Source organism: Bradyrhizobium sp. AUGA SZCCT0222, assembly GCF_018130205.1.
Classification (GTDB): domain Bacteria; phylum Pseudomonadota; class Alphaproteobacteria; order Rhizobiales; family Xanthobacteraceae; genus Bradyrhizobium.
The window spans coordinates 171,512-252,432 of the sequence record NZ_JAFCLX010000005.1; the positions used below are offsets into that span (position 1 = coordinate 171,512).

Below are 80,921 nucleotides of genomic sequence, written 5' to 3' on the forward strand. Positions count from 1 at the left end.
ATATCTCCAACCAGATTGTCGCAAATCTCGACGCCTGGCGGGATATGGCTGAATCGTGGGCCGAACATTCGTTTCTGTCGATCTATGGCTCGCCCGTGTTACAGGCCGCCGTCGGCATCGATCCGTCCGATACGCGGCCTCTGCGCACAACGGCAAAGAGCCCGCTGCATCGGGAACTGCTGCAATCCCGGATCGATGATTTGAGGTCGCGCATCACCACCGGCGGACTGCGCGAATGCATGGTCCGCGGCCTGCTATACGTCGGCATGGCCCGCGGCGCCGCCGACGAGCGCGGGCTTGCGGCCATTCGCCGTTTGAGAGCGGTCGAGGATGACCGATCACGACTGACGCTGGCCGAGTTCAAGGCGCTCGTGCGCGAGCAATACCACATGCTGCTGATCGACCAGGAAGCGACGCTGGCTGCAATTCCCGAACTGTTGCCCTCCAACGCGGACGTACGCCGCAAGGCCTTTGCCGCGCTGCGCCAGGTGCTGAGCGCGGCTGGAGAAACCTCCGGCGCAGTTGCGGACCGATTGCATCAAGTTGGCCGGTTGTTTGACGTCGAGACGGGGCCAATCGCTGGCGTGAAATCGAAAACCGGCGTCGAAGGGAGCAAGATCGCAAAGGCGTCCTAGTTCGAACAACCATGTTGAAACCGCGTCGGCTTTTTGGTGATTGCCGCGACGCCGGCACCGACCGTGGTCTGGATCGTATTCATCCACGAGACCGGGAGGACGCAATGATTCCTGTCGTCAAAGCCAAATTGCTCGAAGGTAAGAGAGGCCTCATCGTCGGCATCGCCAACGAGCAGTCGATCGCTTGGGGCTGCGCCGCCGCCTTTCGAGCCTTGGGGGCCGAACTCGCCGTTACCTACTTGAACGACAAGGCGAAGAAATATGTCGAGCCGCTGGCGCTCGAGCTGGCGGCTCCGATCGTGATGCCTCTGGACGTACGCACGCCGGGGCAAATGGAAGCGGTATTCGAGCGCATTGCCAGCGAATGGGGTGAACTGGATTTCGTCGTCCACTCCATCGCTTTCTCGCCCAAGGACACGCTGGGCGGCCGTGTGGTCGACGTACCCCAGGATGGCTTTCTCGCGACCATGGATGTCTCGTGCTGGTCCTTCATCCGCATGGCACATCTCGCCGAGCCGCTGATGCCCAAGGGCGGCACCCTGTTCACCATGACCTATTATGGCAGCCAGATGGTGGTGGAAAACTATAACATCATGGGGGTGGCCAAGGCGGCGCTGGAGTGCGCGGTACGTTACATGGCGGCCGAGTTGGGCCCGAAAGGCATTCGCGTGCACGCCATCTCCCCCGGGCCACTGGCCACGCGTGCCGCCTCCGGAATCCCTGAATTCGACGAATTGCTCGAAAAGGCAAAAAACAAGGCGCCAGCTCGCAGCCTGGTAAGCATTGAGGATGTTGGTCTTGCAACCGCATTTCTTGCCCACGACGCCGCGCGGCTTATTACGGGAACCACGCTCTATGTTGATGGCGGCTACCACATCATCGATTAGCGTCGCGCTGCTCGTTGTGCGGTGGCTCGTGACGGCGACTTAGTAACAAACGCGCCGGGAGGATTCACGGAGGTAGAGGTCTGAAGTATCGACAACCCCATGCAAAGTAGCCGGCCGCCGGCATGGCTGCTTTGAGCGATCCTTCGAAAACATTTTGACACGTCGGGCAAATCAAGGGCGCTATTCCGTCGTAGCGCGATTTGTAAGACGCCCATGGCCTGCTCAGCAACGGGCTCTCGGAACAATCGCGGGCAAAAAATCCTTCCAACAATCGAAGTTGCGCCGGTGAAGTTGCATCGGTTTGCCGGAGCGCGATCGCCCGCGCGTTGCCGAACCGCGCGCGTCCGATGGCCGTCCCCGAGGAGATATCGACGTGAACACAGTTCCAGACTGCAACAAGGCAACGGCAATGGCCGCAACCGGTCAAACCAAGGCGGCCGAGACCCCGCGGATAAAGCTCATGTCAAACGGATTCGCCATCGACCATCCAGACCCGGAGCTTGGCGAACGACTGATGTCGGACGCATTGGGGGTCTCCGATCGCGATGCGATGGATGGGATCCTGCGACAATTGGTGAGAGCCAGCGTGAACGGGCAGAAGCCTGACGCGGTCAACCTCGCCTTCATGATTTCAATGGTGAAAAGCATCAAGCCCAGGGATTCCGTGGAGGCCATGCTGGTGGCGCAGATGGTGTCCGTTCATGTCATGGCGATGCGATGTGTCCATAACCTCGCCAATGCGGACGACGTCGCCCGGCAAGACAGCGCAGCGCGCGCATTGGGCAGGCTGGCGCGCACCTTTCCGGCCCAGATGGAAGCGCTCAACCGCTATCGAAACAATGGCGAGCCTGCCATCACCGTACAGAACGTGTCGGTCGGGGATGGCGGCAAGGCCATCGTCGGCAACGTCACGCAGCATGTCGGGCATGATCGTTAAGGCTGTCATGAGCGACCACGCCCGCTCTACCGGCCCGATGCTGGCGAGCCCGCGTCGTGGCGCAAAAATCCGCTCCGGCGGATCGTGCCGCTCGCCGGCGGTGCGCGGCAAAAGGCGCTGCCGCATGCACGGCGGCGCACCGAAATCCGGCGCGCCAAGGGGAAACCATAACGCGCGCAAGCACGGCCGCTTCACAAGAGACGCAATCGCCGAGCGAAAGCAGATTCAGGCCTTGTTGGCTGACGCGCGGAAGTTGCTGCAGGAGATGAAGTGACCCTAACAAACATGCACAAATCGATTCAAATAGCGCAACAAACCTCCCCGAAGGGACTTCCGGCCTCAAGCCACAGCGCCCTCGATCGGTGAAAACGGCATGCCGAGGCTTCTGGCCACCGGCTCGCAGGTCAGCCGCCCCCGGTAGACGTTCAGACCAGCGCGCAAATGCGGATTCTCCAGCACGGCCGCAAATCCCTTGTTGGCGAGCGCCAGACCAAAAGGCAGCGTCGCATTATTCAGCGCCTGGCTGGAGGTCAGCGGAACAGCGCCTGGCATGTTGGCGACGCAGTAGTGGATGACGCCGTCCACCTCAAAGGTTGGATCAGCATGGGTCGTCGGGTGCGATGTCTCAAAGCAGCCGCCCTGGTCGATCGCGACATCCACGATCACAGCCCCCTTGCGCATCGAACCCAACATATCCCGCGTCACCAGTTTCGGCGCGCTCGCGCCCGGGACGAGCACCGCGCCGATCACGACGTCGGCGGCGAACACCTCTTCCTCAATGCTGTCGATGGTCGAGAATTTTGTCCGAACACGCCCCTCGAACAGTTCGTCCAGTTCGCGGAGCCGGCCTATCGAACGGTCGAGAATGGTGACCTCGGCGCCGAGGCCGACCGCCATGCGTGCCGCGTGCGTCCCGACGACGCCGCCTCCGATCACCACGATACGGGCAGGCTGGACACCCGGCACGCCCCCGATCAACAGGCCGCGACCTCCCGCATGCCGCCGCAAGGCCGCGCCGGCCGCTTCGATCGCAAGCCTGCCCGCCACTTCGCTCATCGGCGCCAGCAGCGGCAGGCCGCCATGGGCATCCGTCACGGTCTCATAGGCGATCGCGGTGCATCCGGACTCGATGAGGCCCTTGGCCTGGTCCGGATCGGGCGCCAGGTGCAGGTATGTGAAGAGAATCTGGTCTTGCCGCAATTGCGACCATTCCGAAGCTTGAGGCTCCTTGACCTTGACGATCATCTGGCTGGACGCAAACACCTCGCGGGCGGAGTCCAGCACCGTAGCGCCAGCCTTGCGATAAGCGTCATCCGTCGCGCCGATGCCGGCGCCGGCATTTGTCTCGACCACGACGCTGTGCCCCGCCGCCACATATTCGCGAACGGCCCCCGGCGTCAGACCGACACGGTATTCGTGCGTCTTGATCTCCCTGGGCACCCCGACCTTCATGGCAACCTCCGCTGTATGGCACGCCTCTTTTCTAGGAGGGAACCGCGGTTGTTTCTCGGCAAACTTGCGCACATACCGGCAAATAGTGCAGAAATCCAACGCAGTTTGGCACTATGGCGCAGGATTTTAAACATATGGACCACGACAAGATCGACATGACCATTCTCGCCGAACTCAGCGCCAACGCGCGGGTCAGTCACACCGAACTGGCGGACCGGGTCGGACTTTCGAGCACCGCGATCGCGCGGCGGCAACGCGCGCTGGAAGACGAAGGATATATCAGAGGCTATCAGGCCATCCTTGATCCGAGCCGGTTTGGCCTCAACACGACTGTGCTGGTCAGAATCGCGCTCAACAGCCAAAGCGACGAGGCGCTGAAATCGTTCGAAGCCGCCGTCGTCAACTGTCCGTCGGTGATCCGCACTTTTCTGATGTCGGGAAACGACGACTATCTCCTGATCGTGCTGGCGCGCGATATCGAAGACTTCGAGAGAATTCACCGGACCGAACTGTCGCGCCTGCCGCACGTCTCGCGCATCCAGTCGAATTTCGCCCTTCGCGAGATCATCGATCGCGCGGTCCCCCCGGCGATCTTCGGAAAACCGGGGCGTCCAGCATGGAAGCAAACCAGAAAATAGGCCGGCGATTGACGAGCGGAAAGGAGAATTGAGGCCGCCCCTGCCGGCAAAGATCGCCCGCAAATCTCATGGACGGCCTTCGGATCAATCAGCCATCAATCAGCCTTCAATCAGCCTTGGAGGGATTGAGCTTCGGCAGCGTTTCCACGATCTTCTGCTTGCCATCGATAATTTCGGCCAGGAAGCTTGCGCGGTCGATGTCGCCTTTCTGGTCCCAGCTCGCCTCCATCAGCATCCCCGGCGCATTCGCGGGCGTCAGCGACAGCCCCTTCATGGCGGCGCCAAATGCCTTGCGATCGAACTTGCCGATCTTTTCGGTGACGTATTTCACCAGATAAACGGCGGTATAGCCCTTGATGCCGTTGTGATCGGGCCGGTAGTTATAGCGCTGGCTGAACTTCCTGGTGAATTCCTCGATCGCGGGGATCGGCGCATCCGCGCTCAGGCCGACATGGCCGCGCGCGCCGTTTGCGGCGGCACCCGCGAGATCAACCACCTTCTGGCTGAGGAGCGTGGTCTCCCCGAACAGCGGCGTGGCCAGGCCCTGCCGCTTCGCCTCGATCAGGAAACGGGCGCTTTCCTCCTCGTTGCAGTAGACGAAAATGGCGTCCGCCTTTGCGCCCTTCAGCTTGATGACATCGGAGCCGAAATCGACCTGGCCCTGCTCGGTGGAAAGGTCCACCACCACCTCGATGCCGCGCGCCTTCATCTCCTTGGCGAAACTGTCGCGGCCGCCTTTCCCGAAATCATTGTTGACCCAGACCAGCGCCACCGACTTCACCTTGAGGCGGTCATGCAGATAGTTGGCGATTTTCGGCATGCTGATCTGCTGGCCGAAGGCGGTACGGAACACCCAGGGGTTGCCTTGCAGGGTAATATCGGCGGCTTCGGCGCCCACGATCTGCGGGACTTCGGCCTGCTGCGTCAGCGCCATGTTGACCTTGACCGAACCGGAGTAGATCGGCCCCAGGACGACATAGGGATCGCGGTCGAGAACCTTCTGGACCTGCGCGCGCGAGACGCCCGGATTGCTCTGGGTGTCGAGGTGCTCGGTCTCGATCTTGCGGCCCAATATGCCGCCGGCCTTGTTGATCTCGTCGATCGCCAGCACGACACCGTCACGCCAGTTCGTTCCCGACACCGCGCCCGCTCCGGACAATTCGACGACGTTGGGAAGATAGACCGTCGACTGCGCGTGGACGTGGGAGGTCCACAATGACGCAACGATGGCGACGCAGCTCAGGTACCGGAAATGACGCATGACGTTCTCCCTCTCATTTGCTTTATCTTGATTGATCTGTCCCGCCCGCGAAGCCAAGCAGCCGCGCAGGCGTCCGCCACAACAGTCGTTGCTGATCGTCCCGGTCCGGAAACAGCCGGCTCAGCACCGCGAGCAACGGCCCATAATCCAGCCGTTCGGGCGCCCGCAGGAATGGCCAATCCGATCCCCAGACACAACGATCGAGCGTGAATGCCTCGACCAGCGCAGCAATGAACGGCCACGCATCCTCGTAAGGATGTGGCTGGCGCGAGAACTTGTAGTATCCCGACAGTTTCACATAAGCGTCGCGCTCCCGGCCGATCGCCAGCAGCGCCTGGAAGGCCGGCTGCATTATCCCATGCTCGACTGCAGGCCGTCCGCAATGATCGATCACCAGGCGAACCGTCGACATTTCGATCAGCGGCAGCAGCGCGAGCAACTGATCCTGCTCGACCTGGATCTGCAGAAACAGTCCGAGTTCGACCAGCTTTTCCAGCAGCGGCGCCGTGTTGCGATAATAGCCAGTGCCGTGAAACGGGACATTGAAGGCGACCCCGACGATTCCGGCCGCCTTCAGCCGTTCCAGCTCCTGGATGCCGACATCATTCTCGACGACCGCAACACCCCTGAACCGGCCATCACCCAGCTTGATCGCATCGAGCAGAATGCGGCTGTCGGTCCCGTAGCCGGAATTCGTTCCGACGATCAGTGCGTGCCTGACATCGAAGGCGTCAAGCACGCGAACGAGGTGCGCCGCAGGGGCGATCTCCTGCCCGCTCGGACGATAGGACGTATCCGCCGCATAGGGAAAGCGAACCGGATCGATGGCGTGAATGTGGCAGTCGATCTTGTTGCCCGTCGGTATCGTCATCGCCGAAAAACTCCTCCGACGGCACCTCAGAAGGTGGCGTGAACGGCCTTCACAAGCTCCGGCGTGACATCTGGGAGAACGCCGAACCAGGCCTTGAATGCCAGCCTCGCCTGATTGAGCAGCAGGCCGAGCCCGTTCACCGTCACGCAGCCCCGCTGCCGTGCCTCGGCCAGAAACGGGGTTTCGAGCGGCGTATAGATCAGGTCGGCGACCATGGCGGCCGGCGACAGTCGCGCCAGGTCGACATCGAGTGCCGGCTTGCCGATCATGCCCTGGTCCGTGCAATTGATGAGCAAGGCAGGCTCGGCCATGGCGGCATTGCGGTCCGCCCAGGCGATGGCGGTGACGGCGGCCCCGAACTCGCTCGCTATCGCCTGCGCTTTCTCAGCAGTGCGGTTGGCGATCTTGATCTGCCGCGCACCGTTCTCCAGCAACGCCACGACCACGGCCCTTGCCGAACCGCCGGCGCCGAGCAGAAGGATCGGCCCCGCGTCCGCCTGCCAGTCCGGCCTGGCGTCGCGCAGGCTCTGCACGAATCCGTTGCCGTCATTGTTGAAGCCGCTCAGCGTGCCGTCCGCTTCGACGACGATGGTATTGACGGCGCCGATACGCCGCGCGGTTTCGTTGACCCGGTGCAGCAGCGCCATCGCCGTCTGCTTGTGCGGCATGGTCACGTTGCAGCCGCGAAAGCCGAGGGCAACCAGCCCCGGCAACGCCTCCTTCAACCGCTCGGGCTCGACCGCGAGCGGCACATAGGCGCCGCGGATGCCGTACGCGTTCAGCCAGAAATTATGAATCGTCGGCGATCGCGAATGGGCGACAGGCATTCCGATGATACCAGCCAGTCCGAAGCCGTTTGGGGTCGACATGCTGCGATGTTGTCCTTCAGTTGGTTATGTCGCAGGAACCCGCACACGCGTCGGATGATCCCGAGGCGATCGCGTCGCTGATTGGGGCAGCAGACATCGGGTGGTTGCCACCGCCTTTTGGAACGCCCCAGCTGTCCGACTAGTAAGCGGAATGGCTACCGCGCGCAACTCAAATCCCACCATGGCAAAGCCAAATTCGCATTATGAAATGATTTGGCGGGCTGCGCGGTGGGTACGGAGGGTAGCTGACCGCTGGCGACAGGGACGACGGCACATACGGCCTCAAGTACCGAGCAGGTACACGCTTCAACGCAGGTAGACCCATGCCCGGCGGCTGGCCACCGGCAATGGCCCGCCGCCGTTGCGTAAGACCGGTCGCTCGAGGAACGCCGTCTCGTCAGGTCCGGCACCGTCGAGAAAGACTTTCACCGCGGTGCGGGCGCGCAAATCGATCTCGGAAAGCGTTGGTATCGCGCCGAGCTGAAGCACAGCTTCCAGGTGAATGTTGCCATAGAGCATGCCGAGAAACTGGCGGGCGCCGGCTTCGCAATCCGCTAGATCGATCTCGCCGGCCTGCTTCGCTCTTGCGAGAATTTTTGTCAGGACCGCAATGGCCCGCTTTGGGCCATGCTGCGCGTAGACCCGTGTCGCATTCGGGTAGCGGTCCGCTTCGAGGATGGCGGTGTAACAAACCTCCAGCAAGGCCGGCGTCATCATCGTCTCGAGAAGATTGCGCCCGATGATGATGAGCAATTCCCTGAGCGGCAGGGAAAGCTGGTCGGCGCTGACACTCAGGGCATTGGACGAGTATTGGCTGACGACCTTGGCGAACTGCTCGACCAGAAGCTGCTCCACGTTCTCGCGCCGTGTTGTCTTCTCGCGGAGCAGTTCCTTGTAGAGACCGTGCGGCGTCCATGTCCAGCTCGGCCGCCCAAGCACGAACGCCGTGATAACAGCGCAATTCGACCAGCCGCGCATCTGGCTCGCTTTACCGGGGACCTGCTCGCGGACGCGAAGGATATCGCCCGTCCCACCCCACCGCAGAAATTTGACGGCATCGGCCGGCGGCAGGATCGTCACCATCATGCGGGTCCACCACGGCTCCACGAGCAGCCAACTCCCGGTGTTCGTCGGCCGCATGGCAAAGACGTGCTTATGCTTGTGATGGACGAACCGATGCCACCATTGCCGTTTCAGGCCGGGGACGAAGCAAACGATCCAGTCGACGGGCTCGACCGTCACCAGCGATCCATATTCGTCGGCGCAGTTGGCCAGATCCGACGGGACATCGTCGACGACCTTCAGGCTTGATGGGCTGTCGCTGCTCCGCGCCAGCAAGGACCGTCCCGCGCGGGCAGTATCAAATGGCGCGTTCATATCTGGTGCTCCTCGCGCTTGCACATCCATGCAGGAACCTTTCAACGCCGGCCTTGACGCGGTCGGCGGTTGACCCGTTCAGGCTCATCACGGGATTCAGCATCAGTGCCTGGTAGAGCGGCTCCCTCAGCAGTCCCATCAATTGCTCCGCGCAAACCTGCGCGTCCGATATCGACAGGATCCCTCTTTCATTGGTGTCCGACAGAAACTCCCGCAGCCTCCTTGTGACGATCTCCGACCCTGCCTCGTAGACCCGCTTCTTCAGAGCAGGGTTGCGCGCAACTTCGGCCATCATCATCCGGATGAAGCCGACCAGGGTGGTCGAATATTCTCGCGAGGCAACCAGGCCGAAGGCGACAAGGGTATCGCGTACATCGCCAAGGGTATTTGGACGTACCCTCCTCACCAATGGCTGCGATATGAACAGGGCTTCGTGCTCGGCAACCGCGACGACGAGATCGTCGATACTTTCGAATGCCGCCCAGACATCTTCTTGCGAATATCCGCTGCGATGAAAAATTCCATTGAGGTCGGCGAGTGTATCGCAGGGATCAGCGAGCACTGCGCTGATCGCCGACACGATGTCGGAGCGAATGTCCGGCCTCGATTCAGCATTGTCCGATCGAGCGGACGTGGAACGTCTCATGTTAGGGCTCCTTGCTCCGGGATGACTGCGCGGCGTGCGCTTTGGCGTAGCGGTGGAATCCGATCTTGATGGAGACGAGCACGGGCGCGGCGATGACGAACAGCAACGCGACGGCATTAAACGCGGTGTCGAAGGCGATTACGGTGGACTGGCCGGTGACGGCCCTGCCCAGCAGGCTCGTGGCAGCCCGGCTGGCGGCCACGGCGTCCATTCCCCGCGCCGCGAGCATGGCTGTCATCGCCGTCAGCCGCTCGCTGACCGCAGGAACGCCCGCGGTGATGCTGGCGCCGAGCACCGCAACATTACCCGCGACGTTATGGTCGATCAGTGTCTGCAGTCCGGCTACCCCCATCAGACCGCCAAGCTGGCGACCCGCATTGAAGAGACCGATGCCGGACGCACGTTTGTGGTCATTGAGATTGCTGAAAGCGATCAGCGTGATGGACAGAAACAGGAAGCCAAGGCCCAGGCCGCGCAACAGGATGGCCGCCATCATGTCGTGCGCGCCGCTTTCGCTGGTCGAGCCGGACAGCATCCACATCGCAATCATGATCATCAGGATCCCAAAGGGCACCGTCGCGACCGGAGGAACGCGGCGGGCCTGGAAGAGGAAGGCGGCTATGAGGAGCGTGCCGATGAAGAATGCGCCGCTCGGCAACAAGAGCAGGCCGGCGTCGGTAGGCCTGAACGCGAGAACGGATACGGCAAACGACGGGATCAGGAATGCGCTCCCGAACAGCGCGGCGCCGGCGACAAAGCTGACAATGAAGGCGAAGGAAAAATCTTCCGTCCGGAACAAGGTGAAATCGAGCAGGCCCCGGCCTTTGGCGATCACCTGGTGACCGAGAAACAGCAGCAGGGCGGCGGCGCCCAGCACTGTTAGCCACAGGATGCGAGGTTCCTCCAACCAGCGCCATCGGTTGCCCTGATTGAGGACATAGGTGAAGCAGAGAAATGCGACTGACATCAGCGAGAAGCCGATCCAATCAAACGGACGGCGCACGGCCGCAGCCGGCTTCGGGGCGTCCGCGATCAACAGGAGGCCGGCCGCTACCAGGGCCACCGGAACGACGCTAACGAAAATCCATGCCCAGGACTGGCTGTCCAGCAACCATCCCTGGAGCGCCGGGGCGATGGTCCCGGGAGCGACGACCGACCCCATCGCGAACAGGGCTTGAAGGATCGGTTGGTGGGCGCGCGGATAGGCGAGAAAAATGATCGCCTGGCCGCCGATAAGCAAGGTGCCTCCGGAGAAGCCCTGAATCATGCGGAGTGCTATCAACAGGTCCAGCCGGGCTGTGATGACGGCAATGCCACATGCCGTGCCCATGACCAGCGTTGAACCAATGATCAGGCTGCGCGGATTGATGCGGGTCATCAGCCAGGGGGCGGTCATGAACCCGATCAGTTTCAGAGCGGTGTATCCGATGTCCAGCCAGGCGGCCTCGTCGGGAGTTGCGTAGGTGTCGCCGATGATATAGCCGCGCCCGAGCGACAGCACGGTGCCTGCGATCGCCTCCGTCAGCGTCGCAAGCACGACCCCCACGACAAGAAGGGCTCCTGTCGCAGATCTGTCGCGGCTCGGCGTGTCGGCGACGGCCATGGTCATGAGCCGCTTCTCCGGTCAACCTCGACACGCGCGGACAACCCGGGCACGAGGCGGCCGGGCAACGGGTTGCTGGCAAAGCGGATCTTCACCGGTACGCGTTGCACGACGCGGATGAAGTTTCCTGTCGCATTGTCCGCGGGGAGCAGACTGAAGGCAGACCCGCTGCCGGGTGCGAAGCTGTCCACCAGGCCTTCAATCTTCTCATCCGGGTAACCGTCGACCGTGATGCGGACGCGCTGGCCGGGCCGGATATGTTCGATCTGGGTTTCCTTGAAATTCGCGACCACCCACACGTCCTTGACCGGAACGATGTCGAGCAAGGAGGCGCCCGGCGCGACAAGCCGGCCGATGCGGACCTGGCGGTTGCCGATCACGCCGTCGACCGGCGCATGCACCACCGTGTTGTCGAGATCGATCTGGGCAAGATCGCGTGCGGCCTGTGCCTGCGCCACGGCCGCAACGGCAGCTTCGCGCTGGGTGGCAAGGACGGCAATGCGCTGCTGCTGGGCCTCTACCATCGCCGACGCCGCCGACACGCCCGCCTCGGCCCTCGACAGCGCCGCGTCGCTTTCATCGACCGCGGCCTGGCTAACGGCATTGGTGCGGATAAGTTCGCGGCGGCGATCGGAGGCCTTGCTCGCCAGATTCCTCTCGGCGACGGTCGAACGCCGCTGCGCTTCGGCCTGTCGAACCAGGGCGTGCTGAAGCTGGATGTCGGCATCGACATTGGTGAGGCGAGCCTCTGCCGCATCGACATTGGCCACCGCTTGCGCAAGCTTTGCGCGATAGTCCCGATCGTCGATCCGGAACAGGACGTCACCCGCCCGGACGCTCTGGTTATCCTCGACCTCGAGGGTCGTGACGTAGCCCGCAACCTTCGGGGCCAGTGAGGTCACGTCACCGCGGACATACGCATTGTCGGTCGAGGTCTCGCCGATCGAACGCGCCCTCCATCCCGTGGCCACGATCACCACCGCGCCAAGGCACAGCAGCAAGCCGATCGTCTTCTTCTTGTTACGCTGCATGACGGTCTCCGGTAATGGATGTTACCATTTGACGTCTATGGTAATGATCGTTACCAGTCAAGGGATGGATCGGGATGGATGAATGGCTGTGGCTAAGAAAGGGCGCCCGAACGGTCGCCGGGAAGCCTTGCTTCGCGCTGCGGCCGAGGTGTTTTTTGAACAGGGCTACGCGGCGACGAGCATCGACGCGATCATCGAACGTGCCGGTGGTTCGAAACGCAACATCTACAGTGAATTCGGCAACAAGCAGGGCCTGTTCTCCGCCATCGTCAAGGAAAACGCCGACAGGGCGCTTTCGACCCTGGTCATCGAGCAAACGGAGGGCCACGATCTGCGGGCGACGCTGACGGCGTTTGGTCAGCATCTCATGGGCATTTACATGTCGCCCACCCTGATCGGCATTTACCGAATTGCGGTCACCGAGGCCAACCGCTTTCCTGATCTTGTGAAGTCGTTCTACGAACAAGGGCCCGGCCGGGCGACGTCCCGGCTCGCCGAGGTCCTTGAAGCCGCCAACAAGCGCGGGGAAATTCGGACCGATGATTGCTCGCGAATGGCAGGGCACTTTGTCGGCATGATCCGCGACAACCTTCATCTGCAGGTCGTTCTCGGGCTGCGCGCGGCGCCGTCGGACAAGGAAGCGCAGGCGGCGGTCGGTTCGGCCGTCGAGGTCTTTTTGAACGGTGTTCGACCTGGCCGAAAAAAGTAGGCAGCCTGTTGTCGTCTTCGGCATCGAGCGGTTTACGGAACGGCTGGGCCGAGTGCTGATAGCAATCATCATTTTCTCCGTCATGTGAGGAAATGCACACCGTCCTGCCTAGCGTGCGGTCCAGCCGCCATCGACGGAGATCGCCGTGCCCGTGATCTGCTCTGCCGCAACCGAGCACAGGAACGCGACGGTGCCGCCAAGCTGTTCCGGAGAGGCAAAATCCAGCGACGGCTGCTTCTCGGACAACAGCTCTTCGGAGGCTTCCTTCTGGCTGATGCCGCGTCGGGCTGCGATGTCGCTGATCTGCTTTTCGACCAGCGGCGTGCGCACCCAGCCGGGACAGACCGCATTGCAGGTGACGCCGCTGCCGGCCGTCTCCAGGCCGACCACCTTGGTCAGGCCGACCATCCCGTGCTTGGCCGCGACGTAGGCGGCCTTGTGCGTCGAAGCAACGAGGCCATGCGCGGAAGCGATGTTGACGATCCGTCCCCAACGCTGCTTTTTCATCTGCGGCACCGCGGCCGCAATGCCGTGGAACGCCGCCGACAGGTTGATCGCGAGGATCGCGTCCCACTTGGCCGCCGGAAACTCATCCACCGGCGCGGTGAACTGGATGCCGGCATTGTTCACGAGGATGTCGAGGCGGCCGAATTTCTCGATCGTCGCATCAATCAATCCGCGCACGGCGTCGCCCTTCGACATGTCGGCGCCGTCATAGACGACGCGCACGCCGTGCTCACGTTCGATCCCGCTGCGGATCGCCTCGATCTCGTCAGCCTCGCCAAAGCCGTTCAACACCAGATCGGCGCCGGCCTTCGCCAGTTCCCTGGCGATGCCGAGGCCGATGCCGCTGGTCGATCCGGTCACGATGGCTACCTTGCCCTTCAACATGGGAATTCCTTTCGGGTGCTTTGAGAGATGAAATCCGCCGGGAGCTCAGTCGCGGCGATGCACGTCATGCGTGACGATGCCAAGTTCCGGTGCCGGCGGGTCGAGGCGGTGCGGGTCGGCCAGCGTGCGACGGATGTCGTCGAGCCCGCTCTGCCAATGCGCACGCATCGCGCTCAACCCGAACTCGTAGTCCCTCGAATGGCCTTCGTAGGTCTTGGACTGGTAGATCAGGTGAACGATGTTGTAGGAGCGATGGCGGGCCATGTCGGCGATGGCGCGGATTTCCGGCTTCGCCTTTGCGCTGGCCGGCAGCTCCTCCATGGTCCGCTGCAGCGCCTGGCGCATCTTCTGCAACCGCAGCACCTGGTCGGTGACGGCGCGCGTGCGGCTCGAATACTGGATGTCCTTCTGCCGGCTCGACACCTCCATCAGGTCCTGGGGGACGCGGCCCCTGGCCGACCAGAGATCGACCTGGAATGTCAGCGTGTCACATGGCTCGCCGGACAACACGCGGGACAGCGGCGTATTCCAAACCACGCCGCCGTCCCAATAGTGCTCGCCTTCGATTTCAACGGCGGGGAATCCCGGCGGCAGCGCGCCGGAAGCCATGAAATGTTTTGGTCCCAGCCGGCGTTCGGCGGTGTCGAAATAGGTCAAATTGCCGGTGCGGACGTTGACCGCGCCGACGCTGACGCGCACTTCGCCCGAGTTCAGCCGGTCGAAGTCGACGAGCCGCTCCAGCGTCTGGTGCAACGGCGCCGTGTCGTAGAAGCTGGTCGCGGCATCGCCCGTGAAGGGCGACCAGAGCGGCGGCGGGAAGCGCGGTTTGAAGAATCCGGGCTGCCCCTGGACCAGGGCCCTCGTCGCCGCCATGCTGTTGCGCACCGAGTTGATGTCGAAAGCAAAGGGCAAGGCATTGGCCAACCCTTCGCCGGCGGGCCACTCGATCGAAAAGGCACAGATGGTCTCCCAGAACTCGCGCAACCGTTGCACGCGCTCGGCTTCGGGCGAGCCGGCGATGATCGCGGCGTTGAGCGCGCCGATCGAGATGCCGGCCAGCCAGTTCGGCCGGATGCCGGCCTCGTGCAGGCCCTCATAGACGCCGGCCTGATAGGCGCCAAGCGCGCCGCCGCCTTGCAGCACCAGCGCGACGACATCGTACGGCAGCGGCCTTTCTTGCTGCGGCACCGGACTTGATTGTTCACGCATCACGTTCAGCATTGCCAAAACTCCCTGCATTGTGGCTGACCCGATCAGCCGGCATTCGCTTCGATCAGGATTTCGGACCCGGTCCCGCGTCGACGTAAAGTCGCGCCAGGCGCCAGATAGTCGTGGACCACGGTGCCAAGCCCGAGCGTGAGGTCGGCCACAACGTGCTTGGCGGACAGCACCTCAAGCACCGGCAGCTCGGCGACGGGAGCGAGCGCATGCGAACAGAGGTCGAGCGCCGCCGGCCCGGTCCATGCGCCCTTCACGGAGATATCTTCGAGGTGGAAGCGCACCAGCTCGCAAATACGCGCCGTGCCGTCGACATGCGGAATGATCTTGAGCAGGAAGTTGGGTGCGGCGAGTTTTCTGGCCTCCACCGATGTGTCGAGCGCGCGGTGCTTGTAGCCCATGGTGCCGGTGGCGATGCGGACTGAGCCGTAGTTCAGCGTGCCGACCAGCGTGTCGGTCTCGACCGCCAGTTTCGGCTGCGCCAGCTTCTTGGGAAAGCCCCATAGCTCGCGCCCGCCGGCAATCGGCGGATGATCATTGAGGAACATCTGATGCACGAAGCTACCGGCCTCGCCCCGGTAGGACACAGGGATGACCTGACCGCTTTCGGTGTAGTCGCCGAAGCCGGTTGAATCAGGCATGCGGATGAATTCGTAATTCACCACCGGCTCGGTCAGTTCGAGCGGTTCCGGCACGACCCGGCGCAGCGCCTCGGGATCGGTCCGGTACTGGATGATGAAGTACTCGCGGTTGATGAACCGGTAGGGGCCGGGTGGAAAGGCCGAGTTCGTCAGCGGCATGGCGAACGCGGTCGCGCGCACGGTCTCGTGTTTCATCGAGGTCGAGCTCCAAAAGGATTTTGGGTGAGCGGGCCGCGCTGCTGTGTAGGTAACGCGGCCCGTATCGGATCAAGCGCTGACGACGCGCTCTCGTTCAGACCGTGCGGTCAGTAGTCCCAGAAGACCGGCACCCAACGAAAGGCGCCGCCGTCAACTGCCACATGGCCGACGGACGGGAACGGCAGGTGAGTTGCCACCAGCAGCCCGCGGGTATCAGCCAGTTCTCGCAAAAGGTTGATGCGAACGCGGGCCGACTCCTCGGGGTCGTGTTCGAAGCCGTTGTACCACTCGGGGTGCTCGAACCCGACCGCGAACACGAGGTCGCCTGCGAACGTCAGCCGGTCGCCGCCGGACGCCACGCGGACCACGCTGTGCCCGGGGGTGTGGCCGCCGGTGCGAGTGACGACCACTCCCGGCGCCACCTCGTACTCCTCCTCGAAGGTGTGCAGCTGGCTGCGGTACTCTTTCACGAACCGCTTGGCGGTCGATCGAAGCGCGTCCGGGAATCCCGGCGGCATGGAGACGTGGGAGAAATCGGGCGCCTCCCAGAACTTGACCTCGGCGGCCGACACGTGGATCCGCAGGTCCGGACGCAGCCGGTCCTTCACCCCGTCGACGAGCAGCCCGCCAATGTGGTCCATGTGCATGTGCGTCAGCACCACGTCGGTCACGGACGCAAGATCGATGCCGGCGGCCTCCAGTCGCTTGATCAGCTGCCCGGCCCGCGGCAAGTGCAAGTCCGGGTCGAGCCCAAGGCCAGCGTCGACGAGGATGGTCCGGTCGCCGCTACGCACCACGACCACGTTCAGCGCCCAATCGTAAGCGTCCGGCGGCAGGAACATGTCCTTCAGCCAGGTTGCCCGGACCGCCGGGTCGATGTTGTGCGCCAGCATCGCGGTTGGGAGCGGCAGCACGCCATCGCTGACCACCAGCACCTCAATGTCGCCGACCTGCACCGCGTAGCGCGACGGAACCAACTCGTTGGGGCCCGGTGCACCGGGGTGTGAGGTGTTGGCCAAGCTTGTGTCTAAATTCATGTTTGTCTCCCGTTTCATGGTGAAGTCTACTGGCTGGTCTTGGTTGAGCAGGCCGCGCAGCCAGCGCGGAACGCGGCCCGTTTCGCGTGAAGGGTCTAGAAGAAGCCACTCACGTCAGTCACACGATCCGGATCGGCCGAGGCCAGCGCGGCAGCACGCTCGGCCTTCGGCGGATAGATCCAGACGGTGTTGATTTCCTGCTTGGTCTTCTTGCCGACGTCGCCGACCATCCCGACCTTGCGCTCCCAACCGATCGTGAACAGCGCGCCGGCTTCTCCGAGATCGAGACAGGTGACGTATCCCTCCTGGTGATAGGGCTTGGTCGGAACACCGAGCAGCTCGGCGGCGGCATTGTTGCCTGCAAAGGCACCCATGCGCGTGGCGTGCTGGCACGACATCAGCGCGTAATTGCCGACATTGTCGCTGGCTGCCCTGGCAGCATCGCCGGTGGCGAACACGCCAGGCACCGACGGCACGCGCAAATCCCGATCGACCAGCAGCCGGCCAAAATTGTCGCGCTCGGCCGGGATCTGCTGGGTCAACGGGGCGGCGCGAATGCCGGCCGCCCAGATCACGGTCTCGGCCTCGATGTGTTCGCCGTTGGAAAGCGTGACGCCGGATTTGTCCAGCGACGCGACGCCGGCGCCGAGCCGGGTCTCCACGCCGACCTTGCGCAGCGCATCCTCGATGATTGGTCGAGGACCTGCGCCCATGTCCGGAGCGATCGCGCTGTTCCGGTCGACGATGATGACGCGCGTCTTGGTATCCTTGCCGAGGATCGCACGAAGCCGAGTGGGCATCTCCGTCGCCGCCTCGATACCGGTGAACCCGCCACCGGCAACGACGATCGTGTTACGTCCGTTCTTTGCCGGCCGATCGGCCAGGCCGTGCAGATGCCGGTCGAGCGCAATCGCATCGTCGAGCTGGTCGACGCTGAAGCCGTGTTCGGCAAGGCCCGGAATGTTCGGACGGAACAGCCGGCTGCCGGTAGCCACGACCAGCCGATCGTAGGAGAGGCTCTTCTTCGTGCCCTTGGCGCCGACGATGTTCACCGTCCGGGCCTTGGTGTCGATGGTCTCGGCGCTGCCTTGCACGTAGACAACATCGACCGCCTTGAGCACGTCCAGCAGCGGCGCGGTCAGCGTTTCGGGTTTCGGTTCGTAAAGCCGTGGGCGAACCACCAGGGTCGGCTCTGGTGCAACCAGCGCGATCTCAAGCTGTTCGGGCGAAACGCCCTGGATGTCGCGCAGACGAGCGGCGGAAAGTGCAGCGTACATGCCGGCGAAGCCGGCGCCGATGATGAGGATTCTCATATGGTTGTCTCCTGTGGTTTGATCTTCTCGAAATTCCGCGCGTCACTGCACGGCTCCCCCGTTGGCGGGAGACCTTTGCGATCGATGACGACGCGAAGACGTGAAAGGAAGGTGCCAGGCGCTATGGAGGCGAGCAGTCCAGCATTAACGGCATCGGCCGTTCACATACTTCGCGGCAGCTTCTGGAACTGCGTGTCGAGCTGCGTTGAAAGACGATCGAGTGAACGGGATTCGGTGACCAGCTCTTGAAGGTCTGGGCACCGTCGTTGATCACGATGGAGCTCATCGGATTTTTACCTTGGGTAGCTTGCGCCGGATTTTCCGCTTCCTCACCCGTCGGTGAGGTGAAGCGCACCGTCAACGAAAGGCCGTACATGAGGGCGCTCGCGACCACCCTTCGTCGTGACGTGATCGCATTTGGGCCGACGAAGTTCTTCCAGGCCATTGGTTGTCTCCCTAGTTCTCGGCGTGACCATCGCATGGTCTTTGTCTAGCGGACCAAACCTGTGACTGCCCCAGAGGGATTGACGTAGCTGTAGAGAGATTGCTGTTAACGCGTGCGCCTCCGCCAATCGCTCGGGGTCTCGCCGGTCAGCTTCCTGAATGCCGCGGCGAAGGCGTTTTGGGATGCGTAGCCAAGCGTCGCTGCGATCGAGACGACCGACGCGTCGGTGTCGCGCAGCATGTTCATGGCCTGCTCGAGACGGTGCTGGCGCAGCCATGCGTGAGGGGAAAGCCCGGTGCTTTCCTTGAAGGCACGGCAGAAATGGAAGCGCGACAGGCCGGCATCCGAAGCCAGCGCCGCAAGAGATACGTCCGCATCGCTGTCCGAGCGCAGGCGTTCGATGGCGCGGCGCAATGCCGTGGGCGCGAGGCCGCCTATGGTCGGCTGCAACGCGATTGGCGAGCCAATGTGCGCAGCCAAGAGGTGAGTGGCCAGGAGGTCTGTCAGCTGATGCCTGAGCAGGGCATCCAGTGCGGCACTGCCTCCAATCATATCCGCCGCGCTCAAGAGCAATCGGGACGCGGTGGGGTCGGGATGTCCCGTCCTTTCCAGGAGATCGCCGGGAGCGGCCATATCGGCTTCGCCGGCGACGCGTTGCAGCGTTGTGGGCGGAAGATAAAGCTGAACGACATTGACGGGGCCGGGAATATCCCATCGGGCGCTTGAGCCGGCGGGAATGATCGTCACAACCCCGGAACGCGCCGTTCCGATCGCAACTGATCTTCCCGAGCGTCGCTCTAGCTGTTGCAGGCCGGTCGGGTAAGTCATGATGACGTGATCAGCCATGGGCTCGACGACGTCATGCAGCGCATTGTGCTTCCAATGCGCGATCGCTCCACTGGACGGATCGGAAGCCAGGCGCAGCGGAGCGGTCTTGAGCACGCGCGCCATCTCCACACCGGCAGGACGCCGGTCCGCATTCGGCAAATCGCGCTGGTGCCCCTTGGAAGCGTCTGGCTGATTCTTCTGCGAAAAATCGCGCGAAATTGGCTTGCAGCTCATGACTTGTCCTCGCCATTGAGGGCGGTCTGTTACCCGCAGAGCGTTCGCTGTTATCGCGTACGCCGTCTCCACTCGCCCGGTGTTTCGTTGGTCAGCTTCCGGAATGCGGCGGCGAACGCGGTCTGGGAGGAATAACCAAGCGCGGCTGCGATCGAGACGACGGATTCGTCAGTGTCGCGCAGCATGTTCATGGCCTGCTCGAGCCGGTGCTGGCGCAGCCAGGCATGGGGTGAAAGCCCGGTGCTTTCCTTGAAGGAACGGCAGAAGTGGAAGCGCGACAGCCCGGCATCCGAAGCCAGCGCCGCGAGCGAGACGTCCGCATCGCTGTCCGAGCGCAGGCGTTCGATGGCGCGGCGCAGCACCGACGGCGACAGCCCACCCAGGGTCGGCTGGAACGTGGTTGGCGAGCCGGTGTGCGCAGCCAACAGGCGCGTGGCCAGCACGTCCGTCAGCTGATGCCTGAACAGCGTATCCAGGGGCCCATTGCCCTGCATGGCATCGGCCGCGGTCAGGAGCAATCGGGATGTAATGGGGTCCGGATGCCCCGTTCGCTCCAGCAGATCGGTTGGTGCGGCGATGTCAGCTTCGCGGGCAACGCGATCGAGCATTGTGTGCGGAAGATAGAGCTGAACGACATCAACGGGCTTCGGAATATCCCATCGGGAGCTCGATCCTTCCGGGATGATGATCACGCCCCCGGGACGAAACGTTCCAATCGCAACCGAGCTTCCTGTCCGGCGCTCCACGCGCTGCATCATGCCGTTGTAGGCCATGATGACGTGATGGGTCATCGGCTCGACGACGTCGTGCAATGGTTCATGCTTCCAGTGGGCGATCCCGGCACCGGAGGAATCCAGAGCCATGTGAAAGGGTGTGGTCCCAAGCACGCGCGCCATCTCCGCATCGGCAGCACGCCCATCGGCATTCGGCAAGTCGCTCCGGCGCGCTCCAGACGCGGCCGGCAGATCATCCGAAGGTTCGCGCAAGATCGGCTTGCTCATGGTCTCATGCTCGCGTTAGCCATTGTCTCTTGTAGGCCTACAGGATGCTGGCAAACGCCGCGTGACGGTATCCTGCGGCGAGTCTGATCCCGCTGGCCCGGCGGATAGGTCAACCTGTACCTTGGGATAGGGTTGGCGGGACGTGTGTCGAGCCGCAGACAATCGCGTCATGCGGTCGCCGTGCCCGCCAATGCTGAGGTTGGGAGGCGCAATTCGTGGTCAGTCCTCGCAATCCGAATTGATCGGAATTGTGAACTGAAACGCCGCACCTCTTGGGACGTTTGCTGCCGTCCACAATCGTCCTCCGTGATCCTCGACGATCGAACGGCAGATGGAAAGTCCCATCCCGAGGCCGCTTGACTTCGTCGTGTAAAATGCTTCGAAGGCTCGCTCGATAGCCCCTTCCGACAGCCCCGGGCCAGAGTCTCGCACAGCAACGAGAATACTGTCAGCTTCAGCCTGGGTGCTGATCATTAACTCCCGACGCTCGTCGCTCATCTGGCTCATCGCCTCGACTGCATTTACGATCAAGTTCAGCATCACCTGTTGAATCTGGACCCGACTGCCTTGAATGACAGGTAAACCCTCCGCAAATTGAGTCCGCAATTGAACGATGTTTTTCGACACTTCACCGCGCGTCAATCCGATAACTTCCGAAATCGTTTCATTGATCTCCAGGCTGTCCTTTCGCGTCGGTTCTTTCCTGACCAACGCGTGCGTACGGTCGACAACTTCAGTGACACGCATGCCGTTCAGCACGGCCCGGTCAATTGCCTTCTTCGCCCTCTCGACATCCGGCTGCTCGCGAGCGAGGAAGCGCTGAGCGGTTTGGGTATTCAGGAGCGCTGCCGTGATCGGCTGCTTGACCTCATGGGTAATGGACGCCGTAAGCTGGCCCAACGTCGCCAGCCGGTTGGCGTGGGCCAATTCCGTCTGCATGTTGCGGAAGCGCCGCTCGCTCTCCCGCGCTTCCGTCTCTGCCCGTTTACGCTCGGTCAGATCGAGCACAAACGCGACACCCTGGCTGTCTGTCCCTTCAAGGGTCGCGATGCCGACCAACACCGGAATGCGGCTGCCATCCTTTCGGATGTACTCCTTTTCAAAGGGCTGCACGGGCTTCTTGTTCTTTGCCTCGGACAGCATCAACGCATTTTGATCACGCCATTCGCCGGGCGTCATGTCGGCCCAGCTCACGCGACCGGACAGGAGGTCGTGCTGATCATATCCAACGATGCGCAAAAACTCGCTATTGGCATCAAGAATCTGACCCTCGTCGTTCCAGATGACGATGCCGATGATGTTGGCATCGACGAGGCGGCGAATTTTCGCTTCCCGCTGTTCAATCTCCCGCTGCGTGGTTGCAATGGATCTCAAGTCCGCCTGCAGCACGTCGCGCCACTGCAACAGCAGTCTGAGATAGAGTTCGCTGTATCCGTTGCTTTTCCTGTCGAGAACACAAATCGTTCCAAATATCTCGCCATCGGGCCAGCTGATCGGCACGCCGAGGTACGAGATCATTCCCAGTTTGATGTCGGGGTTCGATTTCCACGCCTCGTCCTGCAGAGCGTCCGGGACGATCAACGGTCGGCGGGTGTTCATTACAGTCTCACAATAAAGCCCTGTATTGAGACACGCGAGTTCGTCCGGTTCATAAGGATTTTCTCTGGACTCGCTGGAAACCAGGACTTTGATGTTTGGCGGCTCTACCCTCATGATCAGGGCGGAGGGGACATTTACAATGTCGGCCAGAAGATCTGCGATCTCCTGCCATTTTCGCATGATGTCAGCGGGTACTTGCATGTTGTGGAGCATGTCAGTCCACCTCGAAACGCACGTCCGATGCACGCGATTCATCCGATCGTGGTCCTGCGCTATCAGATGCGAAATCGGACAACGCCATCCCGGGCGGGGACGCGAAGGATCGCTTGCGGTCGCCCGTCACAGCGTTATGAACGGGACTAGCCATCAGAAGGCGCCCTGCCCATCGCCGTCAGGGCCACAGCCGGCGTGCCTCAGGGCGGACTGCAGGTAACGAAAGAGAACGTCGCTGCTTACCGGCTTGGTCAGGTATGCATAGGCCCCACCTCTCATGGCGCGAGATCGGGTCGCCGGATTGGTGTCAGCCGTGACGATGATGACCGGCATCGCGGAACGGAGACTCCGCAAATGCCGCAGCAGGTCAAGCCCGCTATGGCCCGGCATGCTCACGTCGGTAATCAGGCAATCGAACCTGTCAGGGACATATTCCACCATGAAGGCCTCCGCTCCATCGAAAGTGCGACACGATAGATCCAGCACCATAAGGAGGTCGGAAAGGGCCTCTCGAACAGCTTCGTCGTCATCTACGATCGCGACCAGGGGCGCTTTGGACAAGCCGATAACCTTCGCTAGCGTGGCCGGCTGACCACACCCACGTCTCGCCCATTGCTGGCCGGGTCGTAACCATCCTTTGGTCTAGGGTGATTTTTGCTCCCGGATATCCGCAGGCAGCAGTTCCCAGATGCGAATGAGCTGCCCGACGGACGCGGCCTGCATCTTCTTTGTCACGTTGCCACGGTGGAGTTTGACGGTGATCTCGCTGATGCCGAGATCGAACGCGATCTGTTTGTTGAGGCGGCCCCTTGCCACTTCGCGCATCACCTCGCGTTCGCGCGGCGTCAACTTCGCGTAGCGGTCGACGTGTAGCTTGACGTGCCGGGCGGCGGTCCGTAGCGAAACGTCCTTCTCGATTCCGGCTGTGACGGCGTCGAGCAGCGTCTGGTCTCGGACGGGCTTTGTAAGGAAGTCAATGGCTCCCGCCTTCATCGCCTGCACGGTCATCGCGATGTCGCCATGACCGGTGAGGAAAATGATCGGTCTCGTATGACCGTTCAAGGCGAGATGATGTTGAAGATCGAGGCCGCTTGCGCCGGGCATCCGAACATCGAGGATCAGGCAGCCCGGCCGCTCCGGAAGATCGGCCTGCAACAGTTCCTGTGTCGATCCGAAGCAACATGCGTCGATTCCCACCGACAGCAGAAGTTCTCGAATTGCGAACCGGACGTCCTCGTCATCGTCCACGATCAGGACGAGTGGGCGATCCGTATTGTCGGCAGCCATGCTCATGGGTAATCGGGGCAAGGTTGGTAGGGCGGATGAGCGAGCAAGTGCGGTGGTGGCAAGCATTGCTTAGTCTCCTAATCGCTACTGCCCCGTTGCCTGTCGCGGTCGTTCAACTTGAGTCGATCGTTCGGGGCGTGTTCTAAACTCCGTACAAGTACGGCGTCTTTCCTAAAGCCGCCGTACTTTGTCGGAACCTGCTCCAAGCGCGCAATCGTGATACTAAGGGCTGAGACGCCGCGGACGCGTGCCCCGGTGATCAAGCAGGAAAATCATTGAATTTGCTCCGAAAATCGCCTTCCCGCGATCGTGCCGGTTGATGTCGCAACAGCTTCGCGTGTTACGAGCAAGCCTAGACGATCGCTCGCTGATATCAGATAATCCGGCGCGACCTCGCGATACGATGATGACCTGCCTGGTCCAATTCCGCGCATGAGACCGAACAAGATGATACAGACGGGCGCCTTCGGGCAGAGGCTCGGGCAAATCCTGCATTTGAAGGATGCGCCGCCGTCGCTGATGACGCGGTCACTGCGCGGTGTGCAGCTCGCATTCACTGAAACCCGAAATGACAACCCCGTGCCGGGTCTTTCCGGTTCGTTCGCGCTGGAGGATGCTTTTCTCGTCAGCCTGAAACTTCACGATTTCCCGGACTGCGAACTCTGGGAGAATGGCAAGTGCGTGATGAAGGCGGATGTTCCGGCGGGAACGACATATCTGTACGATCTCAAGCGCGATCCCCGCTATGTGATCGACAAGCCATTCCACTCCCTGTTTTTCTACCTGCCGCGCTCCGCGCTCGACAGCCTCACGGAACAGTCCCGCACGCCTCGCGTCGGTGAACTCGCCTGTGATCTTGGTGTCGCCCATGATGACGCGGTCATCCGTCACATCGGCGCCTCGCTGCAGGAAGGCTTGCGCCGGCCGGGCGAGACCAATCAGCTTTTCGTCGATCACATGATGCTCGCCCTCACCGCACACGTCGCGCAGGCGTATGGCGGACTGCGTCCCGACGCCAAGCCGACCCGCGGCGGTCTGGCGCCGTGGCAGGCGAGGCGCGCCTGTGAAAGGATCGAGTCCGATCTGGGCGGGAAAATTTCATTGCAACATATCGCGGCCGAGTTTGATCTGTCGGTCAGCCATTTTTCACGGGCTTTTCGCAGCTCCACCGGCTTGCCGCCGCACCAATGGCTGCTTCGCCAACGGGTGAAGGCGGCCAAGCAGTTGATGACCGTCCCCGACCTGTCGCTGTCCGAGATTGCGATATCGGCCGGGTTTGCCAATCAGAGCCACTTTACGCGGGTGTTTTCGGCCGCGGTCGGCGTCAGCCCGGGAGCGTGGCGCCGCGAAGCGCAAAATGCCCCGGAAAGCGAGAACTGATCCAGGCCAATGTCGGGCGTAGCGGATCAGCGACGCTTCCCCAGTGAGATGACGTAGGCGGCGCGGCGCGCCGCAAAGATCTCGTCGGGCGGATGAGCGATGCCTTCGGCGAGAGTCGCCGGATTGAAGTTGGAGGCGTCGCAAGCCTCGTCCGCTTCAACACCGGTGATGACGATCGTGCCCAGCCGCACCGTTTCGCGGGCATCCTCATCCGGCCATCGGATGGTCACGTCCATGACGGGATCGTCGGGGCGGTCGAGCAGCGCCATCACGTTGAGCCGGACATCGCCCTTGGCGATCCGGTTCTTGAGGTCGTCGTCAAGGAAATCGGCAGACTTCGCCCTCGCCTGATCCCCGGTCAACGTGACGTCTGCGCCGACTGGCGCGACCTTGAACTTGATAAACCGCGTCTCGCCTTTCGAACTCGTCGCGGGAAAGGCGTGCACGCCCCAATAGGTCGTGCCCGCAAAACTCCCGGGCAGCGGAAGCGCGGCGATATAGCTGGCCTGATGCAGCGTTTCGGGATTGGCGGCAGAGAATGCCTTGACTTTCTTCATGTTCGGCTTGCCGCTTGGTCCCGGCATGCGTGCCTTGAGGTAAGCCAGCATCTGGTCGAGCGTTCTTGCAAAGTGCACCGGAGCGCTTTGCAGGAGCATGTCCGAGCGATGATCTTCGCCGCCGAGCCTGAAGCTGAAGCCGCGCAGCGCGCCGCTGTCGGCATCCACTACTTTGGGATCACCGCCGTCCACCGAGAAGCGCGCCAGCACGCGTGATGGCTTTGTGAAGCTTTGCGATCTCGTTATTTCCGGCGCACGGTCCGATGGAATATAGGTTCCGCGAACGCATCGGCCCTCGGCAAAGCTCGCGCGCGCCTTTGGCGGATGACCGGCTAGCGCGTCCAGGGCGTCGACGATGGACGCGGGTGTGGCCGCGCCGGCTGGGAACTGGACCACGGCGGGACCTTGGGTTTGAGGACTCGGAACGCATTTTAGGCGCTGCGCAAATCGGGCGTCTTTCCCAAAGCGACCATCTATTGTCCGATCCTGCGCCCCATCCCCACTGCACAGGCTCATTCACCCTAGACCAGGGGACTAGAAGCACGCACCCCTCGTAGGGTAGCGCGAACGACTCCATGCGACGCATCCTCAGTGCCATCGCGTCAAGAAAATGGAGAGGACGATGCAGGTAAGCGAACAGCGGCAAGCAGCGGAGAGGCCTGTTTCATTGCCGAATCGGTGTCGACAAAAAGTCCTTTCGCGCGGCGCCCTGTCGGCTTCTCCGGCCGCGATCCTGCCTGACTTCATCGGCAAGAACCATAAGTGCCTGGCCGGGAAGTCCGATGCGATCAACGATGGCAAGCTGGCCTATGCCACCTGCCCTGCTTCCGAGGCGGAGGAAAGCATCTCCGACGAGATGCTTCTCAAGAGCGTTGCGGAGGGCGACAAGACCGCGATGCACATCATGTTCGCCCGTCACCGCACCAGAGTGCTTCACTTCATCCAGCGGACAGTCCGCAATCCGGGCATTGCCGAGGATCTCGTCAGCCAGGTATTCCTCGATGTCTGGCGCTCCGCAAACAGGTTCGAATATCGCGCGCGGGTTTCCACGTGGCTGCTCTCGATTGCTCGTTTCAAGGCGATCAACTCGCTGCGAGAGCGCATTCACGAGAGCATCGATCAGGATGATGTGCACGGAATCGCAGATGCCGGTGACACGCCGGAAATCGCGCTTGATCGAAAGGAAACCAACGGCATTTTGCGCGCATGCATCGCCAAGCTGTCTCCAGCCCATCGCGAAATCATCGATATGGTCTACGAGCGCGAGAATTCGCCCTCTGAAGTGAGCGAAATGCTCGATATTCCTCTTGCCACCGTGAAGAGCCGAATGTTTTACGCGCGCAAGCAACTTGCGAGCATGCTCGTGAATGCCGGTTTCGAGGTCCCAACGTCAACAAGGCGAGGAAAGCAAAGTCATCTCGCGGCTTGCATCTAAAGGGCCGGCACAGCTATCGGCAATTGATGGGCCTTCCCCGGCCGGCCCCCTTGCGACACGTTAAGGGAGGCAGGTTCGAGCGGCGAACATGACGCGGCGACGCAGCAATTGCGGCCGGGAACGCTGCTATCGCGATCAACCGCTCGGCAAAGCCGTTGACATTCCAGCGCATTGTCAAAATACTCGGCCATAACAAAGAAAAATCGATGGGAGGACACGATGCCCACTTCACGCAGAACACTGCTGAAGACTTCCGCGGCTGCGGCCGCTGCATTCAGCTTCGATTGGACACGTGCCCAGGCGCAAGCCGAGACGGTGCGCATCGGCCTGATCTACGACTTGACCGGCCCCTTTGCAGCGGGCGGATCGGTTGCCTCCTCGATCGGCGCGCAGATCGCCATCGATCTCGTCAACGAAAAGGGCGGCATCGGCGGCAAGTACAAGGTCGCCGCCGTCGCCGCCGATTCCCAGAGCAAGCCCGAGATCGCGATCAACGAGGCCGTACGCCTGATCGACCAGGAGAAGATCGACATCATCAACGGCGTCTATGCGAGTTCGCACGCGGTGCCGCTCGCAGCCAAAGTCGAGCAGCAGAAAAAGATCCTCTGGATCACGACCGCGGTTTCGACCGCCGTGTTCAAGGACAAAAACCTGCAATACGTCTTCCGCGCCCAGATTCATTCCGATCAGTACGGCCAGGCCTTCGCCGGCTTCATCGCCGAACACGCGAAAGCAAAACTCGGGATGGAGCCCAAGGACGTCAAGGTCGCGCTGATCCACGAGGACGGCCCCTATGGCGTCGGGGTCGCCGCCGCCGACGAGGCCTATTCCAAGGAGGCTGGCCTTCAGATCGTGCTTCGGGAAGGTTATTCGGCCTCCGCGCCCGACCTCTCGGTGCTGGTGACCAAGCTCAAGCGTGCCAGGCCCGACGTGATCTCCCACGCGGGATACAATCCCGATATCACGCTGTTCCTGCGCCAGGCGCGCGAGAACGGCCTCAAGTTCAAGATGCTGTTCGGCGCCGGCGCGGGCTACAGCCAGCTCGACAAGCTGCGCGCCACCTTCGCCGCGGACATCGACAATTTCTGCAACATCGATCCGGTGCCTGCGCAACTGCTCGATCCGACCAAACTGGCGCCCGGCATCGGCGATCTCACCAAGACAATGATCACACGCTACAAGGAGAAGACCAACGCGACCGACGTGCCGCCGCACTGCTCGATGGGCTTCAACCAGACCTGGATCCTGCTCAACAGCGTGCTGCCCGTCGCCAAGGACAAATACGGCGGCTTCAATCCCGATGCCATTCGCAAGGCCGCGCTCGACGTCGACATCCCGCCGGGCGGCACGATCCAGGGCTACGGCGTCAAATTCTTTCCGCCGGGCACGCCGCTCGCCGGTCAGAACGAGCGTTCGACCCCGGTCGTGATGCAGAATGCCGGTGAGCACATCTCGGTGGTTTGGCCAACCAATATCAGGACGCAGGACCCGGTGTTCCCGCTGCCGAAATCGTCGGTCTACGCGTCGTAGCGTATTCTATCGAGGGCTTGTCCGATCAAGGGCGTCGGCGCGGGGTTGCTCTCCCGGGCCGTGCTCGCGCGCGATGAAATCCTCGAGCCATAGCGGTTCACTGCCCTCGACGGGAACGCGCGTCGACTGCAGGGGTCTCGTCCAGTTGCAGGCTTGCGGGTGATAAAACACCTCACGACCACCCTTCGCCAGGATGGCGAAGAAAACATAGCGCCGCCCAGGCTGAAAAAAGAACTCGCAGTCCAGCGTTGCGTAGACGTCCATCAACTTGATGGTGCGAGCGAGCCTTTCACCGCCTTTCCACGCGCGCTCAACCTCGATGAGCCATGCGTGGTGGTCCGCGCGGACGACCTTGCCGGCAAACACATACTGGGCGCGGTCAAAGCCGGCTTCGAGAGAGACAGGATCGCAGGAACATGCGTATGCAGCGCCTGCGCCCCACATCCAAGAGATAGCCAGGACCAGCAGCCTCGTCAGATTCGTCATCGGAACCTCCAGGCAGCCCGCAGGAACCAGGGCGTGGGAGATCAACTCAAACTCACAGCGTCACTCTCCGGCCCTCTTCGGCGGCCCAATAGCCGGCGTAGTTGACCTTGATCGTCTCAAAGGCCAGCGCGAGATCTGAGAGGGGCTGCCTCCCCGTCGCGACGCATTCCATGAAATCCTGGATTTCCTGCAAGTAGCCGCGCGTCCATTCTTCCTCGAGGCAGACATATTGCCAGCCGGTCTTGCGATCGACCTTTTCGGTGATGTAGACGCTCGCGAGTTTTTCCTCTGATGTCTGGTAGCTCATCATGTGCGTGTTCGGCGTGATGTTGGCGAACAGCGCGCCGCCGCTGGTATAGGTTTCGATCAAATTGCGCACGCCGCCCGCGATCATGTCGCCGGAAAATATCGTCGCCTTGGTGCCGTCGGAGAAGGTGGCGGTGAGCGTACCCCAGTCTTCGACGTCGACCGGATTGGACTTAATGACGCCGCGTTCGTCCGGCCGCAGGCACGCCGCAACGTTGCCGACGTCGCAGCTGACGCTGGCGACGCTGATCGTCTCACCCCGTGCTTTCGCCTCGACCTGCTTGAGATAAAGCATCGCCGAAAGCGGGTGGCACCCCATCCGGATCAGCGAACCGCCACCGGTCATCGCCCATTGCGCGGCATGCGCCGCGTGCGAGCCGCTGTGGCTCTCCTCGCCTTTCATGAACAGGATCTTATCCCCTGTGGCGCGGAGGATCTCCACGGTCTTGGTCACCGCCGGCGCGTAGATCCAATCCTCCGCATACATGAACAGCCTGCCGGTCTTCTCGACCGCCGCACGGGTGATTTCCATCTCTTCCAGCACGCACCGGTACATCAGCGCCTTGGACACGTGCTTGCCGATCGGCGCCTTGTCGCCTTCTCGCCCAAAATAACCCGCGAACGGCTTCTCGCAGACCACGTGCTTGCCGGCCTGCATCGCCTCGACGATCATCGAGGCGTGCAAATTCGGCGGCGTGCAGATGTCGATGACGTCGAGCTCGCCGTCGGCGATCAAATCGCGAAAACTGCGATACGCCGTCGGGATCTGGTGCCGGCGGGCGAACTCAAGGACATGATCGCCGCGTGCCGCGACGGCCCGGACTTCGACGTCCAGGCCGTAGACGCGCTTGTACGCATACATATGCAGCTCGGACACAAAGCCGCAGCCGGCCAGACCGACCCTGATCTTTGCCATGATACCTCCAGGAGTCTTGTCTAGCCGGCCGTAATTCGGCCCGCTAGCCCCCCTTCGACGCTGGCGGCTCGTAAGGGCAGACCATCGTAAAGTTGAGGGTGGTCTCTCCCCCCATGGTCGTCCATTCTATCTTGAGGTCGTGGGCGGTTGGATCGTTTTCGCCAGCCTCTTTCACCTTGACCGCGATAACGATTTGGATCGGCGGTACCGAGTTAAAACACTTTCGAATCGCGGCGTCGGCCAGATCGCACTTTGTAGCAGGCACCGCGGCATCGTCCGGTGAGAGCTGCAGCTTGTTGGGTTGCGTCGCGAGACTGTCTCGGGCCGCCAGCATCGATTCATGCCAAAGTTCGTAGGTCTTTCCGGGCCATTTATCCCGCGGCGTCAGGACGGGCTGATATTCACCCCACTTCATAGTCGCCAGGCTAATGCTTGCATGACCTTGCAGCGTCTTGACGCTCTCCTTCATGGCGTTGGTCGTGTAGTTTTTGTTCATAGCGTCAATAAATTTCGGGTTCTGATAGAACCCGGCAAAAAAGCTCTTATCAGCCATTGTCACCTCCACTTTGTTTCACTGCCTCAAGAGGCCGTTTCACACCAGACGTAATTGACGATGCCTTCAAAGTTGATGAGCAGCCTTTAGTGTCGAACGGACTCGCCGTTCACCTTGACCAGTAACGCCTCCGCCTTCGCGACAAGAGGCTTATGCTCAAGCCGCTCGGCAATGGCGATACAGTTCCGCAAGCATAGGCTTGTTTGTTCCGGATCAGCCTCCGGCCGCATCGCGAACATCCTCCCTTCCGATAACCATGTTTCCGCTTCAAGACCTTCATACCCTTGCTGGCGAGCTCCAGCGCGAACCGATCTGACGTTTTCCAGCGCATCCGCGGACGCGTTCTGTGCAAGCGCCAGGTAGTTGGGCGCCCGTAACATGACCGATGAATGACCGACCGCATGTGCCTGGTCTCGTGCTTCCGTCAAAACGACTTTGGCCTCGTCGATCAGGCCGAGCTCCAGATTTGCCATTCCGCAAAGGCAAGCAAGAATTGGGACGTAGAGTTTTGTTTCGTGTTCCTTGGCCAGCTTCAACGCCTTCTCAAGCTCGACTTTTGCGCCCGCGAAATCACCGCGGTTGAGCAGGATCGAGCCCGAGCAATAACCAACCGACACGCGATCGATGGGTCGGCCGGTGCGATCGGCAATCGCGCGCGCATGCCCCTGAACGACCTCTGCCTGCTCCCACTCCCCCAACATACTCAGCACGACAGCCCACATCATGTAGCAAAGGATCGCCAAACCTTGCGGGGTGTTGCCGAGCGGAGCCCTGGGATCCGGCCCCGTCAGTTGCTGGCACGCGCGTGCAAACATTTTCTCCGCTTCACGGCACCGGCCCGCGACAAAATAAGCCTGGCCCAAGCCAAACTCCGCGTAGCTCAGCCATCCACGATCGCCGAGTTGCTCGGCCTTGCCGACAGCCTCCTCCCCGGCCTCGATCGCCTCGACGGGCGCGCCATAAAAATTGAGCGCCGCCGCCCGCACCGCCATGGTCGCAACCTTGCGCGCATGGTCCCCGATCGCCGCCGCGCGCGCATCGGCCTCCTTCGCCAGACTCAGCCACTTGTCGACAACGCCAAAGGAAGAAAACGCCACGCGCGACTCAATCCGCAGATCGATGGCAAGCGTCTCGCGCTCGGCCGATAGCGGCGCCTTGTCGAGCGCATCGATCGCAATCCCGAAATATTGCGCGCCCTCGGCCAGCGCCGAACGATCAATACATTTCCTGGCTATATTGCGGGCGAACAGCGCACTCTTTCGCCAGTCCTTTGCGCCTGTTGCGTGGTATAGAAGAACATCGGACTGGTCGTCCAGACGACCCGACGCTCCAGCCTCGATACTGGCGAGAATTCGCCGATGCAGTTTTTCACGCGCCGCTTCCAGCATGGATTCGTACGCTTCCTGGCGGATCAGCTCGTGCGGAAATTCGTAGACGTGGCTTGGCAACAAACTGACTTCGATCAGGAGTTCGGCGCGATCGAGCGCGGCCAGTTGAGACTGCAGCTGCTCGTCCGGCAGACCAGTTACCTCCTGCAAGATGCGGGCGGTTGCCTGTGTTCCGACCGCAGCCGCTGTCCGAAGCAGAATCTTTTCATCCCAGCTCAAACGATCGATACGCGCGGCGATCATGCCCTGAATGGTCGCGGGCATGCCCAATCTATCCGGAGATATGTCAACGCTGCCGCTATCGTGGTGCCCGCCGAGAACGACCTGATCCGAAAGACCGCGACACACCTCTTCGATGAAAAGCGGCACGTTGCCGGTATGTCGGAGGATGCGGTCCTTCAAGTCCGTCACCGACGGGGAATGCCCAAGGATATCGTCCAGCATTTCGCGACCGGCGTCGTCGTCCAGCGGACGCAACCACAGACTGACCGAGCTTCGTCGGCTACGCAGCTCCGGCGTTCCGGTCGGCCTGCTGGTGGTCACGATCAGCAACGGATGACGGGCGGTCAGTGATTCCAGGGATTCAATTGGCGCCGCACTCGCACTATCGATCCAGTGCAAATCCTCGATCAGAAGCATGACCCGCGAGTCCTGGGTTATGCGCTCAATGACGGCACGGCTTGCCTCTGCAATTGCCCGACCACGTTGCCTGGGCTCAAGCTTGCTCCAATCCGGATCCGAAACCGGGAGGTCCAGCACGGCATCTATCGCCGCGTGCCAGATCGGCGGCAGACCGGCGAGCGGATCCTCGCCCGGAATCGGCTTGCCGGCCCGCAAATGTGGCGACAGCGCCGATTGCAGAACGTTCTTCAACACGGCAAAGGGCGAGGCTTGCAAGGGCGGGCTGCATTCGGCCTCGATCACCCGCCAGCCGGCCGCCCGCAACTCCTCCACAAACTCGTACACCAGACGCGATTTACCGATGCCGGGATCGCCAAGCACGGAAACCATTTTCCCGTCTTTCGCGATTCCGTCGGCCACCGCTCTAAGAGACTTCATTTCAGAGTCTCTTCCGACGAACCGCCCGATGCTTCGAGCCTTGCGAACCTGCCAGGTTGAAAGCTGGTGAACCGCCACCACCCTGAACATCGGAATTGGGTTTGCGAAGCCCTTCAGATGCCTTGGCTCCATCGTCTCGAAGTCGATGAACCCTTCGGACAGCAGCCGGCACGCTTCCGAGGCCATGATCTGTCCGGGTGGGGCGACGGCCTGCAGTCGTTCCGCCAAGTGCTGTGCTGATCCGCCGAATTCGTAGACGTGGGAGACGTCACTCGAAACGACATAGGCCAGGACGTAGGCGGAGTGCAGCCCCACGCGCACCTGGATGCTCGGGTCGCCAAGTTCTGCAACACGCCGGATCAGTTCGATCGCGGCGTGGCAGGCAAGGCGACTGTGGTTATCGTCAGCGCTCGGGGCGCCAAACGCGGCCACCAATCCGTCCCCGAGCTCCTTGCTGACTGTGCCGCGAAATTGTCGAACCGCGGCCCGCATCGCTGACAGTGCGGGTTCGAGACGGGAGACGGCATGTTCGGGATCGAGGTCCGCAACAATGTTCGTCGAGCCGACAATATCCGCGCGCAGAATCGTTACGAATTTGAGTTCGGCCTTGGGTTCGGTAGAGGCCTGGACATCTTCGGCAACAGCACCGCCGCCGTTGATGGTTACGCGTAGCGAGTCTCCGCAATAAGCGCAGAAACTGCTTTCCGGCCGATTGGATTTACCGCAGCTGTCGCATCGCTTTTGCAGCGCCCGAGCCCCGCAGGCCGCGCAGTACTTGTCCCGCTCATCCATTGCCGATCGGCACGCATCACAAAACATAATCGCGTCCTGACGGGATCAGTCGATTATTCGAGTAATTTCTTGTGTTTAGCCTTTTGCTGCCATTTGGAATGGTGACCCATTCCGCCCGCCTCTGCAAGGTTGTTATCCCCGATGAACCACCGGATTAAGACGGCCTTTTGTCTGCCCGCGTCTGGATGCGCCGATCGTCACTTTGCGGGGGCAAGCCTTAACCATATCGGCTCATCGGAGCAGATTGGATGCCGGCGGCCCCGAGCTCTCGGGGTACCGGCGTCAGGCAGTCATACCGCCCGACGGAAAAAGGCTGACCTTTGGCGATGGACTCGACATTCATCGCGGATGAGATGGTCACCACCTTGCTTCAACACCTGAACAGCAGTTGCGCGGCGAGCAATAGACGTTGAGGCTCGACTTTGTTTGCTGCCATGCAACGCTGATAATGGCTTTCGACACCCACGGTAGATGCAACCGATCGGTGAGGAGAAAGCCTACTCCCCCTTGAGGCCGCATCGCGGACCACCGCGCTCCACTTGCGCGTCTCGCCGTCGATGACTTTGCCGAACTCCGCGGCCGTGCCGCTGCGTGAGCTTCCAGCCCCCGGATCAGCAGCTTCTGTTTCACCTCGGGATCGGCAAGCGCGCGGCCAGCCTGTGCCTGTACCCAAAGGGCAGGCCCTCGGGCCGTGACTTGCCGTAAGCGTTCAGCTCCTGCAGGCCCTTTGAACGGCGCCTGTGCATTGGCGATCAGAAATATCGGCGCAACGACCTTTCAACTCACCGACCGGCCTCGCGCCGGCGGCGCCGAGCCCGTCGGCGATCCCCGGCCGCCGTCCCGCGGCGGGAATGGGCGACTTCCCAAGTCTGCGCCGGCGGCCGGCGAGCGCGGCCAACGGTCGCGGCAGCGTCACTTCGGATGATCCCCCGAACGTAGGGTGCCAAAGGTTGCATCCGCGTTCCATTGTGGCTTGTGGCCGGGCGCGCTTTAGTTCTAACCTTGCAGCAAAAGCGCCATAGAGCGCGGACAGGCGACAAGAACCAAACAGAACGAGATCTTTGGGAGGATCAATGAAACGCAGGACGCTTCTCGGCGGAACGATCACCGCCGCCGTGCTTGGCCTAACTTTTGGGCTCACCTCAGCCGCACTCGCTCAGCAACCCCCGATCAAGATCGGCATGTCGATGGCACAGACCGGCGGTCTGGCGGGCGGCGGCAAGGCCTCGCAGCTCGGCATCGAGATCTGGCGCGACGACGTCAACGCCAGGGGTGGCCTGCTCGGCCGCAAGGTCGAACTCATCGTTTATGACGACAAGTCGAGCGCTTCGGAAACGCCGGCGATCTATTCCAAGCTTCTGGACGTCGACAAGGTCGATATCCTGTTCGCACCCTACGCGACCGTGCCCACCGCGCCGCTGATGCCGCTGGTCAAGCAGCGCGGCATGTTGCTGATGGGCAACTTCTCGTTCCAGGTGAACAGCAAGGTTGGCCACGACATGTGGTTCAACAATGCCCCATGGGGACCGGCCGACAGCTGGGCGGCGTCCTTCCTCGAACTCGGCCAAAAGGCCGGCGGCAAGACCATCGCGCTGCTCGCGGCCGACCAGGAATTCGCGCAGAACCTGGCGCTGACCGCACGCGACGTCGCCAAGAAGATGAACATGCAGGTCGTGTTCGACCAGGCCTATCCGCCGAACACGGTGGAATTTTCCTCGATCCTCCGCGCGCTCAAGGCCGCCAAGCCCGACATCGTCTATGTCGCGTCCTATCCGCCGGACTCGGCCGGAATTTTGCGCGCCGTGAACGAAATCGGAATCGGCGACAACGTCAAGATCTTCGGCGGCGGCATGGTCGGGCTGCAGTTCGGCGCCGTCATGGAAAATCTCGGCTCCCTGCTCAATGGCGTCGTCAACTACAACACATGGCTGCCGGAACCGAGCATGCAGAACGAGGGGACCAAAGCGTTCTTCGAGACCTATACCAAGCGCGCCATCGAAGCCAAGGTCGATCCGCTCGGCTACTATCTGGCGCCGTTCGGCTACGCCAGCGGCCAGATGATCGAGCAGGCGATCAAGGCAGTGGGATCGCTCGACCAGAAGGCGCTCGCAAAGTATCTGCGCGAGAACGAGCACAAGACCATCGTCGGTCCGATCTCGTTCGCCGCCGACGGCGAGCGAAAGGAATCCGCAACGCTGCAGGCGCAGTTCCGTGGCGTCGTGGACAAGAATATGGACCAGTTCCGCAAGCCCGGCACCCAGGTGATCCTGTTCCCGGCGAAAATGAAATCCGGCGATCTCATCAGCCCGTTCGAGGCTGCCCGGAAATAACCATCGCGGCTAGAGTCCCGTTTCGATTGAATCGAAACGGGACTCTAGATTCCTTATTTTGACGCGTTTTCTTGACGCGAACCGGCATCCACTTCGCCGGAAAACGCTATGATCTCCGGACCATGGTGCGCTGACCCCGGTCGGCGCACCAGCGCCCCGAGCAATTTGAGTGGGAAAGGCAGCGCGTGCGCGAACCGGGAAGGCGGCGGCTCAGGAGCGGGTCAAGGGGGACCTTACGTGTTTTCATTTGAACTGCTGCTTGATGCAGTAGTGCTCGGGGTGCTGCTCGGCTGTTTCTACGCGGCGGTCAGCCTTGGGCTGTCAGTCGCGTTCGGCCTGCTCGACGTTCCCCACGTCGCGCACCCGGCCTTTCTGGTGCTCGCGTCCTACGCCGTCTATGTGCTCAACGAATTTTATGGAATCGATCCGCTGCTGGCGGGACTGCTGATCACCCCGTTCCTCTTCGTATTCGGTCTCGCCGCCTACCGCCTGTATTACGAGACGTTCGAGAAACGCGGCAGCGACGCCGGCGTGCGCGGCATCGCGTTCTTCTTCGGCATCGCCTTCATCATCGAAGTCCTGATCATCCTGCAGTTCGGCGTCGACCAGCGCTCGGTCACCGCGCCCTATATCGGCAAGGCCTGGCGGATCGGCGATATGCGGATTCCCTACCGGCTGGTGGTCGCGTTCGCCGTCGCCGCTTTGCTGACGACCCTGCTGGCGCTTTATCTGTCGAAGACCTTCATGGGACGCGCGATCCGCGCGGTCGCCCAGGACCAGGAAGCGCTGCGGCTGATGGGCGCCAACCCGATCCGGATCAAGCAATGGGCGTTCGGCATCGCAACGGCCGTGCTCGGCATTGCCGGCGCACTGCTCATCATCGTCGCCCCCGTCGACCCGACGCTCGACCGCGCCTATATCGGACGGACCTTCTGCGTCGTCGTCATGGCCGGGCTCGGCAGCATGACCGGCACGCTGGTTGCGGCCATCATCCTCGGCGTCGCCGAATCGATCGTGCTGACGCTGTTCGGCGCCTCCTGGGCGCCGGCCATTTCCTTCGCGATGCTGCTCGGCGTTCTCGCCGTGCGGCCGCAGGGGCTGTTCGGCAGGCGGTCATGAAGCGCAACGGTATCTTTTTCTGGATTGGCGCGGCGGTCTTTCTGATCGCCATTGCGCTGATGACAAAGCTCATCACCAACGAGTACCCCTTCTTCGCCGGCTATGTGATCCTGCAATTCATCGTGCTCGCGGTAGCCTGGAGCATCCTCGGTGGCCATGCCGGCTATGTGAATTTCGGCACCAGCGCGTTCTTCGGCATGGGCGTCTACACGGCGGTGTTCCTGTTCAAGGTGGCCGGCGCGCCGCTCCTCGTGCAGATCGCCGCCGCCGCCGGCGTCGGCGCGCTGATGGGCTTTGCATTGGGCCTATTGACCCTGCGCATGCAGGGCATCTTCTTCTCGATCGCGACGATCGCGCTGACCATCGTCATCGAGACCTCGATCACCAACTGGCGCTATGTCGGCGGCGCGGCCGGCATTCAATTACAGCGCCCACCGGTGACGTGGCCGTTCTCCGGCTATGTCCAGATGCTGTTCTTTGTCCAGGCGGTGCTCGTGGTTCTGGCGGTTGTGATTTCGCGCTACATCCAGAATTCGTGGATCGGCCGCGGCCTGCAGGCATTGCGGGACGACGAACTCGCCGCGGAATGCACGGGTGTGCCGACCCTGCGGCTGAAAGTGCTGGCCTGCGTCGTCTCCGGCGCGCTGATGTGCGCGGCCGGCGCACCCGCTGCGATGTATCTGCAATATGCCGACCCCTCCTCCGCGTTCAACCTCAACTATTCCGTCTCGACGCTGGCGATGTCGCTGATCGGCGGCACCGCGCATTGGGCCGGCCCGATCGTCGGCGCCATCCTGCTGGGCACCACGCAGCAATTGCTGACCGTGACCATCTCGTCGGAAGTGAACGTGCTGGTGCTCGGCGTCATGCTGGTGCTGTTCGTGGTGGCCGCACCGGAGGGCTTGATCGGCCTGCTGCGCCGGGTTCGCCGCCATCGCAGGGAGGGCAAGCAATGACGCCCCCCGACACTGGCGCACCCCTGCTGCAGATATCAGGGCTTACAAAGCGCTTCGGCGGCTTCACCGCGCTCGACAATGTCAGCGTCGACATCCGCCCCGGCGAGCGGTTCGGCCTGATCGGCCCGAACGGCTCGGGCAAGACCACGCTGATCAACTGCATCTCCGGCGCGTTCCGCACCGAGGCCCGTACTGTGGTGTTCCGCGGCGAGGACATCACGCAATTGCCGGCGCATGTCCGCACCCGCCGCGGCATTGCCCGCAGCTTCCAGATCCCGCGGCCGTTCAAAAGCATGACGGTGGTCGAGAACCTGATGGTGGCGCTTGATTTCGCGGTGGTCACGGATCCGCTCGTCTCCGCTGCGCACCGGCACGAGACGGCGATGTCGATCCTTGCCGGCATGGGTCTAGCGTCAAAGGCCAATGCATCCGCCACCACGCTGAGCCAGGTCGAACTGCGCAAGATGGAGCTCGCACGCGCGATGGCGACGCGGCCCAAACTGCTGATATCAGACGAGGCGATGGCCGGGCTTTCCTCTTCGGAAGTCGACGAGGTGCTTGATCTCCTGATGAGCCTTGCGGACCAGGACATCACCGTCATCATGATCGAGCACATCATGCAGGCGGTGATGCGTTTTTCGCAGCGCGTGATGTGCCTCGACGCCGGCAAGATCATCGCGATCGGCGCGCCGAACGAAGTCATGGCCAACCAGCGGGTGCAGGAGGCCTATCTTGGCACTTAGCCTCGCGATCTCAGACCTCGATGCCGGTTACGGCGCTGTCAAGGCGCTGCGCGGCGTCTCGCTCGATGTCAAAGCGGGCGAGACCGTCGCCCTGCTCGGCACCAACGGCAACGGCAAGAGCACGCTGATGAAGTGCGTCGCCGGGCTGGTGCGGCCGCAGCGCGGAACCATGCAGCTGACGATCGACGGCACCACGCATGACCTGACCAAATTGTCACCGGAAGCCATCGTCGATCTGGGCGTCGCGATGGTGCCGGAGGGGCGGCGGCTGTTTCCCAAACTGACGGTGCTGGAAAACCTGATGCTCGGCGCCTTCCGCAAGGCGGCCCGGCGCGACATCGACAAGAATCTGGCGCAGGCCTTCGAAACCTTTCCGGTGCTGAAGGACCTGCAGAAGCAGCTCGCCGGCACCATGTCCGGCGGCCAGCAGCAGATGCTCGCGATCGCGCGCGCGCTGATGTCCTCGCCGCGCCTGCTATTGGTCGACGAGCCGTCGGTCGGACTGTCGCCGCTCTTGGTATCGCAAACCATTTCCAAGATCGGCGATCTCAATCAGCGCCTCGGCCTCACCGTGCTGATGGCCGAGCAGAACTTCAACCAGGCGATCCGCATCGCCAACCGCGGCTACATCATCGTCCACGGCGAGATCGTCGTCGCGGCCGGTTCCGTCGACGAATTGAAGGGTAACGACATCGTCAAGCGGCTCTATCTCGGCGGCGTAGCCTGATGGCGCAAGACGGCGCGCACGCGTCCTTGTAAAGTCGGCAACCTGACCGGAGAAACCAGCCGATGCGTCTCCTGAGCGAAGACTTCCCCTTGGGCCTGCCCGCCGGACCCGTATTCCCCAGAGCCTATCCCGAAGTCGAGCCGGACGCGCTGTCCAATGTCGAACTGTTCCTGCAGGGACAGCCGTTCGACATCTATGCCCGGCTGCGCGCCGAGGCGCCGGTGGCGTGGCAGCGCGAGGGCAATAATGGCCCCGGCTTCTGGGCACTGACCCAATATAACGACGTGATGCGCGTCGATGGCGATCCCAAAACCTTCTCGTCGCAGAAGGGCGGAATTTTGATGGCCTATGGTCCGCCCGAAACGCGGCATCCGCTGCTGTTCCGCGCCTCCGTCGATGCCATGATCAACATGGACGCGCCCTGGCACCTGCAACTCCGCAAGGAGCACATGCCCTATTTCACGCCGGGCTATCTCACGGGCATCCGGGAGAAAGTGGCTATCGAGACCACGCGGCTGATCGACGGCATGGCCGGCCTTGGCGCATGCGACCTGGTCGAGACGCTGTCGTCACGCCTGCCGCTGTTCACGCTGTGCGAAATCCTCGGGGTGCCGGAAGCCGACCGGCCGAAATTCCTGGACTGGATGCACTATCTCGAAGTGGCCGGCCATGTCGCGGCGACGCAACGCAAAAATCCGCAGCCGACGCCCGAGTTCATGGCGTTCGTCAAGGCGTTCAACGAGAACGTCGCCGAGATGTTCGCCTATGGCCAGCACATGCTGCAGAAGCGACGCGCCGATCCAAAGCCCGATCTGATGAGCGCGATCGCGCGCGCCACCATCGACGGCGAATTGCTACGCGACGAATATCTCGACGGCTCCTGGCTGCTGATCGTATTCGCCGGCAACGACACCACGCGCAATTCGATTTCCGGCTCGATGAAGCTCTTGACCGAATTTCCCGATCAGAAGCGCGCGCTGATGTCCGACCTTTCACTGCTGCCCAACGCCGTGGATGAGCTGATCCGCATGATCAGCCCGGTGATCTATATGCGCCGCACGGCAACGGAAGATACCGAGATCGGGGCACAGAAGATCGCGGCCGGCGAGAAGGTCATCATGTATTACGGCGCCGCCAATCGCGATCCTGCGATCTTTCCCGATCCTGACAGGCTCGACATCCGCCGCGCCAATGCGTCGAAGAACATCGCCTTCGGCTTCGGCCCGCATGTCTGCATCGGCAAGCGCGTGGCGCAGCTGCAGCTCGAGGAAGTCTATCGCCAGCTGCTGACGCGGCTGCCGGATATCGAGTACGCCGGCGGCATCGAAATGGCGCCGAACAATTTCGTCCACGCCATCCGCAAACTGCCGGTGCGGTTTACTCCGGCCTGAGCGTGCCGCTCAGCCCGATATCGCCGCGAACAGCGCCAGTTCCAGTTCCAGCCTGACATCCTCGAGCGGCTGCGCACTGCGCGCGGCGCGGCACATCGCGACCGTGCCTTCGACGGAAGCGATCACCAGCGCCGCGAGCCGCCGCGCCCGTGCGGGCGTGACGCCCTCGCTCCTTAAGGCCTCGACCATGATGCGCTGCCAGTCCGCAAAGACGCCGTCCGCAAGATCGAGCAGATGGCTTTGCGCGGCTTGATCGGGTTTGCCGTCGCGTTCCGTGGCATCATTGACGAACTGCTCGACGGCGACCGCCAGCACCGGGCAGCCGGCTTGAAACTTGGTCTTCTCTAGTGTCTGCCGCCACAACGCGATGAAGGTTCGCAGGCCGGCGATGGCGCCGCGCTCGCGCGTCAGATGTTCCAGCGGCCCCGAGACCTGCGCACCGGCGAACACGATCGCTTCCTCGACCAATTGCTGCTTGCCGCGCGGGAAATGATGGCTGATCGAGCCGCGCGGCGTGCCGGTGTGCCGTACCATGTCGCGCATGCTGGTGCCGTTGACGCCGCGCCGGCTCATCAGATCGGCCGCGCCCGCCACCATTTTCGCCCTGGTCTCTGAGGTCATTTCCGTCTCCCGGGAATCAGCCCATCCTAGGATATGACAGTTGACATAGCCAGCTTGACGTGGACTATGCCACTCGTCATAGCGAGCACAAGCCCGAGAGGAACGCCTCATGACCTTCATTCACGTGATGACGCCGCAGGGGCGGCTCAACGCCGATCAGCGGCGGGTACTGGCCAGGACGCTGACGGACGCCGTGCTGGTTCCGGAGGTCGGCCGTCTCGCGCCCGAGGCGCGGCGCGGCTACCAGGTCCACTTCCTCGAGCGTCCGCTCGACATGATCGCCATCGGCGGAGAACTGCTCTCGGACAAACCGGGCGATGTCATGGTGCTGGACGTGGCGGTGATGGACTGCTGCTGGACACGCGAGGATCGCGCGGCTGTCATCCGCAACATCTTTGCCGCGCTGACCGAAGCCTGCGGGATGAAAGCGCCTTCCCCGGGCTGGTGGATCAATTTCCGAATCATCGAAGAGGGCTGCTGGGGCTCGCGCGGCGGCGTGCTGTCGTTCCTCGACCTGCTCGACCAGGGCGCTTCGGCGTTTCCACCCGAGCGCGCGGCGGCGATCCGCACCGCGCTTGCCACCAAATATGACAGATAAGGGAGGTCACCGACATGACGACCGAGGGCAGGATTCGCACCGAGACGCACGACCACATCTTCAAGATCATCATCGATAACCCCGCGAAGAAGAACGCCTTCTCGCCGCTGATGATGGAACAATTGTCTGACGCGTTGACCGAGCTGCACGACAACGAGAATTACTGGGTCGGCGTCATCTGCGCCGAAGGCGGGGATTTCACCGCCGGTCTCGACATGCCGAAATTCTTCGGCCCGACCGCCGAGAAGCGCAATTTCAAGGAGGGCAATGTCGACGCCTTCGGCCTGCAGAAGCGCTGCGCAAAGCCTGTTGTCACCGCCGTGCAGGGAATCGTGTTCACGATCGGCATCGAGTTGATGCTGGCCGGCGACATCGTGATTGCCGCCGACGATTGCCGTTTCTGCCAGATGGAAGCCAAGCGCGGCATTGCGCCGCTCGGCGGCGCGCATTTCCGTTTTCTATCGCGTGCCGGCTGGGGCGATGCGATGTATCACCTTCTGCTTTGCGATGAATTCAGTTCGCAGCGTGCCCGGGAGATCGGGTTGGTGCAGGAGGTCGTGCCGGCCGGACAGCAGATCGGGCGCGCGATGGAGATCGCCGCGATCATCTCCCGCAACGCACCGCTCGGCATTCAGGTCACCAAGGAAGCGGCGCTCAGATATGTCGAGGGTGGCGAAGCCGCGGCCATCGCCTACATCCCCACGATCCGCGAGCGTGTTTTGAATTCGGCCGACGCGCGCGAGGGCATCCAGGCCTTCATCGCGCGCCGGGCCGCCGTCTTTCAGGGCCGATGATCGTGAACGATATGGCGCTTTCCACCCGGCAGCAGGCCCTCGCCGACCTGCTCACCGAAGCCCGCCGTAACGGCCGCCAACTCGAGACCTTGGCTGACGATCTCGTGCCGGAGACGGCCGCGGGCGCCTATCAGGTCAACCGCGTCGTGGCCGAGCAGCTCGGCTGGCCAACGCTGGGCTGGAAGATCGCGGGCACGACAAATGCGGTCCGCGGCAAGCTCGGGCTGGACGGCCCGATCTATGGCCGCACCTTCCGCCGTTTCGAGTGCAGGTCCCCTGCGCGCTTCAAGGCGGCCGAATTGCTCGACCCGCTGGTTGAATGCGAGTTCTTCGTGACGCTGGCCCGCGATCTGCCGCCGCGTCGCGAGCCTTGGACGCTACCCGAGGTGACCGATGCCATTGCCGAAGTGCATGCCGGCATCGAGGTCGCGGAATGCCGGTATCGCCGCGGCGCGCTGCCGCCGCTGCCGGCGATCCTTGCCGACGGCAGCGCGTCGGGCCGTTATGTCTTCGGCGACCGCATCGAGAACTGGTGTGACGGGCTCGCTTCGATGCGGGTGCGGCTCGAGGTCGATGGCGCGATGCGGCGGGAGGGCAGCGGCGGCGACGTGATGGGCGATCCGTTGGCCCCTTTGCTGTGGCTGGCCGAGGAGCGCCGGCATTGGGGCGACGGGCTTCGCGCCGGTGAAACCATCAGCACGGGCTCGATGACGGGCATGCTGCCGGTACGCGCCGGTCAAAGCGTGCGCGCGCGATTCGACGATGCGGCCACCGTCGAGATCGCGTTCGAGTGAAGCGCCCGGCTACGCCGGGATGCGCGAACGCGCGGCGTCCGGTTCACGCCGCGCGCCCGACGCAAACACGATGTCTTCATAGCCCTTGGCGACGGCGTCGTTGATGGCGGGCGACGTATTTCGGCGTGCCGCCGTTGTAGACGAAGTAGCGGTACTTGCCGTGCTCGTGGCCGGGAACGTTGGAATTGTAGCCGGTGAACCACGACTTGGCGTTTCGCATCAGCATGATGGCGTACATCTTTTTCACATGCGCGCTCCAGCGCTCCTGCGCCGCCAAAGTTGGATCGGCGCTGGTGTAGCCGCGATCCCAGATGTGCCCGAGCAAGCCCATGCACCAATTGACGCCGGTCTCGATGCCGCGCGGAAAATTGGTCGAAGCCGAGCCGCTTTGCGGGCCGGTCGGCATCAACAGGTTTGGAAAACCGTGAACGAGCATGCCGAGGAAGGTCGACGGACCGCCCTTCCATTTATCGTATAGTTTCTCGCCATTGATGCCGGTGATGTCGATCTGGTCGTACGCGCCGGTGATGGCGTCGAAGCCGGTCGAATAGATGATGATGTCGAAATCATAGTCGCGCGCCGACGTGCGCAGGCCGGTTTCGGTCACGCGTTCGAGCGGCGTCTCGCTGATATCGACGAGATGTACATTGTCGCGATTATAGGCCTCGAAATAATTCGTCTCCAGCGGCACGCGCTGCACGCCAAAACCATGGTCTTTCGGAATCAATTTCTCTGCGATGACCGGATCCTTCACGCGCCGGCGGATGCGGTCGGCGATGTAGGCGGAGAACTCGGCGTTCGCCACTTCGTCGGTAAAGATCTCGCGGAAATTGCTGAGCCAGATTCCGAATCCCGGCTCGTCGTAGAGCTTGTCCCACAGCGCCAGCCGCTCCTCGCGCGTCACCTCATGGAAACCGCGGCGGTCGGGCTCATGCTCGAAGCCACCGGGGCTGCGGGCGCAGGCCGCGAAGATGTCGTCATAGCGCGACCTGATATCGGCCATCTCCTCGTCCGAGATCGGTCCGTTGTTGAGCGGCGCCGCCCAGTTCGGCCGCCGCTGGAATACGGTCAATTCGCCGACCTTGTCGGCGATTTCGCCGATCACCTGGATCGCGGTGGCGCCGGTGCCGATGATCGCGACCTTCTTGCCCGCCATCTCAACCGGCTCGTGCGGCCAGTAGAAGGTATGGAACGAGCGGCCCTTGAAGGTGTCCATGCCTTCCAGCCGCGGCAAGGTCGGTGTCGAGAGCAGGCCGATCGCCAGAATGACGAACCGGCAGGTCAGCTCGCGGCCATCGTCGATCCTGAGCCGCCAGATGTGCTGCGCTTCGTCGAACGCGGCCGCCTCGACCTTCGCGTTGAACTGCATGTATTTGCGCAGATCGAATTTGTCGGCGACATGGTTGAGGTAGCGGAGGTTTTCGGGCTGACCCGAAAAGCGTTCCTTCCAGTGCCACTGGTTGAGCAATTCCCGCGAGAAGGAATAACCATAGGTGTAGCTCTCCGAGTCGAAACGTGCGCCCGGGTAGCGATTCCGGTACCAGGTCCCGCCGAGGTCGGGGGAGCCGTCCAGCACCGCGGCATCCACCCCGAGATCGGCCAGACGCTTGATCTGATAGATGCCGGCCACTCCCGCGCCAATCACGATCACCTCGTAATGCGACTTGTCGCGGGGAGCCATTTCGCGGGGAGCCTTGGTCCCTTCGGTCATTTTCCACCCGGTCTTTGTTGTTCTTGGCAACGACGGCGCTTGTGTCCGTCACTAAAGCAATAATCCGCGGCAAAGCACTTGCGTCAGGATGCCGGTGTTGCGCCGCGGAATTCTGCCTTGAAACATTGTTTGAAATCGAACCGTTTCGCGCTTGCTGCAATTTCCCGTGCCCTGCAGTTTCGCCCTGCAATCATCATCCACCCATGCACGAACCCTGATTGCACAACCAAAATGCATCTGGGATGGTTGCCTCAGGCGGGAACAGTTGAGGGGGCCTATGAGCTACCAGCACATCACATGCGACCTCGACAGTCCCTTGATGATCGTCACTCTCAACCGCCCGGAAAAACTGAACGCCTATACCGGCCAGATGGGCGCGGAAATCGCCGATGCCTTTGAGCGCGCCGACACTGATGACGATATCCGCGCCATCATCGTCACGGGCGCCGGCCGCGCCTTCTGCGCCGGCGCCGACGTGTCGGGCGGTGCGGCAAGTTTTGACACCTCCGGCAGCCACGGCGCCGGCGTGTTTGCCAGCCCGAACCCGGGCGGCGGCCGCTTTGTCGAGGCGATCTTCAATTGCCGAAAGCCCTCGATTGCGGCGATCAACGGACCGGCGGTGGGTGTCGGCATCACGATGACGTTGCCGATGGATATCAGGATCGCGGCCAGGGGCGCGAAAATCGGTTTCATCTTTGCGCGCCGCGGCCTCGTCCCGGAAGCCGGCAGCGCCTGGTTCCTGCCAAAGCTCGTCAGCCTGCCGCAGGCGCTGCGCTGGTGCCTGTCGGGCCGGATGTTCGACGCGGATGAAGCGCGGCAAGGCGGCCTCGTCAGTGAAGTGGTCGATCCCGCAGAATTGCTGGCGCGCGCCAAGGAGATCGCGCGCGAAATGACCGAAGGGACGTCAGCCGTCTCAGTCGCACTGACGCGGCAGATGTTGTGGCGCTTCTCCGGCGCCCCCGCCCCCTTTGACTTGCTTGATATCGACAAGCCGATGTCGATCGAGCGCGGCGGCCACGCCGACGTGCGCGAAGGCGTCAAGGCTTTTCTCGAAAAGCGAGCGCCGGATTTTCCCGGGAAAGTATCGCAGGATATGCCGAGCCAGTATCCCTGGTGGAAATAGCAGCCGCGATCGTGTGACAATCAATACAGACAAGTAGCAAAGGCAGCAGCATGCGCGACCAGTTCACCAACACCCAGCAGATCCGCAAACCCGCGGTTACCGCCAAGGGCGGTATCGTCGCCGCGCAATCCGGCAAGGCGGCCAAGGTCGGCGCCGAGGTGCTGGCGGCGGGCGGCGATTGCGTCGATGCCGTGATCGCGACCACGTTTGCGCTGGGCGTGCTGGAGCCCTGGATGAGCGGGCTCGGCGGCGGCGGCGCGATGGTGCTCTATCGCGCCCGCGAGGACCGTTATGAAGTGATCGACTACGGCATGCGGGCGCCGCTCAGCCTGCGCCTGGAGGATTATCCGCTGAGCGGCGGAGCGGCATCCGATCTGTTTCCGTGGGCGCGGGTCAAGGACGACCGCAACATCCATGGCCCCGGCGCGATCGCGGTGCCCGGCGTGGTTGCCGGCATGGAGGAAGCGCATCGCCGCCACGCCAAAATGCCATGGCAGGAACTGATCGCGCCCAGCGTCGCCCTCGCCGGAGAGGGCCTCGCGGTGGACTGGTGGACCACGCTGATGATTGCGAGTGCGGCGCTTGATCTCAGGCGCTATCCCGCCAGCGCCGCCGCCTATCTCGTTGATGGATTGCCGCCGAATGCACCATGGGGGATCAAGACCAAGGTCCGCCTGCCACAGGACAAGCTCAAGGCCACGATGGCGCATCTGGCCGCGCAAGGTCCGCGCGATTTCTACGAAGGCGATCTGGCGCGCAGCCTCGCCGCCGATGTGCGAAGCGCCGGCGGCGCGCTGTCGGTCGAAGATCTCATCCCGTTCAAGGCTTTTCTGCGCGAACCGCTGGCGATCCCCTATCGCGGCGGCAACGTGTTTGCGACGCCGGAACTGACCGCCGGACCAACGCTGGCGCGTACGCTGCACCTGCTGCAGCAAAATCTGCAGCCAACAAAGGGCGCACCGGATTCCGCGGCCTATGCAGCGTACGCCGAGGCACTGCAAACGGCCTACCGCGAACGCCTCAAGGACATGGGTGACGCCGACGGCCGCCGCGCGCTCGGCGCCGAAACGCTGGCGCCGGCCTGCACCACGCATTTCTCGGCCGTCGATCGCGACGGCAACATGGCCGCGGTGACGCAGACCCTGCTGTCATCGTTCGGCTCCAAATTCGTCTGCCCGCAAACCGGCATCACCATGAACAACGGCATCATGTGGTTCGACCCGACGCCGGGCACGCCGAATTCGCTGGCGCCGGGCAAGCGCTGCCTCACCAATTACACGCCGGTGCTGGCGCAGGCGTCTGACGGCCGCCGCACCGCCATCGGCGCCTCCGGCGGTCGGCGCATCCTGCCCGCGGTGACGCAGCTTCTGTCGTTCGTGATGGATTACGGCATGGATCTGGACGCGGCGATCCATCAGCCGCGCATCGACGCCAGCGAAGGCGCCATCGTGATCGGCGACGTGCGCTTGCCGAAATCAACGCGGGAGAGCCTGCGTGCGCAGTTCGATTACGAGGAAGCGCGGATCCAGACCACGCCGATGAAGTTCGCCTGCCCGAGCGTCGTGCTGCGCGACGGCGCCACCAACAGCGGCGCCACCGAGGTGTTCCAGCCATGGAGTGAGGCGGTCGCGGAAGCGTAACGCGACAATCGCAAAGGGTACGGCCCGATGCGAAAAGTCTGGATCGTCCACGCGGCTCTTTCCCGCCCGCCCCTCGCCCATGAGCAGCTCGATTCGATCGAGCTAATTCAGCCGCTCACGATTCAAGCGAGAGCAAGGGAATATCGAGAAAATAGACGAACCCGCTCGGCTCGTACGTCAATCTGACATTGCCTTTGAGTTGCCGGCCGAGCGTCTCGATCAGGCGCGTGCCAAAACTCTGGCGCGTCGGGGCCGCAACCGCCGGGCCATCCTGTTCTTTCCAGGTGAAATGCAGCCGCGATGCCGGCCCATCCTTCGCCCAGCTGATTGCCACGTGACCGGCGGGCACCGACAATGCGCCAAATTTCGTGGTGTTGGTGCAGAGTTCGTTGAGGGTCATCGCGATCGCAATAACCGCGCCTGATGCGATCTGCACATCGGACCCGGCAATCGAAAACCGGGGCTTGTCTGGATTGTCGAATGGCTCGGTCGCCCCCTTGACGATCGTTCGCAGCTCCGCACCGGTCCAGCGCGCCTGCAACAGCAGATCATGGGCCCGACCGAGCGCCAGCAAACGGCCTTCGATCGCTTGCTGCGCATGCTGCGTGCTCGGCGCGTTGCGAAGACTTTGCGACGCGATGGCGCCCACGGTTGCCAGCGTGTTCTTGATGCGGTGATGAAGCTCTTCGAGGATCAGTTTTTGCAGCTTGTCGGCGGCTTCGCGCTCCTTTGCGTCGATGCCGGCCTGCTCAAGCAGCGTCTCGGCGCTGAGCTTGGCCTGTGTCAGCAGCAGCCGGAGACTGACGTTTTCTGCCGCCAGTTCCTCCTGCGGTGACGTCGGATCGGACGCATCGAGGGAGGCATACGGATCAGGAACTGTTCTGAACATCGACAACGAATACCACCATCTGTCCGGTTCCGGACATTTCTTTATGCCAGCCGTCTGACCGTTACGGTGCAGAATCATCGGTATTTCTTCCCTGCCGATTTCAGGCCGGGCCGAGCATTTCGTGCATTTCCGCGATGATTTCGTCGGATTGCAGCGGTTTGCCGAAAAATCGGCTGTCCAACGGAATGTCGCTGCCGGACAATTTCAGCTGTCCGGACGCCAGGATGATCTTGATGGGCGGCCAATTCTCGCGGACCGCGTGTGCCAGTTGCAGCCCGTTCATGCTACCGGGCATCTGAACGTCGGTAAGCATCAGCGCGATATCGGATCGGGAGCGGAGGATGGCCATGGCTTCATCCGCGTCCACGGCCTCGACCGGGACATAGCCGGCGTCTTCCACCATATCGACCACGCGCATGCGCAGCATCATCTCGTCTTCAACGACGAGCACGACGAGCGGAAGGAGGGAATGATTCAACGGCATCATGTACGGCTCATCTGCGCGCAATGACCAGGCGCACTTCGCGAACGGCTGCACCCGACGCTCCTAGCAGCGCGAATATCGCGAACGCCGAGATAACTTTGATCATGTTGGGCTGCTGACTGTGGCGGATCGCCAATCCCACTGCGCTTGGGGATCGATTGGCAACGGCGCTGCGGACGCAGAGTTCCGCAACGACGACCGATATTTGCACCGCTGCGCTTGCCAATTAAGGCAGGTGTCGATCCCGGCTCACGCAGCGACGCTATCAATTCCGGGCCGCGTCGGGGCCTCGAACATCAGCCGCGAAAGTCGATGCTGCGCAGGATGATGCCGGGAGGCGTGCCCTCGAACTCCCGCGCCTGGAACTTGCGCGAGGCGCATTGTTCGATCCGGTCGCGCAGCCGGATGAACTGCTCTTCACGCCGTTCCGGCGCTGTCCGCGAAACACGCTCAAGATCGTCCATCGCCGACGCACTGACGGCGCAGGGGACTTCCCTGCCGTCGTCCATCATGGAAAACTTCAGCACCATGCGATCATATTCGTAGCCCCCGATGCTGCCACGCGCGAGCGTCATCGGGCGGTTCTCAAAGGTCGGAACAACCGTACCATCGATTTCTCCCACTCAACCCACCATCATCTTCTTCTTGGCCGGCGGGGGATTGATTTCGGCAATCCTGCGCAGGCAGTCGGCTTCGGAATCATGCGGGCCCGAAACGAAAGTGCCGCTGACCTTGGTCGAGTACCAGCCGGACACGACACCGAGGCGAAGCGATTCTTCTGTCTTGACGTGACGGGGCGAGAGATTTTTCATCAGATACTTTCAGTTTGGCCGTTCGATCTTGCGTCGAACACGCTGGATAAAGTCTTGGTTGGTCGAAGCCGCTTGTTCGTTTTGTTCAGGCATCATCGCCGGAGAGCCGGGTGAGATCCGCAAGCACCACGCTCACGAGGTCGCGGTGATGCGTGTCTGATGGCGCGAGGCTGGCCGAATAGAGGTTGAGCACATAACGCGCCTTGGCCACCGCCTCGGACCACGAGGCGGCCGGTACGGCCAGGAGCTGGATCTCAACCACGCCCTGCTTGTCGCGCAGCAGCTTCGCGTTGGCCTCGACGTCGGCGAGCACGCGGCGGATGTCGGTTGCCTTCTGCGCCGCCATGCCGCGATGCTTGTCGAGCTCGATCGGGATCTCGGTCACTTGGGCGCGCTCGCGTCGATCCGCTGCGCATCGGACAGATCGACCGAGCTGATCGAAATCATTTCCATCGAAGATCGGTGCGGCGCCGCTGCAGGGACCATGATCATGGTGGCCACACGCCGGAAGCACGGGAACGACAGCCCTTCGATCATCTCCTCATCGGTGACGACTTCGTAAGCGCCGGGCGCGAGTTGGCGATCAATTCCCTTGATGCGGAACGGGTGCCTGAAATGAATCGTTTCCCGTCGCGAGCGCATCGTCATGGCAACAGACCTCGTCTGCGCACGGAACCATCGGATTGTTCGGACATCGGCGTAGCGTGCGCGCTTTTGCGGCAATTAGCTATCGTTTTCTCTGTCGAGAGGCGCATTTGGTCGAATAAAGCAGCAAAAGCCTTGCATTCGGTGGTTTCGTAGCCATTTCAAGCAGGTATTCAGCCAAGAAAGTATTTCGAATGAAGCTGCGCGTCGGATTCGAAATGCTTTACGATTTCCCGCAGCCGACACCCATGATCATGGTGCTGGGCACTCATTTCACGCGCGCCTCCGACGTCATCGTGCCGGACTTCCTGACCACCACGCCTGCGGTCGAGATCACCCCCTATCGCGACATGTTCGGCAATTGGTGCAGCCGCATGGTGGCGCCGGCAGGCCGCCTCCGTCTTGCCGCCGATGGCGTCGTTCGCGACTCCGGCCTGCCCGATCCCGTGTTCAACTCGGCCGTCCAGCACGCGGTCGAGGATCTGCCTGCGGACACATTGGTCTATCTGCTCGGCAGCCGCTATTGCGAGACCGACCGCCTTTCGGACATTGCCTGGCAGTTGTTCGAGAAGACGCCGCCGGGCTGGGCGCGGGTGCAGGCGATCTGCGACTTCGTGCATCGCCACATCGCGTTCGGCTACGAGCACGCCCGCGCCACCAAGACGGCGTGGGAAGCCTATAGCGAAGGCAAGGGCGTCTGCCGCGACTATGCTCATCTGGCCATCACGTTCTGCCGCTGCATGAACATTCCGGCGCGCTATTGCACCGGCTATCTCAGCGACATCGGCACGCCCAAGCCCTGGGCCGTGGGGGATTTCGCCGGCTGGTTCGAAGCCTATATCGGCGGGCGCTGGCACATGTTCGATCCGCGCAACAACGTGCCGCGGATCGGCCGCGTCCTGATTGCACAGGGGCGCGATGCCTCCGACGTGCCGATCACCCAGACCTTCGGCCCGAACACGCTGGCGAGCTTCAAGGTGTGGACCGACGAGGTCGCCGCATGAGCGAACCACACCCCGCCCTCAGCGCCGACGAATTCGCCTCCTTGCGCGAAGTCAGCAAAGGCGATGCGCAGCGTGAAATTCCCCAGTTGCACTGGGAACGGCTGGTCGGCCTCGGCTACGCGGTGCGGCGGCTCGGCGAACTCGGCTTGACCGCGTCCGGCCTGCGGCGCCTGGCGAGCGGCCAATAGCCACCTCAATCCCTGGAGCCGCTTGCACCGCTGGCGAGATGGATGCAACTTTCGGCCGACTTGGCCGTAACTCGCTGCATCAGAGCGTTTTCAAGCGAAGTGGAGACCGGTTCGCGTTAAGAAAACGCGTCAGATCAAGAATCTGGAGCCCCGTTACGATTTCATCGAAACGGAAGAGGCTCTAGCCAGGGGACATCCGCATGCGCGCTCTTGCTCTGCTTGTCGTCTTCCTGATCGGCCTGGGATCGCCGGCCTTCGCCGACGATGTCGCCGCCGCGCAAAGCGTGATCCGCGCGCAGGAGCAGGCTTTTGGCCGCGACGATTCCGCCGCCGCCTATTCTCACGCGGCGCCGTCGATCCAGCAGATTTTTCCGGAAGCCGATATCTTCATGCAGATGGTCCGGCAGGCCTATCCGCCGGTCTACCGCCACAAGAGTTTTGAATTCGGCGAAGCCCGCGCGGCGGGTGGCCGGATCGCCCAGCGCGTCCACATCGTCGATGCCAATGGCGAGGCATGGGAGGCGTTGTATACGCTGGAGCAGCAGCCCGACGGCAGCTTCAAGATCACGGGCTGCTCGCTGTTGAAGGCGGGCCAGGCGGTGTGAGACATACGTTGCGACAGAGGGCCGCACCAAGCCTCGACATCAGAATTCGCACGCAGTCCTTTGCCATTGCAACCGCCGGGGGTTTACGCCTTACTCGCCGCAATGGACGCGACCGCGTCTTGATCCCGGAGGAAACAAAAATGAAAACAGTACAGACGATGCTGGCCGAGGCCGAAGCCGAGGTGCCGCGTATCAGCCCGGATGAAGCGAAGAAACTGGTTGGCCGGGCTGACGTGCTGTTTCTCGACGTCCGTGAACCGGCCGAGGTCGCAGCATCGGGCAAGGTCCCGGGCGCACTCGCCATTCCGCGGGGACTTGTGGAATTTCGCGCCGATCCGGCTTCCGCGCTGCACGACGCGGCGTTCGATCGATCCAAGACGGTGGTCGCCTACTGCGCATCCGGCGGGCGCTCGGCGCTGGTCGGCAAGACCCTGAAAGACATGGGATACAATAACGTCCGCAACCTTGGCGGCTTCAAGGGCTGGCTGGAGGCCGGCGGCGAAGTCGAGAAGGGATAGTTGGCGCGAGCATGATCCGGACCCGCAGGGCCGCGTTAGCGCAAAGCGGGCAACCGGTTTTCCCTCGCGACAAACGCGGAACGCGTTTGCGCGGAGATCATGTTCACACAATAAGATGGAGCGGGATGACGGTTCGAGGAGACGTCATCCCGATCTAGGCCATCGCCATCCGCTGCCGCGCGCGCATCAACAGCAGCACCATGATGGCGATGTTGACCAGGTTCCAGGCGACGCCGTTGGTGAACGCGGCGGCGTAGGAGCCGGTGGCGTCGAAGATCACGCCGGAAATCCACCCCCCGAACGACATGCCGAACACCGAGGCCAGGATCACGAACCCGACGCGTGTCGCGGCCTCCGAGGCCGGCATCGTCTCGCGGACGATGATGGCGTAGCTCGGCACGATGCCGCCCTGGAACAGCCCGAACATCGCGGAGATCAAATAGAGCGAGGTCAGGCCGTCGAAGAACAGATAGAACAGCAGCGCGGAGCCTTGCGCGACCGAGCCGATCAGCAGCGTCGGGATGCCGCCGATCTTGTCGGCCAGGAAACCAGAGCCGATGCGGCTGATGATGCCAAGGCCCAGCATCAGCGACAGCATTTCGGCGCCGCGCGCCACGCCATAGCCGAGATCGCTGCAATAGGCGACGATGTGAACCTGCGGCATCGACATCGCCACGCAGCAGGAGATGCTGGCGAGCCCCAGGATCACGGTGAGCGCATTGGTCGACAGCTTCAGGTCGAGCCGCGGCGGCGGCGCGTTGGCGTGGCTGCGGCGCACCCCTGCGCCCATCAGCACGCGCAAGCCGATCAGCGCCAGCGTCATCGCCACGGCGGTGAAGATACCGACGGCGATATGGGTGGTGCGCCAGTCATAGGTCTGCATGCCCCAGTTCACCACCGACGGCCAGACCGCGCCACCGATGTAGTTGCCGCTGGCGGCGATCGCGACCGCCAGTCCGCGGTAACGCTCGAACCAGTGCGAGGCTTCCGCCATCAGCGGGCCGAAGGTTGCCGCCGAAGAAAGCCCGATGGCAAAATGCACGAGAATGTACGGCCAGATCGACCATGACATGCCGGCGACGATATAGCCGAGGCCCAGAATACTGATGCCAAGCCCGATCGCGGTGACGATACCGTAGCGGTCGGATATCTTGCCTGTTATCACCTGGCCCAAACCGAAACCGAGCATCATCATGGTGAAGGCCAGGGACGCCGTGCCCCTGGTGGCGCCGAAATCCTGCTGCACCACCGGCAGCGCGACCACCACCGACCACATGCCGACGCTGCCGAGCGAGCCGATCAGCACGGCCACGGCAAGCCGGGCCCAGGCTCGGCGCGAGTCGGGAACGAACAATTCGGAATCTCGAATGAATTCAGAAGAAATGACCACGGCGGGCGCAACTTCTAGCGCAATTGCCTAGAGGTCAAGCCACAATGGCGCGATATTGGGCATGCAGATGTGGAGGGGGTGCGCGTCATATGACCAGCACCTCCCCCTCAGAGCATTAGCGCCGCGCCTAGCGCTCAGAGCAATGGCGCCTGCTCACGCCATCTGCTGCCACAATTTTTGCACCAGCACGCCGGCGCGTTTCTCGACCGACGCCGCGGCATCCAGCGCCAGGTCCTCGCGATAGCGTCCCGCGATCAGTTGCACGCCGATCGGCTTGCCCTCGTGCAGCGCGACGGGCACCACCGCGGACGGCAGGCCCAGTACATTGATCGCGGAAATGAACCGCAAATCGTTGAAGAACATCTCGGCCACGCGTTCCAGGCTGGTCGTATCCGCGCGCGGCCCGGGCGTCGGCATGACCGTCGTCGGCGCCAGCACGACCGGATAATCCTCAAAGAAGGCTTGCCAGGCGCGAATATGACCGCTGCGCGCGGCCGTCGCGCGCATCCAGCCCGCCAGGTCGAGCGTGTTGGCCTTTAGCTTGATGCCGCCCCACGCCGTGTGGAAATGCTCCGAGGCTACCGCCAGCATTCCGGCTTCCTGCAGCACGGCGACTTCATTGACGATGATGTCGCACCAGGTTTGCCAGACGCCATTGATATCAGGGACCTCAATTTCGCTGACGCGATAGCCCCCGCGCTCCAGATGGTCGGCGGCCTGCTTCAGCGCCGCGCGCACCGATGGATCGACGTTCATGTCGGCGGGCAGTTTCGCCAGCGCGACCTTGATCGGCCCCTTCGGTTTCGGACCCGCCAGCGGTGCCGGAACCCACCAGGGATCGCGCGGATCGCGCTGGCACATCACTTCAAGGCCGAGCCTGACATCGCCGACGCTGCGCGCCAGCGGTCCCTGCGCCGACATCAGATGGGCGAGCATCGGCCGCTCGGCTGTGGCGCTTTGATTGAAGGCGGGGATACGGCCTTGCGTCGGCTTGATGGTAGCAACGCCGTTGCAATGCGCCGGCCAGCGCAGCGAGCCGCCGATGTCGTTGCCATGCGCGATCGTGCCGATGCCGGCCGCGACCGCCGAGCCGGCGCCGCCCGATGATCCGCCGCAGGTGATCTCGGGATCCCATGGGTTGAGCGTCAGCCCGTGCAGCGGATTATCCGTGAAGCCGCGGAACGAGAATTCGGGCGTGTTGGTCAGCCCCAGCACGACAGCGCCGGCCTTCCGGAGATTGCGCACCACAGGCGCGTCTGATGGAGCGATGATGTTCATTTGCGAAGGCACGCCATTGGGATTGGGCCTGCCTTCGTAATCGACATTTTCCTTGATCGTGATCGGCACGCCATGCAGCAGGCCTAGTTCGCCGCCTTTCGCCCGCGTCTGGTCCGCCGCCCTGGCAGCCTTGAGCGCTTCGTCGGAGAGATCGACCACAACCGCGTTGAGGTTTGGATTGACCGCGCGCATCCGCGCGACGTGAGCCTCCGTAACCTCGACCGAAGAAATCGCGCCGGACCGGATGGCTGCCGCAGTCTCCAGCGCCGACCATTGCCAGACCGGCCCCTTGGGCGTGGCCGGCTTGCGCGAAGGAGCGCTCTTGGCCTTTGCTTTCCCGGTCTTCCTGGCCGCCTTCGCGGCCTTGCTGGCGCGGACAGAAGTTTTTTTTGTCGGTTTTTTCGCGGGCGTCTTTTTCGAAGCGCGCTTCACAACTCTCTTGGCCAATTCGGTTCTCCTCCAATTGCGCGGCGGAGGTTATGGGCCGAGAGGCCGCGTGTCGAGGCTTGCGCGGCCGACCAACGAGCTTCGCCAATCGATTGATTCAAAAGCGATCGATGCGAGCAGGCGCGGTGCAATCGCAAAATGCGCCGGGAGGCTGAACGGCGATCGAACGGGAAAGGCGCATTTCGATCGGCATTTCCGTGATCCGGATCACTTTTTCAAAGGCGCGGATCGTTCAGGCTGCGCGCGGGCTCGGGGCCACCGCCCCGCCGCTTCTAACGGTTTCGTGAGCGGCAATAGTGAAGCAGCTCACGATTGCCGCCGCGCGTCTCGACTTACAAAAGCCAATGCAACGTGGGAGCTGAACATGCCAAGAGACTTAACGAAAGTCCTGCGCCATGATGTCACTCAGCGTACACATAATGATTGGGCGATCGCTATCCCTGTTGGATTGGTGATCGCGGGCCTGCTGGGCTTCGTCGCCTTTTATCCGAAGCCAGCACATGTATCCAAAGCCGGACAGGCTGAAACCGTGGGCATGGTCGCCGCGAAGCCGGACCCAGTCCCCGCTGCAAGGAAGCCGGTCCGCTACGAAGCGACCATCGAAAACTGGAAGCGCTACCGCGCGGCAACCAAATCTGCCGGGAATCCTCCGGCGGATTGAGCCCTCCTGATCTGCGAGCGGACCAGCGGAGCGCCGACATCCCGGCGATCCCCTCTGCGTGCCGCCGCCTTCCGGCGGACAGAGATCAACGGGTAAAGCCATCTTGCACTGCATCCTTCAGCCCCGGGCTGCGCCGAAAGGTGCTCGCAACCGAGGCCGGGCCGGCATAGCCTTGCACCCGCTTGGCCGGATCAACCGGCCGGCGCATATCCTGGGAGGAAGTGATGACACGCGACGTGCAGCGCGATCCGCAATCCATGATTTCACGACGAACGCTCGTCCACGGCCTGGCGCTCGCCGCCGGGGCCACCGTGGCGGGGGCCGGCACCGCGCTGGCCCAGCAGGGCGGCGCGGTGGGGCCGCCATCCGTGGTCACCACCCCGCCGCGCGATTTCAGTCCCCGGGGCGCGCCGACCACCTATTTCTGGGACCCCGATATCATCGCGGTCGATCCGTCGTTCAACGACCTCGCCCAGCCCAACGCGCCAATCCAGCGTCTCCATACCGGACTGCTGTGGGCCGAAGGCCCGGCGTGGAGCTCGCAGGGCCGCTATCTCCTGTGGAGCGACATTCCCAATAATCGCCAGATGCGATGGACCGAGGATGACGGCCGCGTCAGCGTATTCCGCACCCCGTCCAACAATTCCAACGGCAACTCGTTCGACTTCCAGGGCCGGCAGCTGTCCTGCGAGCATCTCACCCGCCGGGTGGTGCGCTACGAGCACGACGGCACCGCGACCGTGCTCGCCGATAATTTCGGCGGCAAGAAACTCAACTCGCCGAACGACGTCGTCGCCCATCCCGATGGCAGCTACTGGTTCACCGACCCGCCCTATGGCGGCCAGCTCTATGAGGGCGAACCGGACGTTGCGGGAGGCCCCAGCAATCCTGCCGGCAAGCTCAACCCTCGGATCGGCCAGCCGGCCGGCTTCGTGCCGGGCAAGCGCGAGCTGCCGACCAATTGCTATCGCATCGACCCCTCAGGCCGCGTCGATCTGGTCGTGACCGAGGAGCAGGTGCCCGATCCCAACGGCCTTTGTTTCTCGCCCGATTACAAGAAGCTCTACGTCGCCAGCACCGGCAAGGGGCCCGGCGATACCGGGCCGGGCGGCAAGGGCGACATGTTCGTGTTCGATGTCGGCACCGACAACAAACTGTCGAACCACAAGCGGTTCAGCGACTTCATGGTAGATGGCGTCAAATGCGGACCGGACGGCGTGCGCTGCGACGTCAACGGCAATGTCTGGGCTTCCAGCAATGCCGGCCGCGCCGTCGGCTATAGCGGCGTGACGATATGGTCACCGGACGGCAAGCTGATCGGCCGGATCCGCCTGCCCGAAGTGTGCGGCAACGTCTGTTTCGGCGGGCCGAAGCGGAACCGCCTGTTCATGGCCGCGAGCCAGTCGCTCTACGCCGTGTACACCGCAACCCAGGGCGCCGGCCCGGGCTGAGCCGTTCGGCACCGCGCCAAACAGCGAAAGGAGAAGCCGGCGCAACCCGCCGGCTTCTTCATGCCGCACAGCCCTCGACTTCATCTTGTCTCGACAGTTCTTTGTCTCAAGAAATCTTTGGGGATGCTCACGCCTGTGCGCGACCATGCGCATGCGTGGGGTCTCCGCAGTCATACGGAGGCAAATTGTGGCTCCATTGTGCAATAGTGAACAGACGCCCCAGCGTATTTCGCTATCAATGTCTGAGTTTCATCACGAAAGAATTTTCAAACTAAGGCCCGGCCGGTGTGCCGGGCTTTTGCATATTCGCCTTCGTTCCGCTGGTGGGTCAGGCGCTACGCCCTGACCGTCGCCCGGTCAGATGCCGCGCCCCCAATAGCCGGGCGGATCGAACCCAACAGTCCTCAATAGTCGCGGCGAGGCTTTTGGCTGCGTCGCTTTCCGCCCTCGTAATAGGGATTGACGACGCATTGTGCGGCGCGGCCGGATGCCGACATATTGCATTGTGGGATCGAGGTGTAGCCGCATTCGAAGTAAAAATCGTTCCGGCCTGTGTAGACCTGAAGGCAGACGGGATATTTCGGATCATAGGTCTGGGCGTGCGCCGGCGGCGCTGCCACAACCGCCGCAATCGCCAACGCGGCCAACATCAGAATGCGCATCAGAACTCCTTCGACGGCAAAACTACCCGCTGCCGGCATAACCCAGCGCGGGTGCCGGTAGTTCCTCTCGGACAAGCCACGCATGCCCGATCCGGAAAACCCGACGCTACATCGCACCGTCGAGAGAGGCCAGCCTGCAGCCGATTGAACCCCGCTGCAGGCCAGGCTTACTTGTCGAGATTACTTGCCGATATTTCTGATGATTGTGCTGGTCGTATCGTTCATGGCGCGGAGCATGGTGGTGGTCAGCTGCACGGCCATATGCCGCTGAGTCATCATGCTTTGCAGACTGATCATATCCAGCTCGCCGCCACACACCCGGTCGAGCTCCGTTTCTGACAATTCGTGCACAAGACTAGTCATGTTGTTTCCCCCAACTGGATGTACCGGCCGGTACTAAACGTTCGATCAGCGGATCGGGAAGATGTCCTTCCACGGGGTCGGCTGCAGCGGCTTCGGGAACAGCACTTTCAGGATGTCGGGAAAACGGATGCAGCCACCTTCGATCACGCCGCCGGCCACGATCTCCAGTTCCTCGATCGCCAGTTCACGGTTTTCGGTATTGCGCTTGGTCATCACATTTCTCCATCGGTTAAGAATGAGGTGAAGAGCGTTAGTGCTCGTCATGACGCAACACTAGGCTTGCCGATCGCGGATCACCGTGACGATCGTCACACGAGCCGGAATGACCGGTGCGGATGAGGCCGATGCTTCAAACCGTGACTTACCTCACGGCACGTCGCTCGCGCGAACCTAGCCTGCCCTGTCTGACGATGCGGATGGTCCGTTCGTCCCACGACAGGAGACAGATATGGAATCCGGGCAAATCAAAACCAGACCGCTCAGGGAAACCGAACTCGACACGATCGCGGGCGGCCGGACTTGCAACCACGCTCCGCCCAGGATGGAAGTGAGCATACCGTTCGGCGGCCAGGTGCTGGTGATCTGGGCGACCTCCACCTGCTCCGGCACCTATTGGTACGTGAAGTAATGCGCAGGCCGGCCCCTTTGGCGGCCTAACTTCCCGCTGATGGTCCGTCCGCGACAATGATCGCGCGCCAGAACCGCCGCGCATCGCGGACACACGGCCGCGTTGTTGATCGCGACTGGTTCGCGTTTCCTGGCCGTGATAGTTATTGCGAAACGGTCAAGTTTGAAAAAAACGTGACGGGAGATCGCCATGGCTTACTCCAAAGAGGCTTACTCCAAAGAGGCTTACTCCAAAGAGGCCCACTTCAAAGCGGCGCGCTTCAAGGACTTCGTACCCCAGGGGGTGATCCCCGCGGTGCTGCTGCCGTTCCACGACGATCTCACCATCGACGAGCCGAGCTTCCGTAGCCATCTGCGTGACGTCGCGGCTGTCGAGGGCCTGTCGGCGGTGACGATCAATGCGCATTCGACCGAAGTGGCCTCATGCACTTCAGATGAGCAGAGCCGGGTGCTTGACATCGCGGTCGACGAGATCGGCGACCGCCTGCCGTTGATCCACGGCATCTGGGCGGACGGCAGCCTCGAGGCGGCGCGGATCGCAAAGCGCGCGCAGACCGGCGGCGCTTCGGCGCTGCTGGTGTTTCCGCCGGCGCCCTTCACGCTCGGCCAGACCGCTGAGATGGCGCTCGCGCACTTCAGGACAATCGCGGCGGCCTCCGATCTGCCGCTGATCGTTTTCCAGTATCCGCTCGCTACCGGGCAAGGTTATCCCGCGGCGACGCTGACCCGCCTGCTCGACGAAATCCCCACCATCCGCGCCATCAAGGACTGGTCGCAAAGCGTGCCGCAGCACGAGGCGCATGTAAGGATGCTGCAATCGCGAAAGCAGCCGGTCAACGTGCTCTCCACCAACAGCGCCTGGCTCTTGAGTTCGCTGGTGCTCGGCTGCAACGGACTATTGTCGGGAAGCGGCAGCGTGATCGCCGATCTGCAGGCCCGGCTGTTGCGGGCGGTCGAAGCCTGCGATCTTGCCGAGGCGCGGCGGCTGAACGATCGCATCCATCCGCTGATGGCTGTGTTCTACGCCGATCCCTTTGTCGACATGCACAACCGCATGAAGGAGGCGCTGGTGCTTCTCGGCCGCCTGCCGCGCGCCGTGGTACGGCCGCCATTGGTCAAGATCAGCGAGCCGGAGATCGCGCGGATTCGCGAGGCGCTGGTGGCCGCAGGTCTGCTCGATGAATCCGGAAAGCGGCGCGAAGCTGCCTGACGTGGTCTCGCTACTGTTTGCCGGCGGTTGCGAGCGGTTCGACGACCTGCTGATCGACGACGCTCAGGCGCCCCGGCAGCGCCCCTGAACGTACCAGCATCGCGACGTTGTTGGCGTCTCCGAGCGTAAAGTTGCCCGATATGATCGCCGAGCCGCCGGTGATCGGCTCGCTGATAATCGACTCTGACAGCACCTGGTCGTCAACGACGATCGCGAACGGCTTTGTGATATTTTCTTGCGTGATGGTGGCGAAGCGCCGGGCGCCGCGTGCATTCAAGCGGAACGACGCGATCGGCTGCTGCGTCCGCGGGTCGATCAAGGGCGACGCGTCGATGATATCGTCGCCCTCCATTGCGACCTCCTTCAGGACCACAGAAGGCTCCCTGGTCTTGAAGTGGTAAAGAATTTCGGATGTCGGTGGCAGCGGACCTTTCTGAGCCAGCGCGGCAATCACGGACACATCGACCAGGCGAAACGTCACCCGCCCTCGCTTGCCGAGCAGCGCGCTCACGCGTTCGGGATCCCTGACGCCCGGCAGCAGCACGCGAAGCCGGTCGGCCCCGTCGGGCTGCACGCTGGCGTCCCTGATGCTGGCGTTGCGCAGGCGTTGATCGATCATCTCGCCGGATTGCCTGACCAGTTCGTGCAGGCGCTCGGCCAACCCGGCCTCGGTCGGCATCAGGCGGATCAGCCCGTCACCGCTGTCGGTGACGCTGATCGTCTGTGCGCTGGAAGGCAATTCTTTCGTGGATGGCACCAGCTTGGCCAGCACGCGTTGCCGGTCCTTGGGCTCGGCAATCCGGACCTCGACGCCGCCGTCGCGCATCGCCAGACCGGAAAACGGAATGCGCCCTTCCCGCACGGTCCGATACAAATCATCGCGCAGTTCAGTCACGACTGCTTCGCGCAACGCGGCGCTATCGACCTTGAACAGAATTTTGGAGCCGCCTTGCCTGGCCAGCGCCTGCTCGGCATTGGCTGCAATCGTCGCGCGCATCTTGTCGACCGCCTGCGCGTCATCGGACGTCGCGCGCGGCGCGGCCACCGCCGAACACGCGGTGGACGCCAGCATGAAGGCGACGATAAACCCTGCCTTCTTGCCTCGCGCGTACATGGTCTCAGCGTCCTCTCATCCGGCGGCACGGATGTGCCCGTCCTTTAGTGCCGGAGGGGCGCGCCGAGGTTCAAAGGCCTTGCCAAAGGCCCAGGGCCAATGTGAACTCCCGTAGCTACTCAGGCTGGGAGACGTCGCGTGAGCCCGATCGATACGCTCTTCACCAACGCAAAATTCGCTGACGGTTCGCTCAATGATGTCGCCGTTGCGAACGGACGCATCAGCTCGGTTTCGAGGGCGGGAACCCAGATCTCCGCCGGTGCGCCGACACGCGATCTCGGCGGCGCGCTAATCGTTCCCGGGTTTGTCGAAGGACACATCCACCTCGACACCAGCTTCTACGGCGACGACTGGAAGCCCCACAAGCCCTATACCAGCGGCTTCAATGTCCATGAACGCGTCGCCTTTCAGGCGCAAAATTTCGCCGAAGCCGCTCCCGTGGAAGTCCGCGCCCGAAATCAGCTCGAGCTTTGCATCGGCCATGGTTCGACGCATATGCGCAGCCATGTCACGGTGGACGGCACCATCGGGCTCAGATCGCTGGAGAAGATTCTGGCGGTGCGCGAAGCCTACCGGAATATCATCGATATCCAGCTCGTCGCGTTCCCGCAGAGCGGCATCCTGCAAAGCCCCGGGACAGCTGAACTGCTCGATGAAGCGGTGGCGATGGGCGCTGATCTCGTCGGCGGCATCGATCCCGCAAGCTTTGATCGCGATGTCGAAAAGCATCTCGACATCGTATTCGGTGTTGCCGAGAAACGTGGCGTCGGCGTCGACATACATCTGCACGATAATGGCACGCTCGGAATCTTCGAAATCGAACAGATTGCGGCGCGGTCGCGCGCGCTCGGCATGGGCGGCCTTGTCGCGATCAGCCACGCCTATGCGCTCGGCGATGTCGCCACGGACATCGCCAAACGCACGGCCGACGTTCTGGCGGAAAGCGACATTGCGATCATGACCAACGCGCCTGGACGCCGGCCCTTTCCGCCCGTCGCCCTTCTGCGCGAGGCCGGAGTCACCGTATTCGGCGGCAGCGACAATATCCGGGATTCCTGGTGGCCTTACGGCGATGGCGACATGCTGGGCCGCGCCAACATGATCGGCTACCGCTCCGGCTTCAACACCGACGACGAATTGGGGATCGCCTTTGACGTCGTGACCAGGGCCGGCGCGAAAGCGCTGCGGCTTAAGGGCTATGGGCTTGAGGTCGGCGACAAGGCCGATTTCGTGACCTTGAATGCGCAACATGTGCCGGAGGCAGTGGTGGTGATCCCGCGCGGGCGATCGGTCTACAAGAATGGAAAACTTGTGGCTCACGATGGCATGCTGGCCCGATCGTAAGCCTGCCTCCACCCCGGACCTGCTAGCTACCTATCAAGACTTGTTCTGGCGCCAGCCCATTTCCCAGAAGTCGGCTTCGAGCCGGGTTGCTTCCTTGAAGGTCGCGATCAGCTCGGCCTCGCGGGCCGGCGTCGCGTAGCGATCGGCAAGGGATTCCAGATGCGCCCGCGCGTTCGCCGCAACTTCCTGATAGGGCGCACCGGCATATTCGGCGATCCAGACACGATATGGGTTGGTTGCGAGCAGCGCGTTCGGGTGCGCGGCGAGCCTGGTTGCGATCTCGGCGTAGCCGATCACGCAAGGCGCCAGCGCCACCTTGAGCGACAGCAGGTCGCCGCGCATCCCGGCGTCGAGCACATAGCGGGTATAGGCCAGCATCTCGACCGCCGGAGGGGCTTGTTCGAGATCGCCGGGCGACAGCCCCCAGCCGGCGCAGAGTTTGACGTGCAGGTCCATCTCGACGTCGAGAATCGCCGAAAGGCCGGCCGCCGCCTCGCGCATGTCCGCCAGCTGAGGCGCCTTGTAGACCGCGAGCGCGTAGGCGCGCGCAAACTCGATCAGGAACAGATAGTCCTGAACGAGATAGTGACGAAACGCCGCCTCGGCGAGCGAGCCGTCCGCCATGGCGTTCGTAAAGGCATGCCCGGTGTAGGCGCGCCACTCGGCGGATGCTGCGGTCTTCAATCGCTCGAAGAAACTCATGATCTTTCGCTGGGCTGGCTTTTCAACGGATGGCTTGTCGGTGATAACAGACCACTGCGGCCCGGGACAATGCCCGCTCTGCGCAGAAGCATTTCATAGCCGGATGGAGCACGACGGCAGCTTGAATGCTGCTGCGACGTTTCGCGGATCAGCCAGCGCTGCCGGCGCTGGAACTCCGCGGCCCGGACGGCGTTGACGCGTATGGCAACCGTTTTGCGAAAACCCGTGATCATTGCCGCGATTGTCGCGGCCGTCTCGATTACCACCATCATCCTGGTAGATCACACCAACCTGATCATTGACCGACGGCCACCCCAGACGCCTCCCGGCACGACATTCAATACGGTGAATGACGCCGGCGCGACGGTTAATCCGACCCGGCCTGAATCTGCGATCAAGCCGACGCCGCCCGGCCCGGCACCGGTTCAGCCGGCTATTCCGGCCAAGTAGCCGACGGCCCGCTGGCGCGCAAAAAAACCAAGTGGTTGCCGGCGATCGCCTGCGAGTCAGAATCTCGGATATCGGGCCACGCCTTGCGCGGGACCCGTTGGACTAATCCGGCCCCCGGTCCTACCGAGTCACTTGGCGTAGCCCTGGGATCGGAGCCACGCGATCTTGCGGTTTCCGTTCATCCAGTCGTCGGCATCTGCCTTGCTGGTCAGCCCGGTGATCTCGCGTTGTTCGCTGCCCGGATAGTCTGCCTGGATAGTCCAGTCGTCATCTGCGATCCGGACGGTCTTGAAGGTCACTTTTGCTTTTGCCATGAGACCTTATGCACCATCCGGAGGGGATCGTGTGAGGTTTCTCATGATTGAAATCAGCGCGCAGGCAATGAAAAAGGCCGCCAACCGAGGCGGCCTTGCAAGCTGAAGTGTCAATTATCGGACGCCGTTATGGTTGGGCGGGCATTTGCCTTCACCCTTCGACTCGGCGACGCGCCGAGCGCCGCGCTGGATCCCGGCTACTGCCATATCAGTGATCATTGAGCCACCGGCCACGGCGCCAAGTTCGATGTCGGTCAAGATTGAGGTCTGTTTGGTCATTGTCCCGCTCCATGTTTGGCGAAGGCCGCCGTTGATCTAGCGAGTATGCTGGATGACGATCCCGTGGACTGTGACCGCCGTCACGCAGGGAACGCCAACCAGGACGGGTTAGCGACTGCCTAATCCGCCTGCCCAAATTGAAAGCATAACGGCAACAATTCCGTAAAAGTACGGAAATCGCGCACCGCCAAAGCAGCGCCTTGCGGGAAATCGCGGGGATCGTTCAATGGAACTTTAGTGTTTGCCATCTATCAAGCCCGGCACCGACCATTACCGGCTGACATAGATCCGAGGGCGAGCCCAACCGTGCATCTTCAATTTTTTCGGGCTCTGGCCAACGTTGCCAATTCGACGAGGATCGGCGCGATCGAGTGCGTCGCCCGCTTTGGAAAAAACAGCTCGGGCAATATCGCGGTCCTGTTCGGGATTGTCCTGGTGCCCCTGCTGATCGCCGTCGGCTGCGCCATCGACTATTCGGTGGCGAACAATCAGCGCACCAAGATGCAGTCGGCGCTCGATGCCGCGATCCTGGCCGGCTCGATCGCCGGCAAACAAGCGCTCGATTCCGGCGCCAGCAGCACCGCGGCGATTGCGGCAGCCAATGCCGCTGCCGCCAATTTCTTCTCCGCCAATATAACATCGGGCATCTCGGCCAGCATCAGCACCACCTTCACGATGAACGGCCTCACGCTTGCAGGAAAGGGAACGGCGACGGGCACCGTTTCCAACTCCTTCATGAAGGTGGCCGGCCATCCGACCACGCAATTGTCGACGGCCTCGCAGTCGAGCTCGACGGCCCAACCTTACCTGAACGTCTACCTCCTGATCGACATCTCCGCATCGATGCTGTTGCCATCGACCAGTGCGGGCATCACGCAGATGATGAACGGCCAGGGCGGCTGCGCGCTGGCCTGTCATGACAAGGCCAACGGCACCGATTCATATGCCTGGGCCCTGAACAAGGGAATCGAATTGCGCTACCAGGTCGTCAATCAGGGCGTCCAGAATCTGCTGACACACCTCAACAGCAATTCCAGCCTGAAATCCCACGTCAAGGTCGGGCTGTGGTCGTTCGACGACAACCTGACGCAACTGACGGCTCCGACCTACACCTATTCGATGGTATCCGGCAATTTCCCGGCGCCTGCGCTTGCCAACACCGACGCATCGGCGGCAACGCCCTTCAACAGCCTGATATCGAAATTCATCAGCGATGTCGGCCCCGCCGGTGACGGCAGCTCAGCGTCGAGTCCGCTGAAAATGGTGATCATTGCCACCGACGGCGTCAACGATCCGACACGGGCGTGGGTCTCGGAGCCTTCGCTTCGATCCCAGGTCAAGGTGTTCGATACGGCCTTCTGCAGCACGTTCAAGAGCAAGGGCGTCACCGTTGCGATCATCAATACGCCCTATTATCCGATGACCTGGGACTGGGGTTACAACGCGACGCTCGGCCAGCCCGGCAGCCTCGGCGGGGCGACCCGCGTGGACGATATTCCGATCGCCTTGTCGGCGTGCGCGGGCAAATATTTTACGGTGGCGTCAGACGTCGCCTCGATCCAATCGGCGTTCACAAAGCTTTTTGTGGCGGCGTCGCCGATACGGCTGACGAACTAGCGCGTGGACTCATAAGCGCGGAGCCATAGCCTGATTGACGCAAGTTGCACGAAGGCAAGGTAGTTGGCAGCCAGCTTGTCGTAGCGCGTCGCAACCCGACGGCATTGCTTGATCCGGTTGAAGAAACGCTCGATTCGCTTGCGGTCGCGGCAGAGATAAGGGCTGAAGCAGATCGGATCGTTGCGATTGCGTTTTGGCGGGATGTTGGCCCATGCGCCTCGCCTCATGGCGAGCCCCTGATCCAATCGTCGTCATGGCCACGGTCGGCAAGCAACGTTGATAAAGACCTGACCTAGTTGAGGTTTGCCAAGAACGCGTTTATCGCATCAGCTCCTTGTTTGGGCTGCTGGCACATCCACCAATGACCCGCTCCTTCCAGCACTGCGACTTTTGCGCCGGCGCGCTCGGCAGAACGGCGCGCGAGCGTTTCTCCGCCAACAAAGAAATCTTCCGTAGCGATAATCGCTAGGCCGGGTTTGGCAACGGCTCGCGGCAAGCTCGCACCGAGATCGCGCATCACCGGTTGAGCGGCTGATCTGTACAGCGACAAAATCGCTCGACCCAGGTCCGCGTTCGCACCTGCGATCACTTTCTGAGCGATTGCCCTGGTCATGCCCAGGCTCACGTACCGCTCGACACGGGCCTCTGCCGGCATGCTGGCCATCTGTGCAAGCGCCTGCTCGCCGATTTCTGCCGTCTGCCAAGCCTGTGCCATGTCGTGCCAGACGTAATCAGGGTCGAAGCCGCCCAAAATATCACTTGCCCAGGACCGTATCAGATCTGGACGTTCCATCGCGATGCGGACGACATGTCCGCCACCCCAATCATGTCCCACAAGATCGATGGGTTGTGCCAACTTTCCAAGTTCGAGGGCGAGCCAGTCGCGATAAGCGTCGGTGGAACAGTCAAAGCCCGAAGGGATTGCGGAGCCAAACCCGGGTGGCGACAGACGAACAACGTCGTGGTTGCGCAAATGCGGGACTAAGTCGTCCCATACAGCCTCTGTTTCAGGATTTCCGTGAACGAAAACAATCGTCATGGCAGATCCCCTCAAACAACGTTTTCGCAATGCCTGTGCGTACCGCCGTAACCTATCGCTTCGACGTTAATGCCGAAAGCGGGCTTCAAGGTGGTTTTTTGGTCGCGGTAAATTTGGGGTGGGCATGCCAGCTCATGGGCACTTCTCGGACATCCAGCATTGTCCGCTTTCTAGTCGCTATTGGTGGCATAGCGGACATCGGAAATTTATGAGTACACGGCCTAACGCGTCGAGCGGATGAGCTGGAGCGCCATCCGCCGTTCGAACCCAAGACAGGATGGCGGACTGCGCCGCCACCTGTTCATCGGGCCGCGCCTTGCGCGACCCGTCGGGCTCTTTCCGCCCTATGGCCCTGGCCGAAACAGGCCGCGCGCAGATCAGTACCGGTCGTAGTAACGGCCGCGCGGATAGTAGGCGTAGGCGTGCATGGGGTTGATGCCGCAATAGGCGTCGGTCCCGTACGCGGTCGCCATGCACTGCTGGTAGCTGGAGAACTGGCAATTGCCGGGATAGCCCCACTGGCGGCCTTGCAGGCAATAGCGATCCTGGATGCGCTCGGCTGCGGGTGCTGGCGACATCGATCCGACGACGGTCAAGGCGGAAACGGCTGCCAGAATGGCAAGGGAAACATTGCTGCGCATGGTCGAAACTCCTCGAATTGCTGTGAATTGCTTTCGATAGATAGACGGGCCAGCCCCTCCAAAAGTTCAAACCCCGGGGCGGATTAATTCCTGGTCATGTTCGGGGCGTTCATGACGTGGCTGGTCGCTGCCGGCGGATGATATCTGTTGTTGGGGTGCATCGCCGCCACAGCGAGCAGGGCGAGAAGCACGAAACCGACTATCTTGCGCATCGTCCCGCTCGGTGTTTGGCGAGGAGCTCGCCGTTGATCTGGAGCGAGTGTGCCGAGGCTGTTTTTGCAGGAATGTGATCGGAATCACAAAGGGCGCCCAACTGAAGCGGCCTTATCTGTGTTGATGCTCAAGCCTATCACCAAGCCTAATAACGAAGCCTTGTAACGAAGCCTCGGCCGCTCGGAACCTTCTGACCCATCACGGATTTTCACCCCATCTACCTGAAAAAGCCGGCAGGGATGACCGAGGCGGCTAAATCGAGGGCGTGCGGCGGGAGAAGGCGCGCTAGTATCAGTGACCGTGTTGCGCGTCTGTGCCGTGCTTTGGCGGCAGACGTTTCGCTCCGGCAAGCGGGCTCAACAATAAACCCGCGAGGCTGTTCTGGTTGGCGACTTCGAGGGATGTTCCGATGCGCATTTTGGCTTTGGCGTTTCTGACGATTGGTCTGGTTACCGCAGCCGAACAAGCTCCGGCGCAGACCTATGACCCGGCGTTTCCAGTTTGTGCGCATGTCGTTCCGTTGGGCGGCGGTTCGTTTGAAGATTGCACCTACTATACGATGGCCCAATGCGCGGCATCGGCTTCCGGCCGCGCTGCACAGTGCCTCCTCAACCCGTTTTACGCTCATGCAGCAGCGCCGAGACAAAGCGAGCGGCGTTATCGCCGGGGCTACTGAGCCGGTCCAGCAGGCCCGTTGGCGGCCCTATTCATCGGCTGCCCGATTTTGAAAGGGCCCGGTCGACGGCCAGGACCACCTGCGTGATGGCCTCGCTGCGCGTTTTCGTTTCGCCGGTTTTGGTGGTGTGGTCGTCAAGCGTCACCGCCCATCGCCACGAATTGGGCTGGTCGCCTTCGAAAACCAGATAATTCTTGCCGCGGTATTCCATCGGAAAAAATTCGATACTTGTCTGCAATCAATGCCGGTCGCGCTAATCTCCCAACATACCACGGTTCTGCATCCGGCCGCACGATGAAATTCGTGCGCCGCAGCCGAACGGGTGGCCACGCTGGCAGGCGCGAAGCTTTCAAGGCGATCAGGCCAGCCCCTGCCCTCCCTGGCAATGATGACGGGCCTGACAAGGCCCAATGAAAAGGCCGCAATGAGACGCTGGTTCTATTTCTCCCGCAGCGCTCGCGGCAGCGCGTCGTGCAGATGGACGGTATCCAGCACGTTTCCTGCCTCGTCCGCGATCAGAATCCTCATCGGCATGCCGTCGGCAGCGAGGACGATCCACTCGGCAAGCAATTCGCGCGCCGCCAGCAGCGCTTCCCGGCGCGCGGCTTCGAGGTCGGGCAGTTCGGTGCCGTCAGGATCGGTGTCCAGCTCATCGATGTGAAAATAATATCGCGGCATGCCGGTTCTCAACCACCAAGGCGAACACGCTACTCAACCTGCACATTCGCAATAGGTTGCTCTGTCGGTCAGCGAACAATGGCTACAGAGTCTTGCAAGTTTTCCGTCCCGACGTTGCTTAGCGAGCAGACCAACGGCGAAGGGCAGTTAGCGTGCGGACATCATCGCCCGATTCCCCAGGTATATATCGGTGACAGAGCGACGCCACTGCGCTCCCGCCTTCCCCGGAGCACAACTATGGCGCGGCATTATTTCCACTTGGCGAATGGCGCCACAACCTGGACCCGACCGGCCTTGACCTTGCGGATTTGGGCGCGGTCCAGCAGGAAGCCGTTCGCGCCGTCCGAGAGTTGCTGAACCTCGGCAAAACCGACGGCCTCTGGTCCGGCGATCCCTGGAAGGTGTGGGTCACGGACGACCCCGACGGCACCGGGCGAACAATCCTCACCGTGGAACTCACGACCGGGTAACGTCGCGTCGCCACGCGCCGGGCAAAGCCGGCCGGGCCGCCCGTTGCCTGCTATGCCGGCAGCTTTCTGTTACGCTGCAGTAGGCGCGGTGCCCATTCACTTGCGCGATGCCAGCCCTGGCGACGACAGCCACCGGTTCATGCGTGAAGCTGTTTCAGCCTGTTGCGCCCGGCGCAAAAGCAACTCCCGAGCCATGCTGCCGGCAGGTTGCTCTTCAGCCGCTTCCTTGAATCGCAAGGCCTCTTCCGCCAGCCGCTCCTCAAAAGTGGCAGTGTGCTTGACCCGCCTCGTCCTCGTCTGAGCCATGGCATTCTACCTCACAAAAACTGCCAATGCCCGATTTTAGACCGCCGTCGCTCGGATCGTCTGCCCGGTTTCTGACATTTCAAACCCTCGCACCGCCCGGCCCGTTGCTGGCATTGGCTCGCCTGCGCGAGGCTTGCGACCTGTTGCGCTGGCATGGCATCGGGAAAATGGGACTGCGGTCGCTTCTCAGGGCGCTGGAGGCGGCCGAACGAGGCGTGCTCTTTGATCAGCTGTCGAAGATGCGCGCGTAGTGCGAATTGACGGCTGCATCGCACTCGCACGCGCGCTGCTGAATCTTGGCAATGTCGATGATGTGAACCCGGCCGCGCGAATAGGAGATCAATCCGGCGTCCTGTAATTTTCCCGCCACTGCCGTGACGCTGGTTCGGCGGACGCCGATCATTTGGGCGAGAAATTCCTGCGTCAACGACATGTCGTCGCCGACGAGTTGTTGCATCCTCAGGAGCCATTTGCAGGTGCGGGAATAGACGTCATGAACCGCGTTGCACGCACAGGTCTGTTGCACCTGCGCGAGGAAGAACTGTTCATAGTGCATCAGCATCTTCCGAAGTTTAGGATTCTGCTGGGTGAGATCGCGCAGCCGATCGGCATCGACAACCGAAGCGGACCCTGCAACCAGCATCACGACCTGGTTCAGGGAGATCTTGTGATCCATCGCGGGGCCTGCGCCATACTGACCGTCCCTGCCGATCATGCCGGTTTCGATCCGCCCTCCGTTGGACAATTCGACGACGCAGGAAATGATGCCGCCATGCGGGAAGTATACCCTCTGGACATGCGCATGGGTTTCCGCGATCGCAAAACCCTGACGCAGTTCTGCGATGGTGAGGTGCGGCTCGAGCTGCGCGAACGTGGCGCGATCGAGCCGGGACAGAAGTTGATTTTCGCGATGACCGCGCATGGCGCTCTCTCCGGAAAAGGCGGGAGCGCGACGAACTCTCAGTCACCGAAAGATGCCTAGGACGGCGCGGTGATAATGTCATCTAACCGACATTTACGGCCTTCGTCTGTCCTTTAGGCAACTTAACGGGCACGGGGATGAATTCGACGCTTAGGCCGAACAGGCCAGCGGTTCCGCTCTGGCCTGTTCGTGGATTGTGAGAGGGATACGGTGGAGGCGCGCGACCCTAGAGCAACGCAAGCGCGATACCAAAGCACGCGATCAGCGTCGCGGTGCTCAGTGACATCACGACGAGGGCCTCTTCCTTGTGCTTTTCCAAATCGTCCATCCGGATTTTACGCCGACGGAGCGGCTTTGTTCCGCTGCTCGTCGATCTCCCGGAGTTTCATTTCCGGAACTCTTGGGGCGCTGAGGCGGCCTAGCCGGACGATCTCGCCATGTGAGAAATGACGGCCTTCGCACTCCGGGAATAGTGCGAGCCATGGAAATGCTCGTCCACAAATTGGAGCACAAGGAGAGCAACGATCGTGGCCGCCAACACCCTCATCCGGATATCGTCGCGCCGGGGACTTAACGGCAAGTAAAGAGGCCGCCAACTGCGGCGGCATCACCACAGTGGAAACTTTGTTCACGGTCGGAGAACTACCCGCCGCCAACAAAGGCGGCCTCAACTTCATTCCACAAGCCCAAGATAGCGCTTTGCCATCGCCGCTTCGGTACGCAAGGCTGCGGCGCGATCTGCTCTTTCGATACGGATCATCTCATCGGCTGCGTGCTCACGTTCGCTTATTTCAGCAGCCAGGATCACCTGCAATTGCGCATGTCCGAGAGCGAGCCGATCAATTTCTGCCGTGGCCTCCTTGAACCGGTGCTGATCGGCAGCCTTCCGATCAGCGTCAAGCGGCGGCGCCTCGGCATTGTCGATTGCAGCAACCAGCGCCCGAATGAGCTTAACTTCATCGGTGCGCCCTTCTTTCATGGCGGCGCGCAGATCGTCACGCATTCTGGCTTTCAGGGCCTGCGCGTCCAGGGTCATTTCCGCATCTCCTTCCCGTGTTGGCCGGAAATGCCATACAGCGCGTGGGACGGATTAGCGACAGGCCAAACTTCGGTAACGAAAAATTAACTCTGCTCGCGCCACCTTTTCATCAGATGGAGGACACCCAAGAATGCAGGTTTTCAGAATGACGCTGAGTGACGGTGCGAGGAAATTCCACATCGCCATCCAGGCACCGGATGCCGCCGCCGCCGAGACCAAAGCCGCCGATTGTTTCGATACTTCGAAGTGGCAGATTCTGAATATCAGGCGCGCCGGCGTGGTGGCCGCCAGGCCGGAACCGCAATCCGTCGCGGCTTGATCCCTAGGGAGTGCGATCCACGCTGCGGCGCTGCCCGCCGCGTTCGCTCAACCGGCCGCCGCCTTGTCTTCCTCATCCATACCGCGCGCCATGGATGCGCAGATCGGTCCGCTTCCGCGGCACATCGCCTACGACGGCGGCGTGCCGGTATTGAGCAGATTGGAAATGGCGGTCACAAGCTGCGCCGCGGCAAAGGGTTTGGCGAGCAGGACACTGTTGGGAACGCCCTTGGATGCCCACTCCCCTTCGTGAGTGCCGGTCACATAGATGACGGGCATCGCCGGATCGGCCTCTCTGGCAGCGCGAGCGACTTGCCATCCGTTCAGTCTTCCGAGCAGATTGATGTCGGTCACGACCGCCCGGTATTGAGTTTCATCACCCTGGAGAAGCGCAATGGCTTCCTCGCCGGATGTTGTGATGGCTGATTTGAACCCGCCGTCTGCAAGCGCATCTTCGACCATGGCCTGAATGAGCTGGTCGTCCTCGACGACCAGTATCGTAACCGCCTGATCCACTTCAAACGCTCCCTGCTGCCGTGTTGCAGTCCTCCGGCAGGGCAAGTGACGCTGGAATGATTGGTTCCGAAATGATGTTCAAAAGTGCCCATTGGACGCCGGGGGCTGCGTTAGGCGCGCAGGATCGGCGTTGGCTTCTGCAAGACAGGCCGTGGCTTGATCGACGCAGGTTTTGGGCGTCACCGTGGGGCCTGCAGGCCCGGTGACGCCAGCCATTCCTGCATGTGCGAAGCTGTCTCCGCCTGTCGGGCCCGGCGAATGAGCTTGTCGCGCGCAACTCCTGGCGGGGTGCCTCGCGCTTCCTTGCGCAGGCGTTCTGCCTCTTCCGTCAAGCGTTGATCCAGCGGGGCGGTCTGTTTGAAACTGCGTCGCTGCATGGCGCTGCTCCATTCCTGAGGGAGGCGGGAGCGCAACCGGCGGTCCATCACCGATGGAAGCCACTGCCGGGCGGTGATGCCACGACAATACGCTGCCGGTACTGTTAGTTCTGTCCACTTGTGCACACAGCGCAAATCAGTGCGTAAGGCGGCGGCAGCGCAATCCACCGTCCGAAGACAAAAATGGCGATGACGCCTTCCGCCTTCTCCTTGAGGTACGGCGGACAAGTCGGCTGGCCCTGAATCCTTTTCTTGATGTGGCCACAAATTTCTTATCGTCTACCCTGCTGCTTCTGCGGGAGGCTTGGGAAAATAATGAAGGCTGGAGAACCGGCGCATTGCCCTACCTGTCAAAGCGACATGACCCTGGTTCGCACGCAGCCGGATCAACCCGGATTTGAGTTGCAAACCTTGCACTGCCCGAGCTGCGATATCACGCATCGCTGGATGGTCAGGAAGCAAGCATCGCCGCCAAGCGGGTCCAGACTTGCCGGGAAGCGACCCAAGCCCAAAATCCTCGCGCGTTTCTGGAAGAAAAAATAAAGCGCGTCGGGCGTGTTAGCGACAGCGTAATCCGCCGTCCGGGCTCGAAGCAACATGGCCCGGCGCTAGTTCTTCAGGACATCGTCGCTTGTCGCTGCGTCAACGGAGTCTACAGCGGCCATTGCCTCTTCCGCTTCTTCACTTTGAACCTGCCGGAAGAGAGTCGTAAAGCTCTCGGCGATCCGTCGCCAAGCAGCCCTGTCCGTCTCATTCGTGGCCCGTCGCGCTTGGTCGTGGGCCGCAAGCGCCCGCCGCCAATATTCGGCGCTGTTATCCATGTCAGTATCGCAATCGGGAAAAATACGTTTCGATCAATGTCACTAAACTGTCGCATCGGCGACCGCCGGTCAATCCGGCTCCCGGGCAATTCCGAGGTAGACCAGGAGCAGGCGTTCGGCGCTGGCTGAAGACCGTCAATCTGAATCAGGACAGTCTTTTTGCAGGGACTTGCGGGACGCTCGGCTTGCCCGGTTTTGGTTTGAGCGGTGGCAGATAGCGGCCGAGTTCGAACAGCGCCGCGAGAAGGTGGCAGATTGCTTCTACGACGACTTCGGCCATCTAACCCTCGCAGAGGGGAGTTCGGACGCCTCTGGATAGGTCGGAGGGCTGGGGAAGCAAGTTCAGTCACTTTTGGAGGCGTTCCTGATCACGGAATCAGGAAGCGCGACGTGACCCGCACGGAGCTGAGTCCGTCAGAAATGGAACTTGATCAAAAGAGCGGGCACGACGGGTGTATTGACAACGGGCGGCTTGGGTTCCTTGTGGGGCACCGTTTGACCCTTGGCGTTTTTGTCACCGCCGCTCACGAAGTCGAGTTCGGCATCGCTCAAGATCGAGGTCTGGCTGTGCATGGTCCCGCTCCGTGTTTTGGCGATATGTCGCCATTGATCTGGAGCGAGTATGACGTGGCGCTATCCCGCAGACTGTGACCGCTGTCACGCAGCTTCGCGATCTCGGACCAGCCGCTCTGAGTGAGCGGGCCGCTACGTTTCGCCAGCGCCCAAGGCGGATTAGCGGCTGCGTAATCCGCCGTTCGAAGCGAATACAAAAATGGTGGATTACGCCTTCAGCTTGATCCGCCGGACTAGCCGGTGCGATAGGCGTCCAACGCGTGCGCCACGAAAACGCCTATGCTGAGGAAGGCCAACAGGGCTGCTACGAGCTCGATCATCGCCGCCTCCCCTGGGTCATTGCCATGCCAACGATGGCAGCCGTGAGGAAATGGCGGTAAATCGAATTGAGGATGGCGACTAACATGACCGTTCCCCTTGTTTGAGCTTCCCCTTCATTGAGCGGGGGCACCCTACCGGCGCTCTGTTTCAGGACGACTTCGCGGCCCGGGAAAACGGTTTCGTCCCGCCCGACCTTTATGGCGGATTAGCGGCAGCGTAATCCGCCGTTCGAACCGAATACAAAATGGCAGATGACGCCTTCCGCCTTCGCTCTTTGAGCGACCGTGGACAGCTCGGCTCGATCCGCCCTGCGGACCGACACCTTGGTATGGCTCGCCCTCTCCTCGGGCCCAATCGACCGCAAACGCACCGCCACGTAGCGTCGTCGATGCCGTGTGAAGGCGGCGGCGGTCAGCAGGGACAAACATGAGCCAGGCGGCTGTCACAAACGACCAGGCTGCCTCGTCTTGAGGATCAGCGCGGTAAATTCTGTCGATGCCGCGGCCGCCAACCCAAGGAGTCCTTTCCATCATGTCGTCGCAACAACAACGCCTGAACTGCGCCCGGCAGGCCCCCGAGCTGTTGCTGCCTGAGTATTTTCGCGAAGATGCTTCCGGTTTCACGGACCAAACCACTCCGCACGGCGATCGCGCTTCGAAGCCGCGCGACGGGAGGGTGTGATGAACGTCGTTGTGTTTGGTGCAACGGGGTCGACAGGACGGCTCGTCGTTGAGTCCGCCTTGACGGCGGGTCACGTCGTCACGGCCTTTGTCCGTGATCCCAAGCGCATGCCCTTGACCCATCCGAAACTCAGAATCGTCAAGGGCGATGCAATGGATCCGGCCTCGGTGGCATCTGCGGTCCAGGGTACGGATGCAATCATCTGCACGTTGGGGGCGATACCTCAGGCGAAAGACGATCGGGGTCGACGCCAGCCCGGTGTCCCGGTTTGCTCAGTGGGAACCAGGAACATTCTGGCCGCCATGCCGCGAGGCCGGGGCCGGCTCATCGTTGAGAGTTCGGTGAGTGTCGGTGAGAGCTACCGCACCGGGAGTTTCGGCGCAGGCTTCCTGGTCAAGCTCGCACTCAAGAAGGTGATGGCCGACAAGGAGGAGCAGGAGGCCGCTGTTCGGAAGAGTGACTGCGATTGGACGATCGTTCGGCCGGCAACGCTGACATTCAAGCCGGCTCGCGGAAACCTGAAGGCCGGCACCGATCTGCGCTGGAACATCACCTCAACAGCCACCCGCGCAGATGTGGCCGAGTACATGGTCAAGATCCTCGATGATCGCGCGACCTACAAGAAGGCCATAACGCTGCGCAACTAGGTTTGGCGGCGAACGGTCGTAATGCCCATTTAGTGGAACATCTTCACGGCCGGAGAACTACGGGAGTTCGCGAACGTCGATCCGGTCGGTGAGATGCATCAAGCCGATTATTGCGGCCAAGGTCGCCACGCCAAGACGTTGCGATAACCGCGAGCAATGGTACCGGTTTCCGGATTTTTAAAACGGCCCCAACGAGGGGGCCGCCAACCCGAATGGTACGGGTTTTCCTCCAGCAGTCGGGGGGCACCTTTCTGGCTGGAAGCTTCAATCAGACGCTCTGACAAGTCAGAGGTTCCAACCGAATTAGCTAGAAGGGCGGATTAGCGACAGCGTCATGCGCCGTTCGGTCGTTGCTTCCATTCGACTACGAGCCGGAAAGACGACGGCAGGGGTCTCTAACCAAAAAGGCCGCCAACCGCAGCGGGCCTACGGCTGTTGTCGTTCAAATTCAAGCCTCCGCGCTGACGAAAATATCGAACAACTCGTAAGCCTGTTGCGGCGTCTTTCCTTCCTTGAATGCGTTTGGGAAATTGAAGATCGCATCCGCTAGAAGGAATTCATCCTGGACAGGAAACAGGGCGCGAAGTTCGGCGAGCCAGTTCGCGTATGAGGGAGGGTTGAACTTGCCCAAGGTGTAGTTATCACTGAATGCGTGCATTAGTTCGGAACCTTCAGGCCGGGAGATCGCAGCCAGTCGCTCAAGTGCGATCCGGTTTCGGCTTGTCGTGCCTTGCGGATCGTGGCCTCACGAACCGCGCCAGGTGGAAGCAATTTGGCTTGCTCGCGCAGGCAGTGTGCTTCTTCGGCAAGACATTGCTCGAGGATTTCAGGTGGTGTGTCGTGCTGTCTTTGCTGCATGGGGCTGCTCCGTTCCATAGAGGAAGGCGGGAGCGCAAACCGCGCGTCTCATCACCGATAGGGCCAACAGGGGCGGTGCGGTGACCGGGGCAATCTGCCATGCCCGGCAGCCGACATACTGGTCAATACAGCTCACATCGCGAAATCGTTAACAACTCAAATCAGGCCACTGTGGTTTTCAAACCAGACCACCAGGAGTCGAAACAGGCCAGCCAGGGCGGATTAGCGACAGCGTAATCCGCCGTCCGAACCAACGACAAAATGGCGGAATACTTTTTATGGTCTCATAGCATCACTTGGTCGGCGTCAATTCCAGCATCTTCTTTTCCGCAGCGTCGTACACCTTGACCTGAAGCATCGGAAACTCGGCTTTGAGATCCCTCGCCCTTTTCTGCGCCGCTTCCAGTGTTGGAAATACCGTCTTCATCCGGCCATCGACTTCCAGGCCAAAGCCCGCGGTCATCACAAGGTCAGCGCGTGTGATGTTGCGGGGTTGCGGCTCGTCCGGTATCGTCAGAGGCTTTTTCATGGCAACTCCTTGGGTTGCCCCTCCCATTGCCCCCTCCCTATCTAATCACTGCCCTGCTCGATAGAAGAGCAACGCTTTCGCCAGGTTTTCCTGGTCGTTCAATCTTCGACTTTTTCAGCGTGTCGGCCGGCTGTCAGATCTCGTCAAAGCTGTTTGGCCTTTTCCGCGGCCTCGCTGTCATCGGCGCAACCATCGGCTCGTATCCGATGAAATGCCCGTCCTCGCCTACGATGTAAGCGCGATACGCTGGCATCAACGGCGCGCTTGCAGGCCCGGCGACCCCAGCCACTCTTGGACCTGCAAGGCGGTCTCCAACTGGCGAACCTGACGAATGAGATTGTCGCGCTTGATCCCTGGCGGCGTGCCTTGGGCTACTTTACGGAGGCGTTCTGCTTCGTGAGATAGACGTTGATCGAGTGGCGCGGACTGTTTGAAACGGCGTCGCTGCATGGGCGCTGCTCCATTCCTTGAGGGAGGCGGGAGCGCAACTGGCGTTCTCATCACCGATAGAAGCCGATGGCCGGGCGGTGATCGGGATAATCTGGCATGTCCGCTGTCCGACATAGTGATCAATATTGCTCACCTCGCGAAATCGTTAGCAGCGCATAGGGTGGATTAGCGACAGCGTAATCCGCCGTCCGAACCAAAGACAAAATGGCGGCCCTACGCTTTGGTCAGAGCCTTCTGGCGGGGTGCCGCAGCCCTCTTGCTAGAGGCCGGTTCTGCAAGTTGCGCTTCGCGAGCAAGCCTGTCGCGCTCCACCACCCCGGGCAGAGCCATTCGAGCCTCTCTCCAGCGACGCTCGGCCTCCTTCAACAGGCCTTTGTCGAGCGGGTCGATTTGTTTGAAACGTCGCCCTTCGGTCATAGGCCTTTCCTTTAGAGGAACGGCTAGTGGCCGAAATAGGCCACTCGCAGATTCAAAATAGGCCACTCAGGCAACAGCGCCCCAAAGCCGAATGATGCTGAGTGGCGCTGTGCTAGCCCCGGAAAGTGCAATCCCCCGGTAGCTATCTGTCTGCAGGGACGGGCAAAGGTTCAAAGGATTGTTTTGGAACCGGCGCCGGGCCGGGGTGCTCGGTCAAGGCGGCAGTTCAAAGTCGCGGTCGACGGCACACCCGGTGGCCCGGGAATCATTTTCTGATTTGCAGAAATTTATCTTGACGACCACCCCGACTCACCGATTTATTGATCCCGTCTCATCCCTCTACGAGGGGCGTATCGCGATCGTCCGGACGCGGGGTGGGCTGCGGTGGACGCCGATGTTGCGCTTGACGCGCGCGACAAAGGCGTACGGTAAAGACGCGTGGTCCTGGCGCCCGTAACGGCGTCAAGTCTTTCGGGAGCCAACGCTTCCGAGGGGCGACGGTGGCAATAGAGGCCGTCTCGCCGGGGAGAGCGCGTTATAAGCCGTAAAGCCATTGCGCAGGGAATGTCGGATGCTCTCCGCTGCCCTGTATGCTCGTGTGCACC

General features: G+C 62.0%; 90 protein-coding genes and 1 pseudogene (1 of these 91 cut by a window edge). 35 read left to right on the plus strand and 56 right to left on the minus strand.

Annotation, left to right across the window (positions count from 1 at the left end):
- The 4 genes from JQ629_RS06205 to JQ629_RS06220 all read left to right on the plus strand — a co-directional run.
- Nucleotides 1-635: the end of a DUF3141 domain-containing protein gene (locus JQ629_RS06205; protein WP_212411999.1), read on the plus strand. 1,606 nt of this gene lie to the left of the window's left edge; 635 of the gene's 2,241 nt are visible here — the last part of the coding sequence; its start codon lies beyond the left edge, outside the window; it ends in the stop codon at nucleotides 633-635.
- A gap of 104 nt (nucleotides 636-739) precedes the next feature.
- The gene (fabI, locus tag JQ629_RS06210) at nucleotides 740-1,522 is read left to right on the plus strand and encodes an enoyl-ACP reductase FabI (protein WP_212411889.1); all 783 of its coding nucleotides are present in this window, start codon (nucleotides 740-742) and stop codon (nucleotides 1,520-1,522) included.
- Nucleotides 1,523-1,931: 409 nt separating this feature from the next.
- A complete protein-coding gene (locus JQ629_RS06215) occupies nucleotides 1,932-2,459 on the plus strand; it encodes a hypothetical protein (RefSeq protein ID WP_212411891.1) in 528 nt (175 codons plus the stop codon).
- Nucleotides 2,460-2,466: 7 nt separating this feature from the next.
- Nucleotides 2,467-2,733, plus strand: a complete 267-nt coding sequence (locus tag JQ629_RS06220; RefSeq protein WP_212411893.1) for an HGGxSTG domain-containing protein — start codon at nucleotides 2,467-2,469, stop codon at nucleotides 2,731-2,733.
- Nucleotides 2,734-2,798: 65 nt separating this feature from the next.
- Here JQ629_RS06220 and ald read toward each other — a convergent pair whose 3' ends face one another.
- A complete protein-coding gene (gene ald / locus JQ629_RS06225; RefSeq protein ID WP_212411895.1) occupies nucleotides 2,799-3,911 on the minus strand; it encodes an alanine dehydrogenase in 1,113 nt (370 codons plus the stop codon).
- 134 nt (nucleotides 3,912-4,045) lie between these two features.
- On the opposite strand from ald, the gene JQ629_RS06230 reads away from it, so the two are divergent.
- Complete coding sequence (locus JQ629_RS06230) at nucleotides 4,046-4,549, plus strand: Lrp/AsnC family transcriptional regulator (protein ID WP_212411897.1); 504 nt, start codon at nucleotides 4,046-4,048, stop codon at nucleotides 4,547-4,549.
- Nucleotides 4,550-4,655: 106 nt separating this feature from the next.
- On the opposite strand, the gene JQ629_RS06235 is transcribed toward JQ629_RS06230, so the two are convergent.
- The 7 genes from JQ629_RS06235 to JQ629_RS06265 form a co-directional block, all read right to left on the minus strand.
- Nucleotides 4,656-5,810, minus strand: coding sequence for an ABC transporter substrate-binding protein (locus JQ629_RS06235; protein WP_212411899.1), 1,155 nt, complete (start codon nucleotides 5,808-5,810; stop codon nucleotides 4,656-4,658).
- A 22-nt stretch (nucleotides 5,811-5,832) separates the two neighbouring features.
- Entirely contained in the window at nucleotides 5,833-6,681 is an 849-nt protein-coding gene (locus tag JQ629_RS06240; protein WP_212411901.1) for an amidohydrolase family protein, read from the minus strand.
- A gap of 26 nt (nucleotides 6,682-6,707) precedes the next feature.
- On the minus strand, nucleotides 6,708-7,550 hold the full coding sequence (locus JQ629_RS06245) for a shikimate dehydrogenase (protein WP_212411903.1): 843 nt from the start codon (nucleotides 7,548-7,550) through the stop codon (nucleotides 6,708-6,710).
- 306 nt (nucleotides 7,551-7,856) lie between these two features.
- Nucleotides 7,857-8,927, minus strand: coding sequence for a TetR/AcrR family transcriptional regulator C-terminal domain-containing protein (locus JQ629_RS06250; protein WP_212411905.1), 1,071 nt, complete (start codon nucleotides 8,925-8,927; stop codon nucleotides 7,857-7,859).
- Entirely contained in the window at nucleotides 8,911-9,507 is a 597-nt protein-coding gene (locus JQ629_RS37455; RefSeq protein WP_212411907.1) for a TetR/AcrR family transcriptional regulator C-terminal domain-containing protein, read from the minus strand. Before JQ629_RS37455 ends, JQ629_RS06250 begins: the two co-directional genes overlap by 17 nt.
- A 67-nt stretch (nucleotides 9,508-9,574) precedes the next feature.
- On the minus strand, nucleotides 9,575-11,182 hold the full coding sequence (locus JQ629_RS06260) for an MFS transporter (protein ID WP_212411909.1): 1,608 nt from the start codon (nucleotides 11,180-11,182) through the stop codon (nucleotides 9,575-9,577).
- Nucleotides 11,179-12,207: an HlyD family secretion protein gene (locus JQ629_RS06265; RefSeq protein ID WP_212411911.1), complete on the minus strand. Its 1,029-nt coding sequence runs from the start codon at nucleotides 12,205-12,207 to the stop codon at nucleotides 11,179-11,181. Before JQ629_RS06265 ends, JQ629_RS06260 begins: the two co-directional genes overlap by 4 nt.
- An 82-nt stretch (nucleotides 12,208-12,289) precedes the next feature.
- Here JQ629_RS06265 and JQ629_RS06270 point away from each other — a divergent pair, with 82 nt between their 5' ends.
- The gene (locus tag JQ629_RS06270; RefSeq protein ID WP_212411913.1) at nucleotides 12,290-12,916 is read left to right on the plus strand and encodes a TetR/AcrR family transcriptional regulator; all 627 of its coding nucleotides are present in this window, start codon (nucleotides 12,290-12,292) and stop codon (nucleotides 12,914-12,916) included.
- A gap of 108 nt (nucleotides 12,917-13,024) precedes the next feature.
- Here the strand turns inward: JQ629_RS06270 and JQ629_RS06275 are convergent, their stop codons facing one another.
- The 11 genes from JQ629_RS06275 to JQ629_RS06325 all read right to left on the minus strand — a co-directional run bounded on the left by JQ629_RS06275 (nucleotide 13,025) and on the right by JQ629_RS06325 (nucleotide 23,887).
- Nucleotides 13,025-13,807, minus strand: a complete 783-nt coding sequence (locus JQ629_RS06275) for a 3-hydroxybutyrate dehydrogenase (protein ID WP_212411915.1) — start codon at nucleotides 13,805-13,807, stop codon at nucleotides 13,025-13,027.
- Between the two features lie 45 nt (nucleotides 13,808-13,852).
- Nucleotides 13,853-15,028, minus strand: coding sequence for a DUF3734 domain-containing protein (locus tag JQ629_RS06280; protein ID WP_212411917.1), 1,176 nt, complete (start codon nucleotides 15,026-15,028; stop codon nucleotides 13,853-13,855).
- A 32-nt stretch (nucleotides 15,029-15,060) separates the two neighbouring features.
- Entirely contained in the window at nucleotides 15,061-15,861 is an 801-nt protein-coding gene (locus tag JQ629_RS06285) for an acetoacetate decarboxylase (protein WP_212411919.1), read from the minus strand.
- A 110-nt stretch (nucleotides 15,862-15,971) separates the two neighbouring features.
- The gene (locus JQ629_RS06290) at nucleotides 15,972-16,901 is read right to left on the minus strand and encodes an MBL fold metallo-hydrolase (RefSeq protein WP_212411921.1); all 930 of its coding nucleotides are present in this window, start codon (nucleotides 16,899-16,901) and stop codon (nucleotides 15,972-15,974) included.
- A gap of 95 nt (nucleotides 16,902-16,996) precedes the next feature.
- A complete protein-coding gene (locus JQ629_RS06295) occupies nucleotides 16,997-18,214 on the minus strand; it encodes an NAD(P)/FAD-dependent oxidoreductase (RefSeq protein WP_212411923.1) in 1,218 nt (405 codons plus the stop codon).
- 121 nt (nucleotides 18,215-18,335) lie between these two features.
- Nucleotides 18,336-18,659 (minus strand): hypothetical protein, encoded by a 324-nt coding sequence (locus JQ629_RS06300; RefSeq protein WP_212411925.1) that lies wholly within the window; start codon nucleotides 18,657-18,659, stop codon nucleotides 18,336-18,338.
- Between the two features lie 105 nt (nucleotides 18,660-18,764).
- Nucleotides 18,765-19,721, minus strand: a complete 957-nt coding sequence (locus JQ629_RS06305) for a helix-turn-helix transcriptional regulator (RefSeq protein WP_212411927.1) — start codon at nucleotides 19,719-19,721, stop codon at nucleotides 18,765-18,767.
- Nucleotides 19,722-19,771: 50 nt separating this feature from the next.
- Nucleotides 19,772-20,722 carry a helix-turn-helix transcriptional regulator gene (locus tag JQ629_RS06310; RefSeq protein ID WP_212411929.1) on the minus strand — a complete coding sequence of 317 codons (951 nt, stop codon included), beginning with the start codon at nucleotides 20,720-20,722 and terminating at the stop codon, nucleotides 19,772-19,774.
- A gap of 219 nt (nucleotides 20,723-20,941) precedes the next feature.
- Nucleotides 20,942-22,534 (minus strand): GAF domain-containing sensor histidine kinase, encoded by a 1,593-nt coding sequence (locus JQ629_RS06315; RefSeq protein ID WP_212411931.1) that lies wholly within the window; start codon nucleotides 22,532-22,534, stop codon nucleotides 20,942-20,944.
- A gap of 153 nt (nucleotides 22,535-22,687) precedes the next feature.
- Entirely contained in the window at nucleotides 22,688-23,095 is a 408-nt protein-coding gene (locus JQ629_RS06320) for a response regulator transcription factor (protein WP_212411933.1), read from the minus strand.
- Nucleotides 23,096-23,176: 81 nt separating this feature from the next.
- The gene (locus tag JQ629_RS06325; protein ID WP_502752459.1) at nucleotides 23,177-23,887 is read right to left on the minus strand and encodes a response regulator transcription factor; all 711 of its coding nucleotides are present in this window, start codon (nucleotides 23,885-23,887) and stop codon (nucleotides 23,177-23,179) included.
- A 381-nt stretch (nucleotides 23,888-24,268) separates the two neighbouring features.
- Between JQ629_RS06325 and JQ629_RS06330 the strand changes: the two genes are divergently transcribed.
- Nucleotides 24,269-25,201 (plus strand): helix-turn-helix domain-containing protein, encoded by a 933-nt coding sequence (locus JQ629_RS06330; protein ID WP_212411935.1) that lies wholly within the window; start codon nucleotides 24,269-24,271, stop codon nucleotides 25,199-25,201.
- A 26-nt stretch (nucleotides 25,202-25,227) separates the two neighbouring features.
- Here the strand turns inward: JQ629_RS06330 and JQ629_RS06335 are convergent, their stop codons facing one another.
- A complete protein-coding gene (locus JQ629_RS06335) occupies nucleotides 25,228-26,154 on the minus strand; it encodes a catalase family peroxidase (RefSeq protein ID WP_349631216.1) in 927 nt (308 codons plus the stop codon).
- A gap of 391 nt (nucleotides 26,155-26,545) precedes the next feature.
- On the opposite strand from JQ629_RS06335, the gene JQ629_RS06340 reads away from it, so the two are divergent.
- Both JQ629_RS06340 and JQ629_RS06345 read left to right on the plus strand, forming a co-directional pair.
- Nucleotides 26,546-27,193 carry a sigma-70 family RNA polymerase sigma factor gene (locus JQ629_RS06340; protein ID WP_349631219.1) on the plus strand — a complete coding sequence of 216 codons (648 nt, stop codon included), beginning with the start codon at nucleotides 26,546-26,548 and terminating at the stop codon, nucleotides 27,191-27,193.
- Between the two features lie 219 nt (nucleotides 27,194-27,412).
- On the plus strand, nucleotides 27,413-28,723 hold the full coding sequence (locus tag JQ629_RS06345) for an ABC transporter substrate-binding protein (RefSeq protein ID WP_212411941.1): 1,311 nt from the start codon (nucleotides 27,413-27,415) through the stop codon (nucleotides 28,721-28,723).
- Between the two features lie 6 nt (nucleotides 28,724-28,729).
- Here the strand turns inward: JQ629_RS06345 and JQ629_RS06350 are convergent, their stop codons facing one another.
- From JQ629_RS06350 to JQ629_RS06365, 4 genes are all read right to left on the minus strand, one after another.
- Complete coding sequence (locus tag JQ629_RS06350; protein WP_212411943.1) at nucleotides 28,730-29,209, minus strand: hypothetical protein; 480 nt, start codon at nucleotides 29,207-29,209, stop codon at nucleotides 28,730-28,732.
- Between the two features lie 52 nt (nucleotides 29,210-29,261).
- Nucleotides 29,262-30,431: a Gfo/Idh/MocA family protein gene (locus tag JQ629_RS06355; protein WP_212411944.1), complete on the minus strand. Its 1,170-nt coding sequence runs from the start codon at nucleotides 30,429-30,431 to the stop codon at nucleotides 29,262-29,264.
- Between the two features lie 43 nt (nucleotides 30,432-30,474).
- The gene (locus JQ629_RS06360) at nucleotides 30,475-30,984 is read right to left on the minus strand and encodes a hypothetical protein (protein ID WP_212411945.1); all 510 of its coding nucleotides are present in this window, start codon (nucleotides 30,982-30,984) and stop codon (nucleotides 30,475-30,477) included.
- An 86-nt stretch (nucleotides 30,985-31,070) separates the two neighbouring features.
- Nucleotides 31,071-34,250 (minus strand): AAA family ATPase, encoded by a 3,180-nt coding sequence (locus JQ629_RS06365; RefSeq protein WP_283815898.1) that lies wholly within the window; start codon nucleotides 34,248-34,250, stop codon nucleotides 31,071-31,073.
- A gap of 1,046 nt (nucleotides 34,251-35,296) precedes the next feature.
- Between JQ629_RS06365 and JQ629_RS06370 the strand changes: the two genes are divergently transcribed.
- The 6 genes from JQ629_RS06370 (at nucleotide 35,297) to JQ629_RS06395 (ending at nucleotide 41,489) form a co-directional block, all read left to right on the plus strand.
- Complete coding sequence (locus tag JQ629_RS06370) at nucleotides 35,297-36,553, plus strand: amino acid ABC transporter substrate-binding protein (protein ID WP_212411947.1); 1,257 nt, start codon at nucleotides 35,297-35,299, stop codon at nucleotides 36,551-36,553.
- 237 nt (nucleotides 36,554-36,790) lie between these two features.
- Nucleotides 36,791-37,672 carry a branched-chain amino acid ABC transporter permease gene (locus JQ629_RS06375; RefSeq protein WP_212390032.1) on the plus strand — a complete coding sequence of 294 codons (882 nt, stop codon included), beginning with the start codon at nucleotides 36,791-36,793 and terminating at the stop codon, nucleotides 37,670-37,672.
- Nucleotides 37,669-38,628: a branched-chain amino acid ABC transporter permease gene (locus JQ629_RS06380; RefSeq protein ID WP_212411948.1), complete on the plus strand. Its 960-nt coding sequence runs from the start codon at nucleotides 37,669-37,671 to the stop codon at nucleotides 38,626-38,628. The genes JQ629_RS06375 and JQ629_RS06380 overlap by 4 nt, the downstream gene beginning before the upstream one ends.
- On the plus strand, nucleotides 38,625-39,371 hold the full coding sequence (locus JQ629_RS06385; protein ID WP_212411949.1) for an ABC transporter ATP-binding protein: 747 nt from the start codon (nucleotides 38,625-38,627) through the stop codon (nucleotides 39,369-39,371). Before JQ629_RS06380 ends, JQ629_RS06385 begins: the two co-directional genes overlap by 4 nt.
- Complete coding sequence (locus JQ629_RS06390) at nucleotides 39,361-40,098, plus strand: ABC transporter ATP-binding protein (RefSeq protein ID WP_212411950.1); 738 nt, start codon at nucleotides 39,361-39,363, stop codon at nucleotides 40,096-40,098. The genes JQ629_RS06385 and JQ629_RS06390 overlap by 11 nt, the downstream gene beginning before the upstream one ends.
- 62 nt (nucleotides 40,099-40,160) lie before the next feature.
- Nucleotides 40,161-41,489 carry a cytochrome P450 gene (locus JQ629_RS06395; RefSeq protein WP_212411951.1) on the plus strand — a complete coding sequence of 443 codons (1,329 nt, stop codon included), beginning with the start codon at nucleotides 40,161-40,163 and terminating at the stop codon, nucleotides 41,487-41,489.
- A gap of 9 nt (nucleotides 41,490-41,498) precedes the next feature.
- Here the strand turns inward: JQ629_RS06395 and JQ629_RS06400 are convergent, their stop codons facing one another.
- Complete coding sequence (locus tag JQ629_RS06400; RefSeq protein ID WP_212411952.1) at nucleotides 41,499-42,110, minus strand: TetR/AcrR family transcriptional regulator; 612 nt, start codon at nucleotides 42,108-42,110, stop codon at nucleotides 41,499-41,501.
- Nucleotides 42,111-42,219: 109 nt separating this feature from the next.
- On the opposite strand from JQ629_RS06400, the gene JQ629_RS06405 reads away from it, so the two are divergent.
- From JQ629_RS06405 to JQ629_RS06415, 3 genes are read left to right on the plus strand one after another with little or no spacing between them, the layout of a single operon-like run.
- Nucleotides 42,220-42,708, plus strand: coding sequence for a tautomerase family protein (locus tag JQ629_RS06405; RefSeq protein ID WP_212411953.1), 489 nt, complete (start codon nucleotides 42,220-42,222; stop codon nucleotides 42,706-42,708).
- Between the two features lie 14 nt (nucleotides 42,709-42,722).
- Complete coding sequence (locus tag JQ629_RS06410; protein ID WP_212411954.1) at nucleotides 42,723-43,502, plus strand: crotonase/enoyl-CoA hydratase family protein; 780 nt, start codon at nucleotides 42,723-42,725, stop codon at nucleotides 43,500-43,502.
- Nucleotides 43,499-44,296, plus strand: coding sequence for a 2-keto-4-pentenoate hydratase (locus tag JQ629_RS06415; protein ID WP_212411955.1), 798 nt, complete (start codon nucleotides 43,499-43,501; stop codon nucleotides 44,294-44,296). Before JQ629_RS06410 ends, JQ629_RS06415 begins: the two co-directional genes overlap by 4 nt.
- Before the next feature lie 76 nt (nucleotides 44,297-44,372).
- On the opposite strand, the gene JQ629_RS06420 is transcribed toward JQ629_RS06415, so the two are convergent.
- The gene (locus JQ629_RS06420) at nucleotides 44,373-46,007 is read right to left on the minus strand and encodes a flavin-containing monooxygenase (RefSeq protein ID WP_249134846.1); all 1,635 of its coding nucleotides are present in this window, start codon (nucleotides 46,005-46,007) and stop codon (nucleotides 44,373-44,375) included.
- Nucleotides 46,008-46,284: 277 nt separating this feature from the next.
- On the opposite strand from JQ629_RS06420, the gene JQ629_RS06425 reads away from it, so the two are divergent.
- Together JQ629_RS06425 and JQ629_RS06430 are read left to right on the plus strand one after the other, a co-directional pair.
- Nucleotides 46,285-47,130 carry an enoyl-CoA hydratase-related protein gene (locus tag JQ629_RS06425; RefSeq protein ID WP_212411956.1) on the plus strand — a complete coding sequence of 282 codons (846 nt, stop codon included), beginning with the start codon at nucleotides 46,285-46,287 and terminating at the stop codon, nucleotides 47,128-47,130.
- 50 nt (nucleotides 47,131-47,180) lie between these two features.
- Complete coding sequence (locus tag JQ629_RS06430) at nucleotides 47,181-48,770, plus strand: gamma-glutamyltransferase family protein (RefSeq protein WP_212411958.1); 1,590 nt, start codon at nucleotides 47,181-47,183, stop codon at nucleotides 48,768-48,770.
- Between the two features lie 115 nt (nucleotides 48,771-48,885).
- On the opposite strand, the gene JQ629_RS06435 is transcribed toward JQ629_RS06430, so the two are convergent.
- From JQ629_RS06435 to JQ629_RS06460, 6 genes are all read right to left on the minus strand, one after another.
- Nucleotides 48,886-49,659: a sensor histidine kinase gene (locus tag JQ629_RS06435; protein WP_212411959.1), complete on the minus strand. Its 774-nt coding sequence runs from the start codon at nucleotides 49,657-49,659 to the stop codon at nucleotides 48,886-48,888.
- A gap of 100 nt (nucleotides 49,660-49,759) precedes the next feature.
- Nucleotides 49,760-50,197 (minus strand): response regulator, encoded by a 438-nt coding sequence (locus JQ629_RS06440; RefSeq protein ID WP_349631217.1) that lies wholly within the window; start codon nucleotides 50,195-50,197, stop codon nucleotides 49,760-49,762.
- Between the two features lie 242 nt (nucleotides 50,198-50,439).
- Nucleotides 50,440-50,718 (minus strand): DUF1488 family protein, encoded by a 279-nt coding sequence (locus JQ629_RS06445; protein WP_212411960.1) that lies wholly within the window; start codon nucleotides 50,716-50,718, stop codon nucleotides 50,440-50,442.
- Between the two features lie 48 nt (nucleotides 50,719-50,766).
- Complete coding sequence (locus tag JQ629_RS06450) at nucleotides 50,767-50,955, minus strand: hypothetical protein (RefSeq protein WP_192739935.1); 189 nt, start codon at nucleotides 50,953-50,955, stop codon at nucleotides 50,767-50,769.
- Nucleotides 50,956-51,040: 85 nt separating this feature from the next.
- The gene (locus JQ629_RS06455) at nucleotides 51,041-51,340 is read right to left on the minus strand and encodes a hypothetical protein (RefSeq protein ID WP_212411961.1); all 300 of its coding nucleotides are present in this window, start codon (nucleotides 51,338-51,340) and stop codon (nucleotides 51,041-51,043) included.
- Nucleotides 51,337-51,603 (minus strand): hypothetical protein, encoded by a 267-nt coding sequence (locus JQ629_RS06460; RefSeq protein ID WP_192739933.1) that lies wholly within the window; start codon nucleotides 51,601-51,603, stop codon nucleotides 51,337-51,339. The genes JQ629_RS06455 and JQ629_RS06460 overlap by 4 nt, the downstream gene beginning before the upstream one ends.
- 191 nt (nucleotides 51,604-51,794) lie before the next feature.
- Here JQ629_RS06460 and JQ629_RS06465 point away from each other — a divergent pair, with 191 nt between their 5' ends.
- The 4 genes from JQ629_RS06465 (at nucleotide 51,795) to JQ629_RS06480 (ending at nucleotide 53,915) form a co-directional block, all read left to right on the plus strand.
- Nucleotides 51,795-52,604, plus strand: coding sequence for a transglutaminase-like domain-containing protein (locus tag JQ629_RS06465; RefSeq protein WP_212411962.1), 810 nt, complete (start codon nucleotides 51,795-51,797; stop codon nucleotides 52,602-52,604).
- On the plus strand, nucleotides 52,601-52,792 hold the full coding sequence (locus JQ629_RS06470; protein WP_192739931.1) for a hypothetical protein: 192 nt from the start codon (nucleotides 52,601-52,603) through the stop codon (nucleotides 52,790-52,792). The genes JQ629_RS06465 and JQ629_RS06470 overlap by 4 nt, the downstream gene beginning before the upstream one ends.
- A gap of 200 nt (nucleotides 52,793-52,992) precedes the next feature.
- The gene (locus JQ629_RS06475) at nucleotides 52,993-53,397 is read left to right on the plus strand and encodes a DUF4864 domain-containing protein (protein ID WP_212411963.1); all 405 of its coding nucleotides are present in this window, start codon (nucleotides 52,993-52,995) and stop codon (nucleotides 53,395-53,397) included.
- 140 nt (nucleotides 53,398-53,537) lie between these two features.
- A complete protein-coding gene (locus tag JQ629_RS06480; RefSeq protein ID WP_212000484.1) occupies nucleotides 53,538-53,915 on the plus strand; it encodes a rhodanese-like domain-containing protein in 378 nt (125 codons plus the stop codon).
- A gap of 154 nt (nucleotides 53,916-54,069) precedes the next feature.
- Here the strand turns inward: JQ629_RS06480 and JQ629_RS06485 are convergent, their stop codons facing one another.
- Both JQ629_RS06485 and JQ629_RS06490 read right to left on the minus strand, forming a co-directional pair.
- Nucleotides 54,070-55,269 (minus strand): MFS transporter, encoded by a 1,200-nt coding sequence (locus JQ629_RS06485; RefSeq protein WP_212411964.1) that lies wholly within the window; start codon nucleotides 55,267-55,269, stop codon nucleotides 54,070-54,072.
- A 189-nt stretch (nucleotides 55,270-55,458) separates the two neighbouring features.
- Nucleotides 55,459-57,015 carry an amidase family protein gene (locus tag JQ629_RS06490; protein WP_349631220.1) on the minus strand — a complete coding sequence of 519 codons (1,557 nt, stop codon included), beginning with the start codon at nucleotides 57,013-57,015 and terminating at the stop codon, nucleotides 55,459-55,461.
- On the opposite strand from JQ629_RS06490, the gene JQ629_RS06495 reads away from it, so the two are divergent.
- Both JQ629_RS06495 and JQ629_RS06500 read left to right on the plus strand, forming a co-directional pair.
- Nucleotides 56,906-57,691 (plus strand): hypothetical protein, encoded by a 786-nt coding sequence (locus tag JQ629_RS06495; RefSeq protein ID WP_349631221.1) that lies wholly within the window; start codon nucleotides 56,906-56,908, stop codon nucleotides 57,689-57,691. The genes JQ629_RS06490 and JQ629_RS06495 overlap by 110 nt on opposite strands.
- Before the next feature lie 224 nt (nucleotides 57,692-57,915).
- Complete coding sequence (locus JQ629_RS06500; RefSeq protein ID WP_212266020.1) at nucleotides 57,916-59,142, plus strand: SMP-30/gluconolactonase/LRE family protein; 1,227 nt, start codon at nucleotides 57,916-57,918, stop codon at nucleotides 59,140-59,142.
- A 404-nt stretch (nucleotides 59,143-59,546) separates the two neighbouring features.
- On the opposite strand, the gene JQ629_RS06505 is transcribed toward JQ629_RS06500, so the two are convergent.
- The 3 genes from JQ629_RS06505 to JQ629_RS06515 all read right to left on the minus strand — a co-directional run bounded on the left by JQ629_RS06505 (nucleotide 59,547) and on the right by JQ629_RS06515 (nucleotide 60,380).
- Nucleotides 59,547-59,804: a DUF3551 domain-containing protein gene (locus tag JQ629_RS06505; protein WP_212411969.1), complete on the minus strand. Its 258-nt coding sequence runs from the start codon at nucleotides 59,802-59,804 to the stop codon at nucleotides 59,547-59,549.
- 180 nt (nucleotides 59,805-59,984) lie between these two features.
- Nucleotides 59,985-60,167 (minus strand): hypothetical protein, encoded by a 183-nt coding sequence (locus tag JQ629_RS06510; protein WP_212411971.1) that lies wholly within the window; start codon nucleotides 60,165-60,167, stop codon nucleotides 59,985-59,987.
- 45 nt (nucleotides 60,168-60,212) lie between these two features.
- The gene (locus tag JQ629_RS06515; RefSeq protein ID WP_212266017.1) at nucleotides 60,213-60,380 is read right to left on the minus strand and encodes a hypothetical protein; all 168 of its coding nucleotides are present in this window, start codon (nucleotides 60,378-60,380) and stop codon (nucleotides 60,213-60,215) included.
- A gap of 235 nt (nucleotides 60,381-60,615) precedes the next feature.
- Here JQ629_RS06515 and JQ629_RS06520 point away from each other — a divergent pair, with 235 nt between their 5' ends.
- Together JQ629_RS06520 and JQ629_RS06525 are read left to right on the plus strand one after the other, a co-directional pair.
- Nucleotides 60,616-60,795, plus strand: coding sequence for a hypothetical protein (locus JQ629_RS06520; protein WP_212411973.1), 180 nt, complete (start codon nucleotides 60,616-60,618; stop codon nucleotides 60,793-60,795).
- 189 nt (nucleotides 60,796-60,984) lie between these two features.
- Complete coding sequence (locus JQ629_RS06525; RefSeq protein ID WP_212411975.1) at nucleotides 60,985-62,004, plus strand: dihydrodipicolinate synthase family protein; 1,020 nt, start codon at nucleotides 60,985-60,987, stop codon at nucleotides 62,002-62,004.
- 10 nt (nucleotides 62,005-62,014) lie between these two features.
- Here the strand turns inward: JQ629_RS06525 and JQ629_RS06530 are convergent, their stop codons facing one another.
- Complete coding sequence (locus JQ629_RS06530; protein ID WP_249134847.1) at nucleotides 62,015-63,118, minus strand: SecDF P1 head subdomain-containing protein; 1,104 nt, start codon at nucleotides 63,116-63,118, stop codon at nucleotides 62,015-62,017.
- Nucleotides 63,119-63,256: 138 nt separating this feature from the next.
- Here JQ629_RS06530 and JQ629_RS06535 point away from each other — a divergent pair, with 138 nt between their 5' ends.
- A complete protein-coding gene (locus JQ629_RS06535; protein ID WP_212411977.1) occupies nucleotides 63,257-64,462 on the plus strand; it encodes an amidohydrolase family protein in 1,206 nt (401 codons plus the stop codon).
- Nucleotides 64,463-64,495: 33 nt separating this feature from the next.
- Here the strand turns inward: JQ629_RS06535 and tenA are convergent, their stop codons facing one another.
- Nucleotides 64,496-65,164: a thiaminase II gene (gene tenA, locus JQ629_RS06540; RefSeq protein ID WP_212411979.1), complete on the minus strand. Its 669-nt coding sequence runs from the start codon at nucleotides 65,162-65,164 to the stop codon at nucleotides 64,496-64,498.
- Between the two features lie 201 nt (nucleotides 65,165-65,365).
- On the opposite strand from tenA, the gene JQ629_RS06545 reads away from it, so the two are divergent.
- Complete coding sequence (locus JQ629_RS06545) at nucleotides 65,366-65,614, plus strand: hypothetical protein (protein WP_212411980.1); 249 nt, start codon at nucleotides 65,366-65,368, stop codon at nucleotides 65,612-65,614.
- Nucleotides 65,615-65,742: 128 nt separating this feature from the next.
- Here JQ629_RS06545 and JQ629_RS06550 read toward each other — a convergent pair whose 3' ends face one another.
- Together JQ629_RS06550 and JQ629_RS06555 are read right to left on the minus strand one after the other, a co-directional pair.
- Nucleotides 65,743-65,928 (minus strand): hypothetical protein, encoded by a 186-nt coding sequence (locus JQ629_RS06550; protein ID WP_192739916.1) that lies wholly within the window; start codon nucleotides 65,926-65,928, stop codon nucleotides 65,743-65,745.
- A gap of 114 nt (nucleotides 65,929-66,042) precedes the next feature.
- Nucleotides 66,043-66,207: a hypothetical protein gene (locus tag JQ629_RS06555; protein ID WP_192739915.1), complete on the minus strand. Its 165-nt coding sequence runs from the start codon at nucleotides 66,205-66,207 to the stop codon at nucleotides 66,043-66,045.
- Between the two features lie 306 nt (nucleotides 66,208-66,513).
- Here JQ629_RS06555 and JQ629_RS06560 point away from each other — a divergent pair, with 306 nt between their 5' ends.
- On the plus strand, nucleotides 66,514-67,824 hold the full coding sequence (locus JQ629_RS06560) for a TadE/TadG family type IV pilus assembly protein (RefSeq protein ID WP_349631218.1): 1,311 nt from the start codon (nucleotides 66,514-66,516) through the stop codon (nucleotides 67,822-67,824).
- Here the strand turns inward: JQ629_RS06560 and JQ629_RS06565 are convergent.
- The 4 genes and pseudogenes from JQ629_RS06565 to JQ629_RS37460 form a co-directional block, all read right to left on the minus strand.
- Nucleotides 67,821-68,116: pseudogene (locus JQ629_RS06565) on the minus strand (transposase); the annotation flags it as partial. The gene JQ629_RS06560 and the pseudogene JQ629_RS06565 overlap by 4 nt on opposite strands.
- Nucleotides 68,117-68,863, minus strand: a complete 747-nt coding sequence (locus JQ629_RS06570; RefSeq protein WP_502752473.1) for an alpha/beta fold hydrolase — start codon at nucleotides 68,861-68,863, stop codon at nucleotides 68,117-68,119.
- Nucleotides 68,864-69,240: 377 nt separating this feature from the next.
- Entirely contained in the window at nucleotides 69,241-69,504 is a 264-nt protein-coding gene (locus tag JQ629_RS06575; protein WP_212411982.1) for a DUF3551 domain-containing protein, read from the minus strand.
- Between the two features lie 83 nt (nucleotides 69,505-69,587).
- Nucleotides 69,588-69,716 (minus strand): hypothetical protein, encoded by a 129-nt coding sequence (locus JQ629_RS37460; RefSeq protein ID WP_283815899.1) that lies wholly within the window; start codon nucleotides 69,714-69,716, stop codon nucleotides 69,588-69,590.
- Nucleotides 69,717-70,126: 410 nt separating this feature from the next.
- Between JQ629_RS37460 and JQ629_RS06580 the strand changes: the two genes are divergently transcribed.
- Nucleotides 70,127-70,393 carry a DUF3551 domain-containing protein gene (locus JQ629_RS06580; protein ID WP_212411984.1) on the plus strand — a complete coding sequence of 89 codons (267 nt, stop codon included), beginning with the start codon at nucleotides 70,127-70,129 and terminating at the stop codon, nucleotides 70,391-70,393.
- A gap of 31 nt (nucleotides 70,394-70,424) precedes the next feature.
- Here the strand turns inward: JQ629_RS06580 and JQ629_RS06585 are convergent, their stop codons facing one another.
- Both JQ629_RS06585 and JQ629_RS06590 read right to left on the minus strand, forming a co-directional pair.
- Nucleotides 70,425-70,604, minus strand: a complete 180-nt coding sequence (locus tag JQ629_RS06585) for a hypothetical protein (RefSeq protein WP_212266008.1) — start codon at nucleotides 70,602-70,604, stop codon at nucleotides 70,425-70,427.
- 227 nt (nucleotides 70,605-70,831) lie between these two features.
- Nucleotides 70,832-71,071 carry a DUF6894 family protein gene (locus JQ629_RS06590; protein ID WP_212266007.1) on the minus strand — a complete coding sequence of 80 codons (240 nt, stop codon included), beginning with the start codon at nucleotides 71,069-71,071 and terminating at the stop codon, nucleotides 70,832-70,834.
- 278 nt (nucleotides 71,072-71,349) lie between these two features.
- On the opposite strand from JQ629_RS06590, the gene JQ629_RS37855 reads away from it, so the two are divergent.
- Nucleotides 71,350-71,541, plus strand: a complete 192-nt coding sequence (locus JQ629_RS37855) for a DUF6894 family protein (RefSeq protein WP_502752488.1) — start codon at nucleotides 71,350-71,352, stop codon at nucleotides 71,539-71,541.
- Nucleotides 71,542-72,073: 532 nt separating this feature from the next.
- Here the strand turns inward: JQ629_RS37855 and JQ629_RS06595 are convergent.
- Entirely contained in the window at nucleotides 72,074-72,769 is a 696-nt protein-coding gene (locus JQ629_RS06595) for a Crp/Fnr family transcriptional regulator (protein WP_212411986.1), read from the minus strand.
- Nucleotides 72,770-73,442: 673 nt separating this feature from the next.
- Nucleotides 73,443-73,805: a GatB/YqeY domain-containing protein gene (locus JQ629_RS06600; protein WP_212411987.1), complete on the minus strand. Its 363-nt coding sequence runs from the start codon at nucleotides 73,803-73,805 to the stop codon at nucleotides 73,443-73,445.
- Between the two features lie 133 nt (nucleotides 73,806-73,938).
- Here JQ629_RS06600 and JQ629_RS06605 point away from each other — a divergent pair, with 133 nt between their 5' ends.
- Entirely contained in the window at nucleotides 73,939-74,127 is a 189-nt protein-coding gene (locus JQ629_RS06605; RefSeq protein ID WP_212002287.1) for a hypothetical protein, read from the plus strand.
- A gap of 128 nt (nucleotides 74,128-74,255) precedes the next feature.
- Here JQ629_RS06605 and JQ629_RS06610 read toward each other — a convergent pair whose 3' ends face one another.
- The 3 genes from JQ629_RS06610 to JQ629_RS06615 form a co-directional block, all read right to left on the minus strand.
- Complete coding sequence (locus tag JQ629_RS06610; protein ID WP_212411988.1) at nucleotides 74,256-74,642, minus strand: response regulator; 387 nt, start codon at nucleotides 74,640-74,642, stop codon at nucleotides 74,256-74,258.
- Between the two features lie 1,343 nt (nucleotides 74,643-75,985).
- Entirely contained in the window at nucleotides 75,986-76,120 is a 135-nt protein-coding gene (locus JQ629_RS37465) for a hypothetical protein (RefSeq protein ID WP_283813442.1), read from the minus strand.
- Between the two features lie 134 nt (nucleotides 76,121-76,254).
- Nucleotides 76,255-76,413: a hypothetical protein gene (locus tag JQ629_RS06615; RefSeq protein ID WP_192739897.1), complete on the minus strand. Its 159-nt coding sequence runs from the start codon at nucleotides 76,411-76,413 to the stop codon at nucleotides 76,255-76,257.
- 1,001 nt (nucleotides 76,414-77,414) lie between these two features.
- Between JQ629_RS06615 and JQ629_RS06620 the strand changes: the two genes are divergently transcribed.
- Entirely contained in the window at nucleotides 77,415-78,062 is a 648-nt protein-coding gene (locus tag JQ629_RS06620; RefSeq protein WP_212411989.1) for an NAD(P)-dependent oxidoreductase, read from the plus strand.
- Nucleotides 78,063-78,510: 448 nt separating this feature from the next.
- On the opposite strand, the gene JQ629_RS06625 is transcribed toward JQ629_RS06620, so the two are convergent.
- The 4 genes from JQ629_RS06625 to JQ629_RS06640 form a co-directional block, all read right to left on the minus strand.
- A complete protein-coding gene (locus JQ629_RS06625) occupies nucleotides 78,511-78,720 on the minus strand; it encodes a hypothetical protein (RefSeq protein ID WP_212411990.1) in 210 nt (69 codons plus the stop codon).
- Nucleotides 78,720-78,920 (minus strand): hypothetical protein, encoded by a 201-nt coding sequence (locus JQ629_RS06630; RefSeq protein WP_212411991.1) that lies wholly within the window; start codon nucleotides 78,918-78,920, stop codon nucleotides 78,720-78,722. Before JQ629_RS06630 ends, JQ629_RS06625 begins: the two co-directional genes overlap by 1 nt.
- Before the next feature lie 292 nt (nucleotides 78,921-79,212).
- A complete protein-coding gene (locus JQ629_RS06635; RefSeq protein WP_212265996.1) occupies nucleotides 79,213-79,449 on the minus strand; it encodes a hypothetical protein in 237 nt (78 codons plus the stop codon).
- Nucleotides 79,450-80,112: 663 nt separating this feature from the next.
- A complete protein-coding gene (locus JQ629_RS06640; protein ID WP_212411992.1) occupies nucleotides 80,113-80,316 on the minus strand; it encodes a hypothetical protein in 204 nt (67 codons plus the stop codon).
- Nucleotides 80,317-80,921 lie beyond the last annotated feature (605 nt).

Bases quoted from the DNA above. Each gene is read 5' to 3' on its own strand.
- JQ629_RS06600 (WP_212411987.1), bottom strand. From the start codon at position 73,805: ATGACCCTGGACGCGCAGGCCCTGAAAGCCAGAATGCGTGACGATCTG.
- JQ629_RS06625 (WP_212411990.1), bottom strand. From the start codon at position 78,720: ATGCACGCATTCAGTGATAACTACACCTTGGGCAAGTTCAACCCTCCC.
- JQ629_RS06585 (WP_212266008.1), bottom strand. From the start codon at position 70,604: ATGGAATACCGCGGCAAGAATTATCTGGTTTTCGAAGGCGACCAGCCC.
- JQ629_RS06500 (WP_212266020.1), top strand. From the start codon at position 57,916: ATGACACGCGACGTGCAGCGCGATCCGCAATCCATGATTTCACGACGA.
- JQ629_RS06525 (WP_212411975.1), top strand. From the start codon at position 60,985: ATGGCTTACTCCAAAGAGGCTTACTCCAAAGAGGCTTACTCCAAAGAG.
- JQ629_RS06510 (WP_212411971.1), bottom strand. From the start codon at position 60,167: ATGACTAGTCTTGTGCACGAATTGTCAGAAACGGAGCTCGACCGGGTG.
- JQ629_RS06545 (WP_212411980.1), top strand. From the start codon at position 65,366: ATGGCAACCGTTTTGCGAAAACCCGTGATCATTGCCGCGATTGTCGCG.
- JQ629_RS06415 (WP_212411955.1), top strand. From the start codon at position 43,499: ATGATCGTGAACGATATGGCGCTTTCCACCCGGCAGCAGGCCCTCGCC.
- JQ629_RS06475 (WP_212411963.1), top strand. From the start codon at position 52,993: ATGCGCGCTCTTGCTCTGCTTGTCGTCTTCCTGATCGGCCTGGGATCG.
- JQ629_RS06465 (WP_212411962.1), top strand. From the start codon at position 51,795: ATGAAGCTGCGCGTCGGATTCGAAATGCTTTACGATTTCCCGCAGCCG.
- JQ629_RS06430 (WP_212411958.1), top strand. From the start codon at position 47,181: ATGCGCGACCAGTTCACCAACACCCAGCAGATCCGCAAACCCGCGGTT.
- JQ629_RS06555 (WP_192739915.1), bottom strand. From the start codon at position 66,207: ATGACCAAACAGACCTCAATCTTGACCGACATCGAACTTGGCGCCGTG.
- JQ629_RS06530 (WP_249134847.1), bottom strand. From the start codon at position 63,118: ATGTACGCGCGAGGCAAGAAGGCAGGGTTTATCGTCGCCTTCATGCTG.
- JQ629_RS06235 (WP_212411899.1), bottom strand. From the start codon at position 5,810: ATGCGTCATTTCCGGTACCTGAGCTGCGTCGCCATCGTTGCGTCATTG.
- JQ629_RS06215 (WP_212411891.1), top strand. From the start codon at position 1,932: ATGGCCGCAACCGGTCAAACCAAGGCGGCCGAGACCCCGCGGATAAAG.
- JQ629_RS06300 (WP_212411925.1), bottom strand. From the start codon at position 18,659: ATGGCCTGGAAGAACTTCGTCGGCCCAAATGCGATCACGTCACGACGA.
- JQ629_RS06605 (WP_212002287.1), top strand. From the start codon at position 73,939: ATGCAGGTTTTCAGAATGACGCTGAGTGACGGTGCGAGGAAATTCCAC.
- JQ629_RS06350 (WP_212411943.1), bottom strand. From the start codon at position 29,209: ATGACGAATCTGACGAGGCTGCTGGTCCTGGCTATCTCTTGGATGTGG.
- JQ629_RS06580 (WP_212411984.1), top strand. From the start codon at position 70,127: ATGCGCATTTTGGCTTTGGCGTTTCTGACGATTGGTCTGGTTACCGCA.
- JQ629_RS06640 (WP_212411992.1), bottom strand. From the start codon at position 80,316: ATGACCGAAGGGCGACGTTTCAAACAAATCGACCCGCTCGACAAAGGC.
- JQ629_RS06570 (WP_502752473.1), bottom strand. From the start codon at position 68,863: ATGACGATTGTTTTCGTTCACGGAAATCCTGAAACAGAGGCTGTATGG.
- JQ629_RS37460 (WP_283815899.1), bottom strand. From the start codon at position 69,716: ATGCGCAAGATAGTCGGTTTCGTGCTTCTCGCCCTGCTCGCTGTGGCG.
- JQ629_RS06425 (WP_212411956.1), top strand. From the start codon at position 46,285: ATGAGCTACCAGCACATCACATGCGACCTCGACAGTCCCTTGATGATC.
- JQ629_RS06230 (WP_212411897.1), top strand. From the start codon at position 4,046: ATGGACCACGACAAGATCGACATGACCATTCTCGCCGAACTCAGCGCC.
- JQ629_RS37465 (WP_283813442.1), bottom strand. From the start codon at position 76,120: ATGGCCGAAGTCGTCGTAGAAGCAATCTGCCACCTTCTCGCGGCGCTG.
- JQ629_RS06395 (WP_212411951.1), top strand. From the start codon at position 40,161: ATGCGTCTCCTGAGCGAAGACTTCCCCTTGGGCCTGCCCGCCGGACCC.
- JQ629_RS06275 (WP_212411915.1), bottom strand. From the start codon at position 13,807: ATGTTGAAGGGCAAGGTAGCCATCGTGACCGGATCGACCAGCGGCATC.
- JQ629_RS06420 (WP_249134846.1), bottom strand. From the start codon at position 46,007: ATGACCGAAGGGACCAAGGCTCCCCGCGAAATGGCTCCCCGCGACAAG.
- JQ629_RS06315 (WP_212411931.1), bottom strand. From the start codon at position 22,534: ATGCTCCACAACATGCAAGTACCCGCTGACATCATGCGAAAATGGCAG.
- JQ629_RS06360 (WP_212411945.1), bottom strand. From the start codon at position 30,984: ATGGCTGATAAGAGCTTTTTTGCCGGGTTCTATCAGAACCCGAAATTT.
- JQ629_RS06325 (WP_502752459.1), bottom strand. From the start codon at position 23,887: ATGCTTGCCACCACCGCACTTGCTCGCTCATCCGCCCTACCAACCTTG.
- JQ629_RS06635 (WP_212265996.1), bottom strand. From the start codon at position 79,449: ATGAAAAAGCCTCTGACGATACCGGACGAGCCGCAACCCCGCAACATC.
- JQ629_RS06550 (WP_192739916.1), bottom strand. From the start codon at position 65,928: ATGGCAAAAGCAAAAGTGACCTTCAAGACCGTCCGGATCGCAGATGAC.
- JQ629_RS06310 (WP_212411929.1), bottom strand. From the start codon at position 20,722: ATGAGCAAGCCGATCTTGCGCGAACCTTCGGATGATCTGCCGGCCGCG.
- JQ629_RS06385 (WP_212411949.1), top strand. From the start codon at position 38,625: ATGACGCCCCCCGACACTGGCGCACCCCTGCTGCAGATATCAGGGCTT.
- JQ629_RS06620 (WP_212411989.1), top strand. From the start codon at position 77,415: ATGAACGTCGTTGTGTTTGGTGCAACGGGGTCGACAGGACGGCTCGTC.
- JQ629_RS06515 (WP_212266017.1), bottom strand. From the start codon at position 60,380: ATGACCAAGCGCAATACCGAAAACCGTGAACTGGCGATCGAGGAACTG.
- JQ629_RS06355 (WP_212411944.1), bottom strand. From the start codon at position 30,431: ATGGCAAAGATCAGGGTCGGTCTGGCCGGCTGCGGCTTTGTGTCCGAG.
- fabI (WP_212411889.1), top strand. From the start codon at position 740: ATGATTCCTGTCGTCAAAGCCAAATTGCTCGAAGGTAAGAGAGGCCTC.
- JQ629_RS06365 (WP_283815898.1), bottom strand. From the start codon at position 34,250: ATGTTTTGTGATGCGTGCCGATCGGCAATGGATGAGCGGGACAAGTAC.
- JQ629_RS06460 (WP_192739933.1), bottom strand. From the start codon at position 51,603: ATGACGATGCGCTCGCGACGGGAAACGATTCATTTCAGGCACCCGTTC.
- JQ629_RS06345 (WP_212411941.1), top strand. From the start codon at position 27,413: ATGCCCACTTCACGCAGAACACTGCTGAAGACTTCCGCGGCTGCGGCC.
- JQ629_RS06470 (WP_192739931.1), top strand. From the start codon at position 52,601: ATGAGCGAACCACACCCCGCCCTCAGCGCCGACGAATTCGCCTCCTTG.
- JQ629_RS06445 (WP_212411960.1), bottom strand. From the start codon at position 50,718: ATGACGCTCGCGCGTGGCAGCATCGGGGGCTACGAATATGATCGCATG.
- JQ629_RS06290 (WP_212411921.1), bottom strand. From the start codon at position 16,901: ATGAATTTAGACACAAGCTTGGCCAACACCTCACACCCCGGTGCACCG.
- JQ629_RS06285 (WP_212411919.1), bottom strand. From the start codon at position 15,861: ATGAAACACGAGACCGTGCGCGCGACCGCGTTCGCCATGCCGCTGACG.
- JQ629_RS06380 (WP_212411948.1), top strand. From the start codon at position 37,669: ATGAAGCGCAACGGTATCTTTTTCTGGATTGGCGCGGCGGTCTTTCTG.
- ald (WP_212411895.1), bottom strand. From the start codon at position 3,911: ATGAAGGTCGGGGTGCCCAGGGAGATCAAGACGCACGAATACCGTGTC.
- JQ629_RS06450 (WP_192739935.1), bottom strand. From the start codon at position 50,955: ATGAAAAATCTCTCGCCCCGTCACGTCAAGACAGAAGAATCGCTTCGC.
- JQ629_RS06410 (WP_212411954.1), top strand. From the start codon at position 42,723: ATGACGACCGAGGGCAGGATTCGCACCGAGACGCACGACCACATCTTC.
- JQ629_RS06240 (WP_212411901.1), bottom strand. From the start codon at position 6,681: ATGACGATACCGACGGGCAACAAGATCGACTGCCACATTCACGCCATC.
- JQ629_RS06435 (WP_212411959.1), bottom strand. From the start codon at position 49,659: ATGTTCAGAACAGTTCCTGATCCGTATGCCTCCCTCGATGCGTCCGAT.
- JQ629_RS06220 (WP_212411893.1), top strand. From the start codon at position 2,467: ATGAGCGACCACGCCCGCTCTACCGGCCCGATGCTGGCGAGCCCGCGT.
- JQ629_RS06575 (WP_212411982.1), bottom strand. From the start codon at position 69,504: ATGCGCAGCAATGTTTCCCTTGCCATTCTGGCAGCCGTTTCCGCCTTG.
- JQ629_RS06280 (WP_212411917.1), bottom strand. From the start codon at position 15,028: ATGCTGAACGTGATGCGTGAACAATCAAGTCCGGTGCCGCAGCAAGAA.
- JQ629_RS06400 (WP_212411952.1), bottom strand. From the start codon at position 42,110: ATGACCTCAGAGACCAGGGCGAAAATGGTGGCGGGCGCGGCCGATCTG.
- JQ629_RS06330 (WP_212411935.1), top strand. From the start codon at position 24,269: ATGATACAGACGGGCGCCTTCGGGCAGAGGCTCGGGCAAATCCTGCAT.
- JQ629_RS06295 (WP_212411923.1), bottom strand. From the start codon at position 18,214: ATGAGAATCCTCATCATCGGCGCCGGCTTCGCCGGCATGTACGCTGCA.
- JQ629_RS06305 (WP_212411927.1), bottom strand. From the start codon at position 19,721: ATGAGCTGCAAGCCAATTTCGCGCGATTTTTCGCAGAAGAATCAGCCA.
- JQ629_RS06370 (WP_212411947.1), top strand. From the start codon at position 35,297: ATGAAACGCAGGACGCTTCTCGGCGGAACGATCACCGCCGCCGTGCTT.
- JQ629_RS06590 (WP_212266007.1), bottom strand. From the start codon at position 71,071: ATGCCGCGATATTATTTTCACATCGATGAGCTGGACACCGATCCTGAC.
- JQ629_RS06480 (WP_212000484.1), top strand. From the start codon at position 53,538: ATGAAAACAGTACAGACGATGCTGGCCGAGGCCGAAGCCGAGGTGCCG.
- JQ629_RS06595 (WP_212411986.1), bottom strand. From the start codon at position 72,769: ATGCGCGGTCATCGCGAAAATCAACTTCTGTCCCGGCTCGATCGCGCC.
- JQ629_RS06520 (WP_212411973.1), top strand. From the start codon at position 60,616: ATGGAATCCGGGCAAATCAAAACCAGACCGCTCAGGGAAACCGAACTC.
- JQ629_RS06505 (WP_212411969.1), bottom strand. From the start codon at position 59,804: ATGCGCATTCTGATGTTGGCCGCGTTGGCGATTGCGGCGGTTGTGGCA.
- JQ629_RS06615 (WP_192739897.1), bottom strand. From the start codon at position 76,413: ATGCACAGCCAGACCTCGATCTTGAGCGATGCCGAACTCGACTTCGTG.
- JQ629_RS06270 (WP_212411913.1), top strand. From the start codon at position 12,290: ATGGCTGTGGCTAAGAAAGGGCGCCCGAACGGTCGCCGGGAAGCCTTG.
- JQ629_RS06405 (WP_212411953.1), top strand. From the start codon at position 42,220: ATGACCTTCATTCACGTGATGACGCCGCAGGGGCGGCTCAACGCCGAT.
- JQ629_RS06245 (WP_212411903.1), bottom strand. From the start codon at position 7,550: ATGTCGACCCCAAACGGCTTCGGACTGGCTGGTATCATCGGAATGCCT.
- tenA (WP_212411979.1), bottom strand. From the start codon at position 65,164: ATGAGTTTCTTCGAGCGATTGAAGACCGCAGCATCCGCCGAGTGGCGC.
- JQ629_RS06250 (WP_212411905.1), bottom strand. From the start codon at position 8,927: ATGAACGCGCCATTTGATACTGCCCGCGCGGGACGGTCCTTGCTGGCG.
- JQ629_RS06260 (WP_212411909.1), bottom strand. From the start codon at position 11,182: ATGACCATGGCCGTCGCCGACACGCCGAGCCGCGACAGATCTGCGACA.
- JQ629_RS06630 (WP_212411991.1), bottom strand. From the start codon at position 78,920: ATGCAGCAAAGACAGCACGACACACCACCTGAAATCCTCGAGCAATGT.
- JQ629_RS06265 (WP_212411911.1), bottom strand. From the start codon at position 12,207: ATGCAGCGTAACAAGAAGAAGACGATCGGCTTGCTGCTGTGCCTTGGC.